At 65.1% G+C, this 105,046-nt stretch carries 92 protein-coding genes, 3 tRNA genes, 2 rRNA genes, 1 pseudogene and 1 riboswitch (2 of these 99 running past the window's edge); of the genes and pseudogenes, 45 read left to right on the plus strand and 53 right to left on the minus strand.

What is annotated here, in order from left to right:
* Positions 1 to 3,143, minus strand: the 5' portion of a protein-coding gene (locus tag AC066S_RS00805) for a PAS domain-containing hybrid sensor histidine kinase/response regulator (RefSeq protein ID WP_135170542.1). Its footprint begins 367 nt before the window's first position; 3,143 of the gene's 3,510 nt are visible here — the first part of the coding sequence; the start codon lies at positions 3,141 to 3,143; its stop codon lies beyond the left edge, outside the window.
* Between the two features lie 321 nt (positions 3,144 to 3,464).
* Positions 3,465 to 4,694 (minus strand): 5-aminolevulinate synthase, encoded by a 1,230-nt coding sequence (gene hemA, locus AC066S_RS00810; protein ID WP_126259549.1) that lies wholly within the window; start codon positions 4,692 to 4,694, stop codon positions 3,465 to 3,467.
* Between the two features lie 342 nt (positions 4,695 to 5,036).
* Between hemA and aroQ the strand changes: the two genes are divergently transcribed.
* Positions 5,037 to 5,468: a type II 3-dehydroquinate dehydratase gene (gene aroQ, locus AC066S_RS00815; RefSeq protein ID WP_478268688.1), complete on the plus strand. Its 432-nt coding sequence runs from the start codon at positions 5,037 to 5,039 to the stop codon at positions 5,466 to 5,468.
* A 111-nt stretch (positions 5,469 to 5,579) separates the two neighbouring features.
* Here the strand turns inward: aroQ and AC066S_RS00820 are convergent, their stop codons facing one another.
* The 4 genes from AC066S_RS00820 to AC066S_RS00835 all read right to left on the minus strand — a co-directional run bounded on the left by AC066S_RS00820 (position 5,580) and on the right by AC066S_RS00835 (position 10,618).
* The gene (locus AC066S_RS00820) at positions 5,580 to 6,641 is read right to left on the minus strand and encodes an MBL fold metallo-hydrolase (protein ID WP_126259316.1); all 1,062 of its coding nucleotides are present in this window, start codon (positions 6,639 to 6,641) and stop codon (positions 5,580 to 5,582) included.
* A gap of 398 nt (positions 6,642 to 7,039) precedes the next feature.
* Positions 7,040 to 9,181 (minus strand): methyl-accepting chemotaxis protein, encoded by a 2,142-nt coding sequence (locus AC066S_RS00825; RefSeq protein ID WP_478268689.1) that lies wholly within the window; start codon positions 9,179 to 9,181, stop codon positions 7,040 to 7,042.
* A 166-nt stretch (positions 9,182 to 9,347) separates the two neighbouring features.
* Positions 9,348 to 10,073, minus strand: coding sequence for an outer membrane protein (locus AC066S_RS00830; RefSeq protein ID WP_126259318.1), 726 nt, complete (start codon positions 10,071 to 10,073; stop codon positions 9,348 to 9,350).
* 224 nt (positions 10,074 to 10,297) lie between these two features.
* On the minus strand, positions 10,298 to 10,618 hold the full coding sequence (locus AC066S_RS00835) for a hypothetical protein (RefSeq protein WP_126259319.1): 321 nt from the start codon (positions 10,616 to 10,618) through the stop codon (positions 10,298 to 10,300).
* A gap of 174 nt (positions 10,619 to 10,792) precedes the next feature.
* On the opposite strand from AC066S_RS00835, the gene AC066S_RS00840 reads away from it, so the two are divergent.
* Positions 10,793 to 11,092 (plus strand): hypothetical protein, encoded by a 300-nt coding sequence (locus AC066S_RS00840; protein ID WP_478268690.1) that lies wholly within the window; start codon positions 10,793 to 10,795, stop codon positions 11,090 to 11,092.
* A gap of 39 nt (positions 11,093 to 11,131) precedes the next feature.
* Here the strand turns inward: AC066S_RS00840 and AC066S_RS00845 are convergent, their stop codons facing one another.
* The 7 genes from AC066S_RS00845 to AC066S_RS00875 all read right to left on the minus strand — a co-directional run bounded on the left by AC066S_RS00845 (position 11,132) and on the right by AC066S_RS00875 (position 17,658).
* Positions 11,132 to 11,341, minus strand: coding sequence for a hypothetical protein (locus AC066S_RS00845; RefSeq protein WP_126259320.1), 210 nt, complete (start codon positions 11,339 to 11,341; stop codon positions 11,132 to 11,134).
* A complete protein-coding gene (locus tag AC066S_RS00850) occupies positions 11,338 to 11,511 on the minus strand; it encodes a hypothetical protein (RefSeq protein ID WP_164718815.1) in 174 nt (57 codons plus the stop codon). Before AC066S_RS00850 ends, AC066S_RS00845 begins: the two co-directional genes overlap by 4 nt.
* 368 nt (positions 11,512 to 11,879) lie before the next feature.
* The gene (locus AC066S_RS00855; protein WP_478268936.1) at positions 11,880 to 13,499 is read right to left on the minus strand and encodes an ABC transporter ATP-binding protein; all 1,620 of its coding nucleotides are present in this window, start codon (positions 13,497 to 13,499) and stop codon (positions 11,880 to 11,882) included.
* Between the two features lie 2 nt (positions 13,500 to 13,501).
* The gene (locus tag AC066S_RS00860; RefSeq protein WP_126259321.1) at positions 13,502 to 14,341 is read right to left on the minus strand and encodes an ABC transporter permease; all 840 of its coding nucleotides are present in this window, start codon (positions 14,339 to 14,341) and stop codon (positions 13,502 to 13,504) included.
* Positions 14,338 to 15,309: an ABC transporter permease gene (locus AC066S_RS00865; RefSeq protein WP_126259322.1), complete on the minus strand. Its 972-nt coding sequence runs from the start codon at positions 15,307 to 15,309 to the stop codon at positions 14,338 to 14,340. The genes AC066S_RS00860 and AC066S_RS00865 overlap by 4 nt, the downstream gene beginning before the upstream one ends.
* Before the next feature lie 204 nt (positions 15,310 to 15,513).
* A complete protein-coding gene (locus AC066S_RS00870; protein WP_478268691.1) occupies positions 15,514 to 17,064 on the minus strand; it encodes an ABC transporter substrate-binding protein in 1,551 nt (516 codons plus the stop codon).
* 282 nt (positions 17,065 to 17,346) lie between these two features.
* Positions 17,347 to 17,658: a hypothetical protein gene (locus AC066S_RS00875; protein ID WP_478268692.1), complete on the minus strand. Its 312-nt coding sequence runs from the start codon at positions 17,656 to 17,658 to the stop codon at positions 17,347 to 17,349.
* Between the two features lie 173 nt (positions 17,659 to 17,831).
* On the opposite strand from AC066S_RS00875, the gene irr reads away from it, so the two are divergent.
* The gene (gene irr, locus AC066S_RS00880; RefSeq protein ID WP_478268693.1) at positions 17,832 to 18,317 is read left to right on the plus strand and encodes a Fur family transcriptional regulator Irr; all 486 of its coding nucleotides are present in this window, start codon (positions 17,832 to 17,834) and stop codon (positions 18,315 to 18,317) included.
* Positions 18,318 to 18,525: 208 nt separating this feature from the next.
* Here the strand turns inward: irr and AC066S_RS00885 are convergent, their stop codons facing one another.
* Positions 18,526 to 18,750, minus strand: coding sequence for a hypothetical protein (locus AC066S_RS00885; protein ID WP_478268694.1), 225 nt, complete (start codon positions 18,748 to 18,750; stop codon positions 18,526 to 18,528).
* 235 nt (positions 18,751 to 18,985) lie between these two features.
* Between AC066S_RS00885 and AC066S_RS00890 the strand changes: the two genes are divergently transcribed.
* Complete coding sequence (locus tag AC066S_RS00890) at positions 18,986 to 19,276, plus strand: hypothetical protein (RefSeq protein ID WP_126259327.1); 291 nt, start codon at positions 18,986 to 18,988, stop codon at positions 19,274 to 19,276.
* Between the two features lie 132 nt (positions 19,277 to 19,408).
* Here AC066S_RS00890 and AC066S_RS00895 read toward each other — a convergent pair whose 3' ends face one another.
* Both AC066S_RS00895 and AC066S_RS00900 read right to left on the minus strand, forming a co-directional pair.
* Positions 19,409 to 21,355 carry a sensor histidine kinase gene (locus AC066S_RS00895; protein WP_126259328.1) on the minus strand — a complete coding sequence of 649 codons (1,947 nt, stop codon included), beginning with the start codon at positions 21,353 to 21,355 and terminating at the stop codon, positions 19,409 to 19,411.
* Positions 21,352 to 22,035: a response regulator transcription factor gene (locus AC066S_RS00900; RefSeq protein ID WP_164718843.1), complete on the minus strand. Its 684-nt coding sequence runs from the start codon at positions 22,033 to 22,035 to the stop codon at positions 21,352 to 21,354. Before AC066S_RS00900 ends, AC066S_RS00895 begins: the two co-directional genes overlap by 4 nt.
* Before the next feature lie 364 nt (positions 22,036 to 22,399).
* Here AC066S_RS00900 and AC066S_RS00905 point away from each other — a divergent pair, with 364 nt between their 5' ends.
* Both AC066S_RS00905 and AC066S_RS00910 read left to right on the plus strand, forming a co-directional pair.
* A complete protein-coding gene (locus AC066S_RS00905; RefSeq protein WP_126259330.1) occupies positions 22,400 to 23,140 on the plus strand; it encodes a LuxR family transcriptional regulator in 741 nt (246 codons plus the stop codon).
* Between the two features lie 337 nt (positions 23,141 to 23,477).
* On the plus strand, positions 23,478 to 25,706 hold the full coding sequence (locus AC066S_RS00910; protein WP_478268695.1) for a fused MFS/spermidine synthase: 2,229 nt from the start codon (positions 23,478 to 23,480) through the stop codon (positions 25,704 to 25,706).
* A 36-nt stretch (positions 25,707 to 25,742) separates the two neighbouring features.
* Here the strand turns inward: AC066S_RS00910 and AC066S_RS00915 are convergent, their stop codons facing one another.
* Both AC066S_RS00915 and AC066S_RS00920 read right to left on the minus strand, forming a co-directional pair.
* Positions 25,743 to 25,970: a hypothetical protein gene (locus AC066S_RS00915; protein ID WP_126259332.1), complete on the minus strand. Its 228-nt coding sequence runs from the start codon at positions 25,968 to 25,970 to the stop codon at positions 25,743 to 25,745.
* A gap of 806 nt (positions 25,971 to 26,776) precedes the next feature.
* Positions 26,777 to 26,861 (minus strand) — tRNA-Leu (locus AC066S_RS00920).
* A gap of 156 nt (positions 26,862 to 27,017) precedes the next feature.
* On the opposite strand from AC066S_RS00920, the gene AC066S_RS00925 reads away from it, so the two are divergent.
* Complete coding sequence (locus tag AC066S_RS00925; RefSeq protein WP_135170553.1) at positions 27,018 to 27,560, plus strand: disulfide bond formation protein B; 543 nt, start codon at positions 27,018 to 27,020, stop codon at positions 27,558 to 27,560.
* A gap of 121 nt (positions 27,561 to 27,681) precedes the next feature.
* On the opposite strand, the gene AC066S_RS00930 is transcribed toward AC066S_RS00925, so the two are convergent.
* The gene (locus AC066S_RS00930; RefSeq protein ID WP_478268696.1) at positions 27,682 to 28,770 is read right to left on the minus strand and encodes an AbrB family transcriptional regulator; all 1,089 of its coding nucleotides are present in this window, start codon (positions 28,768 to 28,770) and stop codon (positions 27,682 to 27,684) included.
* A 98-nt stretch (positions 28,771 to 28,868) separates the two neighbouring features.
* Positions 28,869 to 29,156 (minus strand): PsiF family protein, encoded by a 288-nt coding sequence (locus AC066S_RS00935; RefSeq protein ID WP_478268697.1) that lies wholly within the window; start codon positions 29,154 to 29,156, stop codon positions 28,869 to 28,871.
* Positions 29,157 to 29,360: 204 nt separating this feature from the next.
* Here AC066S_RS00935 and AC066S_RS00940 point away from each other — a divergent pair, with 204 nt between their 5' ends.
* Positions 29,361 to 29,852, plus strand: a complete 492-nt coding sequence (locus AC066S_RS00940) for a hypothetical protein (RefSeq protein WP_135170556.1) — start codon at positions 29,361 to 29,363, stop codon at positions 29,850 to 29,852.
* A gap of 147 nt (positions 29,853 to 29,999) precedes the next feature.
* On the opposite strand, the gene AC066S_RS00945 is transcribed toward AC066S_RS00940, so the two are convergent.
* On the minus strand, positions 30,000 to 30,548 hold the full coding sequence (locus AC066S_RS00945; RefSeq protein WP_478268698.1) for a TetR/AcrR family transcriptional regulator: 549 nt from the start codon (positions 30,546 to 30,548) through the stop codon (positions 30,000 to 30,002).
* Between the two features lie 202 nt (positions 30,549 to 30,750).
* On the opposite strand from AC066S_RS00945, the gene AC066S_RS00950 reads away from it, so the two are divergent.
* Both AC066S_RS00950 and AC066S_RS00955 read left to right on the plus strand, forming a co-directional pair.
* On the plus strand, positions 30,751 to 31,236 hold the full coding sequence (locus AC066S_RS00950) for a PaaI family thioesterase (RefSeq protein ID WP_478268699.1): 486 nt from the start codon (positions 30,751 to 30,753) through the stop codon (positions 31,234 to 31,236).
* Between the two features lie 59 nt (positions 31,237 to 31,295).
* Positions 31,296 to 31,955, plus strand: a complete 660-nt coding sequence (locus AC066S_RS00955; RefSeq protein WP_478268700.1) for a DsbA family protein — start codon at positions 31,296 to 31,298, stop codon at positions 31,953 to 31,955.
* A 75-nt stretch (positions 31,956 to 32,030) separates the two neighbouring features.
* Here AC066S_RS00955 and AC066S_RS00960 read toward each other — a convergent pair whose 3' ends face one another.
* The 3 genes from AC066S_RS00960 to AC066S_RS00970 all read right to left on the minus strand — a co-directional run bounded on the left by AC066S_RS00960 (position 32,031) and on the right by AC066S_RS00970 (position 34,384).
* A complete protein-coding gene (locus AC066S_RS00960; RefSeq protein WP_126259341.1) occupies positions 32,031 to 32,237 on the minus strand; it encodes a hypothetical protein in 207 nt (68 codons plus the stop codon).
* Between the two features lie 82 nt (positions 32,238 to 32,319).
* Positions 32,320 to 33,390, minus strand: coding sequence for a dienelactone hydrolase family protein (locus tag AC066S_RS00965; protein ID WP_478268701.1), 1,071 nt, complete (start codon positions 33,388 to 33,390; stop codon positions 32,320 to 32,322).
* Positions 33,391 to 33,412: 22 nt separating this feature from the next.
* Positions 33,413 to 34,384 (minus strand): S1C family serine protease, encoded by a 972-nt coding sequence (locus tag AC066S_RS00970; protein WP_126259343.1) that lies wholly within the window; start codon positions 34,382 to 34,384, stop codon positions 33,413 to 33,415.
* Positions 34,385 to 34,671: 287 nt separating this feature from the next.
* On the opposite strand from AC066S_RS00970, the gene AC066S_RS00975 reads away from it, so the two are divergent.
* The 6 genes from AC066S_RS00975 (at position 34,672) to AC066S_RS01000 (ending at position 41,973) form a co-directional block, all read left to right on the plus strand.
* The gene (locus AC066S_RS00975) at positions 34,672 to 36,090 is read left to right on the plus strand and encodes a M20 family metallopeptidase (RefSeq protein WP_478268702.1); all 1,419 of its coding nucleotides are present in this window, start codon (positions 34,672 to 34,674) and stop codon (positions 36,088 to 36,090) included.
* A 261-nt stretch (positions 36,091 to 36,351) separates the two neighbouring features.
* Positions 36,352 to 38,142 carry a peptide ABC transporter substrate-binding protein gene (locus AC066S_RS00980; RefSeq protein WP_126259345.1) on the plus strand — a complete coding sequence of 597 codons (1,791 nt, stop codon included), beginning with the start codon at positions 36,352 to 36,354 and terminating at the stop codon, positions 38,140 to 38,142.
* A 28-nt stretch (positions 38,143 to 38,170) separates the two neighbouring features.
* Positions 38,171 to 39,130: an ABC transporter permease gene (locus AC066S_RS00985; protein WP_135166469.1), complete on the plus strand. Its 960-nt coding sequence runs from the start codon at positions 38,171 to 38,173 to the stop codon at positions 39,128 to 39,130.
* Positions 39,096 to 40,013 (plus strand): ABC transporter permease, encoded by a 918-nt coding sequence (locus AC066S_RS00990; protein WP_126259347.1) that lies wholly within the window; start codon positions 39,096 to 39,098, stop codon positions 40,011 to 40,013. Before AC066S_RS00985 ends, AC066S_RS00990 begins: the two co-directional genes overlap by 35 nt.
* Positions 40,013 to 41,008, plus strand: a complete 996-nt coding sequence (locus AC066S_RS00995) for an ABC transporter ATP-binding protein (protein WP_126259348.1) — start codon at positions 40,013 to 40,015, stop codon at positions 41,006 to 41,008. Before AC066S_RS00990 ends, AC066S_RS00995 begins: the two co-directional genes overlap by 1 nt.
* Positions 41,005 to 41,973 (plus strand): ABC transporter ATP-binding protein, encoded by a 969-nt coding sequence (locus AC066S_RS01000; protein ID WP_478268703.1) that lies wholly within the window; start codon positions 41,005 to 41,007, stop codon positions 41,971 to 41,973. The genes AC066S_RS00995 and AC066S_RS01000 overlap by 4 nt, the downstream gene beginning before the upstream one ends.
* 33 nt (positions 41,974 to 42,006) lie before the next feature.
* Here AC066S_RS01000 and AC066S_RS01005 read toward each other — a convergent pair whose 3' ends face one another.
* From AC066S_RS01005 to AC066S_RS01030, 6 genes are all read right to left on the minus strand, one after another.
* On the minus strand, positions 42,007 to 42,180 hold the full coding sequence (locus AC066S_RS01005; protein WP_164718817.1) for a hypothetical protein: 174 nt from the start codon (positions 42,178 to 42,180) through the stop codon (positions 42,007 to 42,009).
* Positions 42,177 to 43,577: an amidase gene (locus AC066S_RS01010; RefSeq protein WP_478268704.1), complete on the minus strand. Its 1,401-nt coding sequence runs from the start codon at positions 43,575 to 43,577 to the stop codon at positions 42,177 to 42,179. Before AC066S_RS01010 ends, AC066S_RS01005 begins: the two co-directional genes overlap by 4 nt.
* A 31-nt stretch (positions 43,578 to 43,608) precedes the next feature.
* Positions 43,609 to 44,958 carry a TRAP transporter large permease gene (locus AC066S_RS01015; RefSeq protein ID WP_126259351.1) on the minus strand — a complete coding sequence of 450 codons (1,350 nt, stop codon included), beginning with the start codon at positions 44,956 to 44,958 and terminating at the stop codon, positions 43,609 to 43,611.
* Positions 44,955 to 45,557: a TRAP transporter small permease subunit gene (locus tag AC066S_RS01020; protein ID WP_126259352.1), complete on the minus strand. Its 603-nt coding sequence runs from the start codon at positions 45,555 to 45,557 to the stop codon at positions 44,955 to 44,957. Before AC066S_RS01020 ends, AC066S_RS01015 begins: the two co-directional genes overlap by 4 nt.
* A gap of 115 nt (positions 45,558 to 45,672) precedes the next feature.
* Positions 45,673 to 46,800, minus strand: coding sequence for a TRAP transporter substrate-binding protein (locus AC066S_RS01025; RefSeq protein WP_126259353.1), 1,128 nt, complete (start codon positions 46,798 to 46,800; stop codon positions 45,673 to 45,675).
* Positions 46,801 to 47,099: 299 nt separating this feature from the next.
* Positions 47,100 to 48,143: a helix-turn-helix domain-containing protein gene (locus AC066S_RS01030; RefSeq protein WP_126259354.1), complete on the minus strand. Its 1,044-nt coding sequence runs from the start codon at positions 48,141 to 48,143 to the stop codon at positions 47,100 to 47,102.
* A 377-nt stretch (positions 48,144 to 48,520) separates the two neighbouring features.
* On the opposite strand from AC066S_RS01030, the gene AC066S_RS01035 reads away from it, so the two are divergent.
* Positions 48,521 to 51,694 carry an autotransporter domain-containing protein gene (locus AC066S_RS01035; protein ID WP_478268705.1) on the plus strand — a complete coding sequence of 1,058 codons (3,174 nt, stop codon included), beginning with the start codon at positions 48,521 to 48,523 and terminating at the stop codon, positions 51,692 to 51,694.
* A 6-nt stretch (positions 51,695 to 51,700) separates the two neighbouring features.
* On the opposite strand, the gene AC066S_RS01040 is transcribed toward AC066S_RS01035, so the two are convergent.
* Positions 51,701 to 51,922 (minus strand): dodecin, encoded by a 222-nt coding sequence (locus tag AC066S_RS01040; RefSeq protein WP_126259356.1) that lies wholly within the window; start codon positions 51,920 to 51,922, stop codon positions 51,701 to 51,703.
* A gap of 149 nt (positions 51,923 to 52,071) precedes the next feature.
* On the opposite strand from AC066S_RS01040, the gene AC066S_RS01045 reads away from it, so the two are divergent.
* Positions 52,072 to 52,953, plus strand: coding sequence for a DMT family transporter (locus tag AC066S_RS01045; RefSeq protein ID WP_478268706.1), 882 nt, complete (start codon positions 52,072 to 52,074; stop codon positions 52,951 to 52,953).
* Positions 52,954 to 52,970: 17 nt separating this feature from the next.
* Here the strand turns inward: AC066S_RS01045 and AC066S_RS01050 are convergent, their stop codons facing one another.
* From AC066S_RS01050 to AC066S_RS01075, 6 genes and pseudogenes are all read right to left on the minus strand, one after another.
* Entirely contained in the window at positions 52,971 to 53,528 is a 558-nt protein-coding gene (locus AC066S_RS01050; RefSeq protein ID WP_028134115.1) for an HNH endonuclease, read from the minus strand.
* Between the two features lie 213 nt (positions 53,529 to 53,741).
* Positions 53,742 to 54,719 carry a peptidyl-alpha-hydroxyglycine alpha-amidating lyase family protein gene (locus AC066S_RS01055; RefSeq protein WP_478268707.1) on the minus strand — a complete coding sequence of 326 codons (978 nt, stop codon included), beginning with the start codon at positions 54,717 to 54,719 and terminating at the stop codon, positions 53,742 to 53,744.
* 126 nt (positions 54,720 to 54,845) lie between these two features.
* Positions 54,846 to 56,609, minus strand: a complete 1,764-nt coding sequence (locus tag AC066S_RS01060; RefSeq protein ID WP_478268708.1) for a flavin-containing monooxygenase — start codon at positions 56,607 to 56,609, stop codon at positions 54,846 to 54,848.
* 153 nt (positions 56,610 to 56,762) lie between these two features.
* Positions 56,763 to 58,289: an acyl-CoA synthetase gene (locus AC066S_RS01065; protein ID WP_126259552.1), complete on the minus strand. Its 1,527-nt coding sequence runs from the start codon at positions 58,287 to 58,289 to the stop codon at positions 56,763 to 56,765.
* Between the two features lie 23 nt (positions 58,290 to 58,312).
* Positions 58,313 to 59,498 (minus strand): annotated as a pseudogene (locus AC066S_RS01070) (ABC transporter substrate-binding protein).
* Positions 59,499 to 59,549: 51 nt separating this feature from the next.
* A complete protein-coding gene (locus AC066S_RS01075; RefSeq protein WP_478268709.1) occupies positions 59,550 to 60,524 on the minus strand; it encodes an NAD(P)H-dependent flavin oxidoreductase in 975 nt (324 codons plus the stop codon).
* Between the two features lie 178 nt (positions 60,525 to 60,702).
* Between AC066S_RS01075 and AC066S_RS01080 the strand changes: the two genes are divergently transcribed.
* Positions 60,703 to 61,590, plus strand: a complete 888-nt coding sequence (locus AC066S_RS01080; protein WP_126259362.1) for a LysR family transcriptional regulator — start codon at positions 60,703 to 60,705, stop codon at positions 61,588 to 61,590.
* Here AC066S_RS01080 and AC066S_RS01085 read toward each other — a convergent pair.
* Positions 61,587 to 62,240 (minus strand): DNA-3-methyladenine glycosylase family protein, encoded by a 654-nt coding sequence (locus AC066S_RS01085; RefSeq protein WP_126259363.1) that lies wholly within the window; start codon positions 62,238 to 62,240, stop codon positions 61,587 to 61,589. The two genes, AC066S_RS01080 and AC066S_RS01085, sit on opposite strands and share 4 nt — an antisense overlap.
* Before the next feature lie 207 nt (positions 62,241 to 62,447).
* Here AC066S_RS01085 and gluQRS point away from each other — a divergent pair, with 207 nt between their 5' ends.
* Complete coding sequence (gluQRS, locus tag AC066S_RS01090; protein WP_478268710.1) at positions 62,448 to 63,320, plus strand: tRNA glutamyl-Q(34) synthetase GluQRS; 873 nt, start codon at positions 62,448 to 62,450, stop codon at positions 63,318 to 63,320.
* Between the two features lie 102 nt (positions 63,321 to 63,422).
* Positions 63,423 to 64,694, plus strand: coding sequence for an ATP-binding protein (locus tag AC066S_RS01095; RefSeq protein WP_478268711.1), 1,272 nt, complete (start codon positions 63,423 to 63,425; stop codon positions 64,692 to 64,694).
* On the opposite strand, the gene AC066S_RS01100 is transcribed toward AC066S_RS01095, so the two are convergent.
* Positions 64,621 to 65,514, minus strand: coding sequence for a YihY/virulence factor BrkB family protein (locus tag AC066S_RS01100; protein WP_135170574.1), 894 nt, complete (start codon positions 65,512 to 65,514; stop codon positions 64,621 to 64,623). The genes AC066S_RS01095 and AC066S_RS01100 overlap by 74 nt on opposite strands.
* Positions 65,515 to 65,734: 220 nt before the next feature.
* Between AC066S_RS01100 and AC066S_RS01105 the strand changes: the two genes are divergently transcribed.
* The 6 genes from AC066S_RS01105 to AC066S_RS01130 all read left to right on the plus strand — a co-directional run bounded on the left by AC066S_RS01105 (position 65,735) and on the right by AC066S_RS01130 (position 69,823).
* Positions 65,735 to 65,929, plus strand: a complete 195-nt coding sequence (locus tag AC066S_RS01105; RefSeq protein ID WP_028134126.1) for a twin transmembrane helix small protein — start codon at positions 65,735 to 65,737, stop codon at positions 65,927 to 65,929.
* A 1-nt stretch (position 65,930) separates the two neighbouring features.
* Positions 65,931 to 66,503: a cob(I)yrinic acid a,c-diamide adenosyltransferase gene (locus AC066S_RS01110; protein WP_135170575.1), complete on the plus strand. Its 573-nt coding sequence runs from the start codon at positions 65,931 to 65,933 to the stop codon at positions 66,501 to 66,503.
* A 126-nt stretch (positions 66,504 to 66,629) separates the two neighbouring features.
* Positions 66,630 to 67,379 (plus strand): electron transfer flavoprotein subunit beta/FixA family protein, encoded by a 750-nt coding sequence (locus tag AC066S_RS01115; protein ID WP_126259368.1) that lies wholly within the window; start codon positions 66,630 to 66,632, stop codon positions 67,377 to 67,379.
* Positions 67,379 to 68,323 (plus strand): electron transfer flavoprotein subunit alpha/FixB family protein, encoded by a 945-nt coding sequence (locus AC066S_RS01120; protein ID WP_126259369.1) that lies wholly within the window; start codon positions 67,379 to 67,381, stop codon positions 68,321 to 68,323. The genes AC066S_RS01115 and AC066S_RS01120 overlap by 1 nt, the downstream gene beginning before the upstream one ends.
* A 195-nt stretch (positions 68,324 to 68,518) precedes the next feature.
* A complete protein-coding gene (locus AC066S_RS01125) occupies positions 68,519 to 69,400 on the plus strand; it encodes a 3-hydroxybutyryl-CoA dehydrogenase (protein WP_126259370.1) in 882 nt (293 codons plus the stop codon).
* A 228-nt stretch (positions 69,401 to 69,628) separates the two neighbouring features.
* Positions 69,629 to 69,823: a hypothetical protein gene (locus AC066S_RS01130; RefSeq protein ID WP_008543352.1), complete on the plus strand. Its 195-nt coding sequence runs from the start codon at positions 69,629 to 69,631 to the stop codon at positions 69,821 to 69,823.
* Between the two features lie 6 nt (positions 69,824 to 69,829).
* Here AC066S_RS01130 and tlpA read toward each other — a convergent pair whose 3' ends face one another.
* A complete protein-coding gene (gene tlpA, locus AC066S_RS01135) occupies positions 69,830 to 70,495 on the minus strand; it encodes a thiol:disulfide interchange protein TlpA (RefSeq protein WP_126259371.1) in 666 nt (221 codons plus the stop codon).
* 101 nt (positions 70,496 to 70,596) lie between these two features.
* Between tlpA and argH the strand changes: the two genes are divergently transcribed.
* The 3 genes from argH (at position 70,597) to lysA (ending at position 73,667) form a co-directional block, all read left to right on the plus strand.
* On the plus strand, positions 70,597 to 71,994 hold the full coding sequence (gene argH / locus AC066S_RS01140; RefSeq protein WP_478268712.1) for an argininosuccinate lyase: 1,398 nt from the start codon (positions 70,597 to 70,599) through the stop codon (positions 71,992 to 71,994).
* A 93-nt stretch (positions 71,995 to 72,087) separates the two neighbouring features.
* Positions 72,088 to 72,378: an LPS translocon maturation chaperone LptM gene (lptM, locus tag AC066S_RS01145; protein ID WP_126259373.1), complete on the plus strand. Its 291-nt coding sequence runs from the start codon at positions 72,088 to 72,090 to the stop codon at positions 72,376 to 72,378.
* A 23-nt stretch (positions 72,379 to 72,401) separates the two neighbouring features.
* The gene (lysA, locus tag AC066S_RS01150; protein WP_126259374.1) at positions 72,402 to 73,667 is read left to right on the plus strand and encodes a diaminopimelate decarboxylase; all 1,266 of its coding nucleotides are present in this window, start codon (positions 72,402 to 72,404) and stop codon (positions 73,665 to 73,667) included.
* A gap of 198 nt (positions 73,668 to 73,865) precedes the next feature.
* On the opposite strand, the gene AC066S_RS01155 is transcribed toward lysA, so the two are convergent.
* Both AC066S_RS01155 and AC066S_RS01160 read right to left on the minus strand, forming a co-directional pair.
* The gene (locus AC066S_RS01155) at positions 73,866 to 74,771 is read right to left on the minus strand and encodes an NAD(P)-dependent oxidoreductase (protein WP_478268713.1); all 906 of its coding nucleotides are present in this window, start codon (positions 74,769 to 74,771) and stop codon (positions 73,866 to 73,868) included.
* Between the two features lie 235 nt (positions 74,772 to 75,006).
* Complete coding sequence (locus tag AC066S_RS01160) at positions 75,007 to 75,390, minus strand: carboxymuconolactone decarboxylase family protein (RefSeq protein ID WP_028134137.1); 384 nt, start codon at positions 75,388 to 75,390, stop codon at positions 75,007 to 75,009.
* Between the two features lie 176 nt (positions 75,391 to 75,566).
* Between AC066S_RS01160 and AC066S_RS01165 the strand changes: the two genes are divergently transcribed.
* Together AC066S_RS01165 and AC066S_RS01170 are read left to right on the plus strand one after the other, a co-directional pair.
* Positions 75,567 to 77,513, plus strand: a complete 1,947-nt coding sequence (locus AC066S_RS01165; protein ID WP_478268714.1) for a TIGR02302 family protein — start codon at positions 75,567 to 75,569, stop codon at positions 77,511 to 77,513.
* Positions 77,501 to 78,646, plus strand: a complete 1,146-nt coding sequence (locus AC066S_RS01170; protein WP_126259377.1) for a DUF4175 family protein — start codon at positions 77,501 to 77,503, stop codon at positions 78,644 to 78,646. Before AC066S_RS01165 ends, AC066S_RS01170 begins: the two co-directional genes overlap by 13 nt.
* Before the next feature lie 190 nt (positions 78,647 to 78,836).
* On the opposite strand, the gene AC066S_RS01175 is transcribed toward AC066S_RS01170, so the two are convergent.
* Together AC066S_RS01175 and AC066S_RS01180 are read right to left on the minus strand one after the other, a co-directional pair.
* Positions 78,837 to 79,211, minus strand: a complete 375-nt coding sequence (locus AC066S_RS01175; RefSeq protein ID WP_126259378.1) for a response regulator — start codon at positions 79,209 to 79,211, stop codon at positions 78,837 to 78,839.
* Positions 79,212 to 79,256: 45 nt separating this feature from the next.
* Positions 79,257 to 80,135, minus strand: a complete 879-nt coding sequence (locus tag AC066S_RS01180) for an MJ0042-type zinc finger domain-containing protein (RefSeq protein ID WP_478268937.1) — start codon at positions 80,133 to 80,135, stop codon at positions 79,257 to 79,259.
* Positions 80,136 to 80,338: 203 nt separating this feature from the next.
* Here AC066S_RS01180 and ftsE point away from each other — a divergent pair, with 203 nt between their 5' ends.
* The 4 genes from ftsE to AC066S_RS01200 all read left to right on the plus strand — a co-directional run bounded on the left by ftsE (position 80,339) and on the right by AC066S_RS01200 (position 83,601).
* A complete protein-coding gene (ftsE, locus tag AC066S_RS01185) occupies positions 80,339 to 80,998 on the plus strand; it encodes a cell division ATP-binding protein FtsE (protein ID WP_126259379.1) in 660 nt (219 codons plus the stop codon).
* Positions 80,991 to 81,959, plus strand: a complete 969-nt coding sequence (locus tag AC066S_RS01190; protein ID WP_126259380.1) for a cell division protein FtsX — start codon at positions 80,991 to 80,993, stop codon at positions 81,957 to 81,959. Before ftsE ends, AC066S_RS01190 begins: the two co-directional genes overlap by 8 nt.
* Positions 81,960 to 82,088: 129 nt before the next feature.
* Positions 82,089 to 82,793: a YdcF family protein gene (locus AC066S_RS01195; RefSeq protein ID WP_126259381.1), complete on the plus strand. Its 705-nt coding sequence runs from the start codon at positions 82,089 to 82,091 to the stop codon at positions 82,791 to 82,793.
* Positions 82,794 to 82,827: 34 nt separating this feature from the next.
* A complete protein-coding gene (locus AC066S_RS01200; RefSeq protein WP_478268715.1) occupies positions 82,828 to 83,601 on the plus strand; it encodes a lysophospholipid acyltransferase family protein in 774 nt (257 codons plus the stop codon).
* Here AC066S_RS01200 and AC066S_RS01205 read toward each other — a convergent pair.
* Complete coding sequence (locus tag AC066S_RS01205; protein WP_167767653.1) at positions 83,598 to 84,209, minus strand: gamma-glutamylcyclotransferase; 612 nt, start codon at positions 84,207 to 84,209, stop codon at positions 83,598 to 83,600. The genes AC066S_RS01200 and AC066S_RS01205 overlap by 4 nt on opposite strands.
* 110 nt (positions 84,210 to 84,319) lie before the next feature.
* On the opposite strand from AC066S_RS01205, the gene AC066S_RS01210 reads away from it, so the two are divergent.
* The gene (locus AC066S_RS01210; protein WP_478268716.1) at positions 84,320 to 85,504 is read left to right on the plus strand and encodes a DUF2125 domain-containing protein; all 1,185 of its coding nucleotides are present in this window, start codon (positions 84,320 to 84,322) and stop codon (positions 85,502 to 85,504) included.
* 103 nt (positions 85,505 to 85,607) lie between these two features.
* On the opposite strand, the gene AC066S_RS01215 is transcribed toward AC066S_RS01210, so the two are convergent.
* Genes AC066S_RS01215 through AC066S_RS01225 form a run of 3 tightly spaced genes read right to left on the minus strand, consistent with a single transcriptional unit; the run spans position 85,608 to position 88,522 of the window.
* On the minus strand, positions 85,608 to 86,543 hold the full coding sequence (locus AC066S_RS01215; RefSeq protein WP_126259384.1) for a prephenate/arogenate dehydrogenase family protein: 936 nt from the start codon (positions 86,541 to 86,543) through the stop codon (positions 85,608 to 85,610).
* On the minus strand, positions 86,540 to 87,637 hold the full coding sequence (gene hisC, locus AC066S_RS01220) for a histidinol-phosphate transaminase (RefSeq protein ID WP_128920438.1): 1,098 nt from the start codon (positions 87,635 to 87,637) through the stop codon (positions 86,540 to 86,542). The genes AC066S_RS01215 and hisC overlap by 4 nt, the downstream gene beginning before the upstream one ends.
* 36 nt (positions 87,638 to 87,673) lie before the next feature.
* A complete protein-coding gene (locus AC066S_RS01225; RefSeq protein ID WP_135167534.1) occupies positions 87,674 to 88,522 on the minus strand; it encodes a chorismate mutase in 849 nt (282 codons plus the stop codon).
* A 156-nt stretch (positions 88,523 to 88,678) separates the two neighbouring features.
* A riboswitch (SAM riboswitch) is annotated at positions 88,679 to 88,758 on the plus strand.
* Positions 88,759 to 88,849: 91 nt separating this feature from the next.
* Here AC066S_RS01225 and metX point away from each other — a divergent pair.
* Positions 88,850 to 90,055, plus strand: coding sequence for a homoserine O-acetyltransferase MetX (gene metX / locus AC066S_RS01230; protein ID WP_126259555.1), 1,206 nt, complete (start codon positions 88,850 to 88,852; stop codon positions 90,053 to 90,055).
* A gap of 2 nt (positions 90,056 to 90,057) precedes the next feature.
* Complete coding sequence (metW, locus tag AC066S_RS01235) at positions 90,058 to 90,720, plus strand: methionine biosynthesis protein MetW (RefSeq protein WP_126259387.1); 663 nt, start codon at positions 90,058 to 90,060, stop codon at positions 90,718 to 90,720.
* A gap of 116 nt (positions 90,721 to 90,836) precedes the next feature.
* On the opposite strand, the gene AC066S_RS01240 is transcribed toward metW, so the two are convergent.
* On the minus strand, positions 90,837 to 91,700 hold the full coding sequence (locus AC066S_RS01240; protein WP_478268717.1) for an alpha/beta fold hydrolase: 864 nt from the start codon (positions 91,698 to 91,700) through the stop codon (positions 90,837 to 90,839).
* A 216-nt stretch (positions 91,701 to 91,916) separates the two neighbouring features.
* On the opposite strand from AC066S_RS01240, the gene AC066S_RS01245 reads away from it, so the two are divergent.
* A complete protein-coding gene (locus AC066S_RS01245) occupies positions 91,917 to 92,576 on the plus strand; it encodes an NlpC/P60 family protein (RefSeq protein WP_126259389.1) in 660 nt (219 codons plus the stop codon).
* A 129-nt stretch (positions 92,577 to 92,705) separates the two neighbouring features.
* On the opposite strand, the gene AC066S_RS01250 is transcribed toward AC066S_RS01245, so the two are convergent.
* Complete coding sequence (locus AC066S_RS01250; RefSeq protein WP_135170588.1) at positions 92,706 to 93,494, minus strand: MOSC domain-containing protein; 789 nt, start codon at positions 93,492 to 93,494, stop codon at positions 92,706 to 92,708.
* Between the two features lie 238 nt (positions 93,495 to 93,732).
* Here AC066S_RS01250 and clpB point away from each other — a divergent pair, with 238 nt between their 5' ends.
* Entirely contained in the window at positions 93,733 to 96,384 is a 2,652-nt protein-coding gene (gene clpB / locus AC066S_RS01255; protein ID WP_478268718.1) for an ATP-dependent chaperone ClpB, read from the plus strand.
* Between the two features lie 80 nt (positions 96,385 to 96,464).
* Here the strand turns inward: clpB and AC066S_RS01260 are convergent, their stop codons facing one another.
* The 3 genes from AC066S_RS01260 to AC066S_RS01270 all read right to left on the minus strand — a co-directional run bounded on the left by AC066S_RS01260 (position 96,465) and on the right by AC066S_RS01270 (position 100,649).
* The gene (locus tag AC066S_RS01260; RefSeq protein ID WP_126259392.1) at positions 96,465 to 96,731 is read right to left on the minus strand and encodes a hypothetical protein; all 267 of its coding nucleotides are present in this window, start codon (positions 96,729 to 96,731) and stop codon (positions 96,465 to 96,467) included.
* An 83-nt stretch (positions 96,732 to 96,814) separates the two neighbouring features.
* Positions 96,815 to 98,434 carry a hypothetical protein gene (locus tag AC066S_RS01265; protein ID WP_478268719.1) on the minus strand — a complete coding sequence of 540 codons (1,620 nt, stop codon included), beginning with the start codon at positions 98,432 to 98,434 and terminating at the stop codon, positions 96,815 to 96,817.
* Positions 98,435 to 98,585: 151 nt separating this feature from the next.
* Positions 98,586 to 100,649: a peptidoglycan DD-metalloendopeptidase family protein gene (locus AC066S_RS01270; protein WP_478268720.1), complete on the minus strand. Its 2,064-nt coding sequence runs from the start codon at positions 100,647 to 100,649 to the stop codon at positions 98,586 to 98,588.
* A 992-nt stretch (positions 100,650 to 101,641) separates the two neighbouring features.
* Between AC066S_RS01270 and AC066S_RS01275 the strand changes: the two genes are divergently transcribed.
* The 4 genes from AC066S_RS01275 to AC066S_RS01290 form a co-directional block, all read left to right on the plus strand.
* A 16S ribosomal RNA gene (locus tag AC066S_RS01275) occupies positions 101,642 to 103,130 on the plus strand.
* A 187-nt stretch (positions 103,131 to 103,317) separates the two neighbouring features.
* Positions 103,318 to 103,394: transfer RNA gene (locus AC066S_RS01280), tRNA-Ile, on the plus strand.
* A gap of 109 nt (positions 103,395 to 103,503) precedes the next feature.
* Positions 103,504 to 103,579 (plus strand) — tRNA-Ala (locus tag AC066S_RS01285).
* 409 nt (positions 103,580 to 103,988) lie between these two features.
* Positions 103,989 to 105,046, plus strand: a 23S ribosomal RNA gene (locus AC066S_RS01290) (it continues 1,788 nt past the right edge of the window).
* The 16S and 23S rRNA genes sit together here with 2 tRNA genes alongside, the layout of an rRNA operon.

Consider the following 105,046-nt stretch of genomic DNA (forward strand, 5'->3'; position numbering starts at 1 on the left):
CAGACGATCAGCGCGCCCGAGATCGGCGTGTGCGCCAGCGGCGTCGCACTGGTCACGGCGGCGGTGTGGGTGATCGCCTTCGCCGTCGGCACCGTCACGGAGAACACCGAGCCGCCGCTTGCAGTCCCGTCGATGGCGATGCCGTGCTTGAGCACCCGCGCCAGCCGTTCGACGATCGAGAGCCCGAGGCCGAGGCCGCGCGCGATGCGCGCGCCCTGCTCCAGGCGATGAAATTCCTTGAAGATCTCGCCGCGCTTGATCGGTGGGATGCCGACCCCGGTGTCGTAGACGCAGATCTTGAGCGAAGGGCCCTGGCGGCGACAGCCGACCAGCACGCGGCCGCGCGGGGTGTATTTGATAGCGTTCGAGATCAGGTTCTGCAGCAGGCGCCGCAGCAGGAGCCGATCCGATTCGACCGGCAGCGAGCAGGGCACGAAGACGAGTTCGAGGCCCTTGGCGCGCGCGATCGGTGCGAACTCGATCTCCAGCGAGCGCATCAGATCGGCCATCTTGAAGCTCGAGATCGAGGTCGTCATCGCGCCGGCGTCCAGCCGCGAGATGTCCAGCAGTGCGCCGAGGATCTCTTCGATCGCCTGCAGCGATTCGTCGATGTTCTCGACCAGCCGGGTCTCCTCGCCGCTGTGCTGGCGCTCGACCAGGCTCGTGACATAGAGCCGCGCCGCGTTCAGCGGCTGGAGAATGTCGTGGCTGGCGGCGGCGAGGAAGCGGGTCTTGGAGATGCTGGCGTCTTCCGCCGCGCTCTTGGCCAGGGCGAGCTCGGAATTCAGCCGCGTCAGCTCCTCGGTGCGGTCGCGCACGCGCTTTTCCAGCGTGGCGTTGGCGCGCTCCAGCGCTTCGGCCGCCTCGAAGCTGGGCGTGACGTCGGTGAAGGTGATGACGAAGCCGCCGCCTGGCATGCGGTTGGTGAGCACCTCGATCACCATATGGCGTTCCGGCAGGCGTTCGAGATACGGCTCGCTGTCGGTGGTGTAGGCCGCGAGGCGCTGCTCGATCATCGCCTCGCTGTCGGCCTGACGGTCCGGGTCGCTCGCGTCCATGAATTCCAGGATCTCGCGCAGCGGCGTGCCGAACTGGACGATGTGCGGGGGCACATTGAGGAGATCGCCGAACTGCCGGTTGGAGCAGATCAGCTGCAGGTCGGCATCGAACACCGCGATGCCCTGGCGGACGTGGTTGAGCGCGGTCTGCAGGATCTCGCGGTTGAAATGCAGCGCCGCGTGGGAATCGTCGAGCAGCTTGAGTGCGGCTTTGGCCGAAACCGTCCGCTTGCGCAGCAGCAGCGACATCACGAGGCGGGAGGAGGCGGCGCCAATCGAGGAGGCGATCAGGTGCTCGGCGTGCTGCAACAGCTCGAAATCGGCGGGAGCTCCCGGCTCGAGCCGCAAATTGCGCCGCGCGGAGAACGCCTCGAAGGAATGCCGCGCTCGGTCGGGTCCGAGATATTGCGCCACCGTGGTCTGGATGTCCTGCACGGTGACGGTGGTGCGCCAGCGCCGGAAACTGGGCGAGATCGGCGCAAGCGTATTGGGCACGAACAGATCGGCCTGCAACAGCTCGATGGACGAGGGCCTTCGCGCCAGCGACAGCAGCACATAGGTCAGGATGTTGAGCGATAGCGACCAGATGACGCCGTGCATCAGCGGCGGCAGGTCGGAGCCGAACAGCGCCCGCGGCCGCAGTGCCTCGATGCCGAACGGGCCGTGCTGGAGCAACAGGATGCCCGATGTCGAGGAATCCATGAAGCTCGGCATGAACAGCGTGTAGAGCCACACCGCGAAGCCGACCAGCATGCCGCCGATCGCGCCGCGCGCGGTGGCGCGCCGCCACAACAATCCGCCGAAGAAGCTCGGGGCAAGCTGGGCGATGGCGGCAAAAGAGAGCAGGCCGATCGCCGCGAGCTGGGTATTGCCGAGCGCGCGGTAGTAGAAATAGGCCATCACCATGATGGCGAAGATCGCGAGCCGCCGCGAGCGCAGCAGGAAGTTGCTGAAATCGGCACCGCCGGTCCGCCCCTCAGGCCGCCGCTGCAGCACCAGGGGCACCACGAGGTCGTTCGAGACCATGATGGAGAGCGCGACGCATTCCACGATCACCATCGCGGTCGCCGCGGACAGGCCGCCGACGAACACAACGACGCTGAGCAGATCCGCACCTCCCTCCATCGGCAACGCCAGCACGTACATATCGGGTTCGGCCGCGCCGAATGGGAAGGTGACGAGGCCGGCGAGCGCGATCGGGATCACGAACAGATTGATGGCGACGAGGTAGAGCGGGAACAGCCAGCGCGCGCGGCCGACCTCGGCGTCGGAGGAGTTCTCGACCACACTGACGTGAAACTGGCGCGGCAGCAGCATGATCGCGCAGAGCGACAGCAGCGTCATGGTGAGGAAGTTGCCGATCGACGGCGAGTAGTTGATGGCGCGCACCGCCTCCGGCGTCTTCATGGCGCGCTCGATCAGCTCCTGCGGCGAGAACATCCAGAAGGTGACGAAGATGCCGGCGGCGAGGAAGGCGACCAGCTTGATGATGGATTCGGTCGCGACCGCCAGCATCAGGCCGTGCTGGTGCTCGGTGGCGTCGGTCTGCCGGGTGCCGAACAGCACGGCGAAGGCCGCCATCGCCAGCGTCACCATCAGCGCGACGTCGCCGACGATCGGAATGTGGGAGAAGGCTTGGTCCTCGCTCAGGATCGTCTCCAGCGAGGAGGCGACCGCCTTGAGCTGAAGCGCGATGTAGGGCACCGAGCCGATGATCGCGATTCCGGCGACGGTGGCCGCCACCGCCTGGCTCTTGCCGTAGCGGGCCCCGATGAAGTCGGCGATCGAGGTGATGTTGTGGGCTTTCGCCAGCTGGATCACGCGGCGCAGGACGCCGGCGCCGAGCCCGATCATCAGGATCGGGCCGACATAGATGGCGAGGAAGTCGGTCGAGGTGCGGGTGGCGAAGCCGACCGAGCCGAAGAAGGTCCAGGAGGTGCAATAGATCGCCAGCGACAGCGGATAGATCAGCCCGGGGGTGCGACCGCGCCCGGCCGGCGAGCGGCGGTCGCCATGGCTCGCCACCAGAAACAGAAAGCCGATATAGCCGAAGGCCGCGGCGATCACGCCCCAGTCGTGCAGCATGGCGAGCACGCTTCTCCTGGGCGCCGGTGGCGCCCGAGCTCATTTTCCCTGCGAACCTAGCGCGTTGGACGGGGCGAGGCGACAGCGAAATGCCGGGCTGGGGCGGGAACTGCTGGCGTCGTTAAGGTGCAAGCATGCAGCGCGGGTGCCTACCCTCCCCTGGAGGGGGAGGGTCGATCGCGCGCAGCGCGAGCGGGGTGGGGTGATCTCTCCACACGGGCACTGTTGGAGGTGGAGGGACCGTCACCCCACCCCGTCTCACATTTCGCTGCGCTCCATGTGAGCCGACCCTCCCCCTCCAGGGGAGGGTAAGAGAACAGCCTACTCCGCCGCCAGCGACTTGGCGCGCAGGGGCAGGCCGAGGCGGTCCCACACCTGCAGCAGGGCTTCGGCGAGCTGATCGATCAGGCCGTCGTCGTGATAGGGCGAGGGCGTGATGCGCAGACGCTCGCTGCCCTTGGCGACCGTCGGATAATTGATCGGCTGGATGTAGATGCCGTGCTCCTCGAGCAGGAGATCGGACGCCTGCTTACACTTCTCGGGATCGCCGACGAACAGCGGCACGATGTGGGTGTCGCTCGACATCACAGGCAGCCCGGCGGCGTTGAGGATCGCCTTGACGCGAGCGGCGCGATCCTGGTGGCGCTCGCGCTCCCAGTTCGAGGCCTTCAGATGCTTGATCGCGGCGGTCGCGGCTGAGCAGATCGCCGGCGGCAGCGCGGTGGTGAAGATGAAGCCCGGCGCATAGGAGCGCACGGCATCGATGATCTGGCCGTTGGCGGCGATGTAGCCGCCGAGGCAGCCGAACGCCTTGGCGAGGGTGCCCTCGAGAACGTCGATGCGGTGCATGACGCCGTCACGCTCGGCGATGCCGCCGCCGCGCGAGCCGTACATGCCGACGGCGTGGACCTCGTCGACATAGGTCATCGCACCGTATTTCTCGGCGAGATCGCAGATCTTGGCGAGCGGGGCGACGTCGCCGTCCATGGAATAGAGGCTTTCGCAGACGATCAGCTTCGGGCGGTTCGGGTCGGCCGCCTTCAGCAGCTCCTCGAGATGCGCAACGTCGTTGTGGCGGAACACGACCCGCTCGCAGCCCGACTGGCGAATGCCCTCGATCATCGAATTGTGGTTGAGCTCGTCCGACAGAATGAGACAGTTCGGAATGAGCTTTGCGATGGTCGGAATGCCGGTCTGGTTCGAGACATAGCCCGAAGTGAACAGCAGCGCGGCTTCCTTGCCGTGGAGATCGGCAAGCTCGGCCTCGAGCTGGACCAGCGGATGATGCGTGCCGGCGATGTTGCGGGTGCCGCCGGCCCCGGTGCCGACGCGCGTCGCGGTCTCGACCATGGCGCCGACCACCTTCGGGTGCTGGCCCATGCCGAGATAGTCGTTGGAGCACCAGATCACGACGTCGCGCTTGCCCTTGGGCGAGTGCCAGACCGCGTGCGGGAACCGGCCGGCCGTGCGCTCGAGGTCCGCGAATACGCGGTAGCGCCGCTCGGCGTGGAGACGATCGAGGGCGGAATCGAAGAACTGGTTGTAATCCATCGGCAAGACCTGCAACGGAACCCGGCCACGGCGGCCGCTCATTTTTAGAGCTTTTCCAGCTCCAATGTCTATGCGCCAGCACACATTTGGTGCGAGCTGCGCGGGTATATTGATAGCGTCGCCTCGCAGGCGATAGTTGATGTGGATCAAACGCCTAACGCGTGCCCGCCGCCGTTGACCGCGGCCCCTGCCAAAGCCGGAGACCGCTGCGGCCGGCTTGGACATTTTGTCCATGGGCCGCCCTGCGTCCATGATGGCCGAGCCGGTCGCGCCGATCTCGTCGTCTCGTTTTCGTCGGGACGCGGATCGGTGCCCGGCCAAGCTCATGCGAAAGGACGCCCGATGAAACGTGTCATGATCCTCAACGGTCCCAACCTCAATATGCTCGGCATCCGCGAGCCGCATATCTATGGCACGACGACGCTCGCGGAGGTCAACGCGAGCTGCGCGGACGTGGCGGCCAAGCTCGGCCTCAAGCTCGCCTTCCACCAGTCCAACCATGAAGGCGTGCTCGTCGACCTGATCCAGTCGGCGCGGCAGGATGCCGACGCCATCGTCATCAATCCGGCCGGCTTCTCCTTCACCTCGGTCGCGATCATGGACGCGATCAAGACGTTCGACGGCCCGGTGCTGGAAGTCCACATCTCCAACATCCACGCCCGCGACGAATATCACCGCCACTCCAAGATCTCGTTCGTGGCGACCGGGGTGATCTGCGGCCTGGGCCCGTTCGGCTACATCGCGGCGCTGCACGCCATCGCGAATATGAAGTGAGGTGGTTCCACAAACTCGTCATGCCCGGGCTTGTCCCGGGCATCCACGACCTCGTTCTCTCGCGTGGAAGAACGTGGATGGCCGGGACAAGCCCGGCCATGACGACAACGTCTACGTCGTCCTGAATTGCAGCACGCCGTCCTTCGTCTCGGCCGTCAGCCGGCCCTCGACGATCATGTAGTTGACATGGGCGACCAGTTCGCCGGCGGCAAAGCCCATCTGGTGCTCGTCGAGCACATGCTTGTTGAACACCACAGGCACCAGCGCGCGCGAGGTCTGCGGCAGCTCGCGGCAGGCTTCCGCGATCAGGCGGCAGCGCTCTTCATGGTGGTCGGCGAGCTGCTTGATGCGCGTCTTCAGTCCGTAGAACGGCACGCCGTGGCCGGGCAGCACCAGCACGTCATAGGGCAGCGTCGTGGTGAGGCTGGCGAGCGAGGCCAGGTATTCGCCGAGTGAATTCTGATCGGGCTCGACCGCCCAGACGCTGACATTGGGCGAGATCTTGCTCAGCACCTGGTCGGCGGAGAGGAACAGCTTGTCGTCGGCGCAATACAGCATCACCTGGTCGAGCGCGTGGCCGCCGCCGGTGATCACCTTGAAGCGGCGCGTGCCGATGACGACGTCGTCGCCATGGGAGATGCGGCGGTAGGAGGGCGGCAGCACCGAGACGCGCTTGAGATAATCCTGGCCGCGGCCCAGCAGCTTTTCGGTGAGCGACTCGTCCATGCCGTGGCGGCGGAAGAACAGCCGCTGCGCCTCCTGCCGCTCCGCGGTGCCGCGGTTCTGGTGATAGACCGATTGCAGATACTCGACCTGCGACATCACCAGCGGGCAGTTGAACCGCTCGACCACCCAGCCCGCAAGTCCGACATGGTCGGGATGAGAGTGGGTGACGATCAGGCGCGTGATGTTGACGCCTTTCAGCGGCCCGTCGAACAGCTTGGTCCAGGCCTCGATCGTCTCCTCGTTGCCGAAGCCGGTATCCACCATCGCATAGCCGTCGCCGTCGGCGAGCAGGTAGATGTTCACGTGGTTGAGGCGGAACGGCAGCTTCAGCCGCGCCCACAACACCCCGGGCCTGACTTCGACGATCTCGTCGTGGCCGGGATGCTGGTCCCAGGGATAGCGCAGCGCCTCGGCCGAGGACGGTGCGGTGTCGGTTTTCGCGTTCATGCTACCCGCTTAAACCCAGCGCGCGCGGTGCGCCAGCCGAAAAAGGACGGGGCGGGGTCTGCGCATGGCGGTCATACCGGGGGCTTTTTCCGTGATGTGGGACTGCGAGACGCGGACTCACCCCGACCCTCTCCCGCAGGCGCAGGGCAATCGCATATGGCGCTTTGCGGGACCTGAGCGCGCGCCTCGTCCTTCGAGACGCTTGCTACGCAAGCTCCTCAGGATGAGGCTAAGCAGCATTGGTGCCCGTTGAAACTCGTGCCAAGCACCCGCATCCTCATCCTGAGGGCCCGCCAACGGCGGGCGTCTCGAAGGATGGCCACAGGCGAGATCGGCTCCATATGCGATTGCCCTGCCCGCAGGCGGGAGAGGAAGCGCAGTGCCGATGCCGCGGCGTTCTACGCCGCCCGCATGTTGTTGAGGAACGCGTCGATCTCACCGCGCAGCAGGTCGGCTTCGCGCCGCAGCGCGTCGGAGGCGCCCAGCACTTCGCTCGCCGCGGCGCCGGCTTCGGCGGAGGCGGTGGAGACGCCGACGATGTTGCTGGAGACTTCGCTGGTGCCGCCGGCCGCATGCTGGATGTTGCGCGCGATCTCGCGGGTGGCGGCGCCCTGCTCCTCGACCGCGGCCGCGATCGTCGTGGTCACGTCGTTGATCTCGCCGATGATCCGGCCGATGCCCTGGATGGCGCCGACCGCCGAGGTCGTGATGTCCTGCATGCTGGCGATCTGTGTGCGGATTTCCTCCGTCGCCTTGGCGGTCTGGCTCGCCAGGCTCTTCACCTCGGAGGCGACCACGGCGAAGCCGCGGCCGGCCTCGCCGGCACGCGCCGCCTCGATGGTGGCGTTGAGCGCGAGCAGATTGGTCTGCGAGGCGATGGTCTGGATCAAATCGACCACGACGCTGATGCGGCTCGCGCTGTCGGCGAGGCTCTGCACCGTGGCGTCGGTCGCGCCGGCTTCGTCGACCGCCTTCTTGGCGATCGCGGCCGAGGTCACGACCTGCTTGCTGATTTCCTCGATCGAGGACGACAGCTGCTCGGTGCCCGACGAGACGGTCTGCACGTTGACCGAGGTCTCCTCGGCGGCGGAGGCGACCGCGTTGACCAGCGCGTTGGACTGGTCGGCGGTGGTCGACATGCTCTGCGCGGTCGACTGCATCGAATTGGCCGACTGCGCCAGATTGTCGAGCGCGGAGCGCACCGTGTTTTCGAACTCGGCGATCTTCGCTTCCATGCGCGCGGCGCGCTCGGCCTTGGCGATGCGGTCCTTGTCCTGCTCGCTGGCGAGCGCCCGGGCTTCGATCATGCTGTCACGGAACACGGTCAGCGTGTCGTTCATCGCGCCGATCTCGTCCTTGTGCTTGGCGCGCGCGATCTCGGTGTCGAGATCGCCGGCCGAGAGCAGCTGCATGGCGCGCTGCAGGCCGGTGATCCGGCGCAGGATGTTGCGGCCGACATAGAGCCAGACGAACAGCGCCGAGCCGACCAGCATCAAGGCGCCGAGCGCCAGCATCACGGACGTCGCGAGCGAGGTCTCCTGCTGCGCCTGGGAGGTCGAGGCGTTGGTCTCCTTCTGCACGCCGTCGACGAGCTGCTGCACACTGATGCCGAGGCCGACATTGAGCTTGCGGGTCTCGTCCAGGATGGTCTGGCCGTAGTCGATGGAGTCTAGCTCCTTCTCACGCAGATTGAACACGCCGGTCTTGCCGGTGCCGAGCGCCAGCAGCTTCTCCGCCGTCTCGCGCAGCATCTTGTTGCCCTGGTTGTCCGGCAGCAGATCGAGGTTGGATCGCAGGCGGCCCTGTGCCGTCTTGAATTCCTTCTGGATGTCGTCGAGCTTGTCGCTGCTGTTGGCCGACAGCGCCGCGCTCATGTCGGCGGCCGCGAGATTGCCGCTGGCGACGACGTTGCCGAGCTGGCCGACGGTCTGCGCGGCGTCGGAGGCATCCGCGGCGGACAGGTCGGCCGAGCCGAGAATGGCGTTGACCCGGGTCTGCGCGTCGAGCATCGCCGGGCTGGCCGCGCCGACGAAGGCGCCCTGCGCGCTGCGCAGCGCGTCATATTGCTTGTCGTGAAGGGCAGCGATATCCAGCCGTTCGCGGGCCGCCTTGGCCAGGCTCTGGGCCGCCTCGTTGATGCTCTTCATCGTCTCGCTCAGTCCGGAGACGACGGTCTTGTCGCCGCCGAGCTGGATGATCTCGGTCAGCTTTTGCTGCGTCTGCTCCTGCAATTCCTTGAGCTTCTTGGTGCGCTCGTTGAGGGCTTCCTCGCTTTGCGCCGCGAGCAGCGCCGGTCCCTGTGCCGCAAGGCTCGCGCTCAGCGCCGACAATTGCAGGCTGGCGGTCAGGCGCGGAATGTCCCGTCCGCTCAGCTCGGTCATGCGTCCGCCGAGATTCTGCAGCGCCAGGCCGGCGCCGGCTGCGATCACGAGGCCCATGCCCGCGATCACCGCGAACGCCGCAAACAGGCTGCCGCGCACGCCCCATGTCGGCATCTTGAATCGACCAAGCAAACGGCCAACGCCCAGACGGATCGCCATCGAAAATTCCCCCAACGTTCTTGCTTCTCTTTGTGGCCGGCAGTATCGGCACCGCCGGTTAAAAAAATCGCAATATCCGCAAACGGTTGCGCGCGTTCCGCAGGGCGAAAAAAGAAGGGCCGGCGACAGCGCCGGCCCTTCCTCATGGTAAAGTTGCGGTAACCGATCAGTAGCGCGCGACCGCCGGGCTTGCCCAGTTGAAGCGGTAATTGACGCCCGCCTTGATGGTGTGGTCGTCGGTGGTGAAGTTGCCGGTGCCGACAAGCGGACCCGCGGTGAAGTGCGCGTCGCCGAAATTGTAATATTGGTACTCGGCCTTGGCCGACCAGTTCGGGGCGAACATGTATTCGAGGCCGGCGCCGACGGTGTAGCCGTTGCGGTGATCGCCCGTGATAACGAAGCCGGTCGGCACGCCGCCGACGGTCACCTTCTCGTTGTTGTCCGAATAGGCATAGCCGCCCTTCACGTAGACGAGGCCGGGGCCCCAGGTGTAGCCGACGCGGCCGGTGATCGAGCCGAGACCGCGCTGGTCGTTGGTGTAGGCGATGCCGCCCGGAAACACGGCGCCGACGCTGCCGGAGAGCCAGGAATATTGGCCTTCGACGCCGACCACGACATTCGGATGGAACTGCCAGTCCGCACCGACCTGCACGCCGCCGAGGAAACGGCCGTTGCCGTTGTTGCCGGTGGAGAGGCCGCTGAAATTGTTGTCGCTGGAGAAGGCGCCGCCGACATGGCCGCCGATATAGAAACCGGTCCAGTTGTAGATCGGCGCGGCATAGGCCGGCGCGGGCGACTTGTAATAGTTGCGGTTGCCGAGATCGGCGCCGACGGCCGGTGCGGCCGCGCCCATCGCGAGCAGCGCCACGGTCGCAAACAGAATCTTCTTCATCGTCTTGAACTCCAGCACTCAATGTCCCGGCAGGCGCGCTTTCCGCGCCGGCGTTGGTTTTGCAGATAGCTCGCTTTTGATGAAAATGCTGTCACATGCGTGGCACAGCGAGACCCAACCTAACTTATTGGGCTGCAATTGATTTTCGTGCTTAATACCGACTTAAGAAATGCTGAAGGAAGGTTTAACGCCGCAGCGTCTCGGTAACGTCCATGCGCACTTCGTTAACCTAGCCGCCGGCGCGCCTCGTCCCGCATCTGCTGGCGGAACGCCGCGCGCTTCGCAGGTCGGTCCTCCTCGCGCACGTCATGGCGGTCGAAGATGTCGAACTTCTCCAGGATCGGATAGCGCTCGCTCGCCATGGCGAGCACGCGCAGCACCTTGGTCGCCGAGGGCGTCGGGCCGCTCACCTCCCAACGCCTGATGGTGTCGGCGCCGCCTTTCTCCGGTAATCCGCAGAGCTTCGCCATGTCGACCGCGGTGAGCTTCCGCTCGAGGGCGTCGGAGAGGTCGGCGCGGAGTTGCTTCAGTTCAGGGCCGGTCATGTCGCCTCAATCCGCGAAGTCGATGAGGCCAATGCACTAACGCTGATTCGGGTCCATCCGAAGGCGGACCGGGCACCTTCCCCCCGCGCACGGAGTTATGAACGGGGCGGCCCTGGATATCGTCCGCTGAATGGACACATAGCGACAAGGGCGCCAGCTTCGAAGGGATCAGCCATGATGGGATTCAAATTCACTGGCATCAAATTCGCCATTGCCGCCTTCATCGGGGCCGGACTTCTGCTCGCGCCGTTCGCGGCTGAGGCGAAGAAGCAGCGCTCGAGCAGACAATACGGCGCTGGCGTGGTGGCTCCGAACTATGGCGGCGCCGCGTCGCCGGCGGCGCAGCCGAGGGCGTCCTACGGTTCGTCCGGACCGTCGGTCGGCACGGTCACGGCGCCGTCGATCGGATCGTACAATTGGCCGTCGGTCGGCGTGACCAATTCCGTTCCGACCTGGAGCAACACCACCCGATAGAGCGATGCCGATCAGCGGATGCCGGCAAGGCGCGAACAGCTAAATTCCGCGGCGGACCTGTTGACCGATCACGCAGCGCCATGCTGCCAGTCGCTCGGTCGGATGCTGGTTCATCCAGTCGGCGAGCTGCGGCGCGCCCATCAGGCAGGACTGCAGCGAGACCTCGGCAAAATCCGAGGTGGTGACGATCTGCTCGTGACAATTGGTCGGAGAAGCGAGACTGCAAAGTACCGCGATGATCTTGATCACGATCGGGTGCTCCCGTCGCCGACGAACGCCCGGCCAAGCGGTGCCTTGTCCTGACCTGCGCCGGCCGGATCAGCCGAAGGAAAGATGCTGTCGTAGATGGCGCGCGCCTCCTGGATGAGACGCATCCGCTCGCGCTCGGACTTCGAGACAAATCGAATAACTTCGCCCATGTTGGCTCCGTCTCAATTGGCATCCGTTATCAGATGACGTAAATCATTCCATCGCGATCTATGGTGCCGGCTTCGCCTTTGAAACGCCCGGCCGATCACGATGGAATAAAAAACGCGTGAGCGTGCCCGTGCATCTCAAAACATCCGGCGCCCCGATGCGCCGGGTTGAGAAGCCGCTCACCACCTCATATTCGTTGCAAAGGCCACTTAGCACCGTGCGAGCGAATGCTGGTGTCAGCCTTGCGCCTTGCCTTCATCAGCAAGGATCAGTCCGGAAAGCAAATGCCGTTGGTCCGAATATGTTTCACCTTCGCGGCATGCTAGTTTTTGGAACCAGCCCGAGATTTGCGGTCTGATGCGGGCAGTGTTCACGCCGCCGGCGCGCGCTCTTTCCGTCCCGGCACCGCCGCCAGCAGCTCGCGCGTATAGGCATGCTCCGGCGCGGCGAACAGCTGTGCCGTCGGCTTCAGCTCGACGATGGCGCCGCGCTGCATCACCGCGATGCGGTCGCAGATCTGGGCGGCGACGCGCAAGTCGTGGGTGATGAACAGCATGGAGAGGCCGAGGCGTGTCTTGAGGTCTTCGAGCAGCCTCAAGACTTGCGCCTGCACGGAGACGTCGAGTGCGGAGACGGCTTCATCCGCGACGATGATCTCCGGCTCGAGCGCCAGCGCGCGCGCAATGCCGATACGCTGGCGCTGGCCGCCGGAGAATTCGTGCGGATAGCGTTCGAGTGCACCGGCATCGAGGCCGACCATCTTGAGCAGGTCGCGGGCACGATCGAACGCCGCCTTCGGATCGAGGCCGGCCGCGATCGGGCCGGCGGCGATGATGTGGCCGATCTTGCGGCGCGGATTGAGCGAGGCGAACGGATCCTGGAAGATCATCTGGATGCGATGGCGCTCGGCGCGCAGCGCCTTGCCGGAGAGTGAGGTGAGATCGGTCTCGCCGATCCGCACCGTGCCGCGGTCAGCCTCGATCAGCCGCACCACGAGGCGTGCCACCGATGATTTTCCGGAGCCGGATTCGCCGACGAGGCCGAGCGTCTCGCCCTTGAGGATGTCGAAATTGACCGCGCGCGCAGCATCGACCCGGCGGTCCTCGCGAAACCAGCCGCCTGATGTCACGTAGGTCTTGTCCAGACCGATCACCTCGACCGCCCTGGCCTGACCGTCGAGGGGCTTGCGTGCCGGCGGATCCATCGAGGGGACGGCGGCGAGCAGCGCCTTGGTGTAGTCGTGCTGCGGCTCGTTGAAGACGGCAGAGGCCGGGCCTTCCTCCACCACCTTGCCATGGCGGAGCACCACGACCTGGTCGGCGATGTCGGCGACCACGCCGAAATCGTGCGTGATGAACATCACGGCCATGTTGCGGTCGCGCTGAAGGTTGCGGATCAACTTGAGAATCTGCGCCTGCGTGGTGACGTCGAGCGCGGTCGTCGGCTCGTCCGCGACCAGCACCGCGGGCTCGAGCGCGAGCGCCATCGCGATCATGGCGCGCTGCCGCTGGCCGCCGGAGAGCTGGTGCGGATAGGCGCGCACGATCCTTTCAGGGTCGGGCAGGCCGACCTCGCGCGCCAGCGCCAGCGCCTTGGCGCGCCGCTCCCTTGGCGTCAACAGGCCGTGCGCCTCGAACATCTCCGCCATCTGGTCGCCGATCCGCATCAGCGGGTTGAGCGCGGTCATCGGCTCCTGAAAGATCATCGCCAGCCGGCGGCCGCGCAGGTCGCGCCAGCCGTCGTCATCGAGCTTGAGCAGGTCGCGGCCTTCGAACTGGATCTCGCCGGCGGCGACAGACACCGTATCGGGCAACAGGCCCATCAGCGCATGTGCGCACATCGACTTGCCGGAGCCGGACTCGCCGACGACGCAGACGATCTTGCCGGGGCGCAAGTCCAGCGAGACGCCGTCGACCGCGAAGGGCCGCTCGGCGCCCTTCGGCAGCGCGATCCTGAGATTCCTGATGGAGACGGCAGGCGGGGCGGTCAGCATCAGCGTCCCTCCCGCGACAGGCGCGGATTGAGCGCGTCGTTGAGGCCTTCGCCGATCAGGTTCAGCCCGAGCACGGAGATCAGGATGGCGATGCCGGGAAACACCGTGATCCACCACGCCTGGCGGATCACGGTGCGGCCGGCGCCGACCATGTAGCCCCAGGAGATCAGATTGGGATCGCCGAGGCCGAGGAAGGACAGCGAGGATTCCAGGAGAATCGCGGTCGCCACCATCAGCGAGGCCAGCACGATCACCGGCGACAGCGCGTTGGGCAGGATCTCGCGCAGGATGATCCAGGTGTTGCTCTGTCCGGTGACGATTGCCGCCTGGACATATTCGCGCGTGCGCAGCGACAGCACCTCGCCGCGCACGAGACGGGCGACCGGCGGCCAGCTCACCACCGCGATCGAGGCTACGATCGAGTAGATCGAAGGCTGCAGGATCGCGACCAGCACGATCGCGAGCGCGAAGCTCGGGATGGTCTGGAAGAACTCGGTGAAGCGCATCAGGGCGTCGTCGACCCTGCCACCGAAATAGCCGGCCATCGCGCCGATGGGAATGCCGACGACCAGCGCGACCAGTGTCGAGACGAGACCGACCAATAGCGAGACCCGTGCGCCGAAAATCATGCCGGCAAAGACGTCGCGGCCGAGCGCGTCGGTGCCGAGCGGCACGGCGCCGAGCGTGAAGGGCGGCAGGAACGGCCGTTGCACCATGCGCCATGGCGAGTTCGGAAACAGCATCGGTCCGAACAATGCGACGGCGATCGCGAGCAGGAGGATGACGAGCCCGATGACGCCGCTCGGGCTCTTGAACATCGATTTCCAGAACTGTCTCATGAGGCGAATTCGATGCGCGGATCGACCAGGCGATAGACGAGGTCGGTGATGAGGTTGAAGATCAGCACCATGGCGGAGCAGATCACGAACACGCCGAGCAGCAGATTGTAGTCGCGCTGGAGCAGGGCGTCGTACATCAGCCGCCCGATGCCGGGCCAGGCGAACACGGTCTCGGTGATGACGGCGCCGCCGATCAGCGTGCCGGAATGCACGCCGGCGAGCGTCACGACCGGCAGCAGCGCATTGCGCAGCACGTGGCGGCGCTGGATCACGGCGTCGCCAAGGCCTTTCGCGCGCGCGGTCTTGACGAAATCGAGCCGCTTCACCTCCAGCATCGAGGCGCGCGTCATGCGGGTGTAAGTCGCCATGAAGAACAGGCCGAGCGTCATCGCCGGCATGATCAGGTGCTTTGCGACGTCGACCGCGTGGGAAAAGCCGGTGAGATTGGCGCCGACCGTCTCGTAACCGAAGCTCGGCAGCCAATCCATGGTGACCGAGAACAGCAGGATACCCATCAGCGCCACCCAGAAGATCGGCATGGCGTAGAAGATCAGCGCAAAGACGGTGATGGCGGTGTCGAGGAAGGTTCCGGCGAAGCGCGCGGCGAAGGTCCCGAAGACAATGCCGAGCATCAGCGAAATCGCAAACGCGGTCAGTGTCAGCAGCAGCGTCGCCGGCAGCCGCTCGCCGATCAGCTTTGCGACCGGCGCCTGCTGCCGGAAGGAGAAGCCGAGGTCGAGGCTGACCACGCCCTTGACGTAGATGAAGAGCTGCTCGGGCAGCGGCTTGTCGAGGCCGAACTTTTCTCGGAGCTGCTTGACGAAGACCTGGTCGCTGGCGCCGGCCTCGCCCGCCATCACGATTGCGGGGTCGCCGGGCGCGAGCCGGATCAGGAAGAAATTGAGGACGACGATCGCGAGCAGGACGATCACGCCCTTCACGACGCGCTGAGAGATGAAGGAGAGCATTTTAAATGGTCATATCTTGGAGCGTGATCTGAAGCCACGTTGACGGTGCGCCCCCTCGCCCCGCTCTTGCGGGGAGAGGGTTGGGGTGAGGGGCTTCTCTCCACACGTGGGAATGCCGATGGACCGGTACCCCCTCACCCGAATATGCGCTTCGCGCACATTCGACCTCTCCCCGCAAGCGGGGAGAGGTGAAAGTGGCAGGGCTCACTTGTCGAGCCATGCGTCCTTGAAGCCGTCATTGACCCCGATCCCCGTGGTGATCAGGTTCTTGACCTTGCAGCGCGTGATGGTCGGGAACTGCAGCTCGAGCATCCAGGCCACCGGCACGTCCTCGACCAGGATCTTCTGCGCCTTCTCGTAGATCTCCTTGCGCTTGGAGTCGGGGGTCGCGACCGCGCCGTCGGCGAACAGCTTGTCGATCTCCGGGTTGGAATAGCCCTCGACGTTGTTGAAGACCTGGCCCTTGGCGATGTTGCTGGAGATATAGTTGCGGCCGACCCCGAGCGCGGGATCGCCGTACTGATAGAGATAGGTGAAGGCGATGTCGTAGTCCCAGTCGCCGATCTTCTGGTTGCCGCCGGCAACGTCGGTGGCGATGGTCTCGATGGTCATGCCGACGTCCTGGAGGTTCTGCTTCACGGCTTCACCCCAGCGTTGCCAGGTCTCGCCATAGGCGAGCGGCAGCAGGCGGATCTTCTCGCCCTTGTAGCCGGCCTCCTTCAGCAGCGCCTTGGCCTTGGCCGGATCGTACGGATATTTCTTCACGTCATCGGTGTAATATTTGATGGTCGAGGCGGACGGGCCGGTCGCGACCTTGCTGAGCCCGTTCCAGATCACGTCCTTGGCGAAATCGCGGTCGATCGCATACATGATCGCCTGCCGCACCCGCTTGTCGGCGAGCGGCCCCTGACGGTTGTTGAGCCACAGCCAGGCCAGCGGCGAGAAGAATTCCCAGCCGGCGCCGGTGACGCAGGTGTCCTTCAGCTTGGACAGCCGCGGCACGTCGAAATTCTCGACCGAGCCGCCGGGCAGCACGTCGACCTTGCCGGTCTCATATGCCACCGAGCGCGCCGCGGCGTCGGGAATGATCTGCCAGTAGATCTCGTCGAGATAGGGCTTGCCCTTCTCGTAATAATTGGGGTTCTTGACCAGGCGGATGAACGAGCCCTTCTGCCATTCCCTGAACATGAAGGGGCCGGTGCCGATGGGTGCGTTGTTGTAGGCGTTGGTCTTCCAGTCGGTGCCTTCATAGAGATGCTTCGGCACCATCGGCATCGAGCCGACCTCGAAGATGCCGAGGAACGGGCCGAACGGCTGCTTCAGCGTGAACACCACTGTGTGAGCGTCGGGTGCCTCGACCTTGTCGACCTGCGCAAGATTGGTGCGGGCGCGCGCATGCGTCTGCTTCAGCATCTCGATCGAGAACAGGACGTCCGCTGCGGTGAAGGGCTTGCCGTCGTGCCAGGTCACGCCCTTCCTGAGCTTGAAGGTGTAGGTCTTGGCGTCCTCGCTGACGCTCCAGCTCTCGGCGAGCTCCGGCTGGGGCTCGAGCTTGGGGCTGTAGCGCAGCAACCCCTCGAAGATGTTGCCCGACACCATCTGGGTCGGACCGTTCTGCACCTGTGCCAGCATCAGGCCGGGCGGCTCAGGCTGGATCACGGCATTGATCACACCGCCTGGCTTCGGCTCTTGCGCCAATGCAGGGGCCGCAAGGCCGCAAGCCAGGAGGAGACCAAGCAATACTCGTTTTGGCATATCGTAACTTTCTCAAGCGAGGCCGGCCGAAAACGCTTCGCAACGTCCTCGCGCGCAAAGCGACGGCAAGCCCATCCCAGTCCCCATCCGATATCGAGGCTCACATAGTCTCGTTCGGCGCCGCAAGATGAAAGTCTCGACAGCATCAGCACAAAAAATGTACAGCGCGTCCTGTTTTCCCCGTCGGCCTTCGCGCACGGAGCAATCAGGAGGCTTTGGTGTGTCGAGAGTTTTGCGGAGGCGGTGCACAAGCTTGCGCCTGCGACCAAAAGCATCAGGCCGTCATGATGCGCTGAGCGCCCGTCGCAATTCGTCGAGCGCCTCTGTGAGCTGCTCGCGGTGCGCGATATCGTCCCTGGGCATGCCGGCGACGCTGCCGGCGAGTTCACGCAGGATGCCGGCGAGCAGGCCGAAATTGATGTGCAGATGCACCGATTTGCGCTCGTCGGCAGCGCCCGGATGCTGCAGCGTCAGCGCCACGCCGCTGCCGTCGAGCCGCGCCTCGAAGCGCGACGAATGCTCGAAAGTGCCGACATAGAACTTGTTGGGATATTCGAGCGCGACCTCTGCCTTGTCGGGAACCGGTCTGGACATGTGAGCCTCATCGATACCGGCCAATCCTGGCCGGGAATGCACCGGGCCGCCTTGCGATAGGTCAGCTTGCGCATTTGATCTGGCTCAAAGTCGGGCCGCCGCTTTTGCGATCCAATAGCAACTGGCGGAAGGCGGCACTGCCTGTCCTGTTTCCTTGAGCCGTGAGACGATCGATGGACATCCAGGTCAGCCATATCCCGGCGTTTGACGATAACGGAGCTGATGCCGCCAGCCTCGAGCCACCGCCGGATGATGGCGTGCGGCACTGCCTGCAATTGCTCGGCAATGCCGGCCTGCGCCCGACGCGCCAGCGTCTCGCGCTCGGCCAGTTGCTGTTCCTGGGCGGCCACCGTCACGTCACCGCCGAGAGCCTCTATGAAGAGGCGATGGCGGCGAACGCGTATCTGTCGCTCGCGACCGTCTACAACACGCTGAACCAGTTCACCGAGGCCGGCCTGCTGCGTCGGATCGCGGCCGACGGCATCAAGTCGTTCTTCGACACCGACACGTCGGTGCATCCGCACTTCTACCTCGAAGGCGAGGATGTGCTGGTCGACGTTGCCGACGGCCTCGCCTTCACCAAGATCCCCGAGGCGCTTCCCGGCCACGAGATCGCGCGGCTCGACGTCATCGTCCATCTGCGCCGCAAGCCAACCTAGCGCCGCCGCCTCACGCCTCCCTGGCGCCGGTTACTCTAGCCTCGGTGCGGCACCGAGACGCCCGCCTTTGGCGGGCCCTCAGGATGAGGACGGAGAACGACGACCGACTAAAGCGCGATGCGATTAGGATGAATCGTCATCGCGCTTTAGGTTGTTGTTTAAGCATGATCTTTTCGGAAAACCGCTGCGCACTTTTCCGGATCATGCTTTAGCCGCCGCGCGATTCAACGACCTTGCGGCAGGACTCCGAGAGCTTCGGCTTGTTCTCGCGCAGGCAGGCGTTCATCTGCGGCGGCTTGCCGACATGTTCGGCGCAGAATTTGCCGGCGTCGCCGCGGCAGGCCATCTGCTCCTGGACCGACGGACCAGATTGTGCGGCAGCGGGCAGGGCGGTGGCAGCGAGTAGCAGCGCGGCAAGAACCGAAATCTTCATAAAGCACCTCTTTGGAATTCTCGTTGGTCCCGACCGGGATCAATCGGGCCGGACCATCCCGCAAAGGCCGGGCGCCGGTCCATGCCATGTTCATGGCACCGGCACGCCCTCCCGGCCGCGGTACCCCCATCTTCATGGCATGTATTCGCGCGCCGTCTTTTGTCATTCAGGCTGCACCTCGGCTGCGAAACCGGTGATTGCATCGGGACGCCGAACGGGAAGCAGGAGAGCAAGAATGTCGAAGAGAGCTGGAGCGCTGAGCGCGGGGCTGACGGTCGTGGCGCTCGCGGGCGCGGCGATGGTGTCGCTGGGCACGAGCCCGGCGCAGGCGGTGGTCTATTGCAAGACGGTCGGCGTGCCCAAGGGCTGCGTGGTGCGGCCGACGGCGGCGGTGGTGGTGGCGCCCGGAGCGCCGGTCGCCGCGGCGGCGGTCGCAACGCCCGGCGTCGGCGCGCCCGGTGTCGGCGTGCGCGCGGGAACGCCGATGAATCGCGGCGGCCCGGTCAACCGCGTCGGCGTGCGCTGACATCTCCATTGAATTGATTGCATTGCTTCGGGCCAACGGAGCCTGCGGACGAACACCCCCCGTCCTCCGCAGGCGGATTTCCCGGCCCGTCCCCTCTCTCCGTGCGCCCCACACGTTCGGGGAGGGGGCCTTTCAGCCCGCAGCCATGTCGCTGTCGGGAAAACGCTGCGGCAATTGCAGCCGCACGCGCGTGCCGGACGAATCCGAACTCAGATCGAGCACGGCACCGCAGCGCGCGGCGCGGCTTTTCATGTTGCGCAGGCCGCGCGCGGTCTGGCCGTTGCGACCGGCCTCGCCATTGCCGGCCGGCGCGAAGCCGTGGCCGTCGTCAGTCACGCTGATCACGCCGTACGGCCCCCGGCCTGCGTCGAACGTGTCGATGGTGACCGCGATGCGGCGCGCCTGCGCATGCTTGACCGCATTGGTCACGGCCTCGTCGAGGATGCGCACGATCTGGATGACGTGCCATGGCCGCAGTTCCGGATGCAGCGGCACGCCTTGCGGCGTCGCCACGCGCCAGTCGAGCGTGATGTCGTGCGGCCGCAATTGCGCCGTCGTGCGCTCGCGCCAGGAGCCGAGGGCGAGCATCAGGTCGCCGCCGATGTCGTCCATGGAATCGATGACGAGACGCAGATCCTTCAACGCGGCACGGGCCGCATCGGTGATCATCGCGCCCTCATGGCCACGCTCGGAGAGCGCGACGATGCTGACGAGCTGGCCGCCGAGGCCGTCATGCAGGTCGCGCATCAGGCGCGTACGCTCGTTGGCGAGCGCGGCGGCGCGGGCGCGCTCCTCCTCGCGGGCAAAGCTCGCCTTAAGCCGTTCCTCGGCCTCGCGCACCCGCGTCACGAGCTGGCCGGCAAAGCTGTCGACCTGGTTCAAGGCGCGGGCGAAGCGCCAGGTCAGCCCGGCCCCGATCGCGACCAGCATTGCCGAATAGGACAGGCGCGAGACGAAGATGCGATCGTTGGACACGATCTCGAGCACCGTGAGCATGTCCTGGATCCAGCAGGTCAGCACGATGGTGACGGCGCATCCGATCGTGAAGCTCGCCGCGTCCTGCCGCCGCACCACCGCTGTTGCCGTGATGCAGGCCATCAGGACCAGGCAAAGCCCGACCGTCGGAATGCCGAGCACCAGGAAGAGGATGCGCGGCAGCGGCGGGCCCCCGATCAGCCCGACCACGAACACGACGATTCCGGGCACGAACAGCAGCGTGCCGTAGCGCGGCCAGCGCCAGCCGAAGAACAGCACGCCGAACACGACGATCAGCGCGCTCTCGATCGGCGCGGAGGCCAGCAGCACGGCGGCGAGCCGCGACGTGGCGGCCGGCGGCACCGGCGGCGGTGCGAACGCCTGCACCACGCCGAGCACCATCGCCGCGGCCAGCACGCCGTAGACCGGCTCATGACGCCGCATCAGCCACATGATTGCGAGGATGACGGCGAGGATCGCCTGCCAGGCCGAGAACACCACCGGCAGCGTGACGAACAGCAGCGTGCGCGTCTCATAGGCCGGGCGCAAGGCGACGTCCGGGCCGACATAGACGGTATCGAGAAAGCCCTTGAGCGGCCCCCACACGAACAGCCGCACCGTGATCTCGTTGCCGCCCTCGCGCAGCAGCGAAGCGGGAATGGCCGCGATCTGCGGCGTGTTGCGATCGGGCCGGTTGGCATTGGCGTCACGCCGGGAGTCGAGCACGACGACGCCGTTGACGGCGACCTCCACCGCGTTGCTGAAGCGCGGCAGATAGACCGACCAGCCCGAGGCGGCATCGGCGCCGGGGAACGTGAAGGCGCCGGTGTAGAACGGCGGGTCGGCCAGGGAGTAGCGCGACGACGTGAAATGCGGCAGCGTCACCGGGCGGATCAGGCCGTCTTCCCGCGCCGAAAAATCGCTTACCGCGAAGTCTTCGGGATCGCTCGGCTGCAGCTGCCGAAGCCCGAGGATGGTGACGATCGCGATCAGGGCCTGGAGCAGCAGATAGGGCACGAGGCGGGAGGCCAGCAGCCGGCGCCGCGCGGGTTTGGCCGCTGCCTTCGGTGCCTTCGTAGGTGCCTTGGCTGCGATCTCGCTCACAGCTTGATCAGGCCCTGCTGCACCGCCTCGAACACCGCCTCGCTGCGCGTATGCACCTCGAGCTTGCGGTAGATGTTCTTGATGTGGCCGGGCACGGTCTGCCTGGACAGGCCGAGATGGCTCGCGATCTCGGCATAGCTGAAGCCCTTGGCGATGCCCCAGAGGATGTCGATCTCGCGCGGTGTCAGCCTGGCGGTGTTGAGCGCGGGGCCGGGCGGCGGCTCCGCCGAATTCTGCGCGGCGCCCTGGGTTCTGCGCACGATGAAGCGGGCGATCGAGGCCGAGATCGGCGAATGGCCGGCGACCAGATCGCGCACCGTGGTGGCGATGTCGGTGGGAAAGGCGTCCTTGAGCAGATAGCCGGTGGCGCCGACCGTGATCGCGGAGATCACGCTTTCCTCGTCGCCGAGGGCCGAGATCACCATGATCTCGGTGTCGGGGAAGCGCTGCCTCATCTCGCGGATCAGCTCGATGCCGTGGCCGTCGGGCAGCCGCAGGTCGGTCAGCAGCACGCGCGGCGCGCCGCCGGCGAGGGCGGCACGGGCTTCGCCGAGCGTGCCGGCGCTGCGCACCTCGTAGCCGGCCTTGACCAGCGCATCCTGAAGCCGCCAGCAGGTCGGCGCGTCGTCCTCGACGAGGAGGATGGTAATCATGTCACCCGTCTCGCCCTGTTCGGTCATGATCATGGTCCCGCACCCGCGTGTCCCCCGCGGCGCAAGGGCAAGTTTAGCCGCAGCGGGGATGCCGTGACACCCATAATCATGGGGGCGGGAGTGGCACGGTCGCGAGGGCAGCGCGGAGCGTCGGTTGCACCCGGGCGAGCGCGCGCCCTCATGGTTCGCGCTGCACTCGGGGCGTGGAAGGGGTCAGCTCTGCCCCTGATGTCGGTCCATCGCGGCGGCTCGTCGGACGTCAGGGTTGGGCCAATGGCAGACGCTGGGCGGGCGACGGAGATGTGAGCGTACTGACCTACCCGCTCGACTTGCAACGGCCTATACTTGCCGACCTTAGGTGTAGGTCGGACGCGTTCAGAAGGGAAGCCAGATGGATCGGCGTGTCGCTAATATCCGCCGTAACGCGTTCGAGTTCGTTGAGAACATCCAGCGCGTTTCCTCGACCGGCGAGATTATGGATGCGCTAGGTTCGGTGTTAAGCCAGCATGGCTGCGACTATTTCTGCTGCACCTTTGTCGTCCCGATATCGATTGAGCGCCGCCAGGAGGGCGTGCTTGCTGAGCGACTACCGGCCGGGTTTCTAGATCTCTACCACGAAAGGAAATACGTATACGACGATCCGGCTCTTCGCTACTGCAAGACGACGATGCGGCCATTTCGATGGTTCAGGGAAGCGCCCTATGATGCCGAGCGCGAGCCGCGCGCCGTCGAGGTGGTGCAGAGTGCCCGCGACTTCGGCATGCTCGATGGCTTCGTGATCCCGGTAGTCTCGCCTGCAGGCCGGATGGGTCAGGTATGGTTCGGAGGTCGGACGCTCGATCTGCCGCAGGACCAATTGCCAGCCCTGCACCTCATGGCGATCTATGCATTTGACCGAAGCCTCAAACTTCATGGCTCGCCCGCCCAGCACCAAGCAAGCCTGACATCGCGTGAACGGGAAATCCTGACATTGGCCGCCAACGGCAAGTCAAGCTGGGAGATCGGCGTGGTGCTTCACATCAGCAGCCGAACAGTCAAGGAACACATCAAGAATATTTGTCGAAAGCTTGATGCAGCGACCCGCACCCAAGCTGTGATGATCGCTGTTCGCGACAAGATCATTGAACCATGAAGCCGCCACGCGGAGCTGAGCATATGCGTCCGCTATGGGGCCAAAACCGTCGGTCTGGCGCTCGGCCGCGAACGTCCGGTCTGCCCCTCTGAACGGCCCCGTCGCGGCACCGCATTAGCAGCAGCGAAGGGCCGGGAGCTGACCTTCGGTGTCCGCGATCGACCGCTGGTACACGTACCAAAGTGGGCGTTCTGATCAGCTGTTCACCATGGCTTAACCCTGCGCACCGAGTTGCCGGATTGGGCCGTCAATCCAGCCTCGTTCAGCCGACCAACCGCAACCTTTACTTACCTTTCTCTTGCAGGTTGCGGGAGCGTGGGAGAAGGGATCCATTGAAATGACGGCTGTCGAGTTGCCCGCGGATGCGCCAGCGCAGAGATTCGCCGCGCCCCGCGTCCGCGTTCTCTGCATCCTCTTCTTCTTTTCCGGTTTCCCGGCGCTGATCTATCAACTGACCTGGCAACGAAGCCTGTTCCGGATCTTCGGCGTCAATTCGGAATCAGTCACGATCATCGTGACCGCCTTCATGCTCGGGCTCGGGCTTGGCAGCCTGTGTGGCGGCTGGATATCCCGACGCACCAACGTCAAGCCGTTGTTGCTGCTCGGAGTGATCGAGCTTGCTACCGCCGCATTTGGATTGGCCTCACTCCAGATCTTCGAGCAGGTGGGCGCTATGGTGGCAGACCTGCCGCTGCCCGCCCTTGCCGCAATCAACCTCGTCCTGGTGCTGCTGCCGACCCTTCTGATGGGCGCAACGCTGCCGATCCTGGTCTCATATCTGGCACGAATGACCGGCCAGATCGGCGACGCCGTCGGCACACTCTATTTTGTCAATACGCTCGGCGCCGGCGCCGCGTGCCTTGTATGCGCCACCCTGATCTTCCCTTTTCTCGGCATGCATGAGGCCGTCACGATTGCGGCTGGAATCAATCTCGCGGTCGGCGCCGGTGCGATCGCGGCGCACATCCTCTCTGGTCCCGGCGCGAGCCCGGACTCCCAGACGTCGACCAAGGCTCCCGACACCCAGCCAATCCTTGGCATGGGTCCTGTCGTCCTGCTCGCAATGACGGGTGGGTTCATCTCGTTGTCCTACGAGATCTACCTGTTCCGCGTGATGTCGTTTGCCTCGGGATCGAGTTCGCTGGCATTTGCGATGACGCTCTATGCTTTCTTGACAGGAATCGCGGTCGGCGCGCGAAAGGCCGGACAGTCCTGCAGGACGCTCGCGCCGCAAGATGCGTTGCGCCAAGCCGCGCGCGATCTGATCTGGGCCAATGTGTTCGGCGCGATGTTCCTTCCGTTGATGGCACAATTGGCATGGGTCGGCGCCGGCGTGATCGGCATCGCCGTCGCGATCACCTACCTGATCGCGCGGCAGTGGGGTGCGCTGCTCCCCTATCTTTCGCAATTCGGTATCGCGACCGACGAACAAGTCGGTCAGCGGACGGCGCTGCTGTATTTCGCCAACATCGCGGGCTGCGCCAGCGGGGCGATCCTCACCGGCTTCGTGCTGACGGACTATCTTGGGATCAGACAGATCGCGGCGATGCTGCTCGTCGGTGGCACGATGGCCGCGCTTGCATTGATTGCGCTTGGCCAGACCACGGCGCAGGAGCGCAATCGTCTTGGTTATCTTGCCATCGCTGTTCTCGTCTTCGGCCTCGGCGCAAGCGCCTTGTTGAGCCAACGGTTGCTGGAGAATCTGCAGGGAAAGGCGCTCGCTGATCACGATTTCCCGCATATTGTCGAGAACCATAGCGGCATCATCACTGTCGATGCCGACGGCACCGTCTTCGGCAACGGCATGTATGACGGCCGCTTCAACACGGACCTGAAGTCCGATCGCAATGGCATCATCCGGCCGTATGCGCTCAGTCTCTTCCACCCCGCACCACGACAGGTGCTGATGATCGGTCTCTCATCCGGTTCATGGGCTCAGGTCATCGCCAACAATCCCGACGTGGAATCGCTCACAATCGTCGAGATCAATCGCGGATATCTCGAGTTGATCGCAAAGCACGAGGATGTCAGGTCGATCCTAAACAATCCCAAGGTCAGGATCGTCGAGGACGACGGACGCCGTTGGCTCCGCCACCATCCCGATGCACGTTTCGATGCGGTAGTCTCCAACACGACGTGGCATTTCCGCGCCAACATCACCAATCTGCTTTCGTCGGAATTCCTTGGCCTTGTGCAGCAACACCTGAAGCCCGGCGGAATTTTCTTCTACAACACCACCAATTCGCGGCGCGCGCAGCGCACAGGCTGCACCGTATTTTCCCACGGCGCCCGGTTCTTGAACCATATGGTGCTGTCGCAGACCCCGATCGCGTGGGATCATGATCGCTGGCGACGAACGCTGGAAACTTACAGCATCGACGGCAAACCCGAATTTGCGTCCGATGACGCTGATCGCGCTCGGCTCGATGCACTGATAGCCGACTTCCGTCAGGATGGCCCCACGATCGAACCATGTCCGCAGCTGCTGGAGGCTACCGCCGGCCAAGCCCTCGTTACCGACGACAATATGGGCACCGAGTGGCGCTACTTTCTCGGTTTGGAGTGACTCCGCCTCCGCCGCGGAGTGCGCATCCTCGCCGCCTCACGAAAGATCAACCCGCGGCGGCGGATAGCGCCGGGCCAAAATCGACAGCGACAGGTGCCGTTCGTCTTCTGGCAACTCGAGGTACGCCAGCACGAGCGGCCGCTTCCAGTCACTGACGCCGAAATCCATCGTCATCCATTTCTGCGGCTCGGGTCCCTCGAGGCCCCGCACCCAAACGAAATAGCGGGGAAGGTCGTCGGCGTCCGTCGTGCGTCTCCTGGCCATCAAACTGTCCGCTGCATCAGGTCGGTTGCGAGAGAATATAGGGAGTGGCGCGGCGAAGTCGAACGCCTCCGGGGAGCGTAATCTGTCCTCCCCGTCATTGCGAGGAGTCGGAGCGAGGCCTGTTTGACCGCTCGCCGTATCGTCCTCGAAAATTCTTCTTGACCGAAATTCGGAAATATCGTAGGGATGCGCCATCCCGGCCCATGGATAAGGGGCGTTTCGCGATCGTCACGATACGCGGGCCGGGTGGCGGTGGACGTGGAGCGCATCGGCGCGGCGACAATTGCAGGGCGGGCTTGGCCCGTGAGCGGTTGACCGGCGCGCACACGACCGGTGCGGTTCCAGCGTACGGCAAAAGCGTGTGGTCCTGACGCCCGGGGTCTGTGCGTCAAGGCTTGCGGTGGTGAAGCGGCCCGACCGGGCGCGCGCACCGATCATCCGCAGGACGACGGGGGCAATAGTGCATCGCTCCCCGGGGAGAGCGCGCCATAAGCCGTCAAACCACTGCGCAGGGAAAGGCCGGGATGTCCGGGCTGCCCTGTATGCCGCTGTGCATCTGTCTTCGCGCAATCTGCGCACAGCGGACCGTGGGTGCTAGCCGGCGCCCGGCCTTCCCTGCGCCCTTTCCAAGCAAGGGGCGTCGCGAGAAGTCCAAAGCTCGGGCGTCAGCGCCGCGAGAGCGTAGAAGCGTGTCTTGCTGCTTGAGTCTGGCGGAGAGAGCCCATCTACGGGCCAGGACGCCCCCGGACACGAATCGCCTTTCAGCTTGGCGTGGCCGCGCCACGCGAAGCCCGAAGGGCGAAGCGTGGTGCCCCTGGCCGGAATCGAACCAGCACTCCTTGCGGAACTCGATTTTGAGTCGAGCGCGTCTACCAGTTCCGCCACAGGGGCCCTCGGTCGGCCCTTGAGGGGAGCGTCGCGAAGCCGGCGGACTATAGCCATGGACAAAGCGGGGTCAACCCGCGCCAAAGTGATGTCTGCCGTTCTCGACAGCTGCCTGGACCGGGGCTAGAGGCTAAGGCGACGACCCATCCGAACGAGGCCGCCGTGACCACCCAGAGTGCCGCAATACCTGCATTCAGGCCGGGGGCCGCGAGCCCAGCGCTGATGGCCTCGCTGCTCGTCACGCTGATCGCGGCTGCGACCATCGCGGGCGCCTGGTTCTTCCAGCTCGTGCTGGAAATCCTGCCCTGTCCGCTCTGCCTGGAGCAGCGCTACGCCTATTACCTCGCGATTCCGCTCGGTGCGCTCACGGCTTTTGCGGCGAAGAATCGCGCGCCGCGGCCGCTGCTGCTGGCGGGGCTCGCGATCCTCGCGCTGGCGACGCTCGCCAATGCCGGCCTCGGCGCCTACCATTCCGGCGTCGAGTGGGGATTCTGGAAGGGGCCGACCGATTGCAGCGGTCCCGTCGTTAATCTCGGCAATGCCGGCGATCTCTTTTCACGGCTCGACACCGTGAAGGTGGTGCGCTGCGACGAGGTGCAGTGGCGCTTCCTCGGCCTCTCGCTCGCCGGCTACAACGTGCTGATCTCGCTGCTGATGGCCGCGATCGCCGCGTGGGGATTTGTGGCGACGGCGAAGCGTTCGTAGTTGCCGTAGGGTGGGCAAAGGCGCGCTCTTCGCGCGCTGTGCCCACCACCATTAACGATTGAGAGAGATCGTGGGCACGGCGCAAGTGCGCCTTTGCCCACCCTACAAGAGCGGCGCTCTGCTAATCGTCCACGTCGTCCTGGGTGCGCCCGAACAGATGCACGATGCCCGGCGTTGCGATGGTCACGAACACGAAGCGCGACAAATGATGGGCGCCGACGAAGATCGGGTCGATGTGCAACGTCAGCGCCAGCGCCAGCATGGCGTCCATCGCGCCCGGCGCGAAGGCGACCACGATGTCGGAGAACTTGACCTGTGTGGTGAGCGCGACGATGCCGACGAAAATGGCGGAGACGGCGATCGCGACCGTGAACGAGCCCAGCGCCGCATTGATGTGGCCGGCGAGCGTCTTGATCCGCATCCGCGCGAAACGGCTGCCGATCAGCGCGCCGATGCCGACCAGCGCCACGCCGCGCACCCAGTCCGGCAGGCCGCCCTCAACCCAGCCGGCGCCATGCAGCACGCTGGAGGCGAGCATGGCGCCGAACATCCAGCTCGCGGGAAACTTGATCAGCCGCAACACCAGCGCCATGGCCAGCGAGGCCACGGCCAGCTCCACGAGGTCGAGCGGCGAAGCGATCGTCGTCGTCGTCAGCGACGGCGCGGCGGAGGGGACCACGCCCGCGATCGCGAGCACCATCGGCAGCGCCGCGGTGAGGATGATGACGCGCATGGTCTGCACCACCGCGATGCCCGGCAGGTCGGCGCCGCGCTCGACCGCCAGAATCGTGATCTGCGACAGCGCGCCGGGGCTGCCGGCCAGCAAGGCCGAGGTGCGGTCCCAGCCATGGATGCGCTGGAGGTAATAGCTCGAGCCGAAGGTGGAGCAGAAGGTCGCGAGCGCGAGCAGCACGATGGTGAGAGGATAGGCACTGACCTGCTGCAGCAGATGGCGCGAGACCACCGAGCCCAGCGAAATGCCGAGCAGCACCAGCACGGTCTGGGTCAGGAGCGGCGGCAGCGACAATTGGCGGCCGGCGATGGCGGCGATCGCGACCGCGATCATCGAGCCCGAGATCAGCCCGCCGGGAAGCCCGGCGAGAAGAAACACGAGGCCTCCGGCGGTGCCGATGACGAGCGTCTCCGCCGTGCTCAGGAGCCTGGCACGGCTTGGCCATTCGAACGGCAGGGAGGCGGTGATCTGCTTCACGCCGCCTTATCGCAAATCAGCACGAGGCGCACAATTGCAGGCTCGTCATGCCGCAATGCGTGCGCCTCTCGCGGACACGAGGGGAGGACGCGAGGGGATTATTTCTTGTCGGCGGCGGCCGGGGCGGCGGGCGCGGCGGCGCCGGCCCTCGCTTCCTTCTTGCACTCGCGACGGAATTTCTTGCGCTCCTTGCCCTTCAGCCCCTTGGCGTCCGCCTGCTTGGAGCATTCGATCGACTCGGCCGTGCGCTCCTTCGTTGTCTTCGTAGCCGCGGCATCGGTCTTCGCGTCGGTCTTGGCGGCCGGCGCGGCGGTCTGCGCGAAGGCGGTGCCGGTGACGAGCAGGGAGGCGAGGGCGATTGCGGCGAGGCGAGAGGCGAGGGTCATGGTGTTGCACTCATCTTGCGAGATTGCGAGGGTTGCGAACGTCGGCTCGCCTTGCTGAACGCGACATGAATAATCCGAACAGGGCGCTCACTATATTTTGGCAGCAAAGGCCGTCGCGTTCTTGTCGCAGATGGCCGGCACGCTAGGATAGCAATTGTTATTTCACTGCCCCCATCGGGGGAAGTTCAACGAGGAGACCCAGGGATGACCATCCAATCGAAATTGCTGTGCGCGATTGCTCTGTCGGGATTTGCCGCGCTCACGCTGTCGGCGCCGGCGCAGGCGCTGACCGCGCAGGAGTGCAGCGCGAAATACCAGGCGGCCAAGAAGGACGGCTCGCTCGGCACCATGAAGTGGAATGATTTCCGCAAGGCCCAGTGCGGCGCGGATGCGACGCCGGCCGCTGCGCCGACCGCGGCTGCGCCCGCCGCTCCTGCGGCTCCTGCCGAGCCGAAGCAGGCGAAGAAGGAGGCGGCCCCTGCCGCCGTGCCGACCTTGCCGGCCGGTCCCGCCATCTATCCGAACGCGGTCGATCCGAAATATGCCAAGGAGACCCCCGGCAAGGCGCGCCTGCACACCTGCGTCGACCAGTACAATGCCAACAAGACCACCAACGGCAATGGCGGCTTGAAGTGGATCCAGAAGGGCGGCGGCTATTACAGCGAATGCACCAAGAAGCTGAAGGGCGCCGCCTGAGCCTGGACGTGATGCCGAGGCCGGGGCGACGCTCCGGCCTCTTCGTTTAAAGCGCGATGAGATGAGGAAGAATCGTCATCGCGCTTTGGGTTATTGTCTGAGCACGATCTTTTCGGAAAACCGCTGCGCACTTTTCCGGATCATGCTTTAGTCCAGCAGCTTCTCGGCCGACTTCGCCACCAGCTGCGACCGCTTGCGCGGGCCGCGCTCGACGAACAAGAGGCTCTGGCCGAAGATGAAGCAGTAGAACAGGAAGGCCTGCGCCTCGGCCTCCTCGGCCGCAAGCCCGGTGGCGCGATAGAGCTCGGCGACGTGCTTGAGCCGCGCGGTGTCGACGCCGGCCACTGCCGCCGCGGCGTTCTCGTCCGAGCGGGCCCATTGCCGGATCGCGAGCTCGATCGCCATGGCTTCCGGATTGAGCCGCTCCGAATAGAGCTGGATCACCGCCCTCAGCCGTTCGCGGGGCGTCTGACCATCGAGGCGCGTCTGCTGCGCGATCGACGCCGCGCGCCCCTCGCGCCAGCGTTGCAGCATGGCATCGAGCAGTGCCGCGCGGTCGGCGAAGCGGCGGTAGAAGCCGCCCTTGGTGACGCCGAGATTCTTGGCGAGCACCTCGACCCTGACACCCTCGACCCCCGCGCGGGCGAGCTCGGCAAACCCCGCCTCGACCCAGACATCGCCCTTGCCGTCGCTCATGAAGGAAGTCTCCCGGATCTTTGATACGGTGCCGTATTGCTACCCCGTCGCGCGCTTGATACGCTACCGTATCAAGGCCAGAAACTCACAAAGGCAGGGGAGCGTGCACATGGACCGAAGCCAGCGAAAATCGGCGCCTTTCGCGGATGCCGTCCGCGAGATCGCCTTGGGGCGTCTCGCCGAGCGGGCCGAGGCCTGAGCCATGGCTGCGTTCGAGCCCAAAAACCCCGGCTATCGGGCGGCGTCCATCGCCTTGTTCGATCGCCAGCCGGCGATGAACACGCTCGGCATCGTGATCGTCCGCCTCGCACCGGGCGAGGTCGAGCTGGCGATGCTGCATTCGGCGGCTTTCACCCAGCAGAACGGCTTTGTCCATGCCGGCATCATCACCGCCGGGCTGGACAACGCCTGCGGCGTTGCCGCCTTCTCCTTGATGCCGCGCGAGGCGGACATCCTCACCGTCGAGTTCAAGACCACGCTGCTTGCACCCGCCAGGGGCGAGCGCTTCGTCTTCAAGGCTGAGGTCGTCAAGTCCGGCCGCACGCTGACCTTCTGCGAGGCCAAAGCGTTTGCCGAGCATGAGGGCACGACCACGCTGATCGCCACGATGACCGGAACGTTGATGGCGATGCTTCAGCGCATTCACGCGGCTGGTGCGATGACATCGCCGCCGCGACGCTCTATATGACCAGTAACAATTCCCGGTCCCGACCGTATTCGGGAAGATGGAACCGAACGGGACGAGATATGGCTGGATCTGAAAATAAGGGCCTTTTGCCGACGCGGCGCGTGGCGCTGACGCTGATCGGAGCGGGCGCCCTCGCGGCAGGCCGCATCACCCCGGCACTGGCAGCCGCCGGTGACGACGAGGTGCTGACCGAGGCCAAGGTGCTGCGCGACCCCGACACGCCCGTCGCCGGCAATCCCAATGGCAACGTCACCATCGTCGAATGGTCTGATTACAACTGCCCCTATTGCCGCAAGGTCGAGCCCGAGCTGCGCCAGGTGGTCCAGGACGACGGCAAGGTGCGGCTGGTGCTGAAGGACTGGCCGATCCTTGGGCCGGTCTCGGTCACGGCGGCGCGGTCCGCGCTCGCGGCGAAATTCCAGGACAAGTATCACCAGGCCCATGACGCCCTGATCGGCGTCAGCTCGCGCCTGACCGAGCCGCGCATCAACGAGTTGCTGGCGTCGGCCGGCGTCGACATGGACCGGCTGAAACGCGATCTTGCCGGCCGTGGCAGCGACATCGATGCGCTGCTCAAGCGCAACAATGATCAGGCCGAAGCCTTCGGCTTTCGCGGCACCCCGTCCTTCATCGTCGGCAAGTACCGCGTGCCGGGCGTGCTCAGCATGGCCGAGTTCGAGCAGGTCATCGCCGATGCCCGCAAGGCCAAGATGAACTGACGCGCAGCGTTGATCGCAACCAACACAAAGGCGCCGCCGTGGCGTTCACGACGGCGCCCTGTTCATGATGCTGCGTTACTTCGACGAGATCCGGACCCAGTCCTTGTGCGCACGATCGCGCAGCGCATCCCAATCCGCCTTGGCGACGTCCCAGTTCACGATGGTGCGATTAGTGACCGCGACCTGGCCATTGGCGACAGAGGACGTCTGCATGGAATCATAGACATAGACGCCGCCCGCGAGCAGCAGCGCGCCCAAAATCATTCCGAAAAAAGTCTGCATGGCGAACCTCCGGTGACGGGCGATAACGTCGGCCCGGTCAGATGGTTCCCTCAGCACTGCGGCGCGGATAAGGAGAGGTCGTTCATCCCGCATTCAGCCACTGCACCAGCTCCGCGTTGATCTCGCGCGGATAGGTGTGGCTGAGATCGTCGATCTCGCGATAGGTGACGTCAGCGCCGGCGGCTGCGAGCGCCGCTTGCGTCTGGCGCGCGGTCTGCACCGGAAACATCCAGTCGAGCTTGCCGTGAGTGATGAAGATCGGCAGCCCCTGCAGGCGCGTGGCGTTCGCCATCTCCGCCATCAGCGGATGGAAGGTTGCGGACACCGGCGCCAGATGGGTGAAGGGCGAGGCACCGTCGAGCCCGCTCACGTAGCAGAAGGTGCCGCCGTCGCTCATGCCGGTCAGCAGCATGCGCGAAGCGTCGACGGCCCAGCGGCTGCGCACGGTCTCCAGGATACGCATGAGATTGGGCGTGTCGGCATCATCCCCCATCAGCGCCCAGGTCGGGCCGGTCGCGGTCGGCGCCACCAGGATGGCACCACAGCTGCGGGCGTCGCGCAGCCAGCTCCACAGGAAGCCGCGTCCGTTGCCGCTGCCGCCATGCAGCGCTATCACCAGCGGCATGGCGCGACCTCGCGTGTAATATTCGGGCACGTAGACCGAGAAGCCGCCGCGGCTGCCGGGTTCGTTGTGATCGTGGAAGATGCCGGCATCTTCGCCTGAGCCGGCTTCGAGCCGACACAGCAGGTCCGCATTGTCGCGATTGGCGGCGTTGAGGAAGAAGCTGCTCACCGGCGGAAACTGCACCGCCAGCGGATAAAGCGCCTCCTGTGCGCGCGGCAGATGGCGCAACGCGCGGAACACCGCGACGAGATCGCCGTTGCCGCGCTCGACCTCGCGGATGCCGGCAAAGGCGGCGAGCGTCTCGTCGCAGGCCGTATCGAGCCGCACGCGCAGGCCGGCGAACTGGTCCGGCCAATCTCCGGTCGAAGCCCGTGCCGTCCGCAGCGCCTCGTCCGGTGCGCCGACCGCGTTCATCACGGACGCAAAGGCCGGCGGATGCAGATGCCGGGCGAAGAACCCGAGCGCCTCCAGCGCATTGAGCAGCGGCGGCAGCACGGCCACGATGTCGTCGATCACGGCCTCGCTCATCGCGGCTTCCTTCAAGGGAAAGTCAATGCAGCTTCGGCGCCTTCAGCAGCTTGAAGCGGTCGGTCGAGGCCACCGTGACGTCGAAGGTGACGCCTTCGTGGTGCACGGTGAGCGGCACGTCGACGCCGGCGGCGCCGAGCGCCCACATCTTCTTGTAGAACGCGGTCTGGCCGGTGACCTTGTCGCCGTCGACGGCGAGGATGACGTCGCCGGCCTTGAGCTCGGCGCGCGCGGCCGGACCGTTGGCGGAGATTCCGATCACCACCACGCGATTGTCGATCTCGGTCGAATAGAGCCCGAGCCAGGGCCGCGCCGGCTTGTTGACGCGGCCGAACTTGCGCAAGTCCTCCAGGATCGGCTTCAACAGGTCGATCGGGACGATCATGTTGACGTGCTCGGCCTTGCCGCCGCGCTCACGCTCCAGCTGAAGCGAGCCGATGCCGATCAACTCGCCGCGCTCGTTGAGCAGTGCGGTGCCGCCCCAGTTCGGATGCGCGGGATAGGTGAAGATGGCTTCATCCAGCAGATATTCCCAATAGCCGGCGAATTCCTGCTTGGCCACGATCTGGCTCGCGACCGAGCGCGTGCGCCCGCCGGCACCGCCGACCACGACGCGGTCGCCGATCCGGGTGTCCGCCGAGTTGCCGAGCGGCAGGGGCTCGACGTCAAGCTCACCGAGCGCCTGCACCAGGCCGAAGCCGGTCTCGGAATCGAAGCCGAGCGCATGACCCTCGACCACGCGCCCGTCGGCGCGGTGCAGCCACACCGATTCCGCCTCGGTGATGAGATAGCCGATTGTGAGCACCAGCCCGTCGTCGATCACGACGCCGTTGCCGGCACGTTCGGTGCCCAGCGTCTCGGCGCTGAAGGCGTCCGGCGGGATGATGGCGTGCAGGCCGACGATGGATCCGAGTGCGCGGTCGAGGTCGAATCCGTAGTCGCTCGCACGCGGCTGATTGGCCGGCGGCACTCTCCATTCGGTCAGGGTGGACATGGAGTTTCTCCTGGCTGAGAACATCGCTGCCGTGCTGGCGGAACGACGTACGATGCATGGACAATTTAGGCCGGGAGAGGCCGTCTTGAAAGCCTCGTTCCCAACTATTCGCGAGAGCGCCGCGTGAAATCTTCGAAAGGCACATAGGCACCTCGCGCGCCGGCGGCGGGGGGCCCCCTCAATCCGGCATGCGCCGCATGGCTGGTGTCCGGCGCGGCGCTAGGCGCCGTGCAATGAAGCTGCTAACCATTGCCGCTTCGTTTGACCAAGGGATCACGGATCGAAGCATGGATAACCGCAGCGACATCTGGCGTGGCGTCGACACGATCAAGGCGCGTTTCATCGACCTCAGCGACAGGGTCTGGGGCATGCCCGAGGTGTGCTACACCGAGGCGCGGTCCGCCGCCGAGCATCTCGCCGAGCTGCGTCATCAGGGTTTCCGCGTCACCGAGAACGTCGCCGGCATTCCGACCGCGGTGATGGGCGAGTGGGGCGAGGGCGGTCCGGTCATCGCCTTCATGGGAGAATATGACGCGCTGCCCGGCCTCAGCCAGGAAGCGGGCGTCGCCGAACATCGTCCGGTCGAAGCCGGCGGGCACGGCCATGGCTGTGGTCACAACCTGCTCGGTTCCGCCGCGCTGCTCGCCGCGACCGCGGTGAAGGACTGGCTCACCGAGAACAAGGTGCCCGGTCGCGTGCGTTATTATGGCTGCCCTGCTGAAGAAGGCGGCGCGGCCAAGGCGTTCATGGTGCGCTCCGGCGCGTTCGAGGACGCCGACATCGCCATCACCTGGCATCCGCACAGCTTCTGGGAGGTCGCGGTGACACCGTCGCTCGCCAACACGCGCGCGGACTTCATCTTCACCGGCCGGACCTCGCATGCCGCGGCCTCGCCGCATCTCGGCCGTTCCGCGCTCGACGCAGTGGAATTGATGAATGTCGGCGTGAACTACATGCGCGAGCACATGCCGAGCGACGCGCGCGTGCACTACGCGCTGCTCGATACCGGCGGCATCGCGCCGAACGTGGTCCAGGCCCATGCGCGGGTGCGCTATTCGATCCGCGCCCGTGATCTGCCTGGCATGAACGAGCTGGTCGAGCGCGTGTCCAAGATCGCGCAAGGCGCGGCGCTGATGACCGAAACCAAGGTGGAGATGAAGATCATCTCCGCAGTCTCCAACATCCTGCCGAACGCGCCGCTGGAGCAGGCGCTGCACCGGGTCATGGAAGAGCTCGGACCGCCGCATTTCGATGATGCTGACAAGAGCTTTGCCGGCCAGATCCGCGCGACGCTGAGCGACAAGGACATTGCGTCGGTCTATTACGCGATCGGCATGGAGCCGACCGATCGGCCGCTGGCCGACTTCCTGGTGCCGCTCGATGCCAAGCGTAACCCGCTGGTCGGTTCGACCGACGTCGGCGACGTCAGCTGGGTGGTGCCGACCGTGCAGGTTCACGCCCCCACGGTTGCGATCGGCACGCCTTTCCACACCTGGCAGGTGGTGGCGCAGGGCAAGAGCCCGCATGCCCACAAGGCCATGGTGCAGGCGGCCAAGGCGATGGCCGGTCTCGGCATCAAGGCGCTGACGGATCCGGAACTGATCAAGGCGGCCAAGGCCGACCTGAAGAAGCGGACGGCGAGAACACCGTATGTCTGTCCGCTGCCGGATCACGTCGAGCCGCCGCTCGACATGTCCATCGCTTAGAATTTTGCCTCGATACTTCGTCTGATCGGACGAACAAATTTTCCGCAGTGCAGCGAGCAATCCAGCGTGTTTTGATGCTGGATTGCCGCACGGATGGGCTACGGAACGCAGTTTTGCCCAACAGACAGCCAGAAGACCGTTTGCATACACACGGTCCCAGTTGACGCGCCCCCCATTCAGTGTGCCATCTACTGCCAGCTATTTGGGCGGCCGCCTCTGTCGGCCGTCTTCGTCACGATGGGAACCAGACGGGGGACAACCATGCTGGATAAAGAACTGCGTTCGATGATCGGCCAGGTGAAGGATGGGCGGATGGATCGCCGCGCCTTCATCAAGCGCATGGCCGCGGTCGGTCTCACCGCCCCTCTGGCCAATCAGATCCTCGCGCTCGGCGGCGTCGCCATGGCTGAGGGCGCCTCGACCTACAAGCCGACCAAGCGCGGCGGCGGCGGTGCGCTGAAGCTGTTGTGGTGGCAGGGACCGACCTTGCTCAATCCGCATTTCGCCACCGGCACCAAGGACCAGGACGGCTCGCGCCTGTTCTACGAACCGCTCGCCTGCTGGGATCCAGACGGCAACATGAAGCTGGTGCTGGCGGCGGAGATCCCGTCGATCCAGAACGGCCTGCTCGCCGCCGACGGCAAGTCGGTGACGTGGAAGCTGAAGCCTGGCGTGAAATGGCACGACGGCAAGCCGTTCACGGCCGATGACGTGGTGTTCAACTGGGAATACGCCAAGGACCCGGCGACCTCCGCCATCACCATCGGCGTTCACCGCGACATCGTCGTCGAAAAGATCGACGATCTCACCGTGCGCATCAACTTCCCCAAGCCGACGCCGTTCTGGGCCGAGGCTTTCGTCGGCGCTCCGAACTGCATCATCCCCAAGCATCTCTTTGCGGATTACAAGGGCAGCAAATCCCGCGAGGCACCGAACAATCTGGCGCCGGTCGGCACCGGCCCCTATAAGTTCGTCGAGTTCAAGCCGGGCGATCTCGTCCGCGGGGTGCTCAATCCCGACTACCACATGCCCAACCGCCCCTATTTCGACACCCTCGAGATGAAGGGCGGCGGCGATGCCGTCTCAGCGGCGCGCGCGGTGATCCAGACCGGCGAATATGACTTCGGATACAACATCCAGGTGGAAGACGACGTCCTTCTGCGGCTCGAGAAGGGCGGCAAGGGCAAGGCGATCTACGCCGTCGGCGGCGACACCGAATTCATCGCGCTGAACTCGACCGATCCCAACACGGAGGTCGACGGTGAACGCTCGTCGCTCAAGACCAAGCATCCGCTGTTCTCCGACCCCGCCGTGCGCAAGGCGCTGTCGCTGCTGGTCGACCGCGAGTCCGTCAAGAAGGCGATCTACGGCCGCGCCGGCCGCACGACGGCCAACTTTCTCAATGGCCCCGAAAAGTTCGTGTCCAAGAACACGAGCTGGGAGTTCAGCATCGAAAAGGCCAGCAAGATTCTGGATGACGCCGGCTGGAAGCCGGGCGCGGACGGCATCCGCGAGAAGGACGGCAAGAAGCTGAAGCTGCTCTACCAGACCTCGATCAACGGACCGCGCCAGAAGACCCAGGCCATCGTCAAGCAGGCCTGCCAGAAGGCGGGCATCGAAGTCGAGCTGAAATCGGTGGTCGCCACCGTGTTCTTCTCATCCGACGTCGGCAATCCCGATACCTATCCGAAGTTCTACGCCGATATGCAGATGTTCCAGATCCCGATGAGTCAGCCGGATCCCTCGCAGCACATGCGCCGATACGTTTCGGCGAACGTGGCGACCAAGGAGAACAAATGGCAGGGCCAGAATTTCCCGCGTTACGTCAACAAGGAGTATGACCAGACCATCGAGGCCGCGGAAGGCGAGATGGATCCGGTCAAGCGTGCCTCGCTCTACATCAAGGCCAATGATCTGCTGATCCGCGACACCGTGTTCATCCCCGTGCAGCACCGCCTCAAGGTGGAAGCTGCGGCCAATAACCTGCGTTGCATCATCAGCGGCTGGGCCAACGAAACCGACAACCTGTTCGATTGGTACCGGGAGGAATGATCGCGCAGACATCGACGGGATTTTCCCCATGAGTCAGTATGTCCTGCGTCGCCTGTTGATCGCCGTTCCGAGCCTGCTGGGCATTTCGCTGGTGCTGTTCGTGGTGCTGGCGCTTGCCCCGGGCGATCCCTTTTCGGAGCTGACGACCAATCCGAACGTGCCGCCGGAAGTGGCGGCATCGCTTCGGGCCAAGTTCGGTCTCGATGATCCGATCTATCTCCGTTACCTGCACTGGCTCAGCGCCATGCTGCACGGCGACTGGGGTTTCTCCTTCGTCAGCCGGATGGACGTCGACCAGCTGATCCTCCAGCGCCTGCCGGCCACGCTCTACGTGATCGGCTCGGCGCAGCTGCTGGCGCTGCTGATCGCGATTCCCGTCGGCGTCTACGCCGCGACGAAGCCCTATTCGCTGTTCGATCAGGTCGCGAACACGCTCGCCTTCGTCGGTTTCTCGCTTCCGACCTTCTTCACCGGCATTCTGTTCATCCTGATCTTCTCGATCACGCTGGACTGGCTGCCGTTCGTCTATACCACCGACATCAAGGCGACCGGTATCCGCTGGGTGCTGGAAATGATCCGCCAGGCGATCATGCCGGTGGCGGTGCTCGGCCTGTTCCAGGCGGCGTCGATGACGCGCTTCGTGCGCTCGGCGATGCTCGACGTGATCCGTCTTGATTACGTCACCACGGCGCGCGCCAAGGGCCTCGGGCAGGCCAAGGTCATCGTCAAGCACGTCATGCGCAACGCCATGATCCCGGTCGTGACGCTGATCGCCTTGCAGATGCCGGCGGTGTTCGGCGGCGCGATCGTCACCGAGCAGATCTTCCGAATCCCCGGCATCGGCTCGCTGCTGATCTCTTCCATTCTTTCCAACGACACGCCGGTGGTGATGGCCGTCACCTTCGTCTTCGCGTGCCTCGTCGTGCTGTTCAACCTCATCGCGGACGTGCTTTATGGCTGGCTTGACCCTCGCATCTCCTTCCGCTGAGCGGCGCGTCTACTCGCCCTGGCGCGAGACGTGGCGGCGCTATAGCCGGCACAAGCTTGCGGTGGTGAGTGCGGTGCTGCTCCTCATTCTGATCCTGGCAGTGGTGCTCGGTCCCTTCGTCTGGCGCGTCAAGATCGACGACATCGATATCGTTGCGGGCATGCAGGGGCCTTCGCTGGCCCATCCCTTCGGCACCGACGATCTGGGGCAGGACATCCTGGCCCGCATGATCTATGGCGGACGCATCTCGCTCGCGGTCGGTCTCGCCGCCATGCTGGTCTCGGTCCTGGTCGGCGTGCTGATCGGCGCGCTCGCCGGCATGTCGCGTGGTGCGCTCGGTCACGGCCTGATGTGGCTGACCGACCTGTTCCTGTCGCTGCCGCAACTACCGTTGCTGCTGCTGCTGATCTATCTCTTCCGCGACGGGCTGAAGCAGACGTTCGGACCCGAGGGCGGCATCTTCATCCTGATCGTGCTCGTGATCGGAGGCCTGCGCTGGATGCCGGTGGCGCGGCTCGTGCGCGCGCAGTTCCTGTCGATCCGCGAGAAGGAGTTCGTCGAGGCTGCACGCGCGCTCGGCGCCAGCCCGGTGCGGCAGGTGGTGCGGCACATCCTGCCCAATGCGCTCGGCCCCGTGATCATCGCCGGCACCATCGACGTCGCCGCCGCGATCATCGCGGAATCGACCCTATCCTTCCTCGGCCTCGGCTTCCCGCCGGACACCCCGACCTGGGGCCGGCTGCTGTACGACGCCAAGGACTTTCTCGACATCGGCCCGCACTGGGCGCTGTTTCCGGGCGGCGCGATCTTCATCGCGGTGGTCGCAATCAACTTCATCGGCGACGGTCTGCGTGACGCGCTCGATGCGCGACGGGTGATCTGATGGCGCCGCTGCTCGAGATCAAGGGCCTGAAAACCCACTTCTCCACCGACGACGGCATCCTGCAGGCCGTCGACGGCGTCGATATCTCCATCAACCGCGGCGAGACGCTCTGCGTCGTCGGCGAGTCCGGCTGCGGCAAGACCGTCACTGCGATGTCGATCCTGAAGCTGATCGCGATGCCGCCGGGGCGGATCGCGGCAGGCCAGATCATCTTCGAGGGCCGCGATCTGGTGCCGCTGACCAGCAATCAGCTCGACGAGATCAGGGCCAAGGAGATCGGCTTCATCTTCCAGGAGCCGATGACCTCGCTCAACCCGGTGCTCACCATCGGCGAGCAGATCGCCGAGAGCCTGCGCCGGCACGAAGCCCTGACCAGGAAGCAGGCGCTCGAGCGCACCATCGAGATGCTGAAGCTGGTGCAGATCCCGAACGCGGAGGGCCGCGTGCACAATTATCCGCATCAGTTCTCGGGCGGCATGCGCCAGCGCGTGATGATCGCAATGGCACTCGCCTGCAAACCGAAGCTGATCATCGCCGACGAGCCCACCACGGCGCTCGACGTCACCATCCAGGCCCAGATTCTCGATTTGCTCCAGGACATGAAGGAGCGTTTCGGCATGGCGGTGATGCTGATCACCCATGCCATGGGCGTCGTCGCCGAAACCGCGCAACGCGTCGTCGTGATGTATGCCGGCAAGGTGGTCGAGGAAGCTCCCGTAGACGATCTGTTCGGCGATCCTCGCCATCCCTATACTCAGGGCCTGATCCGTTCGATTCCGCGCATCGACCTCGACAGCGAGCACAAGACGCGGCTGGAGGCGATCGGCGGCTCGGTGCCGATCCTGATCAATCCGCCGGTCGGCTGCCGCTTCGCGCCGCGCTGCAAGTTCGCCATGAACGTCTGCACCGAGAAGGAGCCGCTGCTGCGCGAGATCGCGCCCGGTCATCGCATGGCCTGTCACTTGGGAGATATGAGCGTGGGAGCTGCGTCATGAGCGAACCCTTGCTCCGCGTCAGCGGCCTGAAGAAACACTTCCCCGTGCTCGGCGGCCTGTTGTCGCGCCAGGTCGGCGCCGTCTATGCGGTCGACGGCGTGTCGTTCTCGGTCAACCGCGGCGAGACGCTCGGTCTCGTCGGCGAATCCGGTTGCGGCAAGTCGACCACGGGTCGCTGCGTGCTGCGCCTGATCGAGCCGACCGACGGCGAGGTCACCTTCGACGGCCAGGACGTGCGTCAGCTCAGCGGCAATGATCTGCGCGCGATGCGGCGCAACATGCAGCTGGTGTTCCAGGACCCGTTCGCCTCGCTCAATCCGCGCATGACGGTCGGTGCGATTCTCAGCGAGGCGCTGATCATCCACAAGCTCGGATCCTCGGCAAAGGAGCGCGAGGAGCGCGTCGCCAGCCTGCTGGTCAAGGTGGGGCTCAAGGCCGAGCACATGCGGCGCTATCCGCACGAATTCTCCGGCGGCCAGCGCCAGCGCATCGTGATCGCGCGGGCGCTCGCGGTCGAGCCGAAGCTCATCGTCTGCGACGAGCCGGTATCGGCGCTCGACGTGTCGATCCAGGCCCAGGTGATCAATCTGCTGGAAGACCTCCAGGCTGAGCTGAACCTCACCTATCTCTTCGTCGCGCACGACCTCTCGGTGGTCGAGCACATCTCCGATCGTGTCGCGGTGATGTATCTCGGACGCATCGTGGAGCTGGCGAAGGCGAGCGATCTCTACCGCAATCCGCAGCATCCCTACACCAGGGCGCTGTTGTCGGCGGTGCCGGTGCCCGATCCCAAGCTGAAGCGCGAGCGCATCCGCCTCAAGGGCGACGTGCCGAGCCCGATGAAGCCGCCGTCGGGCTGTCACTTCCACACCCGCTGCCCGATCGCCCAACCGCGTTGTGCGGAGAGCGCGCCGGTGTTGAAGGAGGGGGCGGGCGGGCACTTCGTGGCGTGCCATCTGGCCTGATGTTGCCGCGCGAGAACGATTTTGCGCCGGCGCTCAGCGAGGCGTGCCGTTCGTCGTCTGCAGTGACTGGACGAAATCGACCACCGCCAGGATCACCACGCCAACCACAATGACGATGAGCGGAATGGCCTTGATCCAAACCACCAGAAACCCAAGAAATGTCATCATAAGCGCGAGGCCGATGAGTCCGGTGATCAGATTGGTCATCGCACTTTCCTTTTCTCCGCGCGGGGAGCCGCGTTCGTGCCGGCGCTTGGGACGTTGCGCCGAGCGCTGCCACGAGTGCGCCCGATATTCCTGACGAGCCAGCACGCCGTGCGCAAGAGGCGGGCATCGTTGCTGCGGCGGCCGACGAGCTGGACGCCCAGCGGAAGGCCGGCTTCCGAACGCATCAATGGCAGGCTGATGGCGGGTACGCCGAGATAGGTCCAGAGCGTGCAGAAAACCGGGTTGCCGGTCGTTTCAATGCCGGGAGCCGCACCCGGCGCCGCAGGCGTCAGGACGGCGTCGTATTCGTCGAAAATGTGGTCCAGAGCCTGGTTGAGCGGCGCAATCCCGGCCAGAGCGCCGCAATAATCCACCGCGAGATGCGCGCGGCCCCGCTCGATCGCCTGGCGCAGAGGCGTGCTCAGCTTGTCGCCGCCTCGCTGGTAGTCGCGCCGCAGATTGTGCGCCATATCAACTTCCATGATGATACGGTGCATATCGACGGCTCTATCGAAGCTCGGCCCAAGCTCGACTTCGCTGCACGCCTCGCCCAAAGCCTCGATGAGCTCAGCAAAGGCCTCACGGGTCACTGGCTCGGCCTGATCCCAGACCGGAGAGCGCACGAAGGCAAATCGCGGCGGCAACGGCGGCTCGCTCGCCGCTACCGCAGAGAATGGCGGGCGCGCAACAGGCCGCGTGTCCAAATCCTCCCGGTCGAAGTCGACCATGACCTCGGACAGCAGGGCCACGTCCTCCACGCTGCGCCCGAACACGCCGACATGGTCGAGCGTGCGCGACAATTCGAGCGCGCCGCTGCGCGGAATGAGGCCATGCGAGGGCTTGAAACCGACCACGCCGCAGAAGGCGGCAGGACGGATCACCGAGCCGTTGGTCTGCGAGCCGACAGCACCTGGCACCATCAGCGCCGCGACGGCCGCGGCGGAGCCGGAGGACGATCCGCCGGGCGTGTGATCCGGGTTGTGCGGATTTCGGGTCTTGCCCGGATTGTAGTACGCGTACTCGGTGGTCACCGTCTTGCCGAGGATTACAGCGCCGGCCGCCCGCAGACGCGCCACAGCCGCCGCATCGCGCCGCGGCGTGCGTCCGGCCCACAGCTCCGATCCGAATTCCGTCGGCATGTCGCCGGTGTCGAAGATGTCCTTGATGCCCACGGGCACGCCATGCAGCGGGCCTATAGCCTTGCCGTGCTTACGATGATCGTCAGCAGCCTCGGCCTGCCGCATCGCGTGGTCGCGATCAAGAAATGCCCACGCCTGGATATCGCGATCGACCTCGTCGATGCGCTTGAGGCAGTCGCCGACGAGCTCCGCGGAACTGAGCCGGCCGTCGCGGATGCCGGCCGCAGCTTCCATGAGGCCGAGCGCGTTGAGACTCATGCGCAGCCTTTCGGCGGTTTGCCGGGCGCGCTCATCGCGATCCATAGAGATAGTTGGGCAACCACAATGCGATCCCCGGGAAGATGTAGACCAGTGCCATGGTGAAGAAGACCAGGCCGACAAAGGGAAGCGCGCCGGAGAAGATGTCAGTCAGCTTCACCTGAGGCGGCGCCACGCCCTTCAGATAGAAGGCTGCCATCGCGACCGGCGGCGTGTTGAACGCCGTCTGCGTGTTCAGTGCCACCAGGATGCCGAAGAAGATCGGATCGATGCCGTATTGGGGCAGCAGCGGCAGGAAGATCGGCACGAAGATGATGATGATCTCGGTCCATTCCAGCGGCCAGCCGAGCAGGAAGATGATCACCTGGGTCAACAGCAGGAACCCGATCGGCGACAGGTTCATCGCGGCGAAGAACTGCTCGACCACGGTTTGTCCGCCGAGGACGGCAAACACCGCGGAGAACGTCCACGACCCGATGAACAGGTAACAGACCATCGCGGTGGCACGCACGGTCAGATAGACCGATTCGCGCATCATCGTGAAGTTGAGCGAACGATAGGCGGCGGCCAGAACGATGCTCATGAGGGCGCCCACCGCGGCCGCCTCGGATGGCGTCGCCAGGCCGAACAGGATCGCACCGAGCACCGAAACGATCAGTAACGCCAGCGGCAGGAACGACGTGGCGAGCGCCCAGATCACGGTGCCGAGCGGCACGTTGGTCTGCTCGGGCGGCAGCTTCGGCGCCAGCGCGGGATTGATGATCGCGCGCGCCATCGCATAGAGGACATAGAGTCCGGCCAACAGGAACCCGGGAAAGAAAGCGGCCGCATAAAGCTTGACCGCCGAAACGCCGGCGGTTGCCGCATAGACGATCAGCAGAATGCTCGGCGGAATCAGGATGCCGAGGCAGCCGCCGGCGCAGACGACGCCTGCCGACAGCTTGACGTCGTAACCGGCGCGCAGCATCGCCGGCAAGGCCAGCAGGCCCATCAGCGTGACGACCGCGCCGACGATGCCGGTCGCGGTCGCGAACATCGCGCAGGTGATCAGCGTTGCCACCGCCAGCGCGCCCGGCACGTTCTTCATCGACAATTGCAGCGAGTAGAACAGGCGGTCGAGAATGTTTGCGCGCTCGATCAGATAGCCCATGAACAGGAACAGCGGAACCGCAACCAGCACATCGCTGGATGTGACCTCGAACGTCTTCTGCACCAGAAGCGTGAAGATGCGGTTCTGGAAGAAGTCCTGACCGGGGGTGTAGTAGGCATAGTAGCCGAACGAGACGCCCATCGCCATCAGCGTGAACGCGATCGGGAAGCCGAGCATGATGATGAAGATGAAGAGGCCCAGCATCAGCATGCCGAGTTGAGGATCGGTCATGCGCCTGGTCCCTTCCCGCTCTGCGGCTCAGCCGCGTGCTGCTGATGTTCGCGGATGACGAGGCTCTCGGTCTCTTCCACGTCGTGCAGGCGTTGCGGCCATCGGCCGGTGCGGATGCACAGCACACAGCGAATGATCTCAGCAAACCCCTGCAGAAACAGAAGGAAGCCGGTGAGAGGGATCAGTGCCTTCAGCGGAAACACCGGCACGCCGGCCGGACTGAAGATGCTGACTTCGCGGAAGCGGACCGACATCTGGGCGTAGTTCCAGCCCGAATACATCAGCGCGGCGATCGCCGGCAGGAAGAACAGGATATACAGGACGAGGTCCATCGTCGCCTGGGTGCGCGGCGACCAGAGGCGGTAGACCACGTCGGCACGCACATGGCCGTTGCGCGAGAGCGTATACGCGCCGGCCATCAGGAACATCGCGCCATAGGTGATGTAGCTGATGTCGAAAGCCCAGGTGGTCGGCGCACGCAGCACGTAGCGCACGAAGACCTCGTAACTGACACCCAGTGTGAGGACGAGAATCAGCCAGGCGAACGCCTTGCCGACCCACGTGCTGAGCTCGTCGATGAAGAACAGGAATTTCGTCATGCGAGCTGAACTCGCTGCGAGCAGTACATCCGGACGTCCCCCTCCCAACTCGCGGGCGGCGCTTCAATGCGCCGCCCCTCACGATACGGCCTCACGCGATGCGCCGCGACAGCCGTCACACCTTGAGCACGCCCGGGAAGTGATGCTCGAAGGCGCCGCGGTAGTCGGTCGCGTTGTTCATGTTGTAGTAAACCACGCGGCGCACCCATTCCTTCTGCGAGTCCATCACCTTCTTCATGAACGGATCCGAGCCGAGCTGGGCGATCAGACCGTCCCACGCCTTGATCTGCGCGTCGAACACCGACTTCGGCGTCCGCTGGACGTTGACCTTGTCCTTGTTGATCAGCTCCTGCAGGTCCTTGGAATAATAGTCCATGCCTTTCCATTCGTTTGCGGAGGACACAGCTTCGGCGGCGTATTGCAGGATCGCCTGCTGTTCCTTCGGCAGCGCGTTGAATTTGGTCCGGTTGAACATGATCTCGAAATATTCCGTCGCCTGATGGTGGCTGCCCATCATGTAGTTCTTGGCGACATCCTGCGCGCCGAAGCGCCGGTCCGAGGTCGGATTGTTGAACTCGAACCCGTCGATCACGCCGCGCTCCATCGCAGGCACGATCTCGCCGCCGGGTAGCTGCGCGACGGATGCACCCATCGCCTGGAAGAGATCGGCGGCAAGGCCCACCGTGCGATATTTCAAGCCCTTGAGGTCGGCGTCGCTGGTGATCGGCTTCTTGAACCAGCCGAGCGGCTGGGTCGGCATCGGCATGGCGAAGAAGCTCTTGATGTTGACGTTCATGATCTTGGTCTGGAGCTCCTCGAACAGCTCCTTGCCGCCGCCGTTGTGGATCCAGCCGAGGCCTTCATTGGCGTTGAAGCCGAACACGGGACCTGTCCCGAACAGCGATGCTGCCTTGTGTTTGCCGTACCAGTAGACCGTCACCGTGTGTGCCGCGTCGATCTGGCCGCCATGAACGCCGTCGAACACCTGGAACGGATGCACGACCGAGCCGCCGACCAGGTAGTCTATGCGGAGCCGGCCCCCGGCCATCTCGTTGACGCGCTTCACATAGTCTTCGGCCATCTCGTTGAAGACATCGGCCTTGCCCCACGAGCCCTGCATCTTCAGGGTCGCCGTTTGCGCCCGGCTGACTTGAGGCATGGCGATGGTGGCAGCGCCGGCCGCGCTGGCGGCCAGCAAGAATTTGCGACGAGTGGTTCTGGTCTTTTCAGACTTTGCGGTCATGGACGTCCTCCCTGGCGGCCTGGTTGTTTGAACGCGTTCGGTGCGCTTTCTTTTAACCGCTGGAGGTATGCCGCATTCCAGCGACTTTGATCACAGTTTGGACGCATTGTCGGCATCCGACAAGCTCTCCATGTCGCATTTTGTATGTCGGCGAGCTTTTGTTTGCAGGAGCCTCATAGTCGTCGCGTGTCGCAGCGCAGCAAATATGCAGACTTTCTCTCAGACTTCGGAAAGCTGCGTGCACTGCCGAAGAGAAGCTCGCAGCGCGGCAGGCGGGACGGAAGGGTTGGCTGACCAGATTAGGGCCGCGATGCGCGCCGTCGGGCCAGTTGGTGCAGCACCGTGTCGATGGCCGGCACCGCTCCGGTCTCGCGCAACCATGTGTCGGCCAATTCCCTCAATTCGCCCGGCGTCAGGCCGAATTTGCGGCGGAATGCGCGGATGAAGGTGGAATCGCTGCTGAAGCGCATGTCGACGGCGAGCTCGATCAGACGACCGTCCTGCGCGGATGGCGATAGCAATCGCCGAAATGCTAGATTAAGCCGCTGCTCCCGCACATAATGCGCAAGCCCGCCCTCGGCCTCGAACAGCCGGTAGAGAGTCGCGCGCGAGATATGGAAGTGGCGGCAGAGCTCTTCGGCGGCGAGCGCATCGGTTTCGAGATTGTTCGCGATGTGGCGCTTGATCATCGTGATGTAAAGATGGCGCTCGGCGCGTTCGAGGCCCGCGACGATTTCGGCCGTCCCGCCGGCCGCGGCCGCCACGAGGTCGGCGATCGCCTCGACCGTGGCCTCGGCATTGCCGATCCCGGTTTCCGTTCCGGGCTCGGACGGCAGGCCAAGCGCGGCATAGTGGCTCGCGAGCAGGCGGGCATGAGGGTGGTCCGACGGCAACAGGGTTGCCGTCGCCGCATCCGGATATGCGAGCCGCGGCGCCAGCATCGCGCGCTGCAGGACGATCGTCATCAGATGGGTGCGACCGCCGCCGGCGCGCAGTGCGGTCTGATTCGGTTGCGCCATGTCGATGAGAACGATGTCGCCGGGTCGCAGCGTGACCTCGCGCCGGCCCGAGCTGAACTGCATCTCGCCTTCGACGCAGAGGGTGATCTGAAAATGATCCATGACGCCGCGGGCGACGTGCGCGGGCGTGCGGTCATAGTCCTGGTCGGAGGCACGCGTGTCGATCAGCAAGGCGTTGCGGATCATCCATGTCACCGTCGTGACATGGAAATCGTTCTCCGCGGTACGCGGAACGACCTCGCAGATGTCGGCCGTCATGGCCCGCAAGTGCGCGAGCGCCTCCGGACCGCGCCCGGGATTGTCGGCCGCCATACTCCCGGTCAACGCTGTGTCGTCCACATCCCCTCACGATGCGAAAAGACCGCACGCAACTGATTTCCCGAGATCGGCGGCAAGCCGATCTCGGGTCTGGATGTAGCCATTCGGAAATCTGTGCGCAAGCGAGAGCGAGTTGGATCGCGCTGGTGGCGGTATGCAACGCATGCGAGATCCGCATGGATTTTGTCTCGCTGAGACACCGGGCACATCGTCCGGCCTGCCGTCCTGTTAGAGACTCTCCCGTTGCTGGAATGCGAGCGCGTCATGCGGGGGCGCGCCGTTGGAATGGGGTTATCGTGGGATCAATGGGAATTGAGGGCGCTGGTCGTCGGCAACGACGTTCGCGCAGCTGCCGTCGTCGCCGGACAGCGAGAGGTTGCGGGATGCTCGTCATCCTGGTCCTGCCGTATCTCGGCTCGACCTCCGCCAGCCGGGCGCAGATCGACAATTACGGACTTTGGACCGCAATCAACAGCACGCCGGGGCAGGCGGTCGAGTTCGGCACGCTGAGCAACGCTCCGATCGGGTCCGCTTTTGCGACGAGCGCCTATCCTCACGCCGCAGTGTTTTCGGCCGATGGCCGTTTCGCGTATGTCGCTGCCATGTCCGGCGCGGTGGACGTCATCGACGTCGTCAGCCGGACGGTTGTCGCGACCATACCCGTCGCCGTCGGGCCGGCAGGATTGGCGCTCAGCCCTGATGGCTCGAGCCTCTATGTGACGTCCTCCGGGGCCAATTCCGTCACGGTGATCTCCACCGCGACCAATCTCGTGGTCGGTTCACCCATCGCAGTTGGTGCAGTCCCTTACGGCGTTGTCGTCTCGCCGGACGGGAGCCGGGTCTATGTGGCCAACGAGGGCTCCGCGAGCGTTTCGATCATCGACGCCGCGTCGAAAACCGTCATCGGCGCGGTCGCGGTCGGAGGCGGCCCCTCCGGCATCTCCGTGTCTCCGGATGGAAGCCGGATCTACGTGGCCAATCAAGGCGGTGGCGTCTCGGTCATCGATGCGGCCTCGCAATCGGTGGTCACGACGGTTTCGATCTCCGGGCTCCCGCTGCATGTTGCAGTCAGCCCTGACGGGTCGCGGATCTACGTAACGACGCAGACCAACGTGCTCGTGGTGATCGATGCACTGACGAACACCGCCACGGCAAACGTAGCCCTGTCCAGCCACGGCGTCGGAGTGTCCCTGACGCCCGACGGAAGTCGCGCCTACATCACGACCGGCGCCGGGTTTTACGTGCTGGATACCGCCACGAACACGATCGTATCCTCCCCCTCGATGCCGATCGCGGACAACGGCACTTCCGGTGCGGGCTTCATTGGACCGAACGTCATCGTTGCGGCGGGTGGGGCGGTCTCGGCTGGCAGCGACGCCGCGCTCTCGGCGCTGAGTTTCGGGCAATACGTCAATTTCAATGGTGGTGCGCTGCGCTTCACGGGGGCTTTCAGCACCGCCCGGACGATTTCACTGCTGGCGGGCGGCGGCACGATCGACACCAACGGCTTCAACGCGACGTTGTCCGGACAGATCATCAACGCGGGAGCCCTGACCAAGACGGGGCTGGGCACGCTGACGCTGACCGGAGCCAACACCTACAGCGGCGGCACCTTCGTCAGCGGCGGCACGCTGGCCTTGAGCGGCGCCGGCACGCTGGGCGACGCCGGCGGGACGACCACGGTCAACAGCGGTGCCACGCTCGATCTGGGCGGCACGGCGCAGACCCAGGGTGCGGTCGGCCTCAACGGAGGCACGATTCGCAACGGCAATCTGAACGCGCCCGTCACGTCGACCGGAGGCGTCCTCAATGGTATCGGCGGGACCGCGAGCCTGACGACGACGGCCGGCTTCACCATGTTGGTCGGCAACAATGGCTATACCGGAGCCACGACCGTGAATGGCGGAGTGCTCGACGTCGAAGGAACCATCACCGGCGCCTCTTCAGTCACGGTGAATGCCGGTGGCGTGCTGATGGGAGCGGGTACGATCGATCCATTGTTGGTGAAGATCGCCGGCGGCGGCACCTTGGCGCCCGGCAACGGCACGCCCGGCAGCGTCACGAGCATCGTCGGCGATCTCGCCCTGCAAGCGGGCGCGATCTATCAGGTCCAGGTCAATCCGTCGACGGCGTCCTCCGCAGGCGTATCCGGCACCGCAACCCTCGGCGGCGCCACCGTGAACGCGGTATTTGCAGCCGGCAGCTATATCGAGAAGAGATACACCATCCTCAGCGCGGGCGGCGGCATCTCCGGCACCTTTGCCTCGACGGTTGCCAACAGCAATCTGCCGGCGAACTTCAAGACCGATCTCAGCTACGATGCGAACAACGCCTATCTCGACCTGTCGCTCGCCTTCGTCCCGCCGCCGGCGTCCGGCCTGAATGGCAATCAGCAGGCGGTGGCGAATGCTCTGGTCCATTCCTTCGACGTCAACGGCGGCATTCCGCTGATCTACGGCCGCATGACGGCGCCCGGGCTGACGCAAGCCTCGGGCGAACAAGGCACGGCCGCGCAGCAGACGACGATCAGCGCGATGAGCCAGTTCATGGGCCTGCTCACCGACCCCTTCGCGCAACGGGAGGGTCGGACGAGCACACCGAACAGTGCGGCTGCATTTGCCGAAGACAGCGAATCAAGCGCCTATGCCGCGCGCCAGCGCACCGACGCGTTTGCCATGCTCGCCAAGGCGCCGGCGCAGAAATTTGCGCAGCGCTGGAGCGTGTGGGCTGCCGGCTTCGGCGGATCGCAGTCGACCCATGGCCATGCGACGGATGGTTCCAACGACATGACGAGCCGCATCGCGGGCACGGCGGTCGGTGCGGACTATTGGCTGGCGCCGAGCACGAAGCTGGGTTTCGCGCTCGCCGGCGGCGGCACCGGCTTCGACGTCAACGGTCTCGGCTCCGGCCGCTCCGACCTGTTCCAGGCCGGCGCATATCTGTATCACGCGAACGGCCCGGCCTACGTCTCCGCCGCGCTGGCCTATGGCTGGCAGAACATGACCACCGATCGCACCGTGACGCTCGCCGGCACCGATCGCCTGCGCGCCGCCTTCGACGCCCATGCGTATTCCGGCCGTCTCGAAGGCGGCTATCGCGTGGTCGCGTCATGGCTCGGCGGAATCGGCCTTACACCCTACGGCGCGATGCAGTTCACGACGCTCGACCTCCCCGGCTATGCCGAGCAGGCCGTCTCCGGCTCGTCGGCATTCGCCTTGAGCTACGCCGCGAAAAGCGTGACCGACAGCCGCAGCGAGCTCGGCCTGCGTACCGACAGGTCCTTTGCGATGCAGGATGGCGTGTTGGCCCTGCGCGGCCGTGTCGCCTGGGCGCATGATTTCAACCCCGATCGCTCGGCCGCCGCAACCTTTCAGGCGTTGCCGCTCGCAAGCTTCGTCGTCAACGGCGCAGCGCAGGCGCGCGACGCCGCGCTCGCCACGGCTTCGGTCGAGATGAGATGGACGAACGGCTGGTCGACGGCGGCCACGTTCGAAGGCGAGTTCTCCAGCGTCACCCGCAGCTACGCCGGCAAGGGTAGCGTTCGCTACGGATGGTGAGCGCCGTCATCCCTCCAGCGTGAAGCCGACGCGCAGCGTCACCTGGTAGTGGCGCACGGCTCCGTTCTCGATGTGGCCGCGGGTCTGCACCACCTCGAACCATTTCATCTCGCGAATGGTCTTCGACGCGCGGCCGATCGCGTTCTTGATCGCGTCCTCGATCGAGGTTTCGGATGAGCCGACGAGGTCCAGGATCTTGTAGACGTGGTCTTTCTCATCTGCAGGCATCATGGCCTCCCTCGGTTGCGCTGCGGCACGCGCGGTCGCGTTGTGCTCCCATGTGAACGAGCGCCAGGCGATCCAGTTCCGCCCTGCGCGATAGCTTGCATGCGCCGGCCGAGGTGGAGTGGCCGGCGTCCGCCTGCTAAGCGCTATCCATGAACTCGGCGCGCCGCGACAGGACGATCGGCTCTCTCTGCCTCGGCGTGACGGCGTTCGGCTGGGCTTTGAACTGGCCGCTGATGAAGCTGCTGCTGCAGCAATGGCCACCCCTGTTCGCGCGCGGGCTTGCGGGCGTCTGCGCCTCGCTGATCCTCGGTGCTCTGGTGCTGAGCCGGAAGGAGTCGTTTGCCGTCCCGCGCGAGGCCATCCCACGACTGGTCTTCGCGACCTTCACCAACGTCTTTGCCTGGATGGGGCTCGGCACGGTCGCGATGAAATATGTGACGGTGAGCGAGGGCGCTCTGCTCGCCTACACGATGCCGATCTGGGCGATGCTGTTCGCCTGGCCCGTGCTGCATACGCGACCGACCGCAAGGGATATTTTCGGGCTGGTCCTCGGCGTTGCCGGCGTCACGCTGCTTCTGAGCGGCAACGGCTTTACGTTCGGTGCCGACAAGCTGCTGGGCATCGTGCTGGCGCTGCTCTGCGCCATCCTGTTCGCGCTCGGTAACGTGCTCAACCGCAAGCCGCTGCCGATGCCGCCGCTGGTCGTCGTCGCCTGGCAGGTCGGTCTCGGCTGCGCCGCGATGCTGATCCTCGGCGTCCTGTTCGAGCGTCCTGATATCACCGCGATGACCCCGCTGGGGCTCGGCTGCTTCGTCTATATGACGCTGGTGCCGATGGGCATCTGCTACGTCACCTGGTTCGAGACGCTGCGCCGTCTGCCACCGACCACGGCCTCGACCGGCATGCTGATCGTTCCCGTGATCGGCGTGGTCTCCGCCGCCATCATCCTGGGCGAGCCGCTGGGCCTGCGTGAATGGACGGCGATGGCGCTCACGCTCGGCGGCGTGACGCTCGCCTTGCAGCGGGGGTAGGGCGCGAAGGTTCGCCCCTACGGATCCAGCTCCGTATCCCAGTACAGATAGTCGAGCCAGCTGTCGTGCAGGTAGTTCGGCGGAAAGAGACGGCCGTTGCGGTGCAGCTGGTGCACGGTGGGTGCGAACGCATTCTGGCGCGGAAACATCTTTGCCTGCGCCGGGGTGAGATTGCCCTTGCGCAGGTTACACGGCGAGCACGCCGCGACCACGTTCTCCCAGGTGGTCTGGCCGCCTTTGCTGCGCGGGATGATGTGATCGAAAGTGAGGTCTTCGGGCGAGCCGCAATATTGGCAGGCGAAACGATCGCGCAGGAAGACGTTGAACCGGGTGAAGGCGGGGTGGGTGGTCGGCTTGACGAAGGATTTGAGCGAGACGACGCTTGGCAGCTGCATCTGCAGGGTGGGACTGTGGACCGCCTGATCGTAGTGAGCGACGATATTGACGCGGTCGAGGAACACCGCCTTGATCGCGTCCTGCCACGACCACAACGACAGTGGGTAGTAACTCAGCGGCCGGAAGTCCGCATTCAGCACCAACACCGGCCAACTGCCTTGCGAGACATGTGCGTTCAAGTAACGCTCCCGGCCTCCAATATACGCTGCGAAGCAGCATGTGTTGACATACTACATGCAGCGTGACGGGATTGTGAAGCCCGTTGAGCGACTTATTCAGGCGCAAGCAATGCGGCGCCGGGGTGGCAAAAGCGTTCAAAACGCCGCGATTTGGGGAGAGCACGCGGCGGGCGGAACCGGCTTTGCCCCCGCGCTCGTAGCGTGCCGCCGCTGCTACTCCCGTACCCGCTCCAGCTTCTGCAAGCACCGCGTTGCGCGCACCACGGCCGGCATCTCCGCGTCCGGAAAGCTCGTCTTCCAGTCGGTGACGCCGACCTCCCCGACATAGATGTCGCCCTGCGAATCCAGCGCGATGCCGTGCGGCGCCAGGAATTTGCCGCTGGCGACGCCCGGCCCCGCCTCGCCGCCGAGCCGCGCGATGCGGTTGCCCCTGGCGTCCACGATCGACAGTCGCGGGCCGAGATTGGGCACCTTGCGGTTGACGGCCAGGCCGGGGCCGAGCTCGCCGATCACGAAGGTCGGGCTCTTCGCCCCGCCGCAGCAGCAAAGTGCGCAAGGACGGTGGAGGTTGTTCCACTGCGTCTCGTACCTGCCCTCGCCATTGAACACCTGGACGCGGTGGTTCTCGCGGTCGGCGACATAGACCCAGCCGTCGGCATCGGTGGCGATATTGTGCACGATGTTGAATTGGCCGGGATCGGTGCCAGGCTCGCCCCAGCTCTTGATGAGCTTGCCGTCCGGCGTGAACTTGTGCACGCGCGCATTGCCATAGCCGTCGGAGACGTAGATCTCGCCCTTCGGCGACAGCGCGGTGTGCGTGCAGCGGTGGAACGGCTCGCCGCTCATGAACGGCGACGGCTTCTCGGGAATGCCGATCGTCAGCAGCACCTTGCCGTCGGTGGTGCATTTGCGCACGGTGTGGTCGCCGTCATCGGTGCAATAGAGATTGTCGTCGGCATCGATGTGGAGGCCGTGCGCGCGCGAGAACAGGCCTTCGCCAAAGCTGCGGAGGAAATTGCCCTCGCGGTCCAACACCACCATCGGATGGGCGCCGCGATTGAAGACGTAGATCTGGTCGCGGCTGTCGACCGCGACCGAGGCGACGTCGGTCAGCTGCCAGCCGTCCGGCAGCTTTGCGAAGTTTTCGACGACGCGATAGCGGTGATCGCCGCTGCCGAGAATGGCTGGCATGGGTGGTCTCTCCTTCTGTCATTCCGGGGCACGCGTAGCGTGAGCCCGGAATCCATTGTGCGGCGCATTTCGTGGTTGGATGGATTCCGGGCTCGCGCTACGCGCGCCCCGGAATGACCACTAGGTTCACGTCCGTCCCAAAATCCCTTCCTCGATCGCCTTGATCTGGAGCGCCAGATATTTCGAGTTGATCCGGCACTGCGCCAGGCTGCCGGCGATGAACCAGAGACCGGCCTGCCTGGTGCGCGCATACATGTTGCGGAGCTCAAGACCGTCGCCAAAGCCCCAGATCGGACCGATGCGGTCGGCCACGGCATCGCCGAACAGTTTTCGCACCAGATAGTCCTGCGATTTGTAGCCGGTGGAGAGCACGATGAGATCGGCCGCAATGGTCGAGCCGTCCTTCATCCGTGCGCCTTCGGCGACGAAGCTCTCGATGTCGGCGAACTGCCTGAGCTTGACCTTGCCCTCGACGATCAGGTTGGAGCAGCCGACGTTGAAATAATAGCCGCCGCCGCGGGTGAGGTATTTGAATTGCCAGCCGGTGCCGGCCTCGCCGAAGTCGAGCTTGAAACCGACGCGGGCAAGGCCGTCGAGCAGCTCCTTGTCGAGCTGCTTCGACTGCTCGGTCAGCATGACGTGCGTCTTCTTCGCGAGCGGCGTCGGCATCGAGGCCGCGATCAGGTCGTTGTCCTCGAGCGTGCCTTCATTGTAGATCGCATAAGCGAGCTGTGCCGACGGCTCGATATTGGTGACCAGTGTGGGCGAGCGCTGCACCAGCGTCACCTCGGCGCCGCTGGAATACAGATCCTGCGCGATGTCGTGACCGCTGTTGCCGGTGCCGATGACGATCGCGCGCTTGCCGGTCCAGGTCTCGCCGTCCTGGTAGCGGCTGGAATGCACCAGCGTCCCCCTGAATTGGGCGAGGCTCGGAATATCCGGAATGTTGGCGATCCCGCTGACGCCGGTTGCCATGACGACATGGCGCGGATGCATGGTCCGCTCGCTGCCGTCGGCGCGCCGCAGTGTCACCGTCCAGCATCCCTTCGCCTCGTCATAGGCGCCGCCTTCGAACGCGGTGCCGGTCCAGAAATTCAGCTCCATCGCATCGACGTAAGCCTCGAACCAGTTGGCGAGCTTGTCCTTGGGGATATAGGTGGGCCAGCTCGGCGGAAAGGGCATGTAGGGCAGGTGATTGACCTGCACCTGGTTGTGCAGCGTCAGCGCATGATAGCGCTTGCGCCAATTGTCGCCGATCCGCATTTCGCGATCGACGATCAGCGTGTCGAGCTGCAACTGCTTCAATCGCGCTGCGATCGCAAGCCCGGCCTGGCCGCCGCCGACCACCAGTACGGCCGGATCGCGGTCGGCATAGTCGCGCGAGGCGTTGCGCAAATCGAGCCAGTTCGGTCCGCGGAAATCGCGCGAATAGGCCTGGCCGCGCGGGCGCGAGGTGCCGAGCTGCTCCTCGAATCCCTTGAGCTCGTCGAGCGCGGTCAGCAGCGTCCAGGCTTTCAGGCGGTCGTCGTCGGTGCCCTCGGGTGCGAGCCGGACGATACCGCTGCCGCGCCCGATTGCCGTTTCGAAATCGAAGATCGCCTCAACGCAGTTGCAGCCGGCGCGCGTGACCCAGCGCGGCGGTGCGCGGTTGGGCGCGATCTTGAAATTGGCCGGTGCCGCCTTGGGCGCGAGTGCGGCCAGCGCATCGGCAATGGTGTCGCGGCCGGCGAGCGTTTGCAGATTCCAGCTCAGCGCCAGCACGTCGCGCCAGAAGCTGTCGGCGAGGAAGAGATGGTCCAGCGCGGCGGGCTCGGGCCTGCTCAGCGTTCGCTCGAACGCGTCGAGCCAGCCTTGCGCGGATGCGGCAATATCCTTGGTCCTGTCCAGCATGCGCGACCTCGTGGCCGTCTTCGCGGCGTTTCCTCTGGTCGAAGCTATACGGTTTCGCAGGCCGCCAAAAGCCGGTGACCCGCGCAATGCCGGCATATGGCACTGCTCGGACGGCATGTGCCGAGATGCTTCAGGAGTTTCGGCGACCGGTGGCTAAGGCCCGCCCGCCCTCCGGTCCGCCCAATAGGGATCGCGCAGCTTGCGCTTGAAGATCTTTCCGGTCGCCTCGCGGGGCAGCGCATCCAGGAACTGAACCTCCTTCGGCACCTTGAAGTTGGCCAGCCGGTCGCGCAGCCAGGCTTGCACTGCACCGGCGGAGAGCTCCGCGCCTGTGTCGGGCTCAATGCAGGCGCATAGCCGCTCGCCATATTCGGCGTCGGGGATGCCGAAAACGGCGCAATCGCGCACGCCCGGCATCGCGATCAGCACGTTCTCGATTTCGGCAGGATAGATGTTGACGCCGCCCGAGATCACCATGTCGCGTTTGCGGTCGCACAAAAACAGATAGCCGTCCTCGTCGAGATAACCGACATCGCCGACACTGACGAGACCGTCGCGCCCAGCCTCCGCCCGGGCCTGCGCCTTGCCGTGATAGTCGAAGTCGGGCACCGCGGTCTGGCGCATGTAGATCTCGCCGACCTCGCCGGCGCCGCAGAGACCGCCGTCGTCGCGGAAGATCTTGACGATGCCGCCTTCGATGGCGCGGCCGACCGTGCCGGGCTTCTTCAGGGCTTCCTCGGCGGAGTGCCACACGGGGATGCCGGTCTCGGTCGAGCCGAAATATTCGTTGATGACCGGTCCCCACCAATCGATCATGGCCCGCTTGACTTCGGGCGGGCAGGGCGCCGCGCCGTGCACGACGAAGCGCAGCGACGACAGGTCGTACCGCTGCCTGATCGCTTCGGGCAGGCGCAACAGGCGCACGAACATGGTCGGCACCATGTGGATATGCGTCACGCGGTGGCGCTCGATCAGCGCCAGCAGCTCCTCGGCGTCGAACCGCGCCTGGAGCACGATGGTGCAGCCGCAGCGGAAGGCAAGCATGCCGTAGGAGTGCGGCGCCGAGTGATACATCGGGCCGTTGATCAGCACGACCTGATTGTCGCGCGGCTTGATGCCATAGGCGATGGCGCCGACGCGCTCGGAGGCGGCCGCCTGCTCGGGCCGCATCGGCATGCGCCGCACGCCCTTCGGCAGGCCGGTGGTTCCCGACGTGTAGATCATCGCCGCGGCCCGGCGCGGCGGCTCCTGCGATTCCGGATGGCCGTCGCGCCAGCGGTCCCAATCCGTCAGTCCCGAGGGGATCTCCGTCAGCGCGGCGGGCACGGCGAACGTCGCCGCAAGCTCGGGCGGCGTCCGGACCACGAAAAGACGGACGTCCTCCGGCACGCCGGAGCGGATCTGCGGCAGCAGGTCGGCGTGGCAAACCAGGATCTTCGCGCCGCTGTCGGTCAGGATATAGCGGACCTCTTCCGCTTTGAGATGCCAGTTGATCGGCACCACCGGACTGCCCAGAGCGGCGGAGGCCGCGACCACCTCGAACAGCGCGAAATCGTTGCGCAGCATCATGGCGACCGGGGCGCCCTCGACCAGACCGAGCTCGCGAAGCCCGCTCGCCGCCCGCCTGATGCGCGCCTGGATCTCGTCATGGCCGATCCGGCGTTCGCCGCTGATGATCATGGCGTGTCCCTTTCCGCTCATGTCTAGCGATCGTCCAGCACGTCGCCGAAGCCGACCCAGCTCTTGCCGTTGAAGCGCCGCAGCTGAAGCTGCTGGAACGGCAGATAGTCGTCTGAGCCGGTGCTCACACTGATGCCTGGCAGCAGCAGCGGCAGCTTCACCTCCTTCAGCGATGCGGCCTGGCGCATGATGTTGTCGCGGCTGACATCGTCCTTGCACGCCTTGAGGATCGTCATCAGCAGCGTCGCGTAATGGTAGCCGGCCGCGTAGTTGGAATTGGAGAGGTCTGCGGTCGGCATGTATTGCTTCATGAAGGCGAAGTATTCCTTCACGCCGGGATCGCTGGCCCATTGCGGGTCCATCGTGTCCTTCTGATTGCTCGACGAGATCAGGCCGACCGCGTTGTCGAGTCCGGCGGGCTCCAGGAACGAGATCGACGAAGCCGACGTCGGCACGAAGAACAGATCGGGCTTCCAGCCGATCTCGGCCACGCCCTTGATCATCTGCGAGGTGAACTTGCCGAGCACGACGCCGAACAGCACGTCGGCGCCCGATGCCTTCAGGGTCGAGAGCTGCGAGCTGATCGTCGGCGCGCTGGTCTCGTAGGTCTGCTCCGCGACGATCATGCCCGCGGCCTTGTCGCCGAGCGCGCGCTTGAAGCCGGCGACATAGTCGCGGCCGAAATCATCGTTCTGGGACAGGATGGCGATCTTGGCGCCGGGCTTGGCCCGCAGCACGTGCTTGGCGTAGACCACGCCCTCGGATTCGTAGGCGGCCATGCCGGGCATGGTCCACGGATATTTCTGCGGATCGGCCCATTTTCGTCGCGCCTGAGAGCACGAACAGCTGCGGCACCTTCTTGCCGTTTAGGTAGCGCTGCACGGCGCTGTTGGTGGCGGTGCCGAGCGAGCCAAACATCATCAGCACCTCGTCCTGCTCCACCAGCTTGCGGGTCTGCTCGACCGTCTTCGGCGGCGAGTAGGCGTCATCGAGCGTGATGAACCTGATCTTGCGGCCGTTGATGCCGCCTTCGGCATTCACCTTTTCGAAGAACGCCTCCTGCGTCCGTCCGATCGCCCCGAACCCGGACGCCGGACCGCTATAGGGCAGGGTCTGCCCGATCCGGATCTCATCGCTGCCTTCGGCATGGGCGCTGCCGGTGGCGAGCGCCGACAACGATAGGCCGATCAGTGCGGCTGCCAGCTTCATGGTGTCCTCCCGTTTTCGTTGTCAGTCCAATCTCGTCGTCGGACCGCGTCGTCAGGCGCTCGCGCGCATCAGGAAATCCTGCCGGGCCTGATCGAATTCTCCCTTCATACGGTCCACGAGCTCGGCGACCGGCGGTGCATCCAGGATCTGGCCGATGCCCTGGCCCGATCCCCAGATGTCGCGCCACGCCTTCGACTTCATGTTGCCGCCGGAGCCGAAATTCATCTTCGACTTGTCGGCGACCGGGAGATTGTCCGGATCGAGCCCTGCGGCGGTGATCGAGGGGCCGAGATAATTGCCGTGCACGCCGGTGAACAGGTTGGTGTAGACGATGTCGTGCGCGGCATGCTGCGTCAGCGCGGACTTGTAGGCCTCGTCGGCATTGGCTTCCTTCGTGGCGATAAAGCGCGTGCCCATATAAGCGAGGTCGGCGCCCAGCGTCAGCGCCGAGGCGATGCCGAAGCCGTCGCTGATCGCGCCCGACAGCAGGATCGCGCCGCCGAACCATTGCTTGACCTCGCGCACCAGCGCGAAGGGCGACAGCGTGCCGGCATGTCCGCCGGCGCCGGCGCAGACCAGGATCAGGCCGTCGACACCCTGCTCGGCGGCCTTGCGCGCGTGCTTGACGTTGATGACGTCGTGGAACACCAGCCCGCCATAGGAATGCGCGGCCTCGACGATCTCGGCCGGCGGCCGCAGCGAGGTGATGATGATGGGCGCCTTGTGCTTGACGCAGGTCTCCATGTCCTTCATCAGCCGGTCGTTGGAGGCATGGCAGATCTGGTTGACGGCGTAGGGCGCGACCTTCTTGCCGGGATTGCGCGATTTGTATTCGCCGAGCTCGTCCTCGATCCGGCGCAGCCATTCGTCGAGCTTCTCGACCGGACGGGCGTTGAGTGCGGGAAACGAGCCGACGACGCCCGCTTTGCACTGCGCGATCACCAGCTCCGGGCCGGAAACGATGAAGAGGGGTGAGCCGACGACGGGCAGCTCCAGGGAATTCCTGAGCAAGGCGGGCAGTGCCATCCGATCCTCCTGACAATGCGCGTCGGCGGCCTGCCGGCCGATGATCGAGCGCTTCCATGTCGATTGTCGCGCCGGCGGGGCGTCCGCCTGCGGTTTGATCTCACTATAGGGTTGGACGGCGGCCGGGGTATCGTTCAATATTGAACATGTATCTATTCAACTTTGAACGAGGACGCTGGTGGATTGGGATCTCTGCAAGACCTTCGTCGCGGTCGCCGATAGCGGCAGCTTCACCGCGGCGGCGCGGCGGCTGCACAGCAGCCATCCGACCGTGAGCCGCAAGATCACGGCGCTGGAAGCCCAGCTCGGCACCAAACTGTTCGCGCGCGCCGCCGACGGCTTCGTGCTCACCGCCGACGGCCGCACTTTGCGCGAGCATGCCGAGGCGATGGCCGCCGCCGCGCTGCGGGCCGAGGCCGCCGTTGGCGCCGGCGGGCGCAAGGCGCGCGGCACGGTCAAGTTGTCGATCGGGGCAACGCTGGCCTCGCATTGGCTGATGCCGCGGCTGCGATCCTTCCTCGATGCGCACCATCACATCCGGCTCGAGATCATCACGCATCCCTTTCCGGCCAGCGTGTGGCGCCGCGAAGCCGACGTGGTACTGCGTCCGGTCGACAGCGGCGAGGAGAACCTGGTCGGCCGCAAGATCGGCCGTCTCGGCACCGGCTTCTATGCCTCGCGCGCCTATGCGGCGGGCCGGTCCTTGCCGGAACGCAGCGGCGAGTGGAAGGGCCATAGCATCATCGGCTTTGCAGATCAGGACTCCAACGCGCAATTGGCGCGGTGGAGCGATGCGATCACGCGCCAGGGCACGATGGTGATGCGCTGCTCGTCACAGGGCGACATGCTGGCGGCGGTGCGCGCGGGGATCGGAATCTCCGCGTTGTCCTGCTTCGTCGCGGAGAGCTATCCGGACCTCGTGCGCGTCGCGCCGCAAAAGCTCGTCAGCGTCGCCGATCTCTGGCTGCTCGCCCATCCTGATCTGGTCGAGCTGTCCGCGGTGCGGGCGGTGGTCGACTTCGTGGCCGAATGCGCCCGCGCCGATCGCGAGCGGCTGCGGGGCTAGTTTGAGCCCGCGAGCACGCCCTCGCGCTTCTTCACCGCGCGATAATAGCTCCACCACAAATGCGCCGCCGCGCCGCGAAAGGGACGCCAGGGCTCGGCGAGCGGCGCCATCTGTTTTTCCGTCGGCCGCGCCTTCAGGCCGAGGCCGATCCTGATGCTCTCCTGTACGGCGAGGTCGCCGGCCGGCCAGGCATCGCCATGGCCGAGGCAGAACAGCAGATAGAGGTCCGCGGTCCAGGGCCCGATGCCGGGCAGCGCGATCAGCGTGTGATGCGCGGCATCGGCGTCTTCCTCGGCCAGCACGTCGAGGTTCAGCCGCTGCGCGCTGATCTCGCGCGCAAGATGCTTCAGCGTCTTGATCTTGGCGGCCGAGAGGCCGAGCCGTCCCAGCCGGTCGGCGCGGGCGCGGCGCACCGCATCATGGTCGAACGGATCGAAGGCCGCCGCCAGCCGACCCCAGATCGCCGCGGCGCTCGCGGTCGAGAGCTGCTGTCCGCAGACGATGTGGGCAAGCCCCGCAAAACCCGGCTCCCGCCGCCGCAACGCCGGCATGCCCGCGATCTCGAGCACCGGTTTCAGACGTGGATCGCGCTTGATCAGCGCATGGACGGCCTCTTCGAGATCGGACTGGGATTCGAGATGGATGGTCATGTGTTTGGCAGGCTCTCTCCGGCGTCATGACCGGGCTTGACCCGGTACTGAATATCTTACTCCGTCATTCCGGGGCGATGCGACGGATCGCGTGAAGCGCGACCCGGAGCATCGAGCCCGGAATCTCGACATTCCGGGTTTGGTCCTTCGGACCCGCCCCGGAATGACGGCCGTGCGGTTAAGCCCGGCCATGACGAGATCTATCAGATGGCACCACCCGTTTTCCGATTTGCTCCCAGTCCCAACGGCTTCCTGCATCTCGGCCACGCTCTTTCCGCGCTGCTGAATTTCGACCGCGCGCGCAAGACCGGCGGGCGGCTGCTGTTGCGGATCGAGGACATCGACGCGACGCGCTGCCGGCCGGAATACGAGGCGGCGATCTACGAGGATCTTGCCTGGCTCGGGATTGACTGGGAGACGCCGGTGCGGCGACAGTCGGAGCATCTCGCCGATTATCGCGCCGCGCTGGACAGGCTGTCGGCGCTTGGTCTCGTCTATCCCGCCTTCGAGAGCCGGGCAGAGATCGCAAGGTTGGTTGCCGCGCGCGAGGCGAATGGGCCATGGCCGCGCGATCCCGACGGCGCGCCGCTTTATCCCGGCGAGGCGAAGTCGCTCCCAGCGCCCGAGCGTGACCGTCTCCTCGCATCGGGCAGGCCTTACGCGCTGCGGCTCGACATGATTGCGGCCTGCCGGCACGTCACCGGCCTGACCTGGAATGAGCTGGGCGAGGGGCCCGATGGCGAGCGCGGCACCGTCCCGGCGCGACCGCAGGCCTGGGGCGACGTGATCCTGGCCCGCAAGGAGACGCCGACCAGCTATCATCTGTCCGTCGTCGTCGACGACGCACTGCAAGGCGTCAGCGAGATCGTGCGCGGCCAGGATTTGTTTCATGCGACGGCGGTCCATCGTCTGCTCCAGGTCCTGCTCGGCTTGCCCGAACCCGCCTACCGCCATCACCGGCTGATTTGCGACGATGAGGGGCGCAAGCTGTCGAAATCGAGCCGCTCGACCGGTTTGCGCGCCTTGCGTGCGGCCGGCATCACGCCTGCAAGCATCCGCCAGCTGGTGGGATTAGGTTAAGTTTCTCTGGGGGTTAGCGAAACGTCGCCGTGACTCCGGGTGTTTCGCCGTGCCATGCTCGAACAGCCCGGGGGCCCGAAGGGGATACTTCGAAGGGGATTCATGGCGGCGAAGAAGCGCCCAGCGCGCACCACGAAGATGTCCGGGCGACCGCCTCGGAAGCGGTCCGGGGCGACTGGGCAGGTGCGCAAGCGCAGTCCCAAGACGGTCGCGCCTGATGTGGTCCAGGCGGCGCTCGCCGCCTTTGCCCATGAGGTTCGCACCCCCCTGACCGGCATTCTGGCGATCAGCGACCTGCTCGCGACCTCCGATCTCGGCGAACGGGAGCGGCGCTGGGCCGACACCATCAAGGCCGGTGCCGAACATCTGGCGAGCCTTGCCACGCTGTTCGTGGATGCTGCCAGAAGCGGTAAGGGGACCGGGAAGGGCGGCAGCACGCTGCGGCAGGACCTGTTCGATCTGCGCACGCTTGCCCGCAGCGCCGGCGATTCGCTTGCGGGGCGCGCCGCGGCCAAGGGTCTCCAGGCCCAGGTCGAGATCTCCGACAAGCTCCCCGGCCTCGTGGTCGGCGATTCCGTCCGCCTGCGCGCGGCGCTCGAGAACCTGATCGACAATGCCGTGAAATTCACGGACCAGGGCGGCGTGGCGCTCGCGGTCGCTCCCACCAAGGGCAAAGAGAAGGCTCGAGCCAAAGGCAAAGACAGGGTCGGCGTTGCCTTCGCCGTGTCCGACAGCGGCATCGGCCTCACCATGGGCGAGATCAAGCGGCTGTTCCGCCCGTTCACCCAGGCCAACGTCACCATCGCCTCGCGCTTCGGCGGCGCTGGCCTCGGCCTATCCTCGGTCAAGCAATTGGCGCGCGCGATGGGCGGCGACATCACCGTCGCACCGCGGCGCGGCGGCGGCGCCACCTTCACCCTGACGGTATCGCTGGATGCCACCGGACCGGGCAAATCCAGCAAGGCGAAGGACGAAGCCGGGACTGATGCGGTCGCGGCGCTGCGCGTCCTCAGCGTCGAGGACAATCCGTTCGGCCGTGTCGTGCTCAACACGATCTTGACCGAGCTCGGCCATCATGCCGAGTTCATCGGGCGCGGCGAGGACGCGGTCGGCCGGCTGGCGCAAGGCGGGTTCGATGCGGTGCTGATGGACATGGTGCTGCCAGGCATCGACGGCGTCGAGGCCATCAGGCGGATCCGCACCATGGACGCGCCGTTGGCTCATATCCCGATCATCGGCGTGTCCGGCCGCGGCGAGGACGAAGCGGCCTCGCGCGAGGCCGGCGCAGACGCCTTCCTGGTCAAGCCCGTGTCTCCGCGTGCTTTAGCGACTGCGCTGCTTGAAGCGACACGCCGTGAGGAAGCCGCGACTTGATGATCGCGGCGTTGAGCTCGCCGCCGTAAACGAAGATCGCGGCGATGAAGTACAGAAACACAAGCGCGATGATCACCGAGGCGAGGCCCGCATACATCGTCACGTAGTTGTTGGCGAAGCGGGCCAGATATTGGCCGAACACGATGCTCGAGATCAGCGACGCCACAATGGTGAAGACGATGCCGGGCAATATCTGCAGGAAGCTGCGCCGTCCCGCCGGCAGCCAGGCGTGCAGGATGATTAGAGCCACCACCAGCGCGCCGATGGAGATGCCGTAGCGCACCCAGGTGAGGATGCTTTCGTTGGATTCGACGAACAGCGGAATGTGGCGCCGCGCCGCCTCGATGATGAGCGGGCCGAGCACGATCAGGAACGCCATGGCGAGGGCAGTGAAGGCCGCGATGATCGTATAGGCGATCGATTCCAGCCGGAGCCAGTACCAGCTCCGCATCTCGACCACCGCATAGGCGCGGTTGAGTGCGATCCGCAGCGCCTCGACACCGTTGGAGGCGAAATAGAGCGACAGCGCCGCGCCGATGGTCAGCAGTCCGGTCCGGGTCGTGGTGAGCACGTCGTGGACCTCGCCCGAGATCGAATCGGCGACCTGCTTGGGCCAGACCTGAAGCATCAGGCTGGCGGCCTGGTCGGCAAGTTCCTTGGAGCCGAAGAAGCCCGCGAGCGAGGTCAGCACGATCAGGAACGGGAACAGCGCCATCAGCGTCGACAGCGCGATGTGGCTCGCGATCGCCCAGCCGTCATCGGCAAGGAACGTGTAGAAGGCATCCATCACCACGACGTAGATGTAGCGGATCGCTTTCACTGTATGCCCTGTACTGCTCCCGCGCCCCGCAGGCGGGGAGAGGGGAAGACGGCCGATGCCGGATGCAGATCGGAAATCATTCAGCCAGCTTCTGACATTATTGGCTTAAAAGCCAGATCGCGAAGCGCCGCGCCTCGCTTCGCTCGGCCCCGGCGCATCGCCCCGGAATGACGAAACTGAGGAGATGGCGGACCGGCGCGCACGGTGTTATCACCCCCCAATGGCATCCCTCTTGACGACTTTCATCTTGCCGGCGGCGGCCGGCGCCGTGGCCCTGGTGCTGCTGCTCGGGCTGATCAACATGATGCGCGGCGGCTCGCCCAACACCTCGCAGAAGCTGATGCGCTGGCGCGTGCTGCTTCAGTTCGTGGCGATCATCATTGCGATGCTCGCGGTCTGGGCGATGGGGCGCTGACATGGTCGTATTGAATCGCATCTACACGAAGACCGGTGACGACGGCACGACCGCGCTCGGAACCGGCGAGCGACGTCCGAAATACGATCTGCGCATCGAGGCCTATGGCACCGTCGACGAGACCAACGCCGCGATCGGCGTGGTCAGGCTCCATACCCGGGACCTGCCCGAGCTCGACGCGATGCTCGGCCGCATCCAGAACGATCTGTTCGATCTCGGCGCCGATCTCGCGGTGCCCGAGCGTGAAGGCAAGGCGGAGCGGCTGCGGGTGGTGGCGAGCCAGGTCGAGCGGCTCGAGCGCGACATCGACGCGCTCAACGACAAGCTTGAGCCGCTCACCTCGTTCGTGCTTCCCGGCGGCACGCCGGCCGCGGCCCATCTCCACGTGGCGCGCACGATATGCCGCAGGGCGGAACGGGTCATCGTGGAACTGGCGGCCCTGCCCGGCGAGCCGGTCAGCGCAGCTGGCATCCAATATATGAACCGCCTCTCGGACTTCCTGTTCGTGGCCAGCCGCGCTGCCAACGGCAATGGCGCCGGTGACGTGCTTTGGGTTCCAGGTCAGAACCGTTGACCATCACGCCTCCCGCATTTCGGGAAGCCAAATTTAGGCTCGTTCGCGCGTTGACCGGGGCAGATCAGGCCTTTAGGTTCCGCGCCAGTTGATAACCCCCCTCCCAAATTGAGTGAAAGAGGATCGATGAAGGTCTTAGTGCCGGTAAAGCGGGTGGTCGATTACAACGTCAAGGTCCGCGTCAAGGGCGATGGATCGGGCGTTGAACTCGCCAACGTCAAGATGTCGATGAACCCGTTCGACGAGATCGCGGTCGAGGAAGCGCTGCGCCTGAAGGAAGCCGGCAAGGCGACCGAAGTCGTAGTGGTCTCCATTGGACCGGCGCAGGCGTCGGAGACGATCCGCACGGGTCTTGCCATGGGCGCCGATCGCGGCATCCTGGTGAAAGCGGAAGGCGCAGTCGAGCCGCTCGCGGTCGCCAAGATCCTGAAGAAAATCGCGGACGAAGAGCAGCCGGGCCTGATCATTCTCGGCAAGCAGGCGATCGACGACGATTCCAATCAGACCGGCCAGATGCTGGCTGCGCTGCTTGGCTGGTCGCAGGCGACGTTCGCTTCCAAGCTCGAGGTCGAAGGCTCCGACTTCAAGGTCACCCGCGAAGTCGACGGCGGATTGCAGACCGTGAAGCTGAAGGGACCGGCGATCGTCACCACGGATCTCCGTCTCAACGAGCCGCGCTACGCCTCGCTGCCCAACATCATGAAGGCGAAGAAGAAGCCGATCGCGGAGAAGACCGTCGCCGATTACGGCGTCGACGTCGCCGCGCGTCTCGAGGTTCTCAAGACGACTGAACCGGCGGGCCGCAAGGCCGGCGTCAAGGTCAAGGACGTCGCCGAGCTGGTGTCGAAACTCAAGAACGAAGCCGGGGTGCTCTGATGACGACGCTTCTGATTGCCGAACACGACAATGCGTCGCTCAAGGATGCGACCAACAAGGCCCTGACCGCGGCTGCCGCGCTCGGCGCGGATGTCGAGGTCCTGGTTGCCGGCCAGAACGCCAAGGCCGCGGCCGATGCCGCTGCCAAGCTCGCCGGCGTGAAGAAGGTGCGGCTCGCCGACGGCGACCTCTACGCGCACGATCTTGCCGAGCCGCTGGCCGCGCTGATCGTCTCGCTGGCGCCCGGCTATGACGCCATCGTCGCGCCCGCGACCTCGCGCTTCAAGAACGTGATGCCGCGGGTCGCCGCCCTGCTCGACGTCATGCAGGTCTCGGAGATCATCAAGGTCGTCGCCCCTGATACGTTCGAGCGCCCGATCTATGCCGGCAACGCGATCCAGACCGTGAAGTCCAAGGACGCCAAGAAGGTCATCACGGTGCGGACCTCGACCTTCGCCGCAGCGGGCGAGGGCGGCAGCGCGCCGGTCGAGGCCGTTCAGGCGGCGGCCGATCCGGGCCTGTCGACCTTCGTCGGCGAGGAGGTCGCCAAGAGCGACCGTCCCGAGCTGACCTCGGCCAAGATCATCGTCTCCGGCGGCCGCGCCATGCAGAGCCGCGAGAATTTTGCCAAGTACATCGAGCCGCTCGCCGACAAGCTGGGCGCCGGTGTCGGTGCCTCACGCGCGGCGGTCGACGCCGGCTATGCGCCGAACGACTGGCAGGTCGGCCAGACCGGCAAGGTGGTGGCGCCCGAGCTCTATGTCGCCATCGGCATTTCCGGCGCCATCCAGCATCTGGCCGGCATGAAGGACTCCAAGGTGATCGTCGCGATCAACAAGGACGAGGACGCGCCGATCTTCCAGGTTGCCGATTACGGCCTGGTCGCCGATCTCTACCAGGCGGTTCCGGAGCTGACGGCCGAACTCGGCAAGCTCGGCAAGTAAAAGACGTCGAAAACACCGGCCGGAGGTATAAACTCCGGCCGGTGTTGCTTTTTTGAGCCGTTTTCTTGGCGTGGGGCACGCCTTCGACGCGATCAAATCTAGGTTTCGAGCCAAGGTTCTGATTAAATCGGACCTCCCGGCTCAAGGGGTAGTGGCAGGGCGCGCTCGTCGCGCGCCGTTCCGGTGGATGGCAATATGGCGGCAGTGATCAAGAAGGTCGGCGTGATCGGCGCGGGTCAGATGGGCAACGGCATCGCGCATGTCGCGGCGCTCGCCGGCTTCGACGTGGTGCTCAACGACATCTCGGCCGATCGCCTCAAGTCGGGCATGGCCACCATCAACGGCAATCTGGCGCGCCAGGTCTCCAAGAAGGCTGTTACCGAGGACGACAAGGCCAAGGCCATGGCGCGCATCACGCCGGCCGAAAAGCTCGACGACCTCGCCGATTGCGACCTCGTGATCGAGACCGCGGTCGAGAAGGAAGAGGTCAAGCGCAAGATCTTCCACGAGCTCTGCGCCGTGCTGAAGCCGGAGGCGATCGTCGCCTCCGATACGTCCTCGATCTCCATCACGCGGCTCGCCGCCGCCACCGACCGGCCCGAGCGCTTCATCGGCATTCACTTCATGAATCCGGTTCCGCTGATGGAGCTGGTGGAGCTGATCCGCGGCATCGCCACCGACGATGCGACCTTCGAGGCGTCCAAGGAATTCGTCGCCAAGCTCGGCAAGCAGGTCGCGGTCTCCGAGGATTTCCCGGCCTTCATCGTCAACCGCATCCTGTTGCCGATGATCAACGAGGCGATCTACACGCTGTATGAGGGCGTCGGCAATGTCGAGGCGATCGACGCGGCGATGAAGCTCGGGGCGCACCATCCGATGGGCCCGCTCGAGCTCGCCGATTTCATCGGCCTCGATACCTGCCTCTCGATCATGCAGGTGCTGCACGAGGGCCTCGCCGATTCCAAATACCGCCCGTGCCCGCTGCTGGTGAAATACGTCGAGGCCGGCTGGCTCGGCCGCAAGACCCAGCGCGGCTTCTACGATTACCGCGGCGCCAAGCCGGTTCCGACGCGATAGCGAGGCACTCTCGTGCCCCGGACGCTGCGCAGCGCCTCAGCTATGCGCTGCAGAGCCGGGGCCCAGCAGCCGCGTACGCACCTGAGGCATGGGGTCCCGGCTCTGCAGCGCGTCACTTCGTGCCGCACCTTGTCCGGGACACGGACAGAGGCAGTCCACGGCTTTGTGACATTTCATGTCGCGTTAACCTCTCCCGCCTAGGTTACGGCCGGTACGGGGGTTCGCGTAATGGACATGATGGCAATGGTCAGCACCATGCTGGCCGCTCAGCAAGGCGCGCTGCAATCGAATATCGCGGCGACGCTGACCAAGCAGAACGCGGATATGGAGAAATCCACTGTCCTGACGCTGCTCGGCGCCGGCCAGCCCTCGCTCGCCAATGTCGGCCCGGGCGTCGGCGGCAATCTCAACGTCACCGCCTGAAAATATCTAGAGCGTCGCGGCGGCCTTGCCCGTTGCCGCCCGGATCAGCTTGAGCGCGTCCTCGCTCGCCCATTCCGCCGGACCCGCGATCGTCGCAATCTCACAGCCGTGCGGATCGACCAGCACCGAGGTCGGCATGCCCAGGGCCCGGCCGATGGCCTTAAGATCCTGAAAAACCTTGGCTTTCTGATCGCTGAAGTAGCTCAGCCTGACAAGATTGGCCTCTTTCAGGAAGTTTTTCGGCTTCTCGGGGTCGCGGGTGTCGATATTGATCGCCACCACTTCGAAATTCGGGCCCGACAGCTTGCCCTGGAGCTCGTCCAGCGCCGGCATTTCCTTCCGGCACGGCACGCACCAGGTCGCCCACAGGTTCACCAGCAGCGTCTTGCCGCGGAAATCGGACAGCTTCTTCGGCTTGCCGTCGGCATCCTCGAACGCGAGGTCGGGCAGCTTGAGCGGGGCGCTCGCCATGGTCAGCGCCGCCACCTCGCCATGCGCGAGCGGGGCGATTTTTTGCGCCGTGGCCACCGCCGGCCGACACGTCTGATCGCCTGAGGGCGACCGGCCGAGGCCCAGCCCGTACAGCGCGGCAAAGCCGGCCAGGCCGCCGATCGCCACGATGGCGATCACGAGGGGGACCCGGCGCGTGGCGGAGGGCTTCTGGTCGAGCATATCGTTTGTCATCCGGTCGCAGATATGGCTATCAGGGGCCTCTTAATACGGCTGGCGGCGGCCAGCAAACGTGCGGCAAATCAAGGCGTGAGCAGGGGATCATGAGCAACAAGATGTGGGGCGGCCGGTTCTCGGAACGTCCCGATGAGATCATGGAGGAGATCAACGTCTCCATCGACGTCGATCGTCACCTCTTCGCCCAGGACATTGCCGCGTCCAAGGCCCACGCTGCGATGCTCGCCAGCCAAGGCATCATCACGGGGTCTGATGCGAAAAATATCGCCAGGGGTCTAGACACGATTTTGTCAGAGATCGGCAAGGGCGGCTTCGAGTTCAAGCGCGCGCTCGAGGACATCCATATGAATGTCGAGAGCCGCCTGTCCGAGCTGATCGGCCCCGCCGCCGGCCGTCTGCACACCGCGCGCTCGCGCAACGACCAGGTCGCGACCGACTTCCGTCTCTATGTCCGTGACATCGTCGACGAGCTCGATGCGGCGCTCGCGGCGTTCCAGCAGGCGCTGGTCGAGCGTGCGCTGGAGCACGCTGCAACCGTGATGCCCGGCTTCACGCATCTGCAGACCGCCCAGCCGGTGACGTTCGGCCATCATCTGCTCGCCTATGTCGAGATGGCCGCGCGCGATCGCGGCCGGTTCCAGGACGCGCGCAAGCGGCTGAACGAATCCCCGCTCGGCGCCGCCGCGCTGGCCGGCACCTCGTTCCCGATCGACCGCCACGCCACCGCGAAGGCGCTTCTGTTCGATCGTCCGATGGCGAACTCGCTCGATGCCGTCTCCGACCGCGACTTCGTGCTGGAGACGCTGTCGGCGGCCTCGATCTGCGCCGTGCACATGTCGCGCTTTGCCGAGGAGATCGTGATCTGGACTTCGCCGCTGGTCGGCATGATCCGGCTCAGCGACAAGTTCACCACCGGCTCCTCGATCATGCCGCAGAAGCGCAATCCGGATGCCGCCGAGTTGGTACGCGCCAAGACCGGCCGCGTCATCGGTGCGCTCAACGGCCTGTTGATCGTGATGAAGGGCCTGCCGCTCGCCTATCAAAAGGACATGCAGGAGGACAAGCAGGGCGCCATGGAAGGTTTTGCCGCGCTGTCGCTCGCGATCCGCGCCATGACCGGCATGGTCCGCGACCTCGTCCCCGACGAAGCCAGGATGAAGACCGCTGCGGGCGAGGGCTATGCCACCGCGACCGATCTCGCCGACTGGCTGGTGCGGACGCTGAAGATGCCGTTCCGCGAGGCCCATCATGTCACCGGCCGCATCGTCGCCAAGGCGGCCGAGGGTGGCGTGGCGCTGCACGAGCTGCCGCTCGAGGAGATGCAGGCGATCGAGCCCAAAATCACCAAGGACGTGTTCGGCGTGCTCTCGGTCGAATCGTCGGTGAAGAGCCGCACCAGCTTCGGCGGCACCGCGCCGAAGAACGTGGCGTCCCAGGCCAAGGCGTGGGCGAAGCGGCTGGAAAAAGAGCGAAAATTGGGCTGAGGGTAAAATTTCGCTGATGTTTCATGGTCATCCGGCTCTCGCCAGAGTGCGCCAATCTCTGTATGGTGCGGCCCGCGTAGTGGGGATTTCGTCGTGACGTCAAAGTTTCGCCCGGCCGGTTCGGGGTGGGCCATCATTGTCTTGAGCCTGACGGCGCTTGCGCTTGCCGGCTGCGGCCGCAAGGGTCCGCTCGATCTGCCGCCGACCGCCAATGCGTCCACGGCCAACGGTGCCGCGCCTGTCGATACCGAGACCGAAGCCCAGAGGACGCCGAGCGTGTTCAACCCCACCTATGGTGCGGATGCCGCGCCCGCGGCGGCCAAGGGCCGGAAGAAATCGTTTATTCTCGACCCGCTCCTGGACGAACCTCCCGGCAGGAAATAAGCCGGGACAACCGAGCCTAAGCCATGAACCATTTCGACTACCGCAACGGCGTGCTGCACGCCGAGGCGGTGAACCTGTCCGAGCTGGCCGCGACCGTCGGCACGCCGTTCTATTGCTATTCGACCGCAACCCTGGAGCGGCACTATCGCGTCTTCACCGATGCCTTCGCCGGCGAGAAGGTGCTGGTCTGCTACGCCATGAAGGCGAATTCCAACCAGTCGGTGCTGCGCACGCTGGCCAAGCTGGGCGCCGGCGCCGACGTGGTCTCGGGCGGCGAGTTGAAGCGCGCGCTGGCGGCCGGCATTCCGCCGAACAAGATCCTGTTCTCCGGTGTCGGCAAGACCGAGACGGAGCTCCGCGCCGCGCTCGCCGCCGACATCCTCTGCCTCAACGTCGAATCCGAGCCCGAGCTGGAGCTGCTGTCGCGGCTTGCGACCGAGATGGGCAAGACCGCGCGCATCTCGCTCCGCGTCAACCCCGATGTCGATGCCGGCACCCACGCCAAGATCTCCACCGGCAAGTCCGAGAACAAGTTCGGCATCCCGATCGCGCATGCCCGTGAGGTCTATGCCCGCGCCGCCAAGCTGCCCGGCATCGAGGTGACCGGAACCGACGTGCATATCGGCAGCCAGATCACCGAACTCTCCGGCATGGAGACCGCGTTCCGCATCCTCTCCGAATTCGTGCAGACGCTGCGCGCCGACGGCCACAACATCTCCCATGTCGATTTCGGCGGCGGCCTCGGCATTCCCTATGACATGAACCGTGCGGCGCCGCCGGAGCCGGCGGCCTATGCCGCCATGGTCAAGCGCGTCAGCCACAATCTCGGCTGCACGCTGATGTTCGAGCCGGGCCGCATGATCGTCGGCAATGCCGGCATCCTGGTCGCCAAGGTGATCTATGTGAAGCACGGCGACGGCAAGAATTTCGTCATCATCGACGCTGCGATGAACGACCTCATTCGCCCGACGCTGTACGAGGCGCATCACGACATCCTGCCGGTGAAGCAGCCCGCCAGCGGCGCCGCCACCATCATGGCCGATGTCGTCGGCCCGGTCTGCGAGACCGGCGACTACCTCGCGCTCGACCGCACGCTGCCGACGCCCGCGCCCGGCGATCTCCTCGCCATCATGACCGCCGGTGCCTATGGCGCGGTGCAAGCGGGCACCTACAACACCCGGCCGCTGGTGCCCGAGGTGTTGGTGAAGGACGATCGGTACGCCGTGGTGCGCCCGCGCATCGAGGTCGAGCAGCTGATCGCGATGGACACGCCGGCGCCGTGGCTGTGATTGTATCGTAGTCTGACCGTGAGATGCGACGCTAGCTGAACAAATTCGGTGTCGTCCCCGCGAAAGCGGGGACCCATAACCACAGGGCGGAGTTGTTCGGCTAAGCTGTAACTCCGAATCCTCGCCAAACCTTGTCCTGTGATTATGGGTCCCGGATCTGCGCTTCGCTTGTCCGGGACGACAGCGGAGGGCGAGGCGCTACTTCCCCGCCAATCCTCCCTTGCCACCAACGATAACCCCCGCCTTCTTCTCGATCGGCTTGATCGCGGCGGTGAAATCGGACTCGGCGCCTTCCGCAGCTATCACGGTCTCCCACAACCGCCCGACCGCGTCGGCGACCTCCATCGACAGGCCGAGCTGCTTCATCTCCTCCAGCGCCAGCCGCACGTCCTTCACCATCAGTCCCGTGGCGAAGCCGAAATCGAAGCTGCGCGGCAGCACCGAGCGCGGAAACTTGTCGCGGCTCGCCGTGTTCATGCCCGAGCCGGCATTGATGACGTCGATCATCACGGCGGGGTCGAGCCCGGCCTTGACGCCCATCACCACGGCCTCCGACGTCGCCACGATCGCGGTGGCCGACAGGAAATTGTTGGCGAGCTTCATGGTCTGTGCCGACCCGGGCTTCTCGCCGATGAAGAACACTTTTCCGATCACGTCGAGGACGGGCTTGAGCAGATCGAACTCCGTCTTTGGGCCGGAGACCATGATCGCCAGCGTGCCCTTCTCGGCGCCGCCGACGCCGCCGGAGACGGGGCAGTCGATCTGCACGATGTCGCGTTTGGCGAGGAGGCCGTGAATTTTCACGGCCATCGCCGAGCCGACGGTGGAGAGGTCGATGAAGCGTTTTGCCCGGCTGCCCTCGATCACGCCGTTGGCCCCGGTTGCAACCTCGAGCGAAGCCTGCAGCGAGGGCAGGCTTGCCATCACCGTCTCGACCTGGTCGGCGACGTCCTTCGGCGATGTCGCGGCCGTCGCGCCGAGGTCCACGAGCTTGCCTGTGACCTCGTTGCGCGTGTCGCACACGACGAGCCCGTGCCCCGCCTCGATGAGCCGCCGCGCCATCGGCAATCCCATGTTTCCGAGGCCGATGAATCCGATGTCCATGGTGTTTCCTTGTTTCTTTCTTTTTCGCTGTCGGGAAAGTGCTCGTTCCATCCCCGCTGTCGTCCCGGACAAGCGCGCCCTCAGCGCGCGCAGATCCGGGACCCATGATCCCAGGGAGGAGTCGTTCCGCGAAAGCGGTCACTCCGAGTCCCCGTAACCACATCTCCCTGTGGTTATGGATCCCGCGTTCGCGCTCCGCGCGCCTCGGGACCACAGCGGAGATTGGCGCCGCATCTCACGCCTTGCCGTCGATCTCCGCGAACACCTCGCGCGCGATGCGGAAGCTGTCGACCGCGGCGGGCATGCCGCCATAGATCGCGACCTGCATCAGGATCTCGCGGATCTCCTCGCGGGTGACGCCGTTGGTCAGCGCGCCCTTCAGATGCGCGCGGAATTCGTGCTGGCGATTGAGGATCGCGATCATGGCGATGTTGAGCATGCTGCGGGTCTTGCGCGGCAGCTCCTCGCGGCCCCACACCGTGCCCCAGCAATATTCGTTCAGCATCTCCTGGAACGGACGGTTGAAGTCATCGACGTTCTTCAGGGCGTTGTTGACATAGGCCTCGCCCAGCACCGCTTTGCGGACTTCCAGGCCCTTGTCGTGCATCTTCTTGTCCATGGCGTTTCCCTTGCTTCCCCGCGTTTCCCTGTGGTGGCGCGCGGAAATTACGGGGTTGGGCCGGGCCAGTCACGTCCTCGTGTTATGCGGGAAAAGGGGTATCTCCCGTACCGGAACGGATGCCTCAGTGCTGCCGTTGTGATAGGCTCCTCTCTACCGGGCAACCTGGAGAGTTGATGAACGGCGTCCCCGACCCGTCAGACCCGATCCGCAACAGTGATGATCTGTCGCGGCTGAAGCTGGCGCAGGCCCTCGACCGGGCCCTCTATGCCATCGCGTGGGAGCGTGCCTGGCCGCATTTGGCGCGGCTTCTGACTGTCGTCGGCCTGTTCCTGGTGGTGTCCTGGGCCGGCCTGTGGCTGGCGTTGCCTTTCATGGCCCGTGCCATCGGTCTCGTCGTTTTCGCCGGCGTTGCGATTGCGGTGCTGTTGCCCCTGATTCGCTTCCGCTGGCCGAGCCGCGAAGAGGCACTGAGCCGGCTCGATCGTGGCTCCGGCATCCGTCACCGCCCGGCGACGACGCTGACGGACACGCTGTCCTCGCAGGATCCGGTCGCACAGGCGCTGTGGCAGGCGCAGCGCGAACGGACGCTGGCCTCGATCAGGCGCATCCGCGCCGGCCTGCCGCATCCGCGGCTCGCGCTGCATGATCCCTGGGCGCTGCGCGCGCTGGTCATGGTGATGCTGGTCGCGACCTTCTTCGCCGCCGGCGACGAGCGCGCGATGCGGCTCGGAGCCGCCTTCGACTGGAATGGCGTGCTGGCGCCCGCCAATGTTCGCGTCGACGCCTGGGTGACCCCGCCGCTCTACACTGGCAAGCCGCCGGTCATCCTGTCGGCCGCCAACAAGGAGGCCGCGGCGCTGCCCGCCTCCGGGCCGCTTGCCGTTCCCGCCGGCTCGACCCTGATCGTGCGCTCCTCCGGCGGCAGCCTCGACGTCACCGTCTCCGGTGGCCTCAAGGAGGTCGCGCCCACGGAAGCCGCGCCCAAGGGAACCAACGAGAAGCATTTCACCATCAGCGCTGACGGAACCGCGCATGTGCGCGCGCCCTCCGGCCAGCCGCAATGGGCGTTTGCGGCCACGCCGGACCGTGCGCCGACGATCGTGCTCGCCAAGGATCCCGAGCGCCAGGCGCGCGGCGGGCTCCAGCTCTCCTACAAGATCGAGGACGATTACGGCGTGACCGGCGCGGAGGCGCACATCGGCTTGCGCCCGGACGACGCTAAAAATGCCGTCAAGGATGGCAGCAAGGATTCCGACAGCAAGGCCGCGCCGCGGCCGCTGTTCCAGCCGCCGCAATTCCCGCTCGTGCTGCCGAACGCGCGCACCCGCAATGGCGTCGGCCAGACGGTGAAGGACCTCAGCGAGGATCCCTATGCCGGCGCCGACGTCACGCTGACGCTCACCGCCAAGGACGAGGCCGGCAACGAGGCCAGAAGCGAACCCTTCAACATGCGGCTGCCCGAGCGTCTCTTCACCAACTCGCTGGCGCGCGCGCTGATCGAGCAGCGCCGCATCCTCGCGCTCGATGCCAACAGGAATTCGGACGTCTACACCGCGCTCGACGCCCTGATGATCGCACCCGAATTGTTCACGCCGGACGCCGGCTGCTATCTCGGCCTCCGCAGCCTCGCGACCCAGCTCGAGGCCGCCCGCACCGACGATGCCCTGCGCAACGTGGTGGCGAGCATGTGGGCCTTCGCGGTCACCATCGAGGACGATGGCGTCGCCGGCAGCGTCAACGCCGCGCTGCGCTCGGCGCAGGATGCGCTCAAGGCGGCGCTGGACCGCGGTGCCAGCGAGGACGAGATCAGGGTGCTGACGCAGAAGCTTCGCGAGGCCATGGCCGGCAAGGTGCGCGATCTCGCACGGCGCGCTGAACAGAATCCGCTCGGTGCGCGGCAGCCATTCCCCGCCGAGGTCCAGCTCATTCTCGACAAGGCGATCGAGCTGCGACAAAAGACCCAGCATGCGACGCCCGAGCAGCTTGCGGAACTGGCGCAGCAGCAGGACACCTTGCGCGAGCAGCTTCAGGCCTATCGGAAGTCGGCGAACAGCCGTGCCAACAAGGCGGGGGACGACAGGACCAACCAGTTTACGCGGGACCGGAAATGCGGAAGCTAGCACGCGTGCCAGTCTTGAAGGCGATGTCGATCGCCTGCCTCGCCTTCCTGTTGGGAGGCGTTAGCCCCGTCGTGGCCCAGCAGGACCAGGATCCCGATGCTCTGCTCGACAGCGCGGAAAAGGCGATGCAGGAGTCCGGCGACAGCCTCAGGCAGAAGGAATCCGGCAAGAGCCTGAGCAACCAGTCCGACGCCATTCAGAAGCTCGAGGAATACAAGCGGGCCACGGAGAGGAGCCAATCCTCCAGTCGCGATCGTTCCGTCATCACGCAACGGGATCTGGACGACCTGCTGCGGCAGATCGAGAAGGCGGCGCGCGAGGGCAATCGCGAGGCGGCCCAGCGCATGCTCGAGCAGCTCGCGCAGATCATGGAAAGTCTCCAGATGGCGCAGCCCGGGCAATCCGGCGAGAGCGAGATGGAGCAGGCGCTCAACGAGCTCAGCGACATGATCCGCAAGCAGCAGCAATTGCGCGACAAGACCTTCAAGCAGGGCCAGGATTCGCGGCGTGACCGCTCGCGCGGCAAGCAGCAGGGCGATCAGTCGATGTCGGACCTCCAGCAGGATCAGCAGTCGCTGCGCGACCGCCTGAAGAAGCTGCAGGACGAGCTCGCCAAGCGCGGTCTCGCCCAGAAGGGACAAAAGGGCCAGAAGGGGCAGCAGGGTCAGAAAGGCCAGCAGGGCGACCCCGGTCAGAGCGGCGATCAGGACGGCGACCAGGGCGATGACGACGGCAGCCTCGACGCCGCCGACGGCGCCATGGGCGATGCCGGCTCGAAGCTCGGCGAGGGCAATGCCGACGGTGCCGTGGACTCGCAGGGCAAGGCTCTCGAGGCGATGCGCAAGGGCGCGCAGAAGATGGCCGAAGCGATGCAGCAGGGCGACGGCGACGGGCAGGGCGATGGTCCCGGCAATCGCGCCGGCCGTCAGCAGAGCGGCGGCAATCAGACCGATCCGCTGGGGCGCCCGCTTCACGGCCGCGATCTCAGCGACGACTACACCGTCAAGATCCCCGGCGAGATCGACGCCCAGCGCGTCCGGCGCATCCTCGAAGAGCTCCGCCGCCGCCTCGGCGACAGCTCGCGCCCGCAGATCGAGCTCGATTACATCGAGCGCCTGCTGAAGGATTTTTGAGTGGGCTCAGCGCGCGCAACCCATCACCGTCACCCTGAGGTGCTCGCGTGCTCGCCTCTTCGGCGAGCCTCGAAGGGCGACGGCCCGGCTGGCAGCTCGGCCGTACATCCTTCGAGGCTCCCGGCGCGATGCTGGGCATCGCCCCGCTCGCACCTCAGGATGACGGATCAAGTGCAGCTGTAACGAGGCCTCACCCCTTCTTCGCCGCGAGCGCGTCCGCTACCGCGGTGCGGATGTCGGCGACCGAGAACGGCTTTGTCACGACGTCGTGCACCAGCGCCTTGAGGTTCGAGGCGCGCTCGCGCTGGTCGGCAAAGCCGGTCATCAGCAAGATGGTCAGATCGGGAAAGTCGCGCGCGGCGGAGAGCGCCAGCGCGATGCCGTCCATGACGGGCATCTGGATGTCGGTGAGCAGCAGGTCGAAGGCGCCGTCCTCGCGGCTCAGGATCTCCAGCGCCTCGGCGCCGTCTTGCGCGGTGACGGTCTCGTGGCCGTCCATCGCGATGGCGCGCGCCACCAGCGTGCGCATCGAATCCTCGTCGTCGGCAATCAGGATTTTCGGCATGGGACGAACCTTGGGATCAACTCCGCGCGGGCCTTGCGAGGCCGATTATACGCTGCCGCCGGCAATGTCGCGCCGGTTGAAGAAGCGAACGTCGATATTGCGGCCCTCCGGCGGCGGCGAGGCGAGACGCGAGCGGAAGAAGGCGCGCTCGCCGGGCCGCAGCACGGTCTGCTCCAGCACCGTATTCCAGGCGTAGATCTCCGCTCCTTGCGCGTCGCGCACGGCAAAGCGCAGCCGCGGGATGTCGAGCGGCTTCTTGCCCTCGCCGACGATCACGCCCTCGATCACCAACACCTGCTTACCGTCCACGGTCTCGCTGGACAGCGTCACGTCCTTGAAGGCGAGGCCCCGCAGGTTCACCTCGAGCCCGACCAGCTTGTAGAATGCCGCCGTCTGCGGCAGCAGCCGCACCATGTCGCCGCGCCAGATCACCAGCGCCAGCACCAGCGCGCCCATGGCGGCACAGGCGGTCGGCAGGCCGAAATAGGATTTTCGCGGAGCGGCAGTGGCCACTGGGCGGCTGACCCGCGCTCCGCGGCGGCGGAACAGGCCGCGGAACCAGGATTGGTGCTGCACGCCGGCGACCTCCTCCTCGGCCTCCCGGGCCGCCGCCGACCACTCGTCCTCGGTTTCCTTGGCTTCTTCCTCGGGCCAGTCACTGGCGATCGAGGGGCTGTCGACGACAGGCGCATCGGTAGCCCTGTCGTCCGTGGCATAGGAATTCCACTGCTCGGCGAGGTCGGACTGGTCGTCAGTCTGGCTGGCTGCAGCCATGGCCGGGACGGACGCCTCCTCGATGGCATCCTCGGCATGGGCGATCCAGGTCTCCTTGCAGCGGGAACAGCGCACCGCCCGTCCGTTCGCCCCAAGGCTCGCGAGCTTGATGGCGTAGGATGTCATACAATGGGGGCAGACGATATGCATGGACGAGCCTTGATGCATGAACCAGGACTTGAACGAGGTCTTGACCATGACCCCGCCGGGAAGGACCGGGCGGCCACGATGCTACCAATATGCTACAGGCCGACCGTTAACGAACCGGAAACCATAACGGCGGCAAAACCCGTTGATCGCGCCTGGCGGAGCGCAGCCACGCGACCCGCGCCCCCTCTCGAACGGAGCTGAACTTGGTTCGGTTCGAAAATGTCGGATTGCGTTACGGTCTGGGGCCGGAGATCCTGCGCGACCTCAGCTTCCAGATCCCGGCGCATTCGTTCCAGTTCCTGACCGGACCGTCTGGTGCCGGCAAGACCTCGTTGCTGCGCCTGTTGTTCCTGTCGCATCGACCGACGCGGGGCCTCGTCAATCTGTTCGGCCACGACATCTCGCAGCTCGGCAAGGACGAGATCGCCGATTTGCGCAAGCGCATCGGCATCGTGCTCCAGGATTTCCGCCTGCTCGACCACATGACGACCTATGAGAACGTCGCGCTGCCGTTCCGCGTCATGGGCCGCAGCGAGTCGAGCTACCGCAAGGAGGTGATCGATCTGTTGCGCTGGGTCGGGCTTGGCGACCGCATGGACGCGCTGCCGCCGATCCTGTCGGGCGGCGAGAAGCAGCGCGCGGCGATCGCGCGCGCCGTGATCTCGCGGCCGCAGCTGCTGCTCGCGGACGAGCCGACCGGCAGCGTCGATCCGACGCTCGGACGCCGCCTGCTGCGGCTCTTCATCGAGCTCAACAAATCGGGCACCGCCGTCATCATCGCGACCCACGACATCGGCCTGATGGACCAGTATGAGGCGCGGCGGCTGGTGCTGCACCAGGGACGGTTGCACATCTATGAGTAGGACCGACGAGCGCGGCGTGCTGGTCGACCTCGGGCAGGAGCGTCCGCAGCTGCCGGCCAAGGCGCGCAACATGTCGCCGATCGTGCCGCGCGCCTCGATCCAGGGCCGGGCGCTGGTCGCCGTCGTCGCCATCATGACCTTCCTCGCGTCGATGGCCACGGGCACCGTGCTGCTGGTCAGCGCGTCCGCCGCCGAATGGCAGTCGGATGTCGCGAGCGAGATTACCATCCAGGTTCGTCCGCAAACGGGGCGCGATCTCGAACGCGACACCGTAGCGGTGACGGAGGCGATGCGTGCGCAAGCCGGCGTCGTCGAGGTCAAGCCGTTCAGCAAGGAGGAGAGCGGCAAGCTGCTCGAACCCTGGCTCGGCACCGGGCTGTCGATGGACGACCTGCCGGTGCCGCGCATGATCATCGCGCGCGTGCAACCCGGCACGCCGCTCGATCTCGACGCCTTGCGCGCACGGGTGAACCAGGTCGCGCCGGGCGCCAGCGTCGACGATCATCGCGCCTGGATCGAGCGGATGCGCTCGATGACCAACGCCACCGTGCTCGCCGGCCTCGGCATCCTCGCGCTCGTGATCGTCGCCACGATCATCTCCGTCTCGTTCGCGACCCGCGGCGCCATGGCGGCGAACCGCCCGATCGTCGAGGTGCTGCACTTCGTCGGCGCCGGCGACCGCTACATCGCCAATCACTTTCTGCGTCATTTCCTCAGGCTGGGCCTCGAGGGCGGCGTGATCGGCGGCGGCGCTGCCATGCTGGTGTTCGGCTTCTCCGAGTCGATCGCCGGATGGTTTTCTGGTACCCCCGTCGGCGACCAGTTCGCCGCGCTGCTCGGCACCTTCTCGCTGCGGCCGTCCGGCTACATCGTGCTTGCGGTCCAGGCCGTGCTGATCGGCGCCATCACCGCGGTGGCCTCGCGCCAGACGCTGTTCGCGACCTTGAATGATGTGGATTGAGATCGCCCCTTCTCTCCTTGCGGGAGAAGGTGGCGCGAAGCGACGGATGAGGGGAGAGGAAGGAAACCGGACTCCACTTCGCCTCAAAACGTCATAAAATCGCTTCAGGGAAGGGATTACCGGCATCACATGACCTCGCCGACCGACGATCGATCGCCGAAACTGCCGCGCGGCTGGCTGCGCGCGACAATCGTGTCGACGATCGCGCTCGCCTTCGTCGGCGCCGCGGCGGGCTTCGTCGCGTTCCTGTCGCAATTGCGCGGCGCCGAGATCGCACCGAGTCGCAAGGCTGACGGCATTGTGGTGCTGACCGGCGGCTCCTCGCGGGTGTCGGATGCGATGGAGCTGCTCGCTGCCGGCTACGGTAGGCGGCTATTGATCTCCGGCGTGCATCCGACCTCGACGGCGAACGACATCTCCAGGACGCTGCCGGAGAACCAGGCCTTCATGACCTGTTGCGTCGATCTCGACCGCACCGCGCTCTCGACCCGCGGCAACGCGGCGGAGGCGCGGCGCTGGGCCGAGGGGCGCCGCTTCAAGTCGCTGATCGTGGTCACTTCGAACTACCACATGCCGCGCGCCCTGGTGGAATTCTCGCATGCGATGCCGCAGACGGCGCTGATCCCGTTCGCGGTGGTTGGCGACAAATGGCGCGAGGAGCCGTGGTGGATCTCGGCGCCCACCTTGCGGCTGCTGCTGTTGGAATATGTCAAGTACATCGCGGCCGAGCTCAGGGTGCGGCTGGAGGATGTCGGGATTGACCTTTCGCCCGAGATGTCGGAGCAGCCTGCAGGGCAACAGCCAAAGCGGCCCGCCACCGCCCAGGCCAATTGACAAGCCAATTGATCGGCAAATTGATGGACCGTCGATGTTTCTGATTTTCCTGCGCTCGCTCGTGTTCAACGTGCTGTTCTACGCCGTGCTGATGTGCCTCGCGATCGTGGCGCTGCCGACCTTCGCATTGCCGCCACGCGCCATGTTGACGGTCGCCGCATGGTGGGCGAAGGCGACGCTGGTCCTGATGCGCGTGGTCTGCAACATCAAGGTGGAATTCCGGGGTACGGAGAAGATTCCGCAGGGGCCGTTGGTGATCGTGGCGAAGCACCAGTCGTTCTGGGAGACCTTCGTGCTGCCGGGCTTCTTCCACCGCCCGATCTTCATCCTCAAGCGCCAGCTGATGCAGATCCCGGTGTTCGGTCAGTTCCTGGTCAAGACCGGGATGATCGCGATCGATCGCAATGCCGGCGTGAAGGCGCTCCTGGACATGACCCGGCGGGCGCGCGAGGCGGTGCGCAGCGGCCGGCAACTCGTGATCTTTCCGGAAGGCACGCGCCGCGCGCCTGGCGCGCCGCCGGATTACAAGACCGGCTTTGCGCAGATCTATTCGTCCTGTGGTGTGCCGTGCCTGCCGATCGCGCTCAATTCCGGCCTGTTCTGGCCCCGCCGCACCTTCATGCGCTATCCCGGCACGCTCGTGGTGGAGTTCCTCGATCCGTTGCCGCCCGGCCTGCCGAAGGACCAGTTTCTCTCCCGCGTGCAGACGGCGATCGAGGACGCGACCAGCCGTCTCGTCGAAGCAGGCCGGAAAGAGCAGGAGCAATTGATCGGCTCGGCGCCGAGCTACAGGCCGGCGGAGGGCTAGCGGTTCTCGCGGTCTTCCACCGCCGCAGGCGCATGCAGGGAATGCGCGTCGCCATGCAGCATCAATGCGAGCTGATGCAGCTGCCTGTCGCGAAAGCCTTCGGCCTCGATCGCCTTCACCGTTGCGGTGACATAGTCGCGGTTGGCGCCCGACTGGCCATGGCCCTGGACGACATGGCGATGCTGCTCGGCGAGCGAGAGCCGGCCGGCATATTGCGCATGGCCGCGGTCGACGACATAGGTGAGCGCGGAGACGCGCTGGCGCGCGTCGTTCTGAAGCCATACCGAGCGCATCACCTCGCGATAGACCGAGGTGACCTGCTCGCGCGCGCGCAAGTAAGCGACGACCTCGGTGCGGTTCTTTTCAGCGACGCGAAAGGCAATACCGCGGCAGGCGCCGCCGCGGTCGAGCCCAAGCACCAGACCCGGCTTCTCCGGCGTCCCGCGATGCACGAAGGAATAGACGCAAAGCGCGCGATGCTCGCCGACCAGCCGCGCCGGGACGCGCTCCTCGAAGTCGAAGCCCGGCCGCCACATCAGCGAACCGTAGCCGAACACCCAGAGGTCGCCCTTGGCGGTGGTGACGGAGGGGAGGGTGATTTCCGACATTTCGGGCACGGCTACCAGAACCATGCCCCGAAGCGAAGCGAATTCTCCGCCTTTCGTCGCAGACGGACCACGCTTACATTTGCCTGAATCTGGGATCAAAGGGTCGCCGCATGTCCAATATGAACGTTGCCGCAGGCCGTCGCTCCCGTTGGGGCCTCTTCGTCGCACCCATTCTCGTCGTGATCCTCGCCGTCGCGTGGAGCTGCTTCTGGTTCTATGCGGCCTCGCAGGCCGAAACGGCCGCAGACGCCTGGCGGGCGCAGGAGGCCAAGTCCGGCCGCATCTATGATTGCGCCAAGCGCTCGATCGCCGGCTTCCCGTTCCGCTTCGAGATCCAGTGCTCCGGCGCCAGCGTGTCCCTGGTCTCGCAGAACGCGAGCAAGACGCCGTTCACGGCCAAGCTCGACAACATCCTGGTCGTCGCCCAGGTCTACGATCCCAAGCTCGTGATCGCCGAATTTTCCGCACCCGCGACGCTCACCGACGGCGTCACGCAAAACACCTTCGTGGTGAACTGGAGCAAGGGCCGCAGCAGCGTGGTCGGCCTGCCCTCGGTGCCGGATCGCGCCTCCATCGTGTTCGACGATCCCTCGCTCAACCGCCTCGACGGCAGCGTGCAGGTGCCGCTTGCGCGCGCCAAGCAGGTCGAGCTGCACGGCCGCCTCGCCGACGGCTCGCCGGCCGACCATCCCGTGATCGAAACCGTGCTCCATGTGTCGCAGGGCAGCATTCAGGGCGTTCATCCCCTGCTCGCCGAGCCATTCGAGGCGGACACGCGCGCCAAGGTCACCGGCCTCTCCGACCTCGCGCCAAAGCCGTGGCCGCAGCGCTTCCGCGAGATTCAGGCTGCCGGCGGTCACATCGAGATCGTGCAGTCGCGGATCCAGCAGGGTGAGATGATCGCGGTTGCGGCCGGCACGCTCGGCCTCTCCGCCAACGGCCGGCTCGACGGTGAATTGCAGATGACCGTGGCGGGCCTCGAGCGCGTGATCCCCGCGCTCGGCATCGAGAAGATGCTGGAGGAGGGCGTGCCGCAGGCAACGCTCGACCGCGTCGCGCCCGGCGTGAAATCGCAGGACCTCACCAATTTGTTCGGCGCGCTCGATCGCGCCGTGCCCGGTCTCGGCAAGGTCATCAGGCAGAACGCCAATGCCGGTGTCGCCGCCGGCATCAACTCGATCGGTACCGAGAGCACGCTCGAAGGCAAGAAGGCGCGCAGCTTTCCGCTGAAGTTCGTCGACGGCGCGGTGCTGCTGGGCCCGGTCAAGGTCGGCCAGATTCCGCCGCTGTATTGACCTGCCGTCATTCCGGGGCACGCGTAGCGTGAACCCGGAATCTCGCGCTGCAATCTCGGGATTCCGGGTTCGACGCTGCGCGTCGCCCCGGAATGACCGATGCCTACGGCTTCTTCAGCGCCGCATGCGGCCGGCCGAAATCCGGCGCAGCCGAGTCCTGGCCGATCTCGACGATGCCGCGGCGGATGGCGCGGGTGCGGGTGAAGTGGTCGAACAGCGCCTCGCCGTCGCCGCGCCGGATCGCGCGCGTGAGCTTGGCGAGATCCTCGGTGAAGGTGCCGAGCATCTCCAGCACGGCCTCCTTGTTGGCGAGGAAGACGTCGCGCCACATCGTCGGGTCGGAGGCCGCGATGCGGGTGAAATCGCGGAAGCCGCCGGCGGAGAACTTGATGACCTCTGACTCCGTCACCTGGGCCAGCTCGTCGGCGGTGCCGACGATGGTGTAGGCGATCAGATGCGGCAGATGGCTGGTGATGGCGAGCACGAGATCGTGGTGATCCGGCGTCATCACCTCGACCTTGGCGCCCATCGCCGCCCAGAACGCCCGCAGCCGATCGGTGGCCGCGGCATCGACGCCTTCGGGTGGGGTGAGGATGCACCAGCGGTTGATGAAGAGCTCAGCGAAACCTGAATCCGGGCCCGAATGCTCGGTGCCCGCCACCGGGTGCGCCGGGACGAAATGAACGGTCTTCGGCAGATGCGGCGCCATGTCCCTGACGATCGCGCCCTTCACCGAACCGACGTCGGAGACAACGGCGCCGGGCTTCAGATGCGCGGCAATCTCCTGCGCCACCGGCCCGCAGGCGCCGACTGGAATGCAGAGGATGACGAGATCGGCATCCTTCACTGCTTCCGCATTGGTCGCCACGACCTTGTCGACGATGCCGAGCTCGGCGACGCGCGCGCGGGTCTGCTCCGAGCGCGCGGTGGTGACGATCTCGCCAGCCAAGCCCTGGAGCTTCGCAGCGCGCGCGATCGAGCCGCCGATCAGGCCGAAGCCGATCAGCGCGACGCGCTGGAAGTGCGCCTGCTCGCTCATTTGCCGGCCATGAAGTCGCGCAAGCCGTCGACCACGAGGCGGTTGGCCTCCTCGGTGCCGATGGTCATGCGCAGCGAATGCGGCAGGCCGTAGTTCTTCAGGCCGCGCAGCACGAGGCCGCGCTTGGTGAGGAAGGCGTCGGCGTCGTCGGCGGTCTTGCCCTTGTCGGTCGGAAAGTGGATCAGCACGAAATTGGCGACGCTCGGCGTCACCTTCAGCCCGAGCTTGCCGATTTCCTCGGTCAGCCAGTTGCGCCAGGTCTCGGTGAATTGCTTCGACATCGCCTGATGCGCAGTGTCCTCGATCGCGGCGACCGCGGCATACATCGCCGGCGTCGACACGTTGAAGGGACCGCGGATGCGGTTGACGGCGTCGATGATGTGCTCGGGCCCGAACATCCAGCCGATGCGCAGCGCGGCGAGGCCGTGGATCTTGGAGAAGGTGTGGGTCACCACCGTGTTCTCGGTGGTGGCGACGAGCTCGATCCCCATTTCATAGTCGTTACGAGAAACGTAGTCGCAATAGGCTGCATCCAGCACCAGCAGCACGTGCGAGGGCAGGCCGGCGCGCAGCCGCTTGACCTCGTCGAACGGCACATAGGTCCCGGTCGGATTGTTGGGGTTGGCCAGCCAGACCAGCTTGGTCTTCGGCGTCACCGCCTTGAGGATGGCATCGACGTCGCAGGTGAGATCCTTCTCCTGCGCGATGACGTTCTTGGCGCCGACCGCCATGGTCGCGATCGGGTAGACCAGGAAACCGTGCGTGGTGGAGATCGCCTCGTCGCCGTGGCTGAGATAGGTGTGGGCGAGCAGATTGAGGATCTCGTCCGAGCCGGCGCCGCAGATGATGCGGTTGGGGTCGAGCCCGAAGGAGCGGCCGATCGCCTCGCGCAGCACGCGCGAGGTGCCTTCCGGGTAGTCTTCCAGGTGGTCCGCCACGCGCTTGAACGCCTCGATCGCCTTGGGCGAGGGGCCGAACGGCGTCTCGTTGGCCGAGAGCTTGAACACCTTGCGGCCCGGTTCGGCGACCGGGCTCTTGCCGGGCGTGTAGGGCGCAATATCGAGAATGCCGGGATTCGGCACGGGGCGGGACATCTTGAACTCCGAAAATGGCAGGGCGTGGCGCGTGGTTTACGATTTCGCCCCGGTCGGGGGCACCGTATAGCGCGTTGCGTGGCTGCCGACGAGGGCCACAGAGCGCACCGAGGCCCCCGCCTCGATCAGGGCAGCCCTGATTTTATCGATGCTGGTCGCGCTCGTGACCGAGACCAGCAGCGCCGCGCCGTCGAAGGCGGTGTCGGGCACCGCGACGATCTCGGCGAGCGGCGACAGGGCGCGCGCGACCTCCGCGTTCCACCCCGACACGCGGACGCTGAAGGTCTCGACCTCCGTGTCCAGGGCGCTGTCGGCGACGCGCGAGACCGCGAACACCGGCAGTGCAGCCGGATGGTCGGCGCGCTCGACGAAGGGCATCCGCGCGATGATCTTCGGCGCGCCGTCGGCTTCCAGCTCTAGCCACCACGGCGTGCGGCTCGACGTCGCCGAGACCAGCGCCAGATCGCCCTTGGATCTCGCCACCGCCTCGACCGCGGCCTGCGCGCTGAAATGCGCGACGTAAGGCACCGTGAAGCCGAAATGGAAGCGCACGGAATCGCGCATCGCCGGCTCGCTCGCCGAGATGTCGGCATGCACCGAGAACGGCGCCTGCACATAGGTGAAGGTCGAGATGATGACGCGCCAGATGCTCTCGACCGTGTCGAGCGGCAGGATGCCGCGATGGCGCCGCACGAGGTCACGCATCATGGCGGCCTCGCGCGCCGGGCGGAATGCCGAGCCGACCTCCTGGGTCTGCTTCACCTGGATCAGGCGGTCGATGATGTCGCCGCGCTGCATCAACAGGCGATGCATGCTCTCGTCGATCGCGTCGATCTCCTTGCGCAGTTCCTGCAATGATGGCGGCGCGGGCGGACGTTGGGACATATCTGGCGGTCGATCGTTCCGAATGGGGATGTTCTGATTAGGCAGTCGGGGCGGCGAAAGCAAAGAGAAATGACGTCCTTTCCAGGCGACGCGGCAGAGGCGAATTGAGCCGATCCGGGCCGCGACTTGACGAAAACCGCCCAAGACGGTAGCTTTTGCCCGTTCCGTGGTCATTTGAGCCGGCCGGCTTGCAGCCACGTTAAAAAACTCGCTAAACAGGCCGGGGACGCTTCCGATCCCGGCCGAACCTATCGTTCAGGCCGGGTTTTTCATGGCCTGATGCAAGTGGCGATCAAGCGTTTGATCGCAAACGAGGTCGATGGTCAGATGGGTGGCGTCAAGTCGATACCGAGTCCTGCGATCAGCGCCGACGAGCGGTCGCACGAGGTGGATCATCCGAGCTCGCAGGTTGCGCATTTCGGTGCCGAGCAGCCGCTGCGGCTCGATTGCGGTGTCGATCTCAGCCCGTTCCAGATCGCCTACCAGACCTATGGCGAGCTCAACGCCGATCGCTCCAACGCGGTCCTGATCTGCCATGCCCTGACCGGCGATCAGCATGTCGCCAATGTCCATCCCGTCACCGGCAAGCCCGGCTGGTGGGAAACCCTGGTCGGCCCAGGCCGTCCGATCGATCCCAAGCACTACTTCATCATCTGCTCCAACGTGATCGGCGGCTGCATGGGCTCGACTGGGCCGGCGTCGATCAATCCCGCCACCGGCAAGGTCTGGGGGCTCGAATTTCCCGTCATCACGATTCCGGACATGGTGCGCGCGCAGGCCATGCTGATCGACCGGCTCGGCATCGACACGCTGTTTGCGGTGGTCGGCGGCTCGATGGGCGGCATGCAGGTGCTGCAATGGACCGCGGCCTATCCTGGGCGCGTGTTCTCCGCGCTGGCGATCGCCTGCGCGACGAGGCACTCGGCGCAGAACATCGCCTTCCACGAGCTCGGCCGTCAGGCCGTGATGGCCGATCCCGATTGGCACGGCGGCGGCTATGCCGATCGCGGCATCCATCCGCATCGCGGGCTCGCGGTGGCGCGCATGGCGGCGCACATCACCTATCTCTCCGACGCGGCGCTGCATCGCAAGTTCGGCCGACGCATGCAGGACCGCGAGTTGCCGACCTTCTCGTTCGACGCCGACTTCCAGGTCGAGTCCTATCTGCGCTACCAGGGCTCGTCCTTCGTCGAGCGTTTCGATGCCAATTCCTATCTCTATCTGACGCGCGCGATGGACTATTTCGACATCGCCGCCGACCATGGCGGCGTGCTCGCAAAGGCGTTCGCGGGAATTGCGACCCGCTTCTGCGTCGTCTCCTTCACCAGCGACTGGCTGTTTCCGACCTCGGAATCGCGCGCGCTGGTGCATGCGCTGAACGCCTCGAGCGCGCGCGTGTCGTTCGCCGAGATCGAGACCGATCGCGGTCACGACGCCTTCCTGCTCGACGTGCCCGAATTCTTCGACATCTCCCGCGCCTTCCTGCAATCGGCAGGCAAGGCGCGCGGGCTCACCGGCAAGAAGGACGGCTAGCGATGTCTGTACAGGAAGTGCTGCCGCTCGGCGGCATTGCGGCGGGTCAGTCCGGCCAGTTTCGCGCCGATCACCTCCTGGTCGCCGAGATGGTCAAGCCGGGCTCGAAAGTGCTCGACGTCGGCTGCGGCGAGGGCGACCTGCTTCAGCTCCTGGAGACCCGCGGCATCGACGGCCGCGGCATCGAGCTGTCGCGCGAGGGCGTCAACCGCTGCGTCGCCAAGGGCCTTGCGGTGGTGCAGGGCGACGCCGACACCGACCTCGTCAATTATCCCGACGATGCCTTCGACTACGTGATCCTGTCGCAGACGCTGCAGGCGACGCGGCAGCCGCGGGTGGTGCTGGAAAATCTGCTGCGCATCGGCCGAAGAGCCATCGTCTCGTTCCCGAATTTCGGCTTCTGGAAGATGCGGCTTCAGCTCCTGATCGGCGGCCACATGCCGCGCACCGAGAACCTGCCGGCGACCTGGTACGACACCGCCAACATCCATTTCTGCACCATCAAGGATTTCGTGCAGCTCTGCGACGAGATCAACGTCAAGATGGAGCGCTCGGTGGCGCTCGATCTCTACGGCCGCCCGGTGCCGCTGAACCTACCCTGGTGGGTGTGGAACATGTTCGGCGAGCAGGCGGTGTTTCTGCTCAGCAGGGGCGGGGGGAAGTAGTCTCTCTCCGTCATTCTGGGGCGATGCGAAGCATCGAGCCCGGAATCCATCGTGCCACAGCGTTTGCGGCCCGATGGATTCCGGGCCTACGCCTTCGGCGCATCCCGGAATGACAGCTAGTGTTGGGCCAGCGAGCGCGGATCGCGCGCCGGCCAGCGCCCCGCTTCCACCAGCGTGACGAACCGCCCCACGCTCTCGTTGAACAGCGCCGGCTCTTCGAGATTGAGCACGTGGCCGGATTTCGGAAACATCGCGAGGCCCGCGGCCGGCAGGTGCTTCTTCAGGAACAGGCTCGGCCCGACGCAGAGATCGTCCTCGTCGCCACAGATTATCAGCGCGGGCGTTGCCACCTTCGCGATCGCATCCGCCATCGTGTAAATCGACGGACGGCCGCCCTGGAAGCCGCGCATCGTGCGCGCCGAACCCTTGGCGTCGTGACGCGCCAGCGCGGCGTAGAAATCGGCGTGGCCGCGCGGATCCTTCACCAGGAAGGGAATCCGGCTCGGCGCCTCGCGCGTGACCTTTGCGACCTCGGCGGAGCCCAGCGTCTCGAACTGCTCGGCATTGGCGCGGCACTGCTGGCGCCAGGCCTCCAGATTCTCGATCTCCGAACCCGAGCCGACGCCGGCCAGCGTCATCGACAGCGCGCGCTGCGGCGCGTTCAACCCGATCTGGAGCGACGAGTAGGCGCCCATCGACAGGCCGACGAGATGCGCGCGCTCGATTCCGAGATGATCAAGCACCGCGAGCGCGTCGCTGTAGAAATGCGTGTAGCTGTAGACTTCGCCCTCGGGCACGTCCGACGGCGTGTAGCCGCGCGCCGAATAGGTGATGCAGCGGTGGCCGCGCGAGAAGTAACGCATCTGCGGCTCCCAATTGGTGTAGTCGGCCGCGAACTCGTGCAGAAAAATGATCGGCGTTCCCCGACCCGCCTCTTCGAAATAGATGCGGACGTCGTCCCTGGTCGTGGCGTGGGGCATTAACCTTTTCCCTCTGTTCAAGCCGCTTTCGCAGGATTGCAGTTAATGCTGTTGTCCGCAATGCGGCGGCATCGGACCAGTGTCGGCGCAAAATCATCGCAGCTATTCGCAGACTTTCCGCGTCTTTTTCTCGCCACATCCGGCGGCTTAACGGCCGGACGGATGTCGGCTCTTGCACGGGCCGGCGGGAAGTGGGGTGTCAACGAAGGATGAAGAATGGTTGAGTTGTTTGCGTCTCGCCTGTCGCGTTGTGTTGTTGCGCTGGCGATCTTCTCCGCGGCTTTTGCCGCGTTCGTTTCTCCGGCCTCAGCGCGGCCGCATCATCGTCATAGCGCAGAGCGGCACGCTTACGTGCACCACGCCAGACATCATCATCACCGCCACCACGCACGCAGCTCGCGCTTCGAGCGCAGCGCTGCGCAGTTGCAGGCGAGCGGATTCGCTGGCACTCAGGCGAGCTACGATCCGAACGCCAATAGCGGCGGCATGGCTACCAACACCATGGCCGCGAGCGGCGGCTTCGGTGGGGGTTCGGGCCTCGTCTCGGAGGCGCGCCGCTACATCGGCGGCAATCCGACCGGGCGCGGCAGCCTGTGGTGCGCGCGCTTCATGAACATGGTGCTGCAGCACACCGGTCATCAGGGCACCGGGTCGGATATGGCGAGCTCGTTTGCGCGTTACGGCACGCGCGTCTCCGGTCCGCAGGTCGGCGCCATCGCGGTGATGTCGCGCGGTCGCCGCGGCGGCCATGTCGGCATCGTCACCGGCATCGACGCGCAGGGCAATCCGATCATGATCTCCGGCAACAACGGCAACCGCGTCCGCGAGGCGCCGGTCTCGCGCGGGAAGATCTATGCGTATGTGATGCCGAACTGAGGTGAAGTGCGTAGGGTGGGTTAGCTAGCGGGCGCGCGAAGCGCGGTCCGCTGGCGTAACCCACCTCTTCGGCTTCTGCGGTGACAGACGATGGTGGGTTACGCCTTCGGCTAACCCACCCTACGAAGCTCACAGCAGCTTCGGCTGTTCCACCGCGATCGCATCGCCCACGCCGATCTCGCCACCTTCGATCACCTCGGCGTAGATGCCGCAGTCCATGTGGCCGAGGTGGCGCGAGAGCGTCGGCGGGATCTCGAGATCGCGCTTGGCCGTCACCGGGTCCACATTGGTGGCGGGGCAGCGGACGATGCGCTTGACCACCTTCAGCCGCGCCTGTCCGATCGCAAGCGTCTGGCCGACGAGATCGAGCTCCGACCAGGCCGGCCAGCCTTTCACGTAGAGATTGGCGCGGAAGCGCAGCGGATGCACGGCGGTGCCGCCCAGCATGGTCTCGATGGCGCGGACGCTGCCGAGATTGATGATGGAGACCACCTTGCGGGCGACGTCGGAGAAGCTGTGGTCGCGGCCGGACAGCAGCTTCGGCGGGCCCTTGAGTTCCGGCTGAAAGTTCTCCGCGAAATAGCGCTCGATGGCCGCCCGCCCGGCCGCGGTCTCGAGGTCCCCGCCGGCGACGACCTGACCGTCCCTGCGGATGGTCAGGACATTGCTGGCGTCGTCGAAATGGCTGTCGAGCTCGGCCAGGCGCTCATTGCGCGCCAGCATCAGAAACTGGATTTTCGGCTTCCATTCGGGCGCATCAGGATCGAAGCCGCTCGGGCCGTTCTCGATGGCGTAGCGGCGATCGGCGGGCAGGGTCTGGCCCACCCGCAAGGGGGCGCGGCGCAGGGGCTCCGGCGTCAGGCCCTTGATCGGGTAGCGGTAGAGGCCGGTGATCTCGGCGGTCTGGCTGGCTGTCATGCCGCTACTTAGGGGATTCGACCGGTCCGCGCCAAGCAGCCGAGAAGCGCACGAAATTGTGAACTCGCCTCTTTCGTTCCGCCGGACCGCTTCCCACATCTGCCTCAGGCCGGCGCCAAGCCGGCAAAAGACCGCCGTTTCCGCTTGAGAATCCTCAATGCGGTCAGCCGAAACCCAATGAAGATGCCGTATTGGGGTGCCTGAGAGGGCCCCAAGGGCAGGCCGAGGGACAGAAAAGATGAATATCGAGAAATATACCGAACGCTCCAGAGGCTTCATCCAGTCCGCGCAGTCGCTCGCGATGCGCGAGGGGCACCAGCAGTTTTCGACCCTGCACATGCTGAAAGTCCTCTTGGACGACAGTGAGGGGCTCGCTGCCGGTCTGATCGACCGCGCTGGCGGCAATTCCCGTGCAATCCTGAAGGCGACCGAGGACGCCCTCGGCAAGGTGCCGAAGGTTTCCGGCGCTGGCGCCGGCCAGATTTACCTCGCACCCGAGCTCGCCCGCACCTTCGACGCCGCCGAGAAGGCCGGCGAGAAGGCCGGCGACAGCTTCGTCACCGTCGAGCGGCTGCTGCTCGGGCTCACGCTGGAGAAGACCAGCGAGGCCGGCACGATCCTGAACAAGGGCGGCGTCACCCCGCAAAACCTCAACGCGGCGATCGAGGCGCTGCGCAAGGGCCGCACCGCGGACTCCGCGACCGCCGAGAACGCTTATGATGCGCTGAAGAAATATGCCCGCGACCTGACCCAGGCGGCGCGCGACGGCAAGCTCGATCCGGTCATCGGCCGCGACGAGGAAATCCGGCGGACCATCCAGGTGCTGTCGCGCCGGACCAAGAACAATCCCGTTCTGATCGGTGAGCCCGGCGTCGGCAAGACCGCCATCGCCGAAGGCCTTGCGCTGCGCATCGTCAATGGCGACGTGCCGGAGAGCCTGAAGGACAAGAAGTTGCTGTCGCTCGATCTCGGCGCGCTGATTGCCGGGGCGAAGTATCGCGGTGAGTTCGAGGAGCGGCTGAAGGCCGTGCTCCAGGAGGTGACCGGGAGCGAGGGCACCTTCATCCTGTTCATCGACGAAATGCACACGCTGATCGGCGCCGGCAAGGGCGACGGAGCGATGGACGCCTCCAACCTGCTCAAGCCGGCGCTCGCGCGCGGCGAGCTGCACTGCATCGGCGCGACCACGCTCGACGAATACCAGAAGCACGTCGAGAAGGATGCCGCGCTGGCGCGGCGCTTCCAGCCGATCTTCGTCAGCGAGCCCTCGGTCGAGGACACGATCTCGATCCTGCGCGGCTTGAAGGACAAGTACGAGCAGCACCATGGCGTGCGGATCACCGATTCCGCGCTGGTGGCGGCGACGACCCTGTCCAACCGCTACATCACCGATCGCTTCCTGCCCGACAAGGCGATCGACCTGATGGACGAGGCCGCGGCCCGGCTGAAGATGCAGGTCGATTCCAAGCCGGAAGAGCTGGATTCGCTCGACCGCGAGATCATCCGGCTCAAGATCGAGCAGGAAGCGCTGAAGAAGGAAACCGATCCCGGCTCCAAGTCCAGGCTCCAGACGTTGGAGAAGGATCTGGCCGAGCTCGAGGAGAAGTCGGCCGCGCTGACGGCGCGCTGGAGCGCGGAGAAGAACAAGCTCTCCGACGCCCAGAAGCTGAAGGCCGAGCTCGACGGCTTGCGGGTCGAACTCGCCAACGCACAGCGGCGCGGCGAATTCCAGAAGGCCGGCGAGCTCGCCTATGGCCGGATCCCGCAGCTCGAGAAGCAGCTTGCCGAGATCGAGGCCAAGGACGACACAAGGCAGAGCTCCGGCGAGATGGTGGAGGAGGCGGTCACCGCCAACCACATCGCGCAGGTGGTCTCGCGCTGGACCGGCGTGCCCGTCGACAAGATGCTGGAAGGCGAGAAGGAGAAGCTCCTCAAGATGGAGGAGCAGCTCGGCAAGCGTGTCGTCGGCCAGGCCGAGGCCGTGCGTGCGGTCGCAACCGCCGTGCGCCGCTCGCGCGCCGGCCTGCAGGACCCGAACCGCCCCACCGGCTCGTTCATGTTCCTGGGGCCCACCGGCGTCGGCAAGACCGAGCTGACGAAAGCCTTGGCCGAGTACCTGTTCAACGACGAGACCGCGATGGTCCGCCTCGACATGTCCGAGTACATGGAGAAGCACTCGGTCTCGCGGCTGATCGGCGCGCCTCCGGGCTATGTCGGCTATGACGAGGGCGGCGCCCTCACCGAGGCGGTGCGGCGCCGGCCTTACCAGGTCGTGCTGTTCGACGAGATCGAGAAGGCGCATCCCGACGTCTTCAACGTCCTGTTGCAGGTGCTCGACGACGGCCGCCTGACCGACGGCCAGGGCCGCACCGTCGACTTCCGCAACACGCTGATCATCATGACCTCGAACCTCGGGTCGGAGTATCTGGTGAACCAGCCCGAGGGCGAGGACACCTCGGCCGTGCGCGAGCAGGTGATGGGAATGGTGCGCGGACATTTCCGCCCCGAATTCCTCAACCGCGTCGACGAGATCATCCTGTTCCACCGCTTGCAGCGCAGCGAGATGGGCCGGATCGTCGAGATCCAGTTCGCGCGGCTGCAGAAGCTGCTGACCGATCGCAAGATCGTGCTGACGCTCGACGCGGCCGGCCGCGACTGGCTCGCCGCCAAGGGCTGGGATCCCGCCTACGGCGCACGTCCGCTGAAGCGCGTGATCCAGCGCCACCTCCAGGACCCGCTCGCCGAGATGATCCTCGCGGGCGACGTCAAGGACGGCGACAGCGTTGCGATCTCGTCCGAAGGCAACGTGCTGACCTTCAACGGCAAGGCGCCGCAGACTGCCGAGATCACCCCGTTCGAGGCGCCAGTGGCGAAGCGCAAGCTGAACTGAGCGCGGCCGTTCGAAAGCAACCAAGCGCTCCGGAGAGGTCAACCTCTCCGGGGCGTTCGACTTGTCCGACGGCCCGCCAGTTAACCGAGTGCTGATGCGGAGCCGGGATCGACAGGGCCTTGCTCCTCGTCGTCTTCAGCGAGATCGGAGAGAATATCCACGAGCTCGCGCACCCGCCCCTGCGCCAGCGGCCGCAAATCGTTGATCATCGGCTCGTCATTGGCGAGCCAGGCCCTGGCTTCTGCGAGCTCCTCGGCGGTTGCGCCGGTTCCGATAATCTGGGCAATGGTGACATCGTCTGCGCCGTCTACCGCCTTGGCGACATCGTCGCGTGAGAGGCGCGTCATGGGCAGCCCTCCTGCTGTCGGCTTCGTCAGCGTCCAACCGGAAACCGGCCCACCGGTTCCCGGCCAACGCGTGCAACCCAGGCCTACTTCTTGGCGGCCTTGTAAATCGCATTCTCGAGGTCCGAGCTGAAATAGATCACCCCGCTCGCCCCGACTGCAACCCCCGTCGGAATATTGCTCGGCAATCCGCCAGGCGCACCCGGCAGGCCGATCGGGAGATTGGCCGCGATCTCGGTGATCTTGCCGCTGTCCGGCGCGATCTCGATCAGCCGCTTGGCCCCGACTTCCGCCACGATCAATTGGCCATCCGGACGGCGCGCGATGCCTTCCGGCATTTTCAGCTCCTTCGCGACCACCGTCTTCCCGCCGTTGGCGTCGATCCGGGACACTGTGCCAGCAAAGGCCTCGGTGACGTAGACCTCGTCGGTCTTGCCGCGAACGAGCCCGACCGGGCCCTCGAGGTCGCCGATCAGCGTGGTGCGGTCCTTGCCGTGCTCGCCGCTCACCTTGACCAGCGACTTGGTGCCGAGCTCGGCGACCAAGATGCTGCCGTCCGCGAGCACGATCGCGTCGTGCGGCGCCTTGAAGCCGTGCAGCATGTCGCGCGTGGTGCCGGTCTTGGCGTCGATCACCTGCACGGTGCCGGTGAACCAGCTCGACAGCACCACATCGTTGCCCTGCGCCGTCGCGCTCATCGGATATTCGAGCGTCGTGCCGGCGGCGTGCATGCGCGCCTTCTCGGTGACCTCGCCGGTTGCCCCATTCACCGTGCGGTAGGCGAACACGTCGGCGACGTGGATCGTATCCTTGCCGTTCTCCGAGGTGACACCGATGCCGCCGGGCAGCGCCAGCTTGCCGATGATGATCTGCCTGGCCTGGCCGGTCGCGGGATCGACCTCCTGTATGCCGTTGTCGGCCATGTTGGAGACGTAGATGCGGTCCTTGTCGTCGATGGCGAGGTTGTCCAGCGACGTCTTCAATTGCGCGACAATGGTCTTGCTGCCGGATTTGGGATCGACCCGGACGAGCTGGCCGAGTGCGGTGTCGATCACAAAGAGATTGCCTTTGGAATCGAAGTTCACCGCGGCCGGGATCTTGAAGCCTTCGGCAACGACGGTCAGCTCGGCCTTGTCGACGTCGACCTTGGCGACCTGGCCCTTGAACCAGAGCGGGCCGTAGAGCTTGTCGTCGGGACCAAACTCGAAGCCGTTGAGGCCGCCCATCTTCTCCATGATCTGGCGCGGCGGCTTCAAGCCCTCGACGTCGATCTCGTAGAGCGTGTCGCCGAGGAAGACGGTGGTGGCGTAGAGCCGGCCGTCCTTGCGGAAGGCGAGCGAGTTGATGCCGGGAAGGCCGCTCGCCAGCTTCTTGATCGGGCCGTCGCCCTTGCGGGCATAGAGATCGCCGGTCAAGAATCCGGTCCAGGCCATGGTGCCGTCAGGCGCGAAGGCGATGTCGTCGGCCATGCCCACAGGCGAAGGGATTGCAACCTTGGCGCTACCGCCGGAGATATCGACCTCGTAGAGCGCCGCGCCGGCGACGCTGCCGGCGAACAGATGGCCGGCCTTGTCGACGCCGAGCCCGTGCACGCCATGGAATGCCGAGCCGGGAACGAGCTTCGTGACCTCCCAACTGTCCGCCGACGCGCTCGTGGTGGCGAAAAGCGCGGCGACCAGGGCTGCGCAGGCGAGCCTGTTGTTCATGGCGAGACCTCCCGTTTTTTGGAAAGTATTCGCCGCTCACGCTGCTTTGGCAAACGAAACTTGGCGTTGTGACGCCGCGAAGCGGCCGTGCGCGATCAACGTCGAATTCGGGGCGTGTTTGGAGACGTCAGCCGATGACGGTCGGTTGGGGCTAGCGGTTGGTGACCTGCAGCGGGCCGCCGGTGGCGTCCGACATGCGGGCGATGGCGCCGCCGCGGCCGCTCATCATGCCCTCGAGCCGGTCGCGCTCCTTCTCGAAGCTTGCGAGCATCGGGCCCTCGAGCGAACGGCCGCGCGGCAGCTTCACGCGCATCGGGTCGACGAAGCGGCCGTTGACCAGGATCTCGTAATGCACATGCGGGCCGGTCGACTGGCCGGTCGAACCGACGAAGCCGATTACCTGGCCCTGACGCACCTTCTTGCCCGCCTCCATGCCCTTGGCGAAGGCCGACATGTGACCGTAGGCGGTCTCGTAGCCGTTGGAATGCTTGATGCGGATGTACTTGCCGTAGCCGCCCTCGGGGCCTGCCTTCTCGATCACGCCGTTGCCGGAGGCGAAGATCGGCGTGCCGTAGGCGGTGGCCCAGTCGACGCCGGTGTGCATCTTCACATAGCCGAGGATCGGATGGCGACGGCCGCCGAAGCCGGAGCGCATGATGGCGTTGTTGATCGGCTTCCTGACCAGGAACTTCTTCGCGCTCTTGCCGGTCTCGTCGTAATAGTCGACGACGCCGTCGTCGGGGCTCTGGTAGCGGTAGTATTTCTTGGTCTCGCCGCCGACGGTGAGGGAGGCGAACAGCACGTCGTTCTTTTCGCTCGAGGTCACGCCCTCGTCTTCGCCGGCGTAGAACACGTCGAAGGAATCGCCCGGCTGCACCTTGCGCTGGAAATCGACGTCGTAGGAGTAGATCTTGATCATGTCCTCGATGACCGGCATCGGCACCTTGTTGCGCATCGCGGTCTCGTAGATGCTCTGGTACAGCCGCACGCCGGAACCGTCATCGTCGTCATCGTCGTCGCTGTTGGCGCTGGCCGCCGCGTCGGCGGCGGTGTTCATGCTGGAGACGTCGACCGCGACGTACTTGCCGAGGTCCGACAGCGCCGCGATCGCCTCGACCATGGTCTCGTTGGCGACGACGACGCGGTAGGGCTGGAGGCGGGCGCCGGGACTGGCGGGCGCCATCAGGATGCGGAGCTTCTCGCCCTCCTTGAGGCCGCCGTCGCGGCCGCGCGGCCCGAGCGTCGCGGTGATCGCCTTGATCTCCTCAGGCGTGGCGCCGAGATCGCGCAGCACGCCGGCGACGCTGTCGCCCTTCTTGACCAGATGGACGCGTTCGCCGTTGGGATTGCCGCCGGTGATCTGCTCCTTGGTCTTGGGCAGCAGCGTGACGTTTTCCGGCACCACGCGCGTCTCGAAGCCGGCATAGGGATCGGACGGCGAGGCCTCGGCGGCGTAGGCGGTCCTGATATCGGAGGGGCCGGCCGCGCCGGAGATGTCGGCGGCGGCATTGGCGAGCGAGGCGTAGCGCACCCCGCCATTGCCGCGCCAATTGGCGGCGTCGCGGACCCGCATCAGGATGTCGTCGAGCGCCACCACGGCGGAAATCTTCGCCTTCGGCAGCACCTGCGACAGGTCCTTGGTGACGAAGGAGACCTCCGCGTCGGGCTCGACGGCTTCCGGATTGTTCGGGTCTTCCGCTGCCGTCTTCGGATCGGAGCCGACATCGGTGAGCAGGCGCTGGGCGTTGAACGGCGGAATCTTCGCCGACAGATCGCTCGTCGTCATCGACAAATTGCCGGCGATGCGGACGAAGGGGCGCACCCGCATCACGTCGCGGTTGCCGACGCGGGCGACCGTGGAGACGCGCACGATGTTGCGGGACGCCGTGGATTCGCTCGGCGGCGGCAGGCGGTCGCTCTTGTGCAGCGTGGCGGCGCGATCGGCGGCACCGAAGGCGCCGCGCAGCGCGCCCTCGACCCGCTCCGGCACCTTGGCGAAGGTCATCTCGCCGTCGAGAGATGCGAAAACGGCGCCGCCGATCAGGGCTGCGCCGCAGAGTCCGGTCAAGATCGTGCCGCTGAACCATTGCACCGAGACGCGGCGGCGGTCGATCACGGCGGCTTCAGAACCGTCGACGGACAGCGGCGGCTCGTGGCCGAGATCGATGATCCCGGTCTCACGCCCGTAAGCGCCGCGTGTCGTCCTGTGGTTCACTCAAGTCCCCCAATCAACGACCCAAGAAGCCCGCTTCGAACCTCATCCCTAGCCGCCCTCTTGAAGGGGATCGCCGGAAAAAGGCAAGCCGCACAGGCGCTCGCGCTCAGAAGGCCCCTCGGAGGGGCCGGCCGAAATTACGAACAGCTGGACGGATAAAGCTCTCTCGATGTCTCTCGAATGTCCGGGGAAGGCCGCGTCATCTGCAAGATCGCCTTCCTCTGACCCCATGAAAACCGCCGGCAGCCCCCACTGGCATCCCGCGATTCAAGCTTGTCTCTTATCAGAACGCCGCGGGAATGTGGCTCAAGTACGGCGCCTGTCATGGAAAAAGTTTCCCGAGCGGCCGGGCGCCGGAGCCCGCCCCGAGGGGGCGCGGTAAGCCGCTCCCGGAGCCCTTCCGAGGCCCGGTGGAGGCCAAACTTTTTTTCAGTTTTTTTGTCGGACCGCGCCGGCCCGGCTCTTCGTGATCCTTCTAACCGTCTGGAAACGTGCGATTATTTTCGATGATCCACTGTGCGACGATTTGTTGACGATTGGCGTTGACAGCCCGGAAGGTGGGGCCTATAACCCCAACCACTGAGCGCGGCGCCGCCGGGTCACTGACCAAGGCGAGCGAACGCGCCACTGATGCTCCTCACCTTGTTGAGTGACACAACAGCCGACACAAGTCGGTTGGAGTTCATCCATCGTCGGTAAGGGTGTCGGAACCCTTCCCACCTAGGGAAGGTTGGGGCCTCCTGGTCCCGGGCTGTTTGACAAGTGAAGATGAAGAAAGAGAAACGTGGACGGCGGAGTCCTTGCGGGTCTCGCTTCTGGAAAGCTTCGGCTTTCCTGATCGAGACCGGACGAAAGACTTCGGCGGTACACGTTTTAAAGGAAACACCATCGTTGCCAGCGATGTGAATCGCAGGCAGCTCATCGGCTTCGGTCGATGGAAAAATGGTGGGACCTCGTCAAACGTTGTGATCAGCCGGTTCAAAGTTCAAGTCCAACTTGAGAGTTTGATCCTGGCTCAGAGCGAACGCTGGCGGCAGGCTTAACACATGCAAGTCGAGCGGGCGTAGCAATACGTCAGCGGCAGACGGGTGAGTAACGCGTGGGAACGTACCTTTTGGTTCGGAACAACACAGGGAAACTTGTGCTAATACCGGATAAGCCCTTACGGGGAAAGATTTATCGCCGAAAGATCGGCCCGCGTCTGATTAGCTAGTTGGTAGGGTAATGGCCTACCAAGGCGACGATCAGTAGCTGGTCTGAGAGGATGATCAGCCACATTGGGACTGAGACACGGCCCAAACTCCTACGGGAGGCAGCAGTGGGGAATATTGGACAATGGGGGCAACCCTGATCCAGCCATGCCGCGTGAGTGATGAAGGCCCTAGGGTTGTAAAGCTCTTTTGTGCGGGAAGATAATGACGGTACCGCAAGAATAAGCCCCGGCTAACTTCGTGCCAGCAGCCGCGGTAATACGAAGGGGGCTAGCGTTGCTCGGAATCACTGGGCGTAAAGGGTGCGTAGGCGGGTCTTTAAGTCAGGGGTGAAATCCTGGAGCTCAACTCCAGAACTGCCTTTGATACTGAAGATCTTGAGTTCGGGAGAGGTGAGTGGAACTGCGAGTGTAGAGGTGAAATTCGTAGATATTCGCAAGAACACCAGTGGCGAAGGCGGCTCACTGGCCCGATACTGACGCTGAGGCACGAAAGCGTGGGGAGCAAACAGGATTAGATACCCTGGTAGTCCACGCCGTAAACGATGAATGCCAGCCGTTAGTGGGTTTACTCACTAGTGGCGCAGCTAACGCTTTAAGCATTCCGCCTGGGGAGTACGGTCGCAAGATTAAAACTCAAAGGAATTGACGGGGGCCCGCACAAGCGGTGGAGCATGTGGTTTAATTCGACGCAACGCGCAGAACCTTACCAGCCCTTGACATGTCCAGGACCGGTCGCAGAGATGTGACCCTCTCTTCGGAGCCTGGAGCACAGGTGCTGCATGGCTGTCGTCAGCTCGTGTCGTGAGATGTTGGGTTAAGTCCCGCAACGAGCGCAACCCCCGTCCTTAGTTGCTACCATTTAGTTGAGCACTCTAAGGAGACTGCCGGTGATAAGCCGCGAGGAAGGTGGGGATGACGTCAAGTCCTCATGGCCCTTACGGGCTGGGCTACACACGTGCTACAATGGCGGTGACAATGGGATGCTAAGGGGCGACCCTTCGCAAATCTCAAAAAGCCGTCTCAGTTCGGATTGGGCTCTGCAACTCGAGCCCATGAAGTTGGAATCGCTAGTAATCGTGGATCAGCACGCCACGGTGAATACGTTCCCGGGCCTTGTACACACCGCCCGTCACACCATGGGAGTTGGTTTTACCTGAAGACGGTGCGCTAACCCGCAAGGGAGGCAGCCGGCCACGGTAGGGTCAGCGACTGGGGTGAAGTCGTAACAAGGTAGCCGTAGGGGAACCTGCGGCTGGATCACCTCCTTTCTAAGGATGGTTCTTCAGAAGCTTGCTTCTATCGAACCGTTTTAGAAACATCAGTGGCCAACAGATCGCCAGATCGTTGAGCTGCATTGGCGGGATTTCGCCGTCTACGTTTCTCTTTCTTCGCGGACGAACACGCGCTGGGCCTGCGTCATGCAGGATCCCTGGTCCTTGACGGGATATGCGTTAGGGGCTTGTAGCTCAGTTGGTTAGAGCGCGCGCTTGATAAGCGTGAGGTCGGAAGTTCAAGTCTTCCCAGGCCCACCAGCCTTCGCGCTTCGCTACTTCGGCTAGGCAAGCCCTTCGATACGAAGGCTGCCGCGCCGTAGCCTTGGCGAAGGCGGGCTAATCAAACGAGCATTCGTCTTCTGGTTACGGGGCCATAGCTCAGCTGGGAGAGCGCGTGCTTTGCAAGCATGAGGTCGTCGGTTCGATCCCGTCTGGCTCCACCAGATGGTTTGATCACCGAGATCCTGTGCCGTCGTCCGCGAAACATCACTTCGCACTTACCAGTCTGGATAGACGGTAAGCTGCGTGATTTCTGACATCGTAAAGAGGAGATCGATCCGAGTTGGATCGTGCGGCAAGCAATTGCCACGCGAGACTTCATTATCTCCGGATCATTTCGGCGCTCGCGCGTCCTTCAAGGTCAAACTTGAAAGGCATGCGAGTTGTAAATGATCCTTTTAGCGAAGCTTGACCGCCTCGCTATCGGAACGATCTTACGAAGCAAGCTGGTCTTTCTAGTCAATGTCCGGCTGTACGTAGCATTCATCGAGGGTGCGCGCCTTAGAGACTTCGGTCTCCTGGCAATCGTGCAGACAACATTCTGCCGAGTGTGTGGACATTGATAATGAGAGCAATCAAGTGCCTTAAGGGTGTTCGGTGGATGCCTTGGCGCTGAGAGGCGATGAAGGACGTGCTACGCTGCGATAAGCCGTGGGGAGCTGCGAAGAAGCTTTGATCCGCGGATTTCCGAATGGGGAAACCCACCTTCGATAGCCGGAACTCCAAGACCTTAGGTTTTGGGGTTTGACCAGAAATGATCGGGACCATGACCGCAAGGTTTTGGATTTCCGGTTATCAAGAGAAGGTATGAGACTTCTGAATACATAGGAGGTTTCAAGCGAACCCAGGGAACTGAAACATCTAAGTACCTGGAGGAAAGGACATCAACAGAGACTCCGTTAGTAGTGGCGAGCGAACGCGGACCAGGCCAGTGATACATCAAAGACAATCGGAACCAGTCAGGAAAGCTGGGCCTTAGAGGGTGATAGCCCCGTACGAGTAATGCGATGATGTATCCACGAGTAAGGCGGGACACGTGCAATCCTGTCTGAACACGGGGGGACCACCCTCCAAGCCTAAGTACTCCTCAGCGACCGATAGTGAACCAGTACCGTGAGGGAAAGGTGAAAAGCACCCCGACGAGGGGAGTGAAATAGACCTGAAACCGGACACCTACAAACAGATGGAGCCCAAGATTCGTTCTGGGTGACATCGTACCTTTTGTATTATGGGCCAGCGACTTAATTTAACGAGCAAGCTTAAGCCGATAGGCGAAGGCGTAGCGAAAGCGAGTCTGAATAGGGCGCCAAGTTCGTTGTATTAGACCCGAAACCTAGTGATCTAGCCATGAGCAGGTTGAAGGTGAGGTAACACTCACTGGAGGACCGAACGGGTGCCTGTTGAAAAAGGCTCCGATGACTTGTGGTTAGGGGTGAAAGGCCAATCAAACTGGGAAATAGCTGGTTCTCCGCGAAAGATATTTAGGTATCGCCTCGGATGAATACCTCAGGGGGTAGAGCACTGGATGGGCTAGGGGGACTTACCGTCTTACCAAACCCAACCAAACTCCGAATACCTGAGAGTACTATCCGGGAGTCACACGGCGGGTGCTAACGTCCGTCGTGGAGAGG

It is taken from the genome of Bradyrhizobium sp. CFUWI (assembly GCF_056429085.1).

Bases quoted from the DNA above. Each gene is read 5' to 3' on its own strand.
- AC066S_RS00825 (WP_478268689.1), bottom strand. From the start codon at position 9,181: ATGGCGATCCGTCTGGGCGTTGGCCGTTTGCTTGGTCGATTCAAGATG.
- AC066S_RS00975 (WP_478268702.1), top strand. From the start codon at position 34,672: ATGGATAACCGCAGCGACATCTGGCGTGGCGTCGACACGATCAAGGCG.
- AC066S_RS01015 (WP_126259351.1), bottom strand. From the start codon at position 44,958: ATGACCGATCCTCAACTCGGCATGCTGATGCTGGGCCTCTTCATCTTC.
- AC066S_RS01180 (WP_478268937.1), bottom strand. From the start codon at position 80,135: ATGCATATCGTCTGCCCCCATTGTATGACATCCTACGCCATCAAGCTC.
- AC066S_RS01000 (WP_478268703.1), top strand. From the start codon at position 41,005: ATGAGCGAACCCTTGCTCCGCGTCAGCGGCCTGAAGAAACACTTCCCC.
- AC066S_RS01095 (WP_478268711.1), top strand. From the start codon at position 63,423: ATGGCGGCGAAGAAGCGCCCAGCGCGCACCACGAAGATGTCCGGGCGA.
- argH (WP_478268712.1), top strand. From the start codon at position 70,597: ATGAGCAACAAGATGTGGGGCGGCCGGTTCTCGGAACGTCCCGATGAG.
- gluQRS (WP_478268710.1), top strand. From the start codon at position 62,448: ATGGCACCACCCGTTTTCCGATTTGCTCCCAGTCCCAACGGCTTCCTG.
- AC066S_RS01245 (WP_126259389.1), top strand. From the start codon at position 91,917: ATGGTTGAGTTGTTTGCGTCTCGCCTGTCGCGTTGTGTTGTTGCGCTG.
- AC066S_RS01025 (WP_126259353.1), bottom strand. From the start codon at position 46,800: ATGACCGCAAAGTCTGAAAAGACCAGAACCACTCGTCGCAAATTCTTG.
- AC066S_RS01020 (WP_126259352.1), bottom strand. From the start codon at position 45,557: ATGACGAAATTCCTGTTCTTCATCGACGAGCTCAGCACGTGGGTCGGC.
- AC066S_RS01125 (WP_126259370.1), top strand. From the start codon at position 68,519: ATGGCGGCAGTGATCAAGAAGGTCGGCGTGATCGGCGCGGGTCAGATG.
- AC066S_RS00905 (WP_126259330.1), top strand. From the start codon at position 22,400: ATGGATCGGCGTGTCGCTAATATCCGCCGTAACGCGTTCGAGTTCGTT.
- AC066S_RS01075 (WP_478268709.1), bottom strand. From the start codon at position 60,524: ATGGCACTGCCCGCCTTGCTCAGGAATTCCCTGGAGCTGCCCGTCGTC.
- AC066S_RS01060 (WP_478268708.1), bottom strand. From the start codon at position 56,609: ATGCTGGACAGGACCAAGGATATTGCCGCATCCGCGCAAGGCTGGCTC.
- AC066S_RS00900 (WP_164718843.1), bottom strand. From the start codon at position 22,035: ATGACCGAACAGGGCGAGACGGGTGACATGATTACCATCCTCCTCGTC.
- AC066S_RS01040 (WP_126259356.1), bottom strand. From the start codon at position 51,922: ATGCCTGCAGATGAGAAAGACCACGTCTACAAGATCCTGGACCTCGTC.
- AC066S_RS00960 (WP_126259341.1), bottom strand. From the start codon at position 32,237: ATGCAGACTTTTTTCGGAATGATTTTGGGCGCGCTGCTGCTCGCGGGC.
- irr (WP_478268693.1), top strand. From the start codon at position 17,832: ATGGACATCCAGGTCAGCCATATCCCGGCGTTTGACGATAACGGAGCT.
- AC066S_RS00840 (WP_478268690.1), top strand. From the start codon at position 10,793: ATGATGGGATTCAAATTCACTGGCATCAAATTCGCCATTGCCGCCTTC.
- AC066S_RS01195 (WP_126259381.1), top strand. From the start codon at position 82,089: ATGACCTCGCCGACCGACGATCGATCGCCGAAACTGCCGCGCGGCTGG.
- aroQ (WP_478268688.1), top strand. From the start codon at position 5,037: ATGAAACGTGTCATGATCCTCAACGGTCCCAACCTCAATATGCTCGGC.
- AC066S_RS01155 (WP_478268713.1), bottom strand. From the start codon at position 74,771: ATGGACATCGGATTCATCGGCCTCGGAAACATGGGATTGCCGATGGCG.
- AC066S_RS00995 (WP_126259348.1), top strand. From the start codon at position 40,013: ATGGCGCCGCTGCTCGAGATCAAGGGCCTGAAAACCCACTTCTCCACC.
- AC066S_RS01170 (WP_126259377.1), top strand. From the start codon at position 77,501: ATGCGGAAGCTAGCACGCGTGCCAGTCTTGAAGGCGATGTCGATCGCC.
- tlpA (WP_126259371.1), bottom strand. From the start codon at position 70,495: ATGCTCGACCAGAAGCCCTCCGCCACGCGCCGGGTCCCCCTCGTGATC.
- metW (WP_126259387.1), top strand. From the start codon at position 90,058: ATGTCTGTACAGGAAGTGCTGCCGCTCGGCGGCATTGCGGCGGGTCAG.
- AC066S_RS00955 (WP_478268700.1), top strand. From the start codon at position 31,296: ATGGCTGGATCTGAAAATAAGGGCCTTTTGCCGACGCGGCGCGTGGCG.
- AC066S_RS01010 (WP_478268704.1), bottom strand. From the start codon at position 43,577: ATGAGTCTCAACGCGCTCGGCCTCATGGAAGCTGCGGCCGGCATCCGC.
- AC066S_RS01215 (WP_126259384.1), bottom strand. From the start codon at position 86,543: ATGAGCGAGCAGGCGCACTTCCAGCGCGTCGCGCTGATCGGCTTCGGC.
- hemA (WP_126259549.1), bottom strand. From the start codon at position 4,694: ATGGATTACAACCAGTTCTTCGATTCCGCCCTCGATCGTCTCCACGCC.
- AC066S_RS01055 (WP_478268707.1), bottom strand. From the start codon at position 54,719: ATGCCAGCCATTCTCGGCAGCGGCGATCACCGCTATCGCGTCGTCGAA.
- AC066S_RS01265 (WP_478268719.1), bottom strand. From the start codon at position 98,434: ATGAACAACAGGCTCGCCTGCGCAGCCCTGGTCGCCGCGCTTTTCGCC.
- AC066S_RS00910 (WP_478268695.1), top strand. From the start codon at position 23,478: ATGACGGCTGTCGAGTTGCCCGCGGATGCGCCAGCGCAGAGATTCGCC.
- AC066S_RS00850 (WP_164718815.1), bottom strand. From the start codon at position 11,511: ATGGGCGAAGTTATTCGATTTGTCTCGAAGTCCGAGCGCGAGCGGATG.
- AC066S_RS00940 (WP_135170556.1), top strand. From the start codon at position 29,361: ATGACCATCCAATCGAAATTGCTGTGCGCGATTGCTCTGTCGGGATTT.
- AC066S_RS00985 (WP_135166469.1), top strand. From the start codon at position 38,171: ATGAGTCAGTATGTCCTGCGTCGCCTGTTGATCGCCGTTCCGAGCCTG.
- AC066S_RS00865 (WP_126259322.1), bottom strand. From the start codon at position 15,309: ATGCTCTCCTTCATCTCTCAGCGCGTCGTGAAGGGCGTGATCGTCCTG.
- AC066S_RS01105 (WP_028134126.1), top strand. From the start codon at position 65,735: ATGGCATCCCTCTTGACGACTTTCATCTTGCCGGCGGCGGCCGGCGCC.
- AC066S_RS01175 (WP_126259378.1), bottom strand. From the start codon at position 79,211: ATGCCGAAAATCCTGATTGCCGACGACGAGGATTCGATGCGCACGCTG.
- AC066S_RS00990 (WP_126259347.1), top strand. From the start codon at position 39,096: ATGGCTGGCTTGACCCTCGCATCTCCTTCCGCTGAGCGGCGCGTCTAC.
- AC066S_RS01045 (WP_478268706.1), top strand. From the start codon at position 52,072: ATGAACTCGGCGCGCCGCGACAGGACGATCGGCTCTCTCTGCCTCGGC.
- AC066S_RS01200 (WP_478268715.1), top strand. From the start codon at position 82,828: ATGTTTCTGATTTTCCTGCGCTCGCTCGTGTTCAACGTGCTGTTCTAC.
- AC066S_RS01210 (WP_478268716.1), top strand. From the start codon at position 84,320: ATGTCCAATATGAACGTTGCCGCAGGCCGTCGCTCCCGTTGGGGCCTC.
- AC066S_RS00945 (WP_478268698.1), bottom strand. From the start codon at position 30,548: ATGAGCGACGGCAAGGGCGATGTCTGGGTCGAGGCGGGGTTTGCCGAG.
- AC066S_RS00980 (WP_126259345.1), top strand. From the start codon at position 36,352: ATGCTGGATAAAGAACTGCGTTCGATGATCGGCCAGGTGAAGGATGGG.
- AC066S_RS01165 (WP_478268714.1), top strand. From the start codon at position 75,567: ATGAACGGCGTCCCCGACCCGTCAGACCCGATCCGCAACAGTGATGAT.
- AC066S_RS00885 (WP_478268694.1), bottom strand. From the start codon at position 18,750: ATGAAGATTTCGGTTCTTGCCGCGCTGCTACTCGCTGCCACCGCCCTG.
- AC066S_RS01120 (WP_126259369.1), top strand. From the start codon at position 67,379: ATGACGACGCTTCTGATTGCCGAACACGACAATGCGTCGCTCAAGGAT.
- AC066S_RS00835 (WP_126259319.1), bottom strand. From the start codon at position 10,618: ATGACCGGCCCTGAACTGAAGCAACTCCGCGCCGACCTCTCCGACGCC.
- AC066S_RS01240 (WP_478268717.1), bottom strand. From the start codon at position 91,700: ATGCCCCACGCCACGACCAGGGACGACGTCCGCATCTATTTCGAAGAG.
- AC066S_RS01190 (WP_126259380.1), top strand. From the start codon at position 80,991: ATGAGTAGGACCGACGAGCGCGGCGTGCTGGTCGACCTCGGGCAGGAG.
- AC066S_RS01065 (WP_126259552.1), bottom strand. From the start codon at position 58,289: ATGATCATCAGCGGCGAACGCCGGATCGGCCATGACGAGATCCAGGCG.
- AC066S_RS00970 (WP_126259343.1), bottom strand. From the start codon at position 34,384: ATGTCCACCCTGACCGAATGGAGAGTGCCGCCGGCCAATCAGCCGCGT.
- AC066S_RS01160 (WP_028134137.1), bottom strand. From the start codon at position 75,390: ATGGACAAGAAGATGCACGACAAGGGCCTGGAAGTCCGCAAAGCGGTG.
- AC066S_RS00965 (WP_478268701.1), bottom strand. From the start codon at position 33,390: ATGAGCGAGGCCGTGATCGACGACATCGTGGCCGTGCTGCCGCCGCTG.
- AC066S_RS01260 (WP_126259392.1), bottom strand. From the start codon at position 96,731: ATGACGCGCCTCTCACGCGACGATGTCGCCAAGGCGGTAGACGGCGCA.
- AC066S_RS01085 (WP_126259363.1), bottom strand. From the start codon at position 62,240: ATGACCATCCATCTCGAATCCCAGTCCGATCTCGAAGAGGCCGTCCAT.
- AC066S_RS00875 (WP_478268692.1), bottom strand. From the start codon at position 17,658: ATGTCCAGACCGGTTCCCGACAAGGCAGAGGTCGCGCTCGAATATCCC.
- AC066S_RS01110 (WP_135170575.1), top strand. From the start codon at position 65,931: ATGGTCGTATTGAATCGCATCTACACGAAGACCGGTGACGACGGCACG.
- clpB (WP_478268718.1), top strand. From the start codon at position 93,733: ATGAATATCGAGAAATATACCGAACGCTCCAGAGGCTTCATCCAGTCC.
- AC066S_RS01005 (WP_164718817.1), bottom strand. From the start codon at position 42,180: ATGACCAATCTGATCACCGGACTCATCGGCCTCGCGCTTATGATGACA.
- AC066S_RS00915 (WP_126259332.1), bottom strand. From the start codon at position 25,970: ATGGCCAGGAGACGCACGACGGACGCCGACGACCTTCCCCGCTATTTC.
- AC066S_RS01115 (WP_126259368.1), top strand. From the start codon at position 66,630: ATGAAGGTCTTAGTGCCGGTAAAGCGGGTGGTCGATTACAACGTCAAG.
- AC066S_RS01225 (WP_135167534.1), bottom strand. From the start codon at position 88,522: ATGTCCCAACGTCCGCCCGCGCCGCCATCATTGCAGGAACTGCGCAAG.
- lysA (WP_126259374.1), top strand. From the start codon at position 72,402: ATGAACCATTTCGACTACCGCAACGGCGTGCTGCACGCCGAGGCGGTG.
- AC066S_RS00890 (WP_126259327.1), top strand. From the start codon at position 18,986: ATGTCGAAGAGAGCTGGAGCGCTGAGCGCGGGGCTGACGGTCGTGGCG.
- metX (WP_126259555.1), top strand. From the start codon at position 88,850: ATGGGTGGCGTCAAGTCGATACCGAGTCCTGCGATCAGCGCCGACGAG.
- AC066S_RS00830 (WP_126259318.1), bottom strand. From the start codon at position 10,073: ATGAAGAAGATTCTGTTTGCGACCGTGGCGCTGCTCGCGATGGGCGCG.
- AC066S_RS00820 (WP_126259316.1), bottom strand. From the start codon at position 6,641: ATGAACGCGAAAACCGACACCGCACCGTCCTCGGCCGAGGCGCTGCGC.
- AC066S_RS01250 (WP_135170588.1), bottom strand. From the start codon at position 93,494: ATGACAGCCAGCCAGACCGCCGAGATCACCGGCCTCTACCGCTACCCG.
- AC066S_RS00870 (WP_478268691.1), bottom strand. From the start codon at position 17,064: ATGCCAAAACGAGTATTGCTTGGTCTCCTCCTGGCTTGCGGCCTTGCG.
- AC066S_RS01130 (WP_008543352.1), top strand. From the start codon at position 69,629: ATGGACATGATGGCAATGGTCAGCACCATGCTGGCCGCTCAGCAAGGC.
- AC066S_RS00950 (WP_478268699.1), top strand. From the start codon at position 30,751: ATGGCTGCGTTCGAGCCCAAAAACCCCGGCTATCGGGCGGCGTCCATC.
- AC066S_RS01205 (WP_167767653.1), bottom strand. From the start codon at position 84,209: ATGTCGGAAATCACCCTCCCCTCCGTCACCACCGCCAAGGGCGACCTC.
- AC066S_RS00860 (WP_126259321.1), bottom strand. From the start codon at position 14,341: ATGAGACAGTTCTGGAAATCGATGTTCAAGAGCCCGAGCGGCGTCATC.
- AC066S_RS01035 (WP_478268705.1), top strand. From the start codon at position 48,521: ATGCTCGTCATCCTGGTCCTGCCGTATCTCGGCTCGACCTCCGCCAGC.
- hisC (WP_128920438.1), bottom strand. From the start codon at position 87,637: ATGTCCCGCCCCGTGCCGAATCCCGGCATTCTCGATATTGCGCCCTAC.
- AC066S_RS00935 (WP_478268697.1), bottom strand. From the start codon at position 29,156: ATGACCCTCGCCTCTCGCCTCGCCGCAATCGCCCTCGCCTCCCTGCTC.